Origin of the sequence: Stutzerimonas nitrititolerans, from assembly GCF_003696285.1 — a bacterium.
Taxonomy (GTDB): Bacteria; Pseudomonadota; Gammaproteobacteria; order Pseudomonadales; family Pseudomonadaceae; genus Stutzerimonas; species Stutzerimonas nitrititolerans.
This window is the reverse complement of the sequence record NZ_RFFL01000017.1, coordinates 1-98,491: the sequence shown is the minus strand read 5'-3', so window position 1 is coordinate 98,491 and position 98,491 is coordinate 1. Positions and strand designations below refer to the sequence as shown.

The following is a 98,491-nucleotide window of genomic DNA, read 5'->3' as shown; positions in this document are numbered from 1 at the left end:
GAAAGTGTCCGTGCTAACGGGGTAGAACCCGTCCCAATGGATCAACGAGGGCGTTCGAGCCCAGCAAACAGCCAATAAGAAGAAACGCCACGGGCCTAAGGTTAGCCAATGCGCTACCGCCTGATCCCCGGCACGGGGTGTCCTTCTGACCTTTGTGACCAGCTCAATGCGGCCCTCTCGACTTCCGCGCTGCGACGTCTCTTCCATTCAGCCCGAACGGCAGTGAAGTCCTACCGAGCAGCCGAGAGCGCGCCCGTCCATGACGATCTGGCCGAGGCACTGAGACGCTGCGGTATGAGTTTCCCAGAGGCAATGCTGTTGCCCGTCCGCTTCGATATGACTGCAAGACCGTAACACCCTCAGTTCCCACCTGAGGTCCCACTGCCCACCGCTGGGCCTTCAACCGAAACCAAGAATCCATAGAGCAGCCCTCAGGGTCGGCGTGTCCGTCTCCTGATGTCTTGTCGCGCCCTCCGTGCGGACTGAGGGCTGCTCTATGGGATAGGAGACCTACCCAAAATGAACACCATAAACATCACTGCTGTAACTCCCGAAACCGTGTGCATCCATGGCCAGACATTAGCCCGCGAGTATGCCGAAACGGTTCTGCTGGGCCTGTTGATCGCATCCGAAGGCGAAAACCACGCGGGCATCGTGAAGGTGGCCGAGGCGTTCACCGGCGCCGGGCTGAGCCTTGAAGCGCACCCGAAGGCTTCACGCCTGTACGCCGGGCATGTCCACGAAAAGCAACGCGAGAAGGAACGTCTGGAAGCTGAAGCCAGAGCGCACGCCGAGCGATGCCGTGAGCCGTCTCGCCAAGAGATCGCGGAGTACCACGCCGAGAAGGCGCGCCGGGCCCGAGAGATTCGCGAGCATGGCGCACGCCTACGCGCCGCGCGTGGCCGGTAATTTCACCAAAATCAAGGAGCACAGACAATGAAACCCTTTCAGTACAAAAAGCCCGATAGCGTTTATACCCAGAGCATCACCACGGCCCACGGCCAGACTGCGACTCAAGCGACCTTCCATGCCTCAGACATCCGAGCGGAACACATGGCCGCTACGGACCCGTTGACGTATGCCCAGGCCATGTATGAAGCCGCAGACGACCACCTCAACGGCGAAGAGTGGCGGGAGAACATGAACAATGCGTTCCCCTCTGAGGTGCGACCATATGGCTCTCAGCCAACCGCTCCCCAAGTCGCCTTGATGGAAGACCGCTCAGTTACCTTCGATCCACGGCAGACCTACGATGGTCGCACCATGACCCACGGTGAAGCCACAGCGGGCTCACTGGTGTCCATGGAGGCCCCAGAGGTCGGCATTCTGGTATCGGGTCGTGTGTCGATCTTCGACCACACCGTCCAGTTCGGCTTCACCGAGCGCAGCATGGAGCAGACCGGGACAAAACTGCTGGATGACCTGGAGCTTACCCTGGCGGGCAAGATCGCTCAGAGCCTCGAAGGGCAACCCTCGGTCACTACGGCCTATGTCGGTGCCCTCAGCGGCTCCCCTGCTGCCCAAGCTGAGGACCTGCTGGACATCTTGGCGGTCCACCTCGATACCTTCTGGGGCCGTGATATTTCCGAGTTCGGCATTCTGATTCCCGTAGCCCTTCGTCCAATGCTCAACCGTGCCGCCCAACGGGCTGGCCTTGGGGACATTGACGAGCTGGTCGGCACTCGTGTTCAGGTTTACAGCGGTCCAGACCGTGGCGTCTTCTTGGTTCCCAAGGCGTTCGCCCTGCTGTCATTCCGTGAGGATCAACACGGTGATGTCTGGCGAATCGAGCTGAGCCGCAACGCTTCAACCCAAAGCTGGGACCTTGAGGTGTCCGCTGTGGTGGACGTGATGGCGACTGCAATGGTTGACGTGAAGCTGGGCGGCTCCGACTGGGAGACCACGCCGGTAGCTCTGCCGATTATCAAGCAGTTGATCCTCAGCGAGGCACCAGAGGCGCTCCCAGAGACCCCAGAGGAAACTCCAGCAGGCTAAAGGGCCGGAGCCTCGGACCGCTGAGGGCCACCTGCCAATAGTTGTAACTCCCTTGTGAAGTACCTTGCTTAAAGCTCCTTGACCCTTTGGTCCTGGGGCTTCTTTTTCGCAATACCTGACGAGAGCACTGGGATATTAGGATGACCAAGCTACAGACTGTCCATTGGCTGCTGCTGATTGTCCCGTTGATCATTCGGTGGGCCTTAAGAATCTGGCAGAAAAATCTGAGACCCCTTATCAATAAGAAGCCCACCCGCTTCCCCCCGTACCACCCTCCGAAAAGCTCTCTGATCCGGCCCGACGATGGACCTGAGTGTTAGAAATCTGTTCGAAGAGTGTTAGACATTGCTGACGTAATGCCGCTACGCTTGGTCCACTCGCTCACTTCTTCAAGAACGAATCAGAGTAGCGGGTTGAGAGCAGACCAGACGTTATCCAGAAGTTTCGATTGGGCTTCAGCAGTTGGATGAACTTGGTCACCCTGCATCATGGAAGGCACGCCAGCTACGCCCTCCAGCAGGAACGGGACCAGCGGGACGTTGTGTTCAGAGGCAACCTCGGGGAACACTTTGGCGAATGCTTCGGTGTATCTCTTGCCCAGATTCGGGGGCATCAGCATCCCCAGAATGAGCACTCGCGCATCCGCCTCCTGTGACATCTCAACCATCGCTGCAAGATTTCGTTTCAATTGCGCAGGCGGCTGTCCTCGCAGGCCGTCGTTGCCGCCAAGCTCGATGATCACGATATCCGGCTCATGCTCGCTAAGCAGCGCGGGCAGCCGCGCAAGGCCGCCGGCCGAGGTGTCGCCACTGATCGAAGCGTTCACGACCCGATAGTCATGTTCGCCGTCATTCAGGCGCTGTTGCAGCAGATGCACCCAGCCCTGGCTGGTTTCCAGCCCGAAAGCGGCACTGATACTATCTCCCACCACCAGCGCCGTCCCGGCCAGGGCGCCCTGAGCCCACAGCATCGCCGCCAGGACACCACCTCTCAGCCACATTCGCATCGGATTCTCCATGAGCGCCAGCATTCTCAACGCCCGGAACCTTAGCAAAGTGGTAACCAGCGCGGAAGGCGAGCTGGTTATTCTCGACGACCTCTCGCTGAGCCTGGACCAGGGCGACAGCCTGGCCATCGTCGGCACCTCCGGCTCCGGCAAATCTACCCTGCTCGGCCTGCTCGCCGGCCTCGACCTGCCGAGCTCGGGCGAGGTGCGACTGGCCGGCCACCTGCTCGGTGCGCTGAACGAAGACGAGCGGGCGCGGGTGCGAGCCGAGCATGTCGGTTTCGTCTTCCAGTCCTTTCAGCTGCTCGACAGTCTCAACGCGCTGGAGAACGTCATGCTGCCGCTGGAGCTGCATGGGCGACGCGATGCCCAGCAGCGGGCACGCGACCTGCTGGAGCGGGTCGGCCTCGGCGCACGCCTGCATCATTATCCGCGGCAGCTTTCCGGCGGCGAGCAGCAGCGTGTGGCGGTGGCTCGTGCGTTCGCCGCCGAACCGGACGTGCTGTTCGCCGACGAGCCCACCGGCAATCTGGACAGTCACACCGGCGCCAACATCACCGAGCTGCTGTTCGAGCTCAACCGCGAGCGCGGCACGACGCTGGTACTGGTCACCCACGACGAGCGTCTGGCGCAGCGCTGCCACAATCTGCTGCGCCTGGAAGGCGGCCGTCAGCTTGTGGCCGAGGCAGTGCAATGAAACAGATGCCCGCCACCCGGCTGGTGGCCCTGGCGCTGCGCCAACTATTACGCGACGGTCGCGCGGGCGAACTGCACGTGCTGTTCTTCGCCTTGCTGATCGCAGTTGCCGCCAGTACCTCCATCGGTTACTTCGGCGCACGCCTGAACGACGCCATGCTGCTGCGCGCCACGGAGTTTCTCGGTGCCGACCTGGTACTCAATGGCAGCGAGCCGGCCACGCCTGCGCAGATCGAGGCCGGCAAGCACCTGCAGCTCGAGCATGCGCAGGTGGTGGAGTTTTCCAGCGTCATCGCCACCGACGACAACCTGCAACTGAGCAGCGTCAAGGCTGCCAGCGACAGTTACCCGCTGCGTGGCCAACTGCGCAGCGCGGCAGCGCCCTACCAGGCCGAGGAACCCGGACCCGGCCCGCGACCCGGCGAAGCCTGGGCCGAGGCGCGGCTGTTCGCCTCGCTGAACCTGAACATCGGCGACATCATCGAAGTCGGCAGCAAGCCGCTGCGGCTGACCCGCGTGCTGACCTACGAGCCGGACCGCGTCGGCGATTTCTACAGCCTGACCCCGCGCGTGCTGATGCACCTGGACGACCTGGCTGCCACTGGTGTGGTGCAGCCGGGCAGCCGAGTGCGCTATCGCGAGCTATGGCGTGGCCCGGCGGCCGATCTCGAACGCTATCGCCAGGCCGTGGAAGCCGATCTGCAGCCACACCAACGGCTGGAGACCGCCAAGGACGGCAATCGCCAGATCGGCGGCGCCCTGGGCCGCGCCGAACAGTATCTGAACCTCGCCAGTCTCGCTGCGGTGTTGCTGGCTGGCGTGGCGGTCGCGCTGTCCGCCTCACGCTTCGCCGCCAGGCGCTTCGATGCCAGTGCCTTGCTGCGCTGCCTGGGCCTGTCGCGTCGTGAGGCCCTTGGGCTCTACGCGCTGCAGCTGGGCCTGCTCGGGCTGATCGCCAGCCTGGCTGGCGCGCTGCTGGGCTGGGCGGCCCAACATGGCCTGTTTTTCCTGCTGCGCAACCTGGTGGTCAGTGAAGTGCCTCCGGCGACCTTCTGGCCAGCCCTGTCCGGCATCGCCACCGGCCTGGTGGCACTGGCCGGCTTCGCCCTACCACCGCTGGCGGCCCTGGGACGGGTTCCGCCGTTGCGGGTGCTGCGCCGCGACATGCTGCCGATTCCGCCCAGCTCCTGGCTGGTCTACGGCGCGGCATTGCTCGCGCTGGGCTTGATCATGTGGCGCCTGAGCCTGGACCTGAAACTCACCCTGGCCCTGATCGGTGGTGGGCTGCTGGCCACGCTGCTCCTGGGAGGTTTGCTGCTGGCGGCGCTCAAGGGATTGCGACGCCTGCTGGCGGGCGCATCCCTGCCCTGGCGACTGGGATTGGGCCAGCTGCTGCGCCATCCCCTGGCGGCTGCCGGCCAGTCGCTGGCTTTCGGCCTGATCCTGTTGGCCATGGCGCTGATTGCGCTGCTGCGCGGCGAACTGCTCGACACCTGGCAGGACCAGCTTCCGGCCGATGCGCCGAATCACTTCGTGCTGAACGTGCTGCCCGCCGACAGGGACGCCTTCAACGAGCGAGTTCAGGCCCTGTCCACCAGCTCCGTGCCGCTGTACCCGGTGGTACCCGGTCGCCTGGTGGCGATCAACGGCGAGCCGGTGCGCCAGCTGGTCAGCAAGGAGTCCCAGGGCGAACGCGCCGTTCGGCGCGACCTGAGCCTGACCTGGGCCCAGGAACTGCCCGCCGACAACCACCTCACCGCGGGCACATGGTGGCAGCCGGGCTCAGCGGCTGAGCTGCCGGGCGTCTCGGTCGAAGCCGAGCTGGCCGAAAGCCTCCAGTTGCAGCTGGGCGATCACCTGGGCTTCACCGTGGGCGGTCTGACGCGTGACGTCACCGTGACCAGCCTGCGCGAAGTGAACTGGGACAGCTTCCAGCCGAACTTCTACATGATCTTCGAGCCCGGTACGTTACAGGACATGCCCACCACCTACATGACCAGCTTCCACCTGCCGCCCGGCCGCGATCGCGAACTGGTGCAGCTGGCGCGCGATTTCCCCTCGGCGACACTGCTGCAGGTCGAGGCGCTGCTCGGTCAGTTGCGCAGCATCCTCGCGCAGGTTTCGCTGGCCGTGGAATACGTATTGCTGTTCGTCCTCGCCGCCGGCCTGGCCGTGCTGTTCGCCGGCCTGCAGGCCACCCTCGATGAACGCATTCGCCAGGGCGCGCTGCTGCGGGCGCTCGGTGCCGATCGCGCTCTGCTGCTCAAGGCGCGGCGCACCGAGTTCGGTTTGCTCGGCGCCACCAGCGGCCTGCTCGCCGCGCTCGGCTGCGAGCTGGTCAGCGCACTGCTCTACCAGTTCGTCTTCGACCTGCGCTGGCAACCGCATCCCTGGTTGCTCCTGCTGCCCCTCGTTGGCGCATTGCTGGTCGGCGGCGCCGGAGTGCTGGGCACCCGTCGCGCGCTGAACGCGAGCCCGCTGAACGTACTGCGCGAAAGCTGATATGACCGACTCACCCATTCACTGCCCGGAAACACCATGAGCCGCTACCGTCCGCCCCGCCCCGCCGGCACCCCGCTGATCACGCCAGAAGGCGAGGCCCGCCTGCGGGCCGAACTGCACGAGCTCTGGCACGTGAAACGGCCACAGGTCACGCAGTCTGTCAGCGAAGCGGCCGCGCAAGGCGATCGTTCGGAGAACGCCGAATACACCTACGGCAAGAAGATGCTGCGTGAGATCGACAGTCGGGTTCGCTTTCTCACCAAGCGTCTGGAGAAGCTCAAGGTGGTCAGCGAGCCGCCCAGCGATCATGGCAAGGTCTACTTCGGCGCCTGGGTGACGTTGGAGGATGAAGATGGCGAGGAAGCGCGCTACCGCATCGTCGGCCCCGACGAGCTGGATCTCAAGCAGGGACTGATCAGCATCGACTCGCCGCTGGCCCGAGCCCTGGTAGGCAAACCGCTGGACGCCGAGGTGCAGGTGCAGACGCCAACCGGCACCAGATGCTGGTATGTCGTTGCCATCGATTACCTGTGATTGCATAGCCGCCGAACCTGAAACGAACGCTCAGTTTGCGGCGGCGCTTTCCTCGACCGTTTCCAGCAGATAGCGCTCACGGTTGTAGGCCAGGTAATACTTGTTCACCGCGTTCACGTAGCTGACCACGCCCATGCCCATGGTTTCCATGGCGATCCGTTCGACCTGGAAGAACCACTGATCGGGATTCAGGCCGCGCCGCCGCGCCTCGGCGCGCATGCTTTGCACGCGCTGCGGCCCCAGGTTGTAGCCCGCCAGGACGAAGGCCATGCGCTCGCGCTCGTTGAGGCGCGGGCTGGAAAAGAATTTGCGGCGGATACTGGCCAGGTACTTGGCGCTGGCCTGGACGTTGCCGTTCAACTGGGTGAAATCGTTCACGCCCATGCTGCGCGCGGTCGCGGGGGTCACCTGCATCAGCCCCGTGGCACCCGCGGCGCCGCGCGCATTCGGGTTCAGGGTCGATTCCTTGAAGGCCAGTGCCGCGAGGTTCAGCCAGTCGAAATCCTGCTGACTGGCATGGCGCTGCAGCGTGGAGCGGACCTTCTCCAGGCGCTGCCTTCCGGTGCGATCGAGCGGATACTGCACCCGGTACAGGCGCCGGTAGACCCGCTCGAAGGCCGCGTCCTGGTTGGCCGGCGGCTTGTAGCTTTCGAGAAAGCGATCGGCGGTGGCACGCAGCATGCTCGCCTCCTTGCGCATGAACCAGTGCATATCGGCGGGTTCGCCCAGCACCAGCTGCTTTTCCACGCGCAGCTTGGGCATCACCTTGGCCCAGCGCTCGGCGATGCTCTGTTCGACCGCGGTAGCCGAGTAGATGCCGGCCTGCACCATCTCCAGCACATCCTCCACAGCCAGCGTCGGATCGACCCACTCGACGACGACCGGCGCCTTTCCCTCGGCCATCAGTTGCCGGTTCAACCGGGTCAGCGCTGGCCCGGCAGCACTGCCGGCGGGCAATGCCACGCTGCGTCCGGCCAGTTGCTCCAGCCGCTGGAAGTGCCGGGCGCCCTGGCGGGTGACGAGGATCAGCGGAACATCGCCGACCACCGCCCGGCTGCGGGCGATCTGTCGTACGCCATTCGTCTCGAGCAACTCTCCTGGCGCAACCAGATCGCCCTCGCCGCGCCGCAGCGCCCCCAGCAGCTGGTCCTTGGCCTTGGGGACGATCTTCAGCCTGATGGGCTTGCGGGCATCGCGATTGAGATAACGCTCGAAGGCACGCAAGCGAACGTACTCGACGCCAATCGCCTCTCCCTTGACCTCGCCCGAACTGTTGCGACTCTGGTTGACCAGCACGCGCAGCACACCACTGCGGCGAATCTCGGCCAGGTCGCGCACTTCGGTCGGCGCTTGCCAGGCCTGCGGCCCTGCCACTCTGGCAGCTGCCGGCCAGGACAGGAACAGCATCAGGCAGAGCAGCAGTGACAGGAATCGGGACATTGGCAGTACCGGGTTGGGGCTGGCCGCATCGAGGATGCCGCCAAATAAAAAGCGTCGAAGGGTCTCACAACAGGCTTCCGATCGCCAGTCACGCTCGTCTGCGGGCTGGCCCGCAAATGCAACCCGTTGATCTATCATTGTTTTCCGTTACGAGCGCGAGGCCGCACATGCAACTGGTCGACATCGGCGTCAATCTTACCCACCCCACATTCGCCCGGGACCCACGCGCGACACTCGACCGCGCCTACGCCGCCGGGGTGCAGCAGCTGGTGCTGACCGGCACCAGCCTTGCCGACAGCGAGGCCGCCGTAGGGCTGTGCCGCACGCTGGACGAAGAACGCCGCCATCTATTCTGCACCGCCGGCATTCACCCCCACGATGCCAGCGAATGGACGGCCGACAGCGCGGCGCAACTGCGCGCCCTGCTGGCCGAGCCGGAGGTGCGTGCGGTGGGCGAATGCGGGCTGGACTTCAACCGCGACTTCTCGCCGCGCGCGCAACAGGAGCGGGTACTCGAAGCGCATCTGGAACTGGCCGTCAGCACCCAGCGGCCGGTATTCCTCCATGAGCGCGACGCCGACCAGCGCCTGGTAGAGATCCTGCGGCCCTTCCGCGATCATCTCTGCGCGGCCGTGGTGCACTGTTTCACCGGCGAGAAGCGCGCACTCTATGCCTATCTGGATCTCGACCTGCACATCGGCATCACCGGCTGGATCTGCGACGAACGCCGAGGCACTCACCTGCAGCCGCTGGTGCGCGAGATTCCCCAGGGGCGGCTGATGCTCGAAACCGACGCGCCCTACCTGCTGCCGCGCACCTTGCGCCCCAAACCGAAGAGCGGCCAGAACGAGCCGGCCTTTCTTACCGAGGTCGTGCGCGAAGTGGCGCTGCATCGGGGGGAAAGCGAGGCGGAGCTGGCAGCCCACACCACCGCCTGCGCACGACGCTTCTTCGGTTTGCCAGCGTTGAGCTGAACGCAAGAAACCCCTCAAGCTTGGCCGCTTGCGGCCGTTAAGGCTGGCAAGCCGATACGTGCCAGGCGAAATCATTCCCGTCATCCAAGCCCGAAGAAGAGCAGTCATGGTTGTTGTCTGGATTCGCGATCTGTCCCTCAAGTACAAGTTCTGGGCGCTGAACATGGTCTCGCTGATCATCGTCCTGGTGCTGGTACTGTTTGCCCTGCAGCTGGAACAGCAGACGCGCAGCCAGGACGCCCGAGCCGCTGCCGAGCGCCTAGCGCAGGTCATCCAGGCCTGGCCGGAGGGTGCGGCGCTGCCCCGCCACGCGGCGTTGACGAGCTTTCCCGGCGGCCAGCGCATCGTGATCGAAGGGCAGACGCTCGGTGCGCGCAGCGGCTGGGTCGAGCTGGACCATGATCGACTCCTGGGCACGAACCCAACCATCGGCGCGCAACTGGTCGCCCGGGGCGCGGAAGGCCATGTCGCGGTGCTGGCGCATGCACCCAGCGTAAGGCAACTGCTCGCCGAGCACTTCTTCAGCTACGGCATGGCCGTCACCCTGCTGATGCTGGGGCTGCTCGCGGCCTCGCAACTGCTGATCCGCTTCCTGCTCAAGCACCTCAACACCCTCAAGGACGTGATGCTGCACGTGGAGCGCAGCGGCGACCTGTCCGCCCGCGTTCCGCTAGACAGCCGTGACGAAGTCGGCCAGATGGCCAGCGCATTCAACGCCATGCAGACCGGTTACCAGCGCATCGTCGGCACCGTGGCGCAGGCAGCGGCACGCCTCGACCAGGGCGCCGGTCGCCTCGCCTCGAGCATGGCCGAGGTGCAACAGGGCATGCTCGGCCAGCAGAGCGAAACCGACCAGGCCGCCACGGCGATCAACGAGATGAGCGCCACCGTCAACCATATCGCCGAGCATGCGCGGGACACCCGCGACCAGTCGCAGAACGCCGACCGCCTGGCCAGCGAAGGCCATCATGTGGTCGCGCGGGTGGAGAAATCGATCGCCAGCCTGTCGCAAGGCGTCCAGCAGACCGCCGAAACCATCGGTCAGCTGGCCACCGACAGCCAGAAGATCAACGGCGTGGTCAGCGTCATCCACAGCATTNGTCAGCTGGCCACCGACAGCCAGAAGATCAACGGCGTGGTCAGCGTCATCCACAGCATTGCCGAACAGACCAACCTGCTGGCGCTCAACGCGGCTATCGAAGCGGCCCGCGCCGGCGAAATGGGCCGCGGCTTCGCCGTGGTCGCCGACGAGGTGCGCAACCTGGCCAAACGGGTTCAGACCTCCACCGACGAAATCACCCAGATGATCACCGGACTCCAGGGCATGACGCGCGACGCCGTGGAATTCATGCAGGAAAGTTCGTTCAAGGCCGACGATTGCGTACGTGAAGCGCGCGAGGCCGGGCTGGCCCTCGAAGAAATCACCGCCGCCGTGGCGCAGATGCGCGACAGCAATACCCAGATCGCCGTGGCCGCCGCACAGCAGAGCGAAGTGGCCGAGGAGATGAGCCGCTCGGTTACGGGCATCCGCGACGTCACCGAGCAGACCGTTCAGCAGACCAGCGCCTCCGCCGCCACCAGTACCGAACTGGCGGCACTCTCCGCCGAGCTGAGCAAGGCCATCGGCCAGTTCAAGCTTTGACCGCGAGCCTCGAAGGAGCGTGCTTCTTCGAGGCCATCGTGCCTTATCCGAACACCGTCACCGTCTGCCGGCTCAGCGCTATCAGCTCGCCCTCGGCATTCCACAAGGCGGCCGCGCAGTGCCCATAACCCTCGCGTGCGTGCTCGATCACTGCGCGATACTGGCACCAGTCGTGCGTATCCAGACGGGGCAAGGGCTGCACGAACTCGATGGTCCAGGTCAGCGAACTGGCCGGTGCGAAGCTCTTCAGATGCGGCAGTACGGCCGGCGGCCAGGCATCCACCAGCGCCAGCAGGTGCGACACCGTCAGCGTCTCGCGCTCCACCTCGCCTCGCTGGCGGACCCAACCGCCCATTTCGCGCGAGGTGTTGCCCGAGAACGGTAGCCCACCGATGCCCCAGCGCATCTCCAGGTGCCGGGTGAACTCGGGCGTCACTCCCGGCAAATAGGGCAACGACTGGCATTGTTCGAGCGGCGGTATCGCCGGTGCCGGCTCGGCAGCTACCTCGACGACCGAATCGCGCGAGGCGCCGAAACTGCCCTGTACGAGGGTGACCACCTGGCCATTCTGCACGGCACGGCCGAGCATCTGGCTCACCGCCTTGCCCTCGCGCAGTACCTCGGCTTCGAAGCTCACCGGGGTATCGACCTGCAGCGGACCGACGAAGGTGATCGCCAGCGAGCGCACAGGACGCCCCTGCGGCACTTTCGCCAGCATGGCCTCGTACACCAGCGCGGCGGCCAGGCCACCGAAACCGGCACGGCCCTGGCCCCAGCTCGCGGGAACCTGCATGTTCTGGGGCGTTTCACGCACGCATTGCAGCAACTCGGAAAGAGTCATGGCTACCTCTGGTTGTCGTTATGCACGCCATCTTAATGCCGAGCGGAAGGCAGCGGACATGATCGAAACTGCCTAATGGCAGGTCATTCCCGTTCGGTATGCGCGGCCAGTAGCCCGGCCGGGCGCCAGGGCAGTTGCCCCCGCAGCCTGGCGAGCGACGCCCTGAGCATGGCGGTGTCCGACACCTGCCCTGCGTAGCGCTGGCGCTCGTACAGTTCCACGAATGCCATCAGGCTCTCGGCCTGCCCCGGCAGCTGCTGCGCCGCGCGCGTGGCGAAGGCACGTGCTCCCTCACCCTTCAGGCGAATGACCCCATGGCGCGCCAGCAAACGCTCGAAACGGCCGAACAACCGCTGTTGCGGGTCGCGCTCGTAGCGCCAGGGTTTGACCGACAGCAGCACCAGCAACATGACCATCAGGAACACGATGGCGACCATCGCCACCCCCAGCTTGCGCCAGTCGAGCGGGCCGAACAGGCCCTGCAGGATGTCGCGCTGGCGTTCGCCCTGATAGCTGAGCACCCAGCGCTGCCAGCCATAGTTGAGGTTGTCCCAGCCGTGGCGCAGCGAGTTGAGCCAGCCGATATCGCGGTAGCGCATCAGTGACATCGGCGAGCCCTCGAGGAAGCTCTGTTCATCCGCCAGCGCCTGCTCCAGCCCCTGCTCGATACGCTCCGGTGCCACCTGGAAAGTGGGATCGACGCTCACCCAGCCGCGCCCGGCTACCCAGTATTCCAGCCAGGCATGGGCATCGAACTGGTGCACGCTCAGGTAGTTGCCGGCCGAGTTGACTTCACCGCCCTGATAACCGGCAACCACTCTCGCGGGAATGCCGGCTGCGCGCAACACGAAGGTCATGGCCCCGGCAAAGTGGATGCAGAAGCCATTGCGTGTCTGGAACAGGAAACCGTCGACGATATCCGCACCCACCGCGGGCGGCTTGAGGGTGTAGCCGAAGGGCTCGCGATTGAAATGCCGGAGCAATGCCTGAACCACGGCCTCGGGGTCCTGGTGAGCACGGCGCAGCTCCACGGCCCAGGCGCGGCTGCGTGGGTTGCCCTCGGCGGGCAGTTGCAAGGCCCGCTCAAGACTGGCGGGCGCTGCACTCGCTTCGCGCAGCGATTCAGGCCATGACGTCAGTTGATAGAGCAGCGGCTTGTCCACCGGCTGCCGGCGCTCCAGATGAAAATCAGCCATCATCCGCGTGCCGTCGTTTTCGACTTGCGGCACATCCAGCGCATACAGCCAGGGCCGCCCGCTCGGCTGCATGACGATGCTGTAGTTCAGCGACTCGCCCTGGCGTTGCCACTGCGGTGGTTGCGGCAGTTGCGAAGCGAAGGACTGGGACCAGCGCTTGCCGTCGAAACGCTCGAAGGTGACCGCGCGCCAGTACAGGCGATCGCGCTCCGGAATCGGTCCCTCGAAGCTGGCCCGAAAGGCCAGCGCGCCCGATCGGCTCAACTCGGCGATATCGCCCGGTGCCATGCTGTCGGCCAGCCCCGATACGGCCCGCTCCCTCGGTTGCGGAAGCGACCACAGCGGGCCGAGTCGCGGAAACAGCACGAACAGCACCAGCATGATCGGCAGCGCCTGGAGCAGCAAGCTGCCGGCCAGGCGCAAGGTAGGCCAGGGGCGCCCGGCCAGGCTGTTCTGCTGCAGGCCGATCATCGCGGCCAGCAACGCGATGACGGGCAGCAGGCTGTACACGCCGGCCACCAGGCTGTCCTCGAAGAGGTAGCTGGTCACCACCGCGAAGAAACCGAGGAATACCAGCACCAGGCCGTCGCGCCGCGTGCGCATCTCCACCAGCTTGAGGATGAAGGCGGCGATCAGCAGCACCACGCCGGCTTCCAGCCCGACCAGGCTGCCGCGCGAGAAATACACGCCGAAACCGGCACCGATCATCATCGCCGCCTTGGTCCAGCCATTCGGATAGCGGGCGCGCATGCGGAAGATCTGGATTCGCCAGGAGGCGCATGCCAGCCACAACGCGGTGATCCACAACGGCAGATGCCCCAGGTGCGGCAGTATCACCAGCACCTGCGCCACCAGCAGCCAGATCAGGCCATTGCGAGGTATTCCAGGCCGTGCGCTCATGGCGCCTTCCCTGTCGGCAGGCCGAACAGCGCCAGCGCCCGCAGGCACTCGTCGCGATGGCGCTGCCCGCTATCGGGACCGATCTGCCGGTCTTCGAGTCGCAAGGCGAACGGCTGCTGCCGGGCGGACAGTTCGATCACCCCGTGGCAAAGCAGGGAGAGTCGCGCCTCGAGATCGCCGTCGAGCAACCCCAGATCGAGCAAGGGTTCGTGCCCGGCCAGGGCGGCGAAATCCTTGACCAGCAGACCCTGGCCGCGCGAGAAGGCTTTCCAGTGCAGGCGCCGTCTCGAGTCGCCCGGCTGCCACGACCTGAGCCCCTGGTAGTCGTCCACGCCACCGCCCTGGATGCGCGCGCCAGTGCTTTCGTCATCCGTTGCTCCGGCACTCAGCGGCAGCTCGCCTTCCACCGGCTGGGGATAGATCAATGCGGCCAGTTGCAGGTCGACCCATGTCCAGGCCACCAGTATGCCCAACGGGAAACGGCTCTCGACCCGCAAGCGTCCGGGTCGCAGCCAGCCGCGGCGAGTCGTCGGCAGCATCAGCTCCAGCTCGCGGATGCCGCCAGCCGGTACGTCGGTGAGCTGCAGGCCGCTTATCGGCCAGCCCACCGCCACCGCCTGGTGCATGCGCCCGCGGCTTTCCAGCCGAACCTGCAGCCGCGCCTGTTCGCCGACAAAGACCGGTATCGAGCCGCCCGCCTGCAGTACCAGGCCCGCCAGGTTGCGCCAGGTATGCACGATGGCGACGAGGAACACCGAGCCGAGCAGGAAGGTCAGCGCATAGGCCAGGCTGTTCTGGTAGTTCATGGCCGCCACCAGCATCAGCAGCAGCGCCACGACGAACGCCACGCCAACCGCGGTGGGCATGATGAAGATTCGCCGCTGGTCGAGACGTACGCTGGACGCGGGCGGAATGCGTCGCAGCAGCCAGCGTTCGCGAAAGCGCGGCAGGAATCTCATGCTGCACGCTCCAGATGAGCTGCGGACCTGCCCATCAGAGCGCAGGCACCTCGCGCAGCAACCAGTTCACCAGCGCGCCACCGCCATGGCCGGTGGGGTCGCTGCGCTCGCGCAGACGATGGCCGACCACCGCGGGCAGCACCGCCTGCACGTCTTCCGGTATCACGTAGTCGCGGCCGTCGACGAATGCCCAGGCGCGCGCTGCGGCCAGCAACGCCAGGCTGGCGCGCGGCGACAGGCCCCAGGCGAACTGCGGCTGGGTCCGCGTGGCTTCCACCAGCCGCAGCACGTAATCGACCAGCGCATCACTCACCCGTACCTCGGTCACCGCCTGTTGAATCGCCAGCAAGCCGGCGTGATCGAGCAAGGGCTCCAGGCGGGTCAGCAACGCGCGGCGCGAATCGCCGAGCAGCAGTGCCCTTTCCGCCGCCTGCGCCGGATAGCCCAGGGACAGGCGCATGAGGAAACGGTCGAGCTGCGATTCCGGCAAGGCGAAGGTGCCGCCGGAACTGACCGGGTTCTGCGTGGCGATCACGAAGAAGGGTTCGGGCAAGGGTCGCGTGGCGCCCTCGATGGTCACCTGGCCCTCCTCCATCGCCTCGAGCAGGGCACTCTGGCTTTTCGGGGTGGCGCGATTGATCTCGTCGGCCAGCACCAGCTCGGCGAAGATCGGCCCCGGGTGGAACACGAACTGGCCGCTGTCCTTGTCGAACACCGAGGTCCCGAGAATGTCGCCCGGCAACAGATCGGAGGTGAACTGGATGCGCTGGAACTCGAGCCCCAGTATCTGCGCCAGGGCGTGGCTGAGCGTGGTCTTGCCCATGCCGGGCAGGTCTTCGACCAGCAGATGCCCACGCGCCAGCAGGCAGGTCAGCGCCAGCCGCACCTGTGGCTCCTTGCCGAGCACGATCTGGTTGACGCCGGCCAGACAGGCCTCGAGCTTCGCACGCATGAAACACCCCTTCCCCAGTCAGTCCGGCGATCCTACTGGCGCGCCGGCGGCACGCCAAGCAACGGCAATCTTTACTGACAAAGCATGCGAACCAGGTCTTGCCTGGAAAGCCGCACGTTAAGTAGGGTCGTTCATTTCCAAGCCGGAATCCTGCCTATGGAACCCGCGGACAAAGCCCTCTGGCACGCCCTTCGCGCCGAACAGTGCCTGGCACATCTCGATTGCCAGCCGGAAGGGCTCACCGGCGACGAAGCCGACCGGCGACTGCAGCGCTACGGCGCCAACCAGCTGCCCGGCATCAAGCCGCGCGGGCCGCTGATACGTTTCCTGCACCAGTTTCACAACGTCCTGCTCTACATCATGCTGTTCGCCTCGGTGGTCACCGCCCTGCTCGGCCACTGGGTCGATACCGCGGTGATCTTCGCCGCCGTGCTGGTCAACGCGGTGATCGGTTTCATCCAGGAAGGCAAGGCGGCGTCGGCGCTCGACAGCATTCGCAAGCTGCTGTCGACCCGCGCCACGGTCCTGCGCGACGGCAAGCGGGTGGAGGTCGATGCCGGCAAACTGGTGCCCGGCGATATCGTGCTGCTGGCCTCGGGCGACAAGGTGCCGGCCGATCTGCGCCTGCTGGAGGTACGCAACCTGCGGGTCGAGGAAGCGGCGCTGACCGGCGAATCGCTGCCCATGGAGAAGACCGCCGATGCCGTCGAGCCGGACGCCCCGCTTGGCGATCGCAGCGGCATGGCCTGGTCCGGCACCCTGGTTGTGTATGGCCAGGCCAGCGGCCTGGTGGTAGCCACCGGTGCGGACACCGAGCTGGGCCGGATCAACCGGATGCTGACCCAGGTGCAGGCCATATCCACGCCCTTGCTGCGGCAGATCGACCGCTTCGGCCGCTGGCTGGCGGCGGTCATCCTGTTGATGGTCGCGGCCACCTTCGTGCTGGGTACGCTCTGGCGCGGCCACCCGCCAGGGGAAATGTTCATGATGGCGGTGGCCCTGACCGCCTCGGCGATCCCCGAAGGGCTGCCGGCGATCATGACCGTGATGCTCGCCATCGGCGTCCAGCGCATGGCGCGCAGGCAGGCGATCGTGCGGCAGCTGCCAGCCGTCGAGACGCTGGGCTCGGTGACGGTGATCTGCTCGGACAAGACCGGCACCCTCACCCGCAACGAAATGACCGTGCAACACCTGGTCTGCGCGGACCGCCAATACCAGGTCAGCGGCGTCGGTTACGCCGCGCTCGGCAAATTCAGCCGCGATGGCCAGCCGCTGGCTGCCGATGACCGGCGATTGCTGCTCGACGTCGCTCGCACCGGGCTGTTGTGCAACGACGCCCGGCTACGCGAAATCGACGGCGGCTGGCAAGTGGAAGGCGACCCGACCGAGGCGGCGCTGCTGGTGCTGGCCGGCAAGGCCGGTCTGGAGGCAACGACCGAAAGCACGAACTGGGCGTGCCGCGACAGCATTCCCTTCGAATCCGAACACCGTTTTCGCGCCAGCCTCAATCACCATGGCAGCGGGCACACGCACATCTTCGTAGTGGGCGCGCCCGAACGCCTGCTGGAAATGTGCAACCAGCAGCGCGGTCTCTCCGGCGATGAGCCGCTGGCCCCCGACTACTGGCGACGCCGCATCACCGACCTTGCCGCGCGTGGCCTGCGCCTGCTGGCGCTCGCCGAGAAAAGCGTCGATGACGAGCAACGCCTGCTGGGCTTCGAGGATATCGACCTGGGCGGTTTCACTCTGCTGGCGCTGGTCGGCATCATCGATCCTCCACGCACCGAGGCCATCGCGGCGGTCGCCGAATGCCATGCGGCCGGCATCCGCGTGAAGATGATCACCGGCGACCATGCCGACACCGCCAGGGTCATCGGCGCCCAGCTGGGCATCGGGGTCGGCAAGCCGGCGTTGACCGGCGCGGAACTGGCGCTGATGGACGACGCGGCGCTGCGTCAGGTAGTGCTGGAAATCGACGTATTCGCCCGCGCCAGTCCCGAACACAAGCTGCGCCTGGTCAGCGCCATGCAGGCCTGCGGCGAAGTGGTGGCGATGACCGGCGACGGCGTCAACGACGCGCCGGCACTCAAGCGCGCCGACGTGGGCGTGGCCATGGGCTGCAAGGGCACCGAAGCGGCCAAGGACGCCGCCGATATCGTGCTGGCAGACGACAACTTCGCCACCATCGGCAACGCGGTGCGCGAGGGCCGCGCGGTCTATGACAACCTGAAGAAATTCATCCTCTTCATGCTCCCCACCAACGGCGGCGAGGCGCTGATCGTGATCGCCGCGATCCTATTCCAGTTCGCGCTGCCGCTGACGCCGGTACAGGTGCTGTGGATCAACATGGTGACCTCCAGCACCCTGAGCCTGGCGCTGGCCGCCGAACCCACCGAGCGCGGCATCATGCGCCGCCCGCCGCGGCCGCCATCGGAAGCGCTGCTCTCGGGGTTTTTCGTCTGGCGGGTGGTGATGGTCTCGCTGCTGATGGCGGCCGGCGCCCTGGGCCTGTTTCTCTGGGAACTCGAACGTGGCACATCTCTGGAACACGCCCGTACCCTGGCCGTCAACGTGGTGGTGGTCGGCGAGATGCTCTACCTGTTGTGCAGCCGCCACGTGTTCAGTTCGGTGCTCAACCGCGAAGGTCTTCTGGGCAACTCCTGGGTGTTGCTGAGCATCGCCGTCTGCGCCGCCCTGCAGCTGCTCTACACCTACAGCACGCCGCTGCAGAACCTGTTCGGCTCGACGGCGCTGGGACTCCAGGACTGGCTGCGTGTCCTCGGAGCCGCCTCGCTGGTGTTGATCGGGTCGGAGCTGGAGAAATGGCTCATCCGCCGCTTCCGCCATAGCCCGACCCTAGCCCGGATATCCGCCTTACCTGGCGAGATCGGTCAACGACCGGCGCGGGACTCGCGCAGATAGAAGCGCGCTTTCTTGGCCTTTTCGGTGCAGCCACGGAAGGCTTCGAACTGCTGCTGGGTCTTGGCGCCGGTGAGCAGCGCCAGGGCCTTGGAATAGCTCACGGTGCCGGCAAAGCCTTCGGCCTCGGCGAGGCTCTGCTCCTGCCAGGCCGCATCCAGTTGCGTGGCGCAGCTGTTGCGATAGTCGGTCTTGCCGGCACAACCGGTCAGGGCGATTGCCAGCATTGATAGCCAGATCCAGTTCTTCATGTCACGTCCTCGGGTTCACTTGTGTCGCTCGCTGCCGGAGGAATTCCACTACGGCATCCTGTTCGCCCGCGAATTCGATTCGCGAGGCCTTGTTCTGACGCTGATAGACGTACATCGGGTCGTAGTAGTCCCTCAGCAATGCCTCTATCCATTCGCGATGCAGGTCGACCGAGCCGCTGCGGGCCTGCTCGGCGAGCGCCTGGTCCATGATCGCCGCCAGGCGCTTGTAGTTCTCGCCGCCGAGCCGCTTGTGGATATTGTCCAGACTCTGCTGCAGACGTTCGGCGAATGCAGCGAAGCCCTCCTCACCCTGTTCGACAACGAACTCGGCACAGAGATCGATCACGTAGTCCTTCAGGATCCGCGTGACGCGGCCTTCGAGGCTGTCCTCCAGCCACACCAGCGGATAACGTTGCATGCCCTGGAACAGCGCCAGCGGAATCGAGCAGCGCCCCACCAGACGGGCTTCGTCTTCGAGAACGAACTGCCGGGTGCCGGCCGCCTGCATCTTCAACAGGCGAATCGCCAGGGCATTCTCGAAATCGATCTGCGCCGGCTGTGGGGTGGCGCGTTTGCCGAAACTCGAACCTCGGTGATTGGCCAGCCCTTCCAGATCGACGCTGTGATCCAGGCGCGCCAGCACTTCGGTCTTGCCGGTGCCGGTCATGCCGCCGACCAGAATGAAGTCCTCGTTGGCGGCCGCCTGTTCGAGGGAGTCGAGCAGGAAATGCCGCATCGCCTTGTAGCCGCCGGTCACCCGCGGGTAGTCGATACCCGCCTCGGTCTTCAGCCATTGCTGGACGATCTGCGAACGAAGCCCGCCACGGAAACAGTAGATGTAGCCCTGCGGATTGTTCCGGGCGAAATCGGCCCAGGCCTGAATCCGCTCGTCCTTGGTTCTGCCGCTGACCAACTGGTTGCCAAGCTCGATGGCCGCCGTCTGCCCATGCTGCTTGAAGCAGGTGCCGACCTTCTGCCGTTCGAGATCGGTCATCAGCGGCAGGTTCACGACCCCGGGAAAGGCGCCCTTGGCGAACTCCACCGGTGCCCGCGCATCCATCATGGGGACGTCATTGAGGAACAGCGCGCGGTAGTTGTCGGTGTCACTGCGCATCAGCGAACCTCGACCGCGAAGGTACCGGCTTCGACCAGCTCGCCGATCGGCTCCAGCTTCAGGCCGAGCTCGCCTGCCACGGCCAGGAACTCCGCCTCGCCCTCGGGCGCCACGGCGACCAGCAGCCCGCCGCTGGTCTGCGGATCGCAGAGCAACTGCCTGTGTGCCTCGTCCAGCGTGGCGATGCGCTCGCCATAGCTGTCGAAATTGCGCCCGGTACCGCCCGGCACGCAGCCCTGCTCCAGGTAGTATTCGACACCCTCGAGACGCGGCACCCGTGCATAGTCGATGCGCGCCGTCACGCCGCTGCCATCGGCCATCTCCACCAGGTGCCCGAGCAGGCCGAAGCCGGTGACGTCGGTCATGGCGCGCACGCTGTCGAGCTTGCCGAAGCGGCTGCCGGGGGTATTGAGCGTGCACATCCAGTCACGGGCACGGCCGACATCCTCGGCCCGCAACTTGGCCTTCTTCTCGGCCGTGGTCAGGATGCCGATGCCCAATGGCTTGGTCAGATAGAGCTTGCAGCCCACCGAAGCGGTGTCGTTGCGCTTCATTTGCGCTTTGTTCACCAGGCCAGTCACCGCGAGGCCGAAGATGGGCTCGGGCGCATCGATGGAGTGCCCGCCAGCCAGCGGGATGCCCGCAGCATCGCAGACCGCACGACCACCGGCGATCACCTCGCGGGCGACCTCGGGCGGCAGCACGTTCACCGGCCAGCCGAGAATGGCGATGGCCATCAGCGGGTCGCCGCCCATGGCGTAGATGTCGCTGATGGCGTTGGTGGCGGCGATGCGCCCGAAGTCGAAGGGGTCATCGACGATGGGCATGAAGAAATCGGTCGTCGAAACCACGCCGCGCTCGTCGTCGATGCCATACACCGCGGCATCGTCACGCGATGCGTTGCCCACCCACAGGCGCGGATCGAGATTCTGCGCGCCACTGCCGGCGAGAATCACGTCCAGCACCTTGGGCGAGATCTTGCAGCCGCAACCGGCGCCATGGCTGTATTGGGTAAGGCGGATGGGTTCGCTCATCGAAGGGCTCTCGCGGCTGGCAAAACGGGCGATGATTGTAGCAAAGGGCGCGACTGGCCGGCTGGGCAAACCCAAGCCGTTTCCATCGTGCTGCCGAATGCGCACCAGCGCTTGAAGCCTGGCGCCTCAGGCGTGAAGCTAGGGTCTGTTGCCATTTCTCGCAGCAACGCGGCTCGCGACGAAACGGCAACAGACCCTAGGAACCATCGCCAACAGGGAGAAAAGCATGGGCAAGACAGTCGCCTTGGTATTGGGCTCGGGTGGGGCGCGGGGCTATGCGCACATCGGCGTCATCGAGGAACTCACCGCACGGGGCTACGAAATCGACTGTATCGCCGGCTGTTCGATGGGCGCCGTGGTGGGCGGCATCTACGCGGCGGGCAAGCTGTCGGAATACCGCGAATGGATCGAGAGCCTGGATTATCTGGACGTGCTGCGGCTGGTCGACCCCAGCTTCAGCCTGGGCGCCATCCGCGGGGAGAAGATCTTCGGGCGCATCCGCGACATGCTCGGCGATATCGACATCGAAGACCTGCCGATTCCCTTCACCGCCGTGGCCGCCGACCTGACCAACCAGCAGGAAATCTGGTTCCAGGAAGGCAACCTGGAACAGGCCATGCGTGCCTCGGCGGCCATTCCGAGCCTGTTCACACCGGTCATGCAGGGCAACCGCATGCTGGTCGACGGCGGCATCCTCAACCCGCTGCCGATCGTGCCGGTGGTGTCCAGCCACAGCGACCTGATCATCGCGGTGAACCTGAACGCCAACAATCATCGCCAGTACCCTTTGCCGGAAGTCGTCCGCCCGGGACGCTTCGACGCCATGATGGGTTCCATCAGCGCCCACATCCCCTTCTGGCGCAAGGAAGAACAGGGACTCGAAGAACACCTGACCGAGCTCCACGCCGGCGGCATGGCGAGCGACAGCCAGGTAGCGGCTGCGCCCTCCGGGCAGAGCGCACCGAAATCGGCCGAAGGTTCGAAAGTGATCGACGTGGGCGGACCCGCGTCACTGCTGGAGCTGATCAACCAGAGTTTCGAGGTGATGCAGTCGTCCCTGACGCAGTACAAGATCGCCGGTTATCCGCCGAACGTGCTGGTCAACATTCCCAAGCGGGCCTGCCGCTTCTACGAGTTCTACAAGGCGCCGGAGCTGATCATGCTGGGTCGGATCATTGCCCGCGACACGCTCGACAAATATGAACGAGACGAGCTGTGACAGGCCGCTGAGAACCACCGGCGTTTTCTCGACGGCCTGGCAGGTACCGCACGAGCCTATTCCAGCCCCTTGCCCGGAAGCTTTTCGGGCGCGGTGACCTCGGGCACTTCCTTGGTCACCCAGTCGCCCAGCAGGCTGTAGGCCACCGCCAGTAGCGTCGGCCCGAGGAACAGGCCCATGAAGCCGAAGGCCAGCACGCCACCGAAAACCCCCAGCAATACCACCACCAGCGGCAGGTTGCCGCCCCGGCTGATGAGGTAGGGCTTGAGCACGTTGTCCACGCCGCTGATGACGAACATGCCCCAGATACCAAGGAAGATCGCCATGCCGTACTCGCCCTGCCAGATCAGCCAGGCCACCGAAGGCCCCCAGACCAGCGGAGGCACCATGAGGAAGCTGAAGGCGAAGGTCAGCAAGCCCAGTACCAGCGCACCCGGTATGCCGGCGATGCTGAAGCCGATGTAGGCCAGCACGGCCTGCGCGGCGGCAGTTCCGATGACGCCGTTGACCACCCGCTGCACGGTGCCGGCAACCAGCTCCAAATAGTGATCGGCGCGGCTGCCGATCAGGCGATCCAGCAGGCTGTGGACGAAGGCCGCCAGCTTGGGGCCATCGCGGTAGAAGAAGAACACCAGCACCAGGCTCAGCGCCAGTTCGAGCATTCCGGCGCCGATACGCGCGCTGCGCATCAGCAGCCAGTTGCCCACTTGGCCGATATAGGGGCGCACGCTGGCGAACAGCGCTGTGCCCTGCTCGTCGACCGTATCCCAGAACGCCAGCAGGTTGTCGCCGATCAGCGGCACGTCCCCCAACCAGTCCGGCGGCGGCGGCAGCCCTTCGACCTGGAGGCTGTGAAGGAGCATGTTCGCCTCGCGAATCTGGTCGGCGATATTGAAGCCCAGCCAGACCAGCGGAACGGCGACCAGCACCATCCAGACGAAAGTCAGCGCGGTCGCCGCCAGCGTCGCGTTGCCGTTCAACCAGCGCGTCAGCAGGCGCATCAGCGGCCAGCTGGCGAACGCCAGCACGGCGGCCCAGAACAGCGCCGAAGCGAACGGCGCCAGCACCCACAGGCAGGCACCGAGCAACAGCAGAAGCAGGATCTGCACCAGCAGACGATCATTGTTGAGCATGCATGCATCCTAGAAGAAAAATGGCGCGCCTTGTTTAGGGTCTATTTCCGTTTCGTTGCGGGCCGCGTTGCTGCGCCAAATAGCGCCAGGCAAGGCGCGGGACGCAGGCAATGGTCATTCCCTTGCCAAGACCCGCAACGCCGCATGGCGCTATTTGCCGCGCAACCCGAAGGACCGGGCCTGTTTTTGCGCGATGCTGCGTTCCTCGTCGCTCATTTGGAATGCCAAACTTCGCTCCTCGCGCCTTGCCTCGCGCAAAAATAGGCTCCGGCGCGGCCGCGCAAGAAACGGAAATAGACCCTAAGGCGCGCCAAACGAATCCCGTATTCCAAGCGCAACGGCGGATTAACGCAAGAGCATGATGCTCAAGCCGGCCTCGTCGCCATCATCCAGTTCCAGGCGCCGCGCGGATATGCGCTCGGCTACCAGCGCCTCGCGCCAGGCCGGCGCCCCTTCGCCGCCCAGACTGATGCGGATGGTGCTGTCGAGCCGCAGGACATTGGCCAACAGCGCCGCCCAGTCTGCCACAGGCTCGGCGGGCAGCAGCGGCAAGCGTAACTCCCCGGTGCTTTCCAACTGGCGCAACAGGGTCGCGGGGTTCGGTCGTATCACCCCCAGCGGCGTGGCGGATTGCAGCCTTTCCACCTGGAGATAGGGACGGCCGTTGCCACGGGTAATGCCGTACAGCGCGACCAGATCGTCCGCCTCGGCGGGCACGCGCGCCAGCAGGAACGCCTGCTGGGCTTCGGGGCCATAGAGCATCGAGCGCTGGAAAATCTGGTTGGCCCACAGGCTGCTCGAGCCGCAGGCACGGCCTTCGCACCAGTAGAGCAGCTGCGCGCCCTGCTCGACCAGCTGCTCGCGGGCCTGGCTGAAGGCCTCGATTCCCGAATGGTGATCGGGCAACTGATAGGTGATGGCGAGCAGATCACCCGTGGCATTGACCTGATCGCTCATGCGCAGCTTTCCACTGATGCGCCTGATCGAATCCAGCGGATAGATCCGCTCCACGTCACTGTCCTGCTTGAAACCGACGATCTGAGACTGCGGAAAGCGCGCCAGCCCTTCGAGGTCCGAGCTGCCCGGCAGGTCCGCGGCGCTTGCAACGCAACCGAGCAAGGTCAATCCGGCAATCCATGCGCTTCGCATATACAACCTCAACGGATCAGCATCGACTGGGTTATAGGCACCTGCATCTCGAGATAATGAGCAAGCATCCTGCTGGCAAGGCGAAGCTCCTCGAACGCGGCGAATACTTCATGGCCATGGGCGCTGGCCGCGGTGTAGGGATCGGTCATTGGCAGGTTTCCAGACTGGACGATGACTTCAGCCTCGCCAGTTGGCAAACCCAAGTCAAGCAAGGCTTTGCGACAGATTCTTGCGCTCGGTCCCAGAGCTGCGCCGATCAGCTTGCGAAGAAGGGGTTGAAAACCGCCGCGATCGCCGCCGCGCCTTCGTCATCGTCCAGATGCAGGTGGTGCCCGCCGTGCAAGCGATGTGACTCGAAGGGCAGCGAATCGATGAACTCGATCACCTTGGCGTCGGTCATCAACCCTTGCCGGGCGATGATCAGGCTGGTCGGGCATTCCACCCGCTGCGCGAAGGCCTGCGCATGGGCAAGGGTCAGGCGCAACGGCGAAGGCAGCATAAGACGCGGATCGGTGCGCCAGGTGTAGCCACCGGGCACGGGCATCAGACCGCGCTGGGCAAGCCGCTCGGCCGCTTCGCGGCTGACCGCACCGACGCCTTTCATCCGCGCCGCCACGGCCTGATCGAAGCGGGCATAGACCGGCTTGCGCTTGCGCTCGACCGCCAGCAGCGCGCGCAGCGCCTCGCCCAGTTTCCGCGGCGCGGACTCCGCCTCGCCGGTATAGGGAATCACTCCGTCGATCAGCGCCAGCCGCTCGATGCGCTCGGGCATGGCGCCGGCCAGCAGCACCGAGACGATACCACCCAACGAGTGGCCGAGCAGCGAGAAGCGCTGCCAGCCGAACTGTTCGGCTGTCTGCAGAATGTCGTGGGCATAGTCCCAGATGTTGTAGCCGGCTCCTGGCGGGCGATGATCGGAAAGGCCGTGCCCCGGCAAATCCAGCGCCACGATGCGCACACCGTTCAGCAACGGTGCCAGGCGGCTGAAGCTGGCGGCGTTGTCCAGCCAACCATGCAGGGCGATGACCGGCCTCCCGTCCTCCGGGCCGTAGAGATGCGCCGCCACCTCCAGGTGCGGCAGGCGCAGTCGGACCTCCTCGAACGTGTGGCTCATGCCGCCCCTCGCTGTCCGGCGGGCAGTTCGCTCCAGCGCGAGAACAGGCGCCTGAGCAGCGCGGCGGTATCGTGCGGATGCTCCAGCGGGAACATGTGGCCACCGGGCAAGGTGTGCATCTCGCCATGCGCCATCAGACGCGCCAGATAGGCATGGTGCGGCAGCACCACGCGGCTCTCGCGCCCCCGCACCACCGCCAGAGGGATCTTCAGGGCATGCGGCCAACCGGGCGTGACATGCGGCACGCTGCGGTAGATGCGAATTTCGGTTTCGGGGTCGAAGCGCAGGCGCACACCCTGCTCGCTGGCGACCAGGCCATGTTCGATATAGGCCTCCAGGCAATCCGGATCGAAAGCTCGGAACAGTGTCTTGCCGACAAAGTACTCTCGGGCCTCGTCGGCGCTGGCGAACTGTTCGCGGCGGCCCAGGGTACGGCCGGCCGGTGTCAGGCTGTCGATGAAGCCCAGGCGCTTGGCGGTCCAGATGATGGCCTGGTCGAGCCAGGTGGGCATCGGTGAATCGAGCATGACCACACCCCGGTAGAACTCGGGGCGCTGCAGCGCGGTGTGATAATGCAGCATGCCACCCAGAGAATGACCGACGCCCCAGACCGGCTCGTCCAGCGCCGCGAGCTGTTCGATCAGTTCGTCGACCAGGTTCTGCCAGTTGTCGTCCACGGGAAAGCGCGGATCATGGCCGTGCCTATCGAGATGAATGGCGCGGTAATCCGGGGCCAGCGCCCCGAACAGCTTGCGATAGGTGCCCGCAGGAAAGCCGTTGGCGTGGGCGAAGAAGATGGGTTGCGACATGAGCTCAAGGCAAGACGGAAAAGGTGCTCCATTGTCTGGCAGCTCTTCCCATGCGGCAATCAGCCCTACTGGCGGAATAGGTGGCAGTCACGCCAAACAAGGCGCCAGCGGCGCCGGTTATCGACCCGGCCGATCGGCTCCCAGTGGCACCACTGCGACGGTCAGCCGCGAAATGCAGCTCGGCTTGCCATCCTCGCCGCTCAGGCGAATGTCCCAGACGTGAGTAGAGCGCCCGAGGTGTACCGGTCGGCACACGGCGGTGACACGTCCGCTGCGCAGGCCGCGCAAATGGTTGGCGTTGACCTCCAGCCCTACGCAGTAGAAGCGCTCGGGATCGATGCAATGGTGGCTGGCCATGGAGCCCAGCGTTTCCGCCAGTACCACCGAGGCCCCGCCATGCAGCAGGCCGTAGGGCTGATGGGTGCGTGAATCCACCGGCATGCTGGCGGTGATGGACTCTTCGTCGAACGCTTCGAAACGAATGTCGAGCAGTTCGACGATGGAGTTGCTGCCGCTGACGCTGAGCTGTTCGAGATCAGGTTGGCGCTGCCAGATACTCAAGGGCGTTTCCTTCTTGTCGTTATTTGTTCGGATGACGCAGCGAACGCAGATGCATCAAACCGGCCGCGACGCCCTCGCCTTCCAGCTCGGCCAGGCTCGCGGTCGCCATCGGCAGCGCGTCGCTGCGCTGGCCGCTCACCAGCCAGCCGCCCAAGGCTCCCACGAAGGGTTGATGGGTCACCAGCAGGAGATCGTTTTCGCTGCGCCGGGACAGGTAGAGCATGGCGTCGTCGACGTCGGAATCGGGCGTCATCCAGGGCACGGTTTCCACCATGCCGCCGAAGCCGAGCACTTCACGCACCAGCTCGGCCGTCTGCTGGGCCCGCACATAAGGACTGGCGAGGATCGTCTGCAACGGCCGCCCAACCAGGTGAGCGGCGCTGCGACGGACCTCATTGCGACCCGCCTCGGTCAGGCAGCGCTGTGCATCGGTACGCGCGCGCGGCTCGGCCTCCCCGTGACGCAACAGCCAGATTTTCATGGCTGTGCCTCGTTCTTCGGCTCGTCGGCGACAGGACTCACGGCTGTTTCCATATCCGCCGGTCGCGGTGTTGGCCAGTCGGACAGCGGCCAGGGCTTGCGCTCGGTATTGAAAGTGCCGAAACGGCCGATCTGCGCAATGTACTGGCTGAGGCTGTCACCGAATTCCTGCAGGGTCCGGCTGGGTTCGCCGCTGATACAGCGCTGGATCAACTGCACGACCACGACCACCAGCAGTACCACCTCGGCCAGCTGCCAGACGAAGAAGAACACCAGCATCCAGATCGTCCGAAGGACCAGCGACTCGCGCTCGGCAGTGCTTTTCGAATGATTCATCAAAGAGTCTCCGTGGTGATTCTCAGAAGCCTTCGGTGGACAGGAAATCCACGTCGGTCTTGGGTTCGCCGCGCATCAGCAGCGCGATGACCTGTTCGAGCGTACAGCCCTCGAAGAGGATGGCATGCAACCCGGCCACCAGAGGCATGTATACCTGCAGCTCTTCGGCCTTGTTCTTCAGCACCTTGATAGTATTGACGCCTTCGGCGACCTCTCCCAGGCGAGAGACCGCCTGCTCAAGGCTCAGCCCTTCGCCAAGCGCGTGCCCGACCTGGAAGTTGCGGCTTTTCGCGGAAGTGCAGGTCACGATCAGATCCCCGACCCCGGCCAGGCCGAGGAAAGTCATGGGATTGGCGCCGAGCCTGACCGCGAAGCGGGTCATTTCGGCCAGCGCCCGCGTGATCAGCATGCTGCGGGTGTTTTCGCCCATGCCCAGCGCCGCGGCCATCCCCGCCATGATCGCGTAGACGTTTTTCAGGGCACCGCCCAGCTCCACTCCGAAACGATCGGTACTGGCATACACGCGAAAGGTGCGCCCATGCAACACCGCCTGGACCTGCGCACAGAGCCCCTCGTCGGCACTCGCCACCACCGTGGCGGTCAGCGCATGCTCGGCTATCTCACGGGCCAGGTTCGGCCCCGACAACACGCCGATTCTGGCTTGCGGGGCGATCTGCTCCAGTATCTGGCTCATCAGCATGAAGCCCTCGGCCTCGATGCCCTTGGTGGTACTCACCAGCATCTTGCCCAACAACCGCTGCGCGAAGGGTTGCAACGCCTGCCGCAATGCGCTGGAGGGCAGCGCCACGAAAATCAGCTCGCAACGCTCGAGCACCTGTTCCAGATCGGTGGCCGGCTCGACCAGCGCCGCCACCGTCACCCCCTTCAGGTAGCGCGGGTTCTGCCGCTGGCTACGAATGATCTCCGCCTGTTCGGGATCTCGCATCCAGAGCTGGACCCTGTGACCGTTCTCGGCCAGCAGATTGGCGATCGCGGTGCCGAAGCTGCCACCGCCAAGTACCCCTATTGGTTGTTCTGTCATGAGTTTTCCGTAATTAACAGGCTGTTGAAAAACCACCTGCGTTGGCCTGTCAGCGTGGCAGTGCCGCGCATTATACGTCGCGCACGTTCGGCAGCCAGCCGACAGCGGAAACAGGCGAATCATCAGGTTACATTTGCGGTCATAAATCCTGAACGTTCGGCAATTTGCCCGCGTGCCGCGCCGGCCTGGCCGGAACATCGGTCGCCACCCTCGAGGAATCGGACAATCACGAGGTCTCGTCATCAGGCGAGGAGTGTTAAAGTAGCCGCCCGTTTCTCCCCTCATGCCACCTCGGGAGGCAGCGGACGGCATCGGCACGCCTCGCCCTGTGACTTTAGGCGCAAGGCGGCAGTCTATGTCTAGTCTTATAATCCGGTCCCCGATTGGGACGGACGAAAGCAGCAAGCCCCTCCATGCAAGAGGGACCATTGAGGAATACGCATGACCAAACAACAGGCCTTTACTCGGGAAGATCTGCTTCGTTGCAGCCGCGGCGAATTGTTCGGACCCGGTAATGCGCAACTGCCCGCACCGAACATGCTGATGGTCGATCGCATCGTTCATATCAGCGAAGTGGGCGGCAAGTACGGCAAAGGCGAATTGGTCGCCGAACTGGATATCAATCCTGACCTCTGGTTCTTTGGTTGCCATTTCGAAGGCGATCCGGTCATGCCTGGCTGCCTGGGTCTGGATGCCATGTGGCAGCTCGTCGGCTTCTACCTCGGCTGGCAGGGCAACCCCGGTCGCGGTCGCGCCCTGGGCTCGGGTGAAGTCAAGTTCTTCGGTCAGGTCCTGCCGACCGCGAAGAAGGTCACCTACAACATCCATATCAAGCGCACCATCAGTCGCTCGCTGATCCTCGGCATCGCCGACGGCACCGTCAGCGTCGATGGCCGCGAGATCTACAGTGCCGAAGCCCTGCGCGTCGGCCTGTTCACCTCTACCGACAGCTTCTGAAGGACATCCGCATGCGTCGTGTCGTGATCACCGGCCTGGGTATCGTTTCCTGCCTTGGCAATGACAAAGAGACCGTCTCCGCCAATCTGCGCGCCAGCCGCCCTGGTATTCGTTTCAATCAGGCTTACGCGGACATGGGTTTGCGCAGTCAGGTTTCCGGCTCGGTCAATCTGAACCTGGAAGAGCTCATCGACCGCAAGGTCCTGCGTTTCATGGGTGATGCGGCGGCCTACGCCTATCTCGCCATGCAGCAGGCTCTGGAAGATTCGGGTCTCAGCGCCGATGACATCTCCAATCCGCGCATCGGCCTGATCGCCGGCTCGGGCGGTGCCTCGACCATCAACCAGATGGAAGCCATTGACATCCTGCGCGACAAGGGCGTCAAGCGCATCGGCCCATACCGCGTGCCGCGCACCATGAGCAGCACCGTCTCGGCCTGCCTGGCCACCCCGTTCCGCATCAAGGGCATCAACTACTCCATCGCTTCGGCCTGCGCCACCAGCGCACACTGCATCGGCCATGCCATGGAGCAGATCCAGATGGGCAAGCAGGATGTGGTCTTCGCCGGCGGCGGTGAAGAAGAGCACTACAGCCAGAGCTGCCTGTTCGATGCCATGGGCGCCCTCTCCAGCCAGTACAACGACACGCCGGAAAAAGCCTCCCGCGCCTACGACGCCAAGCGTGACGGTTTCGTCATCGCCGGCGGTGGCGGCATGGTGGTGGTCGAGGAGCTGGAGCACGCACTCAAGCGCGGCGCCAAGATCTACGCGGAAATCGTCGGCTACGGCGCCACGTCCGACGGCTACGACATGGTTGCCCCGAGCGGTGAAGGCGCGCTGCGCTGCATGCAGCAGGCGATGGCCACCGTCGAAGGCCCGATCGACTACCTCAACACCCATGGCACTTCCACGCCAGTGGGCGACGTGGCGGAGATCAAGGCCGTGCGCAACATGTTCGGCGACAAGGTCCCGTCCATCAGCTCGACCAAGAGCCTGTCCGGCCACTCGCTGGGCGCTGCCGGTGTTCACGAGGCGATCTACTGCATGCTGATGATGCAGGGCAACTTCATCGCCGGCTCGGCGAACATCGACGAGCTGGACCCTGAAGTCGCCGACATGCCGATCGTTCGCGAGACGCGCGAGAACGCACAGATCGACACCGTGATGAGCAACAGCTTCGGTTTCGGCGGCACCAACGCCACCCTGGTGCTCAAGCGCTGGAAAGGCTGATCGAACGACAGCAGCAATAACGAAAACGCCCCGATCCGATCGGGGCGTTTTCGTTTGAGCTCAAGTCGAAGGCTGGCAGCGTATGGCCAACCCCTGGTTCACACCGATTGCTGGTCTTCCACTTCGACGGTATCGCCATGGGCGATGCAGGAAGCGGCGGTAAACAGCACGTCGGTCGAGGAGTTCAGCGCCGTTTCGACCGAATCCTGCACCACGCCAATGATGAAACCTACCGCCACCACCTGCATGGCGAGGTCATTGGAAATTCCGAAAAGGCTGCAGGCCAACGGAATCAGCAGCAGCGAACCACCCGCCACACCCGAGGCGCCGCAGGCACAGACGGCTGCCAGGAGGCTCAGCAGAATCGCGGTAGGAACGTCCACCTGAATGCCCAGCGTATGCACGGCTGCCAGGGTCAACACCGTGATGGTGATTGCCGCGCCCCCCATGTTGATGGTGGCCCCCAGCGGAATCGACACCGAATAGGTTTCCTTGTGCAAACCCAGGCGCTGGCAAAGCTGCATGTTCACCGGAATGTTCGCCGCCGAACTGCGCGTGAAGAACGCCGTGATACCGCTTTCACGCAGGCAGGTGAATACCAGCGGGTATGGATTGTGGCGAATCTGCCAGTACACGATCAGTGGATTGATCACCAATGCCAGGAACAGCATGCTGCCCACCAGTACCAGCAGGAGCTGCAAGTAACCCAGCAGCACCGCGAAGCCCGACTGGGCCAGGGTGCCGGTCACTAGGCCGAACACACCCAGCGGCGCGAAACGGATCACCACCTTGACGATCAACGACACCCCCGCGGACAGATCCGCAGTCAGTTGACGCGTGCTTTCTCCGGCATGGCGAAACGCAAAGCCAAGACCGATCGCCCAGGCCAGAATGCCGATGTAGTTGCCATCGATGAGCGCCCGCACCGGGTTATCCACCACATTGAACAGCAGGGTCTTCAGCACCGCAGCAACGCCCGACGGTGGCGTTATGTCCGCCGTGTCGCTGACCAGTTCCAGACCGGTGGGAAACAGGAAGCTAGCCACGACTGCGACGACCGCCGCGCTCAGGGTGCCCAGCGCGTACAGCAACAGGATAGGACGCACATGCGTCGGCTGGCCGCGCCGATGATTGGCCAGCGAGGCGGTCACCAGCGCGAAGACCAGAACCGGCGCAACCGATTTCAGCGCCTGGACGAACAGGTCTCCCAGCAGGCTGAGCGACTGGGCCGCCGCAGGGAAAAGCAGCGCCACCACACAGCCGGCGACGAGACCGACAATGATCTGGACGACCAGACTGGTACGGTTGAGAAAGCGGAAAAAACGGGTGGGTAGATCAGACATTGAACACATCTCGTGCTTTTAGGGGCCGGACGGCTTTCTTCAGCATGCGCAACGGCCATTCCGGCCAGCGACCAATCGCCTGCTCGTCCGCTGAAAACCGCCGGATACTACGCCCCTTGGGCAGGGATGCCCAGCCTCCGCGCCGACCAGGTCCGTCGTCGTCACAGCGCATATGCGACGAAACGACGACGAACGCCGGGCTTCAGACGCGAAAGCGCGCGACCAGGCTATTCAGATCAACGGCTAGCTAGCCGAGTTAGCGGAGAGAACTGCTGCGCCTGTAATACCAGGGCCATGACGCGAGACCGGGCTCAGCGAATCGACGCCTGGTCTTTGCGCGGCAGGATGGCGAGGAAATTGTCCCGCGCCACCTGATGGGCCACCTCCTCCGGCAAGGCATCGAGGAAAGGCTCGAAGGCCTGCATGCCTTCGGCAAGGTTGTCGAAGCGCCCCACCACGTCGCTGCCGAGCATGAAGCGTGTCGGATGGCGCTCGACCAGCTCCAGCCATGCCTTCCGAGGCTTGCCGGACGCGTCCAGCAGGTAAGGCCGCAGCATGGTCCAGGACAGATCGATGTAAAGGTTGGGATAGTCGTCGAGCAGACGCGAGACCGTAGGCAGCAGGAAATCCAGTTTCTCCTGATGGCGATGCAGTTCCATGCTGGTACCGGCATGCGCCCAGATGAAGCGGGTATGGGGGTGATTGCGCAACGGCTCTTCCAGTTCGGCCAGGTACAGCGGATTGCGTTCGCGCTTGGAGGTGATGTTGGAATGCAGCATCACCGGCAGGTCGAATTCGCTCGCCAGGTGATAGACCCGTGCCAGCGCCTCATTGTTGGCGCGTGGGGTATCGCCTTCGGTCAGAGCCGTGATGTCATCGTGACGTGTGAACACTTCGCCGATCCCCTGCCAGAGACCGGGATCCAGCTCGAGCATGCGCCGGATATGCGCATCGGCATTCTTGTCGTTGGGGTTGAAGCCAGACAGGAAGGGATGGAAGCGCTTGCGCTGCTCCGCATCCAGTTCGTTCATGGCGGCCGCGACTATCACGTCGGTCGCGCTGTACCAGTACACCGGCGCGTCATCGCCGGCATAGTAGCGTGGCCGCTTGGGTTCGTTCTCGTGCCATTTCTTGGCAACCGGAATGCCGCTGATCATCACATGGTCGATGCCGCCGGCATCCATCGCCTCGATGAGCTTCGCGGTGCCGTCGCTTTCCTGGAAGAAATCCACGAAATGCAGGTGCGCATCGCTATAGCGATACTCGCGCGCCTGAGCCGTGGTGATGGTGATGAAAAGCAGTAACGCGATGGTACAGATGCGTGAAATCGACAACCGATGTTCTCCTGACAGCCAAGCGGGTAGACCGCCCGTCAGCCAAGCGGTTCAGAAAGAAAGCTATCGCCTGGCCCTGCTTGCCAGCAGCCCACCGACCACGCCCGTCACGCAGCCAGCAACGAGCCCGGAAACATGCGCCGCGTTGGCGATTGCCATGGTGCCGAAGCTGAGCACTTCGATGGCGCCGCTCAGGCACACCACCAGCCAGATCAGCATCAACACCACCACGCCCGGAGGGAGGCGGTACGCCTCGTCCGGGGCCAGTTTCTGGAACAGCCAGCAGTGGCCGAGCAGCCCGTAGAGCACGCCCGACAGACCACCGAAGATTCCCGGGCCGCCGAACAGGTACTGCGACAGGTTGGATACCAGACCGAACAGCAGCGTCAGCCCGAGCAGCATCGGCGCCCCCTGGCGATGCTCGATGCGGCGGCCCAGCTCCCAGTACCACATACTGTTCATGGCCAGGTGCAGTAAACCGAAATGCAGGAATATCGGCGTCAGCAATCGCCACCAGGCGCCCTCGGCCAGGGTCTGCTCCAGCGTGGCGAAGTAGGCGTATTCGCCTTCGATGCGAAAGTCCGTGAAGCTGAACCAGCGGATCGTGGGGAAATGCTCCCCCAGCAAGGTGATCGCCGCGACGACCAGGGTCACCAGTAACACCCCGGCAGTGAAGCGGTTGGCACGCAGGCTGGCCACGAACCCACCCGTGCGCCTGGGCGGCTGCTCGGCCACCAGCGTGCCGTCGCCCTGTGGATATTGCGCATACAGCTGGCGAACCTGCTCGGCCAGCTCGCCCGGCACCCGCAACACCTGCTCACCCGCCTCTTCGGAGACCCGGCAAGGCACCTGCAGGCGCCGCAACAGGGCCAGGAACCCGCTCAGATCTTCCGATATCGGCAGGCGCAACGCCTCGACAGCTACCAAGGTGTGACTCCTATCGTTGCACGTCGACCCAGACGAACTTCGCCGGATCGAGGCGGGTTTCCTGGTCGAGCCGGTAGGCCACCAGCTTGTCGTATTTCACTGCGCTGTAATCCAGACAAGCGAGATTGTCGCGGATCGGACCGGGAGTGCCTCGACGCCAGTAATGCCCGACGAACAACAGCGGCTCGTCGGGACCGTAGAGGAACAAGCTACTCTTCTGCCGCTGCGAAAGAGGCACCCGTGCCGCCTGCTCCGGCAAGCCGCCCGGCTGGAACACCACATCACCGTAGGTGGATGGATTGGCTTCCCAGAATTTGGTGCGGAAGAAGGTCCGCACGAAGCCTTCTTCGCTGGTCATGGTCAGCCCGTCGGGCAGCGGCATGTCGGTGCCGCGCAGCAATCGATCCAGTGCCTTGCAGGCGAACCCGCCGTCGATGCCCGCCTCCCTGACGAATGCCGGATCGAGGCAGCCGTTCTCCAGACGCGGGCGCAGCCGGTCGATGACCGCGCTGTCCCAGCAGGCATGCACCACGCGAAACCTGTCGTTCTCCAAGTACAGCGGCAGCTCGTAGAACCAGTCGCGAAAGGCTTTCCACTCATCCGGATAGGCTTCGAACTGATCGAAGGTTTCCTGCAGCAGCATGGCGAAACGGGGCGAATGTTCGCGCACGAAGGCCTTGCCGCTTTCCAGCGGAGCCGGCATGTACCAGCCGAGCGCGTTGAATTCGTGATTGCCGATGATGCAATGGGCCTGGCCCGCATCGACCATGTCCCATACCAGATGCAGCGCCTCGCGGATTCGCGGGCCACGGTCGATGATGTCGCCCAGGAAAATCACTTGGCGCTCGGAATGACGCCAGACGCCACGCTGCTTGCGGTAACCCATGGCATCGAGCAGGTGCGCCAGTGTGTGCGCACAGCCATGCACATCGCCTATCAGGTCATAGCTGCGGGCCGGATCGACCAACATCAGTCGCCTCCGCCAAGCCGACTGCCCCAGCCGAGTTTGGTGCGGCAGACTTCGTAGTAGTTGTGGTCGAGCGGGTGAATCAGGTGCAGCTTCTGCGGTTTCTTGCGCACCGTGACGGTATCGCCGGGGGCGCAGGTGAAATGGTTCTGGCCGTCGCAGGACACCTGCGGGTAGATCTGCATGTTCGGTGAGATCACGATCTTCAGCTCGCTGTTGCCGTCCACCACTATCGGCCGGCTCGACAGCGTATGCGGATACATCGGCACCACAACGATCGCATCCAGGCGTGGATGCATGATCGGGCCGCCGGCGGACAGCGAATAGGCAGTGGAGCCGGTCGGCGTGGCGATGATCAGGCCGTCGGCCTTCTGGCTGCAGACGAACTGGCCCTCGATGTACAGCTCGAACTCGATCATCCGGGTGGACTTGCCGGGATGCAGCACCACGTCGTTAAGTGCATCCCCCTCCCCGATCGCCTCGTCGAAGCGGCGCGCCTGGGCTTCGAGCAGGAAGCGGTTTTCCAGCATGTACTGGCCGTTGAGCACCTCGGCGACCTTCTCTTCCAGCTCATCGGGACGGATGTCGGTGAGAAAGCCCAGGCTGCCACGGTTGATGCCCAGCACCGGCACGCGATGCTTGGCCATGGCGCGGGCCGCGCCCAGCATACTGCCGTCGCCGCCCACGACGATGACCAGGTCGCAGGATTCGCCCAGTCGCTGCCGCGAGGAAACCTGCATGCCGTGGCCGGGGAGCAGTTCGGCGATGTTCTCCTCGAGGATCACGTGTACATGGCGCTGGACAAGAAATCTCTTGAGCCGGCGAACCGTGTCCAGCACCTGGGTGCTGCCCAGGCGACCGATGATGCCGATATTGCGAAATTGCTCCATTGAGGTTTCCTAGGCTAGCGACACTGACGCACCGGCAATGGCCACAGCGATCCGTAGCCGGCAATTGCTTGGGTAGCAACGGCATCACCGAGTTCAACTACGGCCACCGCCACACAGGCGCCGGATTATGGGGGAAAGGCCGAGGCAGCGGCAAACCGGGGTCCGTTGCCGTTTCGCACACGGCCCTAGGGTCTGTTGACGTTTCGGCGCGAGTCGCGTTGCTGCGCCAAATATCGCCAGGCAAGGCGCGGGACGCAGGCAATGGTCATTCCCTTGCCAAGTCCCGCAAAGCCGCATGGCGATATTTGCCGCGCAACCTAGGCGGCCCCACCCAAAGGGCCGGGCCTGCTTTTGCGCGGCGCTGCGTTGTTCGTCGTTCATTTGGAATGACCAAACTTCTCTCCTCATGCCTTGCTCCGTGCAAAAACAGGCTCCGGCGCGGTCGCGAGCGAAACGTCAACAGACCCTAGGCTATGCTCAAGGCATGACCCTCGCCAGCCTTGCCGACTTTCCTTCGAGACTACGCCATCCACAGGTGCGCGATCTCGCGTGGGCGATCCTTTCCCCGCCCCTGCTTGGCGAAGGCCCCTGGTGCCAGCGCCATCCACTCAGCGCCAGCCGCTGGAGCAGCGAGCCGGGGTTGCTGGCCGACTGGCTGCTGCGCCTGGACGAGCAACCATCAGCGCTCCATACCTGGCTCGCGCAGAACAACCTGCGGCGGCTCGGTACCTACTACGAACGCCTCTGGCAATTCGCGCTGTGCCAAGCGCCGGATGTCGAATTGCTGATCGCCAACCTGCCGATTCGCCAGGCGAACCACACGCTCGGCGAGCTGGACCTGTTGCTGCGGGATGCCCAGGGCGTGCACCACCTGGAACTGGCGGTGAAGTTCTACCTCGGTCTCGGCGAGGGCGACTGCACCCGGCACGACCACTGGATCGGCCCCGGCGGCCAGGATCGCCTGGATACCAAGCTCCAACGCCTGTGCAATCACCAGCTGCCCCTCTCGGCCGATCCTCGGGCCCGGGCCGTGCTTGCCGAGCTGACCTGCAGCGACGTGACGAGCGCCCTCTGGCTCGGCGGCTACCTGTTCGAACCCTGGCCCGACGGCTGCGCATCCCCTGCGGGCGCCAATCCGAGCCATCTGCGCGGCCGCTGGCTGCGCGTGGCCGACTGGCCGGCCTTTCATGCCGCGCGGCCGAACCATCATTGGCAACCACTACCACGCAGCGCCTGGCTGTCGCCGGCGCGCCTGGCCGAAGCGGATATCTGGCCGCCTGCGGCCCTCGACGCCTGGCTGCGGCAAACCTCGCTCGAACAGCGCCCCCAACTGCTGGTGCACCTGCAGCCTGGCCGCGAAGGCCATTGGGAGGAATGCGAGCGGTTGTTCCTGGTGGCGGATTCCTGGCCTGAGCGAGTGATGGATTGAGGGAGCGGATTCCTTCAGGCTGTGATGGCTGATCGCGAGCAAGCTCGCTCCTACAGTGGGGTCTCGTATTGGAGTTGTCACATTCGGCCGCTATCCTTTCCGCCAAGCCATGGCGCTTCCGACCAAACGAACCTTGCATGACGATTGACGATAACAGCGAGCCGCAGCCCGCGAGTCGCTGGGTGCTTTTCCTGATTTTCCTGCGCCTGGGCCTGACCTCCTTCGGTGGTCCGGTGGCGCACCTGGGCTACTTTCGCGAAGAGTTCGTGACCCGGCGGCGCTGGCTCGACGAAAGCGGCTACGCCGATCTGGTTGCGCTTTGCCAGTTCCTTCCCGGCCCGGCCAGCAGCCAGGTGGGGCTGGCCATCGGCCTGCTGCGTGGCGGCTTTCCTGGTGCGCTGGCGGCCTGGGCCGGCTTCACGCTGCCTTCGGCCCTCGCGCTGACGCTGTTCGGGCTGGGCATCTCGAGCTGGGGCGAGGCACTGCCGGCAGGCATCCTGCAGGGGCTGAAGATCGTGGCGGTGGCAATAGTCGCCCATGCCGTATGGGGCATGGCGCGCAATCTCTGTACCGACCGACTGCGTATCGCCATGGCTTTGGCAGCGGCCACGGCGGTGCTGCTGTTGGCCGCTGTCTGGACACAGCTGGCGGTCATCCTCTTCGCCGGCCTGCTCGGTCGCGTGCTGATTCATCCCGCCGCTACACAACCCGCCAGGGCCACAGGCTCACCCGTGGGTCGCCGTCTTGGCCTGGTACTGCTGGGGCTGTTCTTCGCGCTGCTGATCGCCTTGCCGGTTCTCGCCAAGGCATCGTCGAGCCAGGTGCTGGCGCTGATCGATGCCTTCTATCGTGCCGGCTCGCTGGTGTTCGGCGGCGGCCATGTGGTGCTGCCATTGCTGCAAACCGAGGTCGTCTCCAGCGGCTGGGTGAACAACGACAGCTTTCTCGCAGGTTATGGAGCGGCCCAAGCGGTGCCTGGCCCGCTGTTCACCTTCGCGGCCTTCCTCGGCGCCTCGATGCAGGACACGCCGAGCGGCTGGGCCGGCTCGCTGATCTGCCTGGTGGCGATTTTCGCCCCTTCGTTCCTGCTGGTGAGCGGCTTCTTGCCGTTCTGGGAACGTCTGCGCAACAACCAGTCCATGCGAGCGGCGCTGGCTGGGGTGAACGCCGCAGTGGTCGGCCTGCTACTTGCCGCCCTTTACGATCCGGTATGGACCCATGCCATCTTCAGCCTGGCCGACTTCGCCGTGGCGCTGCTTGCCCTGATGGCCCTGGCAGTCTGGAAATGGCCGGCCTGGCTGGTGGTTGCCGGTGGCAGCGCTGCCGGCTGGGCGCTGGCCCTGTTCTGAGGAATGACAGCGACGAATGGCGACTAATCGCTGCGCTCGATTCGCCCTCCCGAACGCGCTACATAGCCACTGCCCTGCTCGCTCAGCAAGGTTTGGCGCTGCCCCGCCGTCAAGGCATCCAGCCCGCCCTTCAGCGCATGGACGGTGAAACCCAGTTGCGCCAGCAGAAAGACCGCATTGGAGCTGCGCTTGCCGCTGTCGCAGTAACAGAGATAGGTCCTGCTGCCATCCAGCAAGCGGGCCTTGAGTCGCAACAGGTGCAGCGGCATGTTCAGTGCCATGGTCGCGTGTCCGTGCTGGTACTCCTCGAGCAGTCGCACGTCGAGCCATTGGGCGCCTGCATCGATCAGGTCGGTGGCCGCCGCATAATCGATCTCCGCCACCACCGGAGCCTTCAGCAGGGCGAGAAACGCCTGGCGCGAAAGGCGCAACACGCTGCCATCCTCGAGCAACGTGACGCTGGCGTTGCGCGGACGCTCGCTCAACAACGCCTCCTCGCCGAAACAGGCGCCCACTTCCAGTTCGGCCACCACCTGCCGGTCGCTGCCGACGCCGCTGATGACCTCTGCCCGACCGGATTTGAGGAAATAGCAACAATCGCCGCCCTCGCCCTCGCGCAGCAATTCATATCCAGCCGGCAGCTCGATGCTCTCGAGCTCGCCGAGCATGCGTCGAATATTTTCCGGAGGTACCTTGGCGAACAGCGGGTTCTCCAGCGCCTCCTCCAGCCAATCCGTGAGCTCGCCCGCCATGGCAAGCTCCAGCAGCAGATCCTGATAACTCTGGCGCCAGGCCAGCAAGCGATCCAGCTCGCCGCTGTCGATGACCAGCAGGCTGCAATCGTCCAGCGCCCGTATCCGCCTTACCCGCGAGCCGGCCGAGAGAGCATGGAGGCTTTCCATCGTACCGGCGTGCAGACGCCACTCCTCGCCATCGTCGTGCTGCAATGCAAGCGCACCGGCAAGCAGAAAATAGCTGGACGTCGGGGCGCTGTCCGGTCCGAACAGCAGCTCTCCCGCGAGCAAGGGTTGGGGGATCAACTGCTTGCGCAACTCCTGCAACTGTCGGGACGACAGCGCATTGAGGGGCGTCAGGCTGCGTAGCTGGTCGGGGTGCAGAGGCTTGTTCATCCATAAACTTCCAGAAACGATCGGTCGGTACTCAACTCGGCCACTGCGCCAGGGCAGCACGCCGGCCTTGCAGGCCGCCGGTATGGACGAAGACGAGTCGGGTACCCCGGGAAAAATAACCGCCCTCCACGTAGAGGCGCAACGCCATCATGGCTTTTGCCGTGTAGACGGGCTCCAGCGGGATGCCGCTGGCGTGTTCGGTCTCCTTCAGGAAGCTGATCAGGGCACTGTCGAAACGACCGAAACCGCCGCGACTGGCATCAAGCAACAGGTAGCCGCCGTCCGGCATCCCTGCTTCGCCCAACAGGTTGCCGAGCTGCCGGGCAACCGCATGCGAGGGCGGTCCCGCCAGCGCACCGAAAACCGGGCGTCGCCCTTCCTCGCCGATGACCAGACCCGCCAGCGTCGTACCGGTGCCGGCGGCGAGCCACCAGCCGTGGTGGTCGCTCCAACCCAGTTCACCCAGTTGAGCGTCGAGCTGCGCGACCAGCGGAATACAGCCCAACGCCCCGACCAGCCCGCCGCCGCCCTCGGGAACACAGCGGTAGCCCGGGTAGCATTCCAGCCATGGCGTCCAGAAATCGTCCCGATGGCGCGCGCGGTAGCCGCCATAACCCAGCCAGTGCAGCTGCATGCCGAATTCGAGCAGATCCGCCACTGTCGGCGTCAACTGCTCGGTGCCCCGTAGCAGGCCGACCGTGGACAATCCGTAGCGGCGGCCGGCAGCCGCCAGCGCGTGCAGATGATTGGAATGAGGTCCGCCCAGGCTGAGCAGGCCCGGGCAACCCGCTTCACGAGCAGCCGCGAGATGATGAGAAAGCTTGTACCACTTGTTGCCGGACAGTTCGGGATCGACCCGATCCAGGCGCAGTACGGCGACCTCGACACCGGCCTGCTGTAGCCAGTCGAGCGTCAGCAACTGAAGCGGAGCCGATGGCAGGTCGAAGGGAGCGCTCGAGACCAAGGCACTCAACTGCCGGTGCGCAACCGATCCCGCGCCCGGTGGCGAGCGCAGCAGTTGGTCTCACCGACGACGAAACGGCCAGGACTGTCGATCTTGTCCAGCGGCATTGCGCAGCGCTCGCCGCTCGCCAACTTGGCCACGCAACTGGGCTCCTGATAATGCTGCAGCCATTGCCGATACTGCTCCTCCGAGACAGCGCACCTGGCAGCGGCATAGGCCAGCGGGTTCTTCTGATAGGTGGCGATGTCGTGCAAGGCGATGGTCAGGTGTCCGGCGCCGGGGTGATAGGCCATGAACTGCACGCCCTGCCCTGAAAGTTGCTCGAGCACTCGCTCGGCGCTGTTTGCAGCCAGTTTGTCCCGCGCCTGCGTGAGCTGCTCGATTTCCTCCTGCAACTGGGTATCGAGCTCGTTGCGGTAGGCCAGCTCCACGTCGCGGATGGCGATCTGTTCCTTGAGTTCGGCCACCGCCGCTTCGACCTGCTCACGGGTTTCGCTCGCGAATGCGGCACGAGCCGCTTCGGCTTCGGCGCGACCGTTGCGCTCGAGCATGCGCAGTTGCTGGCTCAGCTCCTCACGATGCTTGCGGAAGCTGTCCGTCTGGCCAATCAGTTGCGCCTGCAGATCTGCATTGAGCTCTTCCTGCTGCCGCAGACGCTCCTGTAACTCGTGAATCTCCTGCTGCAGGCGCTCCTGTTGTTCCGCGGCAAGTGCGCGCAGCTTGGCGATATCCGCTTCACGCAATTGCTCCAGGCTGGCGATGCGCGCGCGCTGCTGCTTGATCAACTGAGCCGCCTTGAGTCGCTGCTCCTGCTGGAGCTTCTCCGCCTTCACGGCCGCGACCTTGGCGGCTTGGGCCGGCGCGTACCAGGTTTCCTCGGCGACCACCTGCAGGCGATCGGTCGGCACTGCCTGGGGCACTTCTTCCTCGACCAGCAGACCCAGCTGGTTGCGCTTGATACGGTCGCGCAACAGCGCGAAATGGTTGTTTCCCGAGGTCAGCTCCGGGTCCCAGAGATGCATCTGCTGCCAGGAAACCGGACATTGGCTGCGGCAGGCCAGGCGTATCGCGCCGCCGCCCAGGTCCGGACCGCGTCCGCTCCGCTCGGCGAGGCTGCGCAGCGGGATGTTCCAGCCGCTGTCCGCCGAGCCGTCCTCGTTGAAATCCAGGTAGAAGAACACCGCCGCACGAACCTGCAGGCGTCCGTTGACCAGCACATAAACGGCGCGCATCTGCTGGTCGGCGTACTCCGGCAAGTTCACCACGCCGTCGAGTATGGCTTCGAACTCCGGGTACAACATCTCCTTGCAGATACCGCCGTCATTGAAGAACAGTACGGCCTCGACCGTCTGCGGTTTGATCTGCATGTCCGATATCCCCTCTGGCTCACCGAGCCGCAATTGCCTGAAACAGCCGAGCAACGGATGAAGTCGACCTGGCAAGGCAGGCAAACCGTTTCAACAGCAGGCGCTGTAACTATGTCGGGGCAAGTTTAGGAGAAAAGTCCGGACGGGCAATGTGACTCCGTTGGCAGCGCCCCCGGTCGTTCCGGTGGTTCGTCGGGCGGCGCGGGGAAACTGTGATGGCGCAGACAGACGTTTCAGCCTGCCTGCGACCGAAACGGCGCCAGCTCAGAGTTGCGCGGCGAGGCGCGAGCCCTGGTTGATCGCACGCTTGGCATCCAGCTCGGCGGCGACATCCGCACCACCGACGAGGTGCACGGGAAGACCAGCCTGCTCGAGCTCGGCCTGCAGCTCGCGCAACGGGTCCTGGCCGGCGCAGACGATGACCGTGTCCACCGGCAGCACCTGGGGTTCGCCCTCGGCAATGCGCAGGTGCAGCCCTTCGTCGTCGACCTTGAGATATTCCACGGCGCTGATCATCTGCACCTGCTTGTTCTTCAGCCCGGTGCGGTGAATCCAGCCGGTGGTCTTGCCCAGGCCGTTGCCTACCTTGGATTTCTTGCGCTGCAGCAGATACACCTGGCGCGCCGGCGCATGCGGTGCGGGCCTGACGCCTGCGACACCGCCACGCGCCTCCAGCCCCAGGTCGATGCCCCACTCCTTCCAGAATGCTTCGCGATCCAGGCTGGTGGATTCGCCATCATGGGTGATGAATTCGCTGACATCGAAGCCGATGCCACCGGCACCGATCACCGCCACGCGCTGCCCCACCGGTTTGCGCTGGAGAATCGCGTCGAGGTAGCTGATCACCTTGGGATGCTCGATGCCGGGGATGTCCGGCGTACGCGGGACGATACCTGTGGCGAGGATGACCTCGTCATACCCGCCAGCCTGCAGCTCGGCGGCGCTGACCCGGGTGTTCAGTCGCAGATCGACGCCGCTGCTCTGCAACTTGCTGTTGAAGTAACGCAGGGTTTCGTAGAACTCTTCCTTGCCGGGGACGCGCTTGGCGACGTTGAACTGGCCGCCGATTTCGCTGGCCGAATCGAACAGTGTCACCTGATGGCCGCGCTCGGCGGCAACCGTGGCGGCGGACAGGCCCGCAGGACCCGCGCCGACTACCGCGATCTTCTTCACCGACTGGGTCGGAATGTAGTTCAGCTCGGTTTCATAACAGGCGCGCGGGTTGACCAGACAGGTCGTCAGCTTGCCGCTGAAGGTATGGTCCAGGCATGCCTGGTTGCAGCCGATGCAGGTATTGATGGTGTCGCTGCGGTCGGCTGCCGCCTTGTTGACGAAATCCGGATCAGCCAGGAAGGGCCGCGCCATGGACACCATGTCGGCATCGCCCTCGGCCAGCACCTGCTCGGCGACTTCGGGCGTATTGATGCGGTTGGTGGTCACCAGCGGAATCTTCACCTCGCCGCGCAGTTTCGCCGTGACCTTGGTGAACGCCGCGCGCGGCACCTTGGTGGCGATGGTCGGGATGCGCGCCTCGTGCCAGCCGATGCCGGTATTGATCAGCGTGGCGCCAGCCTGCTCGATGGCCTTGGCCAGCACCACGACCTCGTCCCAAGTGCTGCCGCCCTCGATCAGGTCGAGCATGGACAGGCGATAGATGATGATGAACTCCGCCCCCACCGCTTCGCGCACACGGCGCACGATTTCCACCGGGAGGCGCATGCGATTCTCGTAGCTGCCGCCCCAGCGATCGCTGCGATGGTTGGTATGGGCGACCAGGAACTGGTTGATGAAGTAGCCTTCCGAACCCATGATTTCCACGCCGTCGTAACCCGCCTCCTTCGCCAGGCTGGCGCAGTTGACGAAGTCGCGGATCTGCTTCTCGATGCCCTCCTCGTCCAGCTCGCGCGGCGTGAAGGGGTTGATCGGCGCCTGGATGGCGCTCGGCGCCACCAGCTGCGGGCTGTAGGCGTAGCGGCCAGCGTGCAGGATCTGCATGCAGATCTTGCCACCCGCTTCGTGCACCGCCTGGGTGACCACCTTGTGCTCTGCGGCCTCTTCGGCGGTCGAAAGCTTGGCCGCCCCGGCACGTACCGAGCCTTCCTCGTTGGGACCGACGCCGCCGGTGACGATCAGCCCGACCCCACCCCGTGCGCGCTCGGCGAAGAAGGCAGCCATGCGCTCGAAGCCGTTTGGCATTTCTTCGAGGCCGGTGTGCATCGAACCCATCAGCGTACGATTGCGCAGTGTGGTGAACCCCAGGTCCAGCGGAGCCAGCAGGTGTGGAAAGGCGCTCATCTTCGTTCTTCCTCGCTCAGGCGGCACGGCAGCAGTGCCAGGCTTTCTACGGTTTGATTGCCGCATCTCGTCGGATGACGGTCGGTATGCCGGGACGATAGACAGCAACCGCGGCCCGCTCAATGATCGAAAACGACAACCAACTGATCGTACAGAGCAGAAAGCTTGGCAAAGCCAAAAGGTTTGCCTAACCTGCCCGCTCATTCAGCGCAGCCTCGAATCATGCGTAGCACCTTCAAACTGCTCGTTCCCTTCGTACTGGGCGCCGTGGCGCTGGCGACTTACCTCGTCTGGACCCAGGACCGCCGCAGCGGCCCGTTACTGTCCGACCTGCGCACGCTGCCCATCGAGAACGAAGGTACTCCCGGCGACGCGGGCAACCTGCTGGCCATTGAGGTGAAGCTGCTCCCGGCCGACTACCAGAGCCGAGAACGCCTGCACATGCGCTTCGCCACCTACCTCGAACAGGCCCGCGCTGCCGGACTGCTGAATGAAAGAACGATCGTGGTGCTTCCAGAACATGTCGGCACCGGCCTCTTCGCGCTCGGCGAGCGGGCTGAAGTGCAACAGGCCCGCAGCCTGCGCGACGCCATGCAATGGACCGCGCTGGGCAACCCCTGGAAGTTCCTGCGCGCCTTGCTCGACAACCAGAGCAAGGACCGCCGCACCGAGGCAGTCCTGCGCATCAAGGCCGGGCGGATGGCCGAGGACTACCAGACGATCTTTGGTGGCCTGGCCAGGGACTACGCGGTCACCCTGGTGGCCGGCTCCATCGTGTTGCCCGAACCCCATCTGGAACGACAGCGCCTGCACGTGGGAACGGGGCCGTTGCGGCAGGTCAGCCTGACCTTCGATCACCAGGGCCAGCCCATCGGCCCGTTGCAGTACAAGTACGCGCTCAGCCGTTACGAACGCCGTTACAGCGAAGCACCCGGGAACAGGCGCGCCGTCACGCTGGACACAGCGGCCGGCAGGCTCGCGGTAGCGCTCGGCTGCGACGGCTATCGGCAGGCCCCACCGGAGGATGCCGACTTCATCGTGATGCCCGGCGCCCTGGCAGACCCTGAATCCAGCTGCCCGAACGCGCTGGAACCGGCAGGCATTACGCCACGCCTGAAAGTCCACACCCTCGGTATGCCGTGGAATCTGGTCGGTTCGCCGCGGCAACCGGCACGACACCGTCACGGCCCGCCGGTGCAGCTGCACAACCGCTGGCTGCAGGCACGCCCATGATGCGCGTCAGGCTGGGCGATCTTTCGGTGGGCTTCGTGCACAGCCTGAGCGCCGCGCTGCGGGAAAAGCAGCTCGATCCGCAGCCGTTGCTGGAAGCCTATGGGCTGGATGCCGCGAGACTCGCCGAACCCCGTGCCAGGCTCTCGATCCCGCGCTACATGCGCCTGGGTCATGCCGCGATCCAGCTGGCCGGCGACCCTGCGCTAGGGCTGGAAATGGGGCGATTGCAAACCCCGCCCCATGTCGGCCTGGCCGGCGTTACCGCGGCCCAGGCACCTACGGTGCGCGAGGCGGCACGCGCGCTGATCCGTTTCGAACCGTTGTATGCCTCGAATTATCGCGGCAGCTCGGCCTTCGAGGAGGATGCGACAGGCGCCTGGCTGCGCTTCTATTCCATCAGCCCCTACAACGCCTACAACCGTTTCGTCGTCGATACCGTGCTGGCCAGCTGGATCAGCCAATTGAGCGCAATCGCTGCACAACCGGTACGGCCGACGCTGGTACGGATAGAGTTCGACGAGCCGGATCACGCGCTGCGTTACGAGGCGCTGTTCGGCTGTCCGGTGGAATTTGCCGCGGCGGGCAACCAGCTGCGGCTGGACAAGACCATGCTGGCGCTGCGCAATCCCGAGCATTGCCCCGGCACCTGGCATCACCTGCTGGAGCTGTGCGAAGCCGAACTCGAGCAGCGCACCCGCACGCGCAGTTTGCGCGAACGCATGACGCAGCTGCTCGGCCCCTTGCTCAAGGGGCACGAGCCCGATCTGCCGCAGCTCGCCGAGCGGCTGAAGTTGCCGGTCTGGACGCTGAGACGCAAGTTGGCCGAGGAAGGCACCAGCTACCGCGAGATTCTCAACGACACTCGCCGAGACCTGGCCATGGCCTATATCCGCGACACCGAATCGGCCTTCGGCGAGATAGCCTGGCTGCTCGGGTTCTCGTCGGCGGAAGCCTTTCAACGTGCCTTCAAACGCTGGAGCGGCCAGACGCCGGGCGAATACCGTCGCGCGCAACGGCGGATCGAGCAGAGCTAGCAGTGAATATCAGAGCTCGAAGGCATCCTCGGCAGGCTCCGGATAATCCTGCTGCGCGGCGTGCCATTCGAGAATTTCGTCCTGGTAATCGTCCATCGGAGAGTCCTCTGCTGGGAGCTGGTCTGCATCATTCAATGTGCATGCCAGAACCTAACCACAGAAGATGAACGAACGATGACCGGCCGCAGCCGCTCGTCGCCAGTCAGGGTGTACTCAGCCCCGCCGCCTGCATGAACTGGCGAATCCCCCAGGCCAGTGCGCCGAGCGCCATCACGCTGGCCGCCCAGATCACCACCAGCCAGGTCAGTCGCTGCCATAACGGTCTGACCGGCGGTGCACCCGTTTCGGGCGCTCGGCTGGCGGGTTGCGCCGTTTCGGAGCCGCGAGGTCGCTCAGTGGTAGCCATCGTCGGCACTCACCTTGCCGCGGAACACGTAGTAGCTCCAGGCCGTGTACATGAGAATCAGCGGAATGATCAGCAGCGCGCCCACCAGCGTGAACCCCTGGCTTTCAGGCGGCGAGGCAGCCTCCCAGATACTCACGTCCGGCGGGATGATGTTGGGCCAGAGGCTGATGCCCAGGCCACTGTAACCAAGGAAAATCAGCGCCAGGGTGAACAGGAACGGTGTGTAGTGAGCGTAACGGGCAATCGCCCGCAGCAGCCCGAAGGCACACAGCAGCACCAGGATCGGCACCGGCATGAACAGGATGAGGTTGGGCATGCTGAACCAGCGCTCGGCGATCGCCGGATGCGTCAGCGGCGTCCACAGGCTGACGATCCCGGTGACCAGCAGCACCGCCCAGACCAGTGGCGGCCCCAGGTCGTGCATGCGCTTCTGCAGGTCGCCGACAGTCTTCATGATCAGCCACGTGCAGCCCAGCAAGGCATAGGCGACGATCAGCGCCAGCCCGCAGAACACCGAGAACGGCGTCAGCCAGTCCAGCGCCCCCCCAGCATATGCCCTGTCGGCGACCGGAAAGCCGTGGATGAACGCCCCCAATGCAACGCCTTGGAAGAAAGTCGCCACCAGCGAACCACCGATGAAGGCCTTGTCCCAGACGTGCTGGCGCGCCTTGCTGGCCTTGAAGCGGAACTCGAAGGCCACGCCGCGAAATATCAGCCCCATCAGCATGAAGATGATCGGCAGGTACAGCGCCGACAGCACCACCGAATAGGCCAGCGGGAATGCCGCGAACAACCCCGCCCCACCGAGCACCAGCCAGGTCTCGTTGCCGTCCCAGACCGGTGCCACGGTGTTCATCGCCACATCGCGGTCGGACTCGTCGCGGATGAACGGGAAAAGAATGCCTATACCCAGGTCGAACCCGTCCATGACCACGTACATCATGATGCCGAAGATGATGATCACGGCCCAGATCAGCGAAAGATCGACACCCATGCTCAATTCCCCTCGCCCAGTTGGTCACCATGCTCGTGCGCAATCGCCTCGTCGGCGGCCGAGATGGGCCGTGCCGGCGTGCGTTTCTGACCCGGTCCGCCGATACCGGTCTCCTTGCCTTCGTCCATGACCGGGCCCTTGCCGATCAGGCGCAACACGTAAACGAAGCCCACGCCGAACACCGCGAAATAGATCAGCACGAACAGCGCCAGCGTCAAGCCAAGCTGTTCGGCGCCGTGATTGGACACGGCGTCGGCGGTGCGCATCAGCCCGTAGACGACCCATGGCTGACGGCCGATTTCGGTGGTGAACCAGCCGGCGAGAATCGCGATCAGCCCCGAGGGGCCCATCCAGAGCACCAGCCGCAGGAAGGCGCGGGAATGAAACAGCCGATCGCCACGGCGCAGCCACAGGCTCCAGAGGCCGGTGGCGATCATCAGCAGACCCAGCGCGACCATGATACGGAACGTCCAGAAGACGATCGTCGCGTTGGGGCGATCCTCGGGAGGGAACTCGTTCAGCGCCGGCACCTGCTCGGTCAGGCTGTGTTGCAGAATCAGGCTACCGAGGTAGGGAATCTCGACCTTGTAGAGTGTTTCCTCGCGCTCCATGTCGGGCCAGCCGAACAGCAGCAACGGCGTCGGCTCACCGGAAGAGTTGTCCCAGTGCCCCTCCATCGCGGCGATCTTCGCCGGCTGATGCTCCAGCGTATTGAGCCCGTGGAAGTCACCCACCAGGGCCTGGATCGGCGCCACGATCAGCGCCATCCACATGGCCATCGAGAGCATCTTGCGAATCGCCGGATTGTCCCGGCCGCGCAGCAGGTGCCAGGCCGCCGACGCCCCCACCATGAAAGCCGTGGCGAGAAACGCCGCGATCGCCATGTGGGTGAGGCGATACGGGAAGGACGGGTTGAAGATCACCGCCAACCAGTCCACCGGCACCACGATGCCGTCGATGATCTCGTGGCCCTGAGGCGTATGCATCCAGCTGTTGGACGCCAGAATCCAGAAGGTAGAGATCAGCGTGCCGAGCGCCACCATCACCGTGGCGAAGAAATGCAGGCCCGGGCCGACGCGGTTCCAGCCGAACAGCATGACGCCGAGAAAACCCGCTTCGAGGAAGAATGCCGTCAGCACCTCGTAAGTCAGCAAGGGGCCGGTAACGCTACCGGCGAACTCCGAAAAGGCGCTCCAGTTGGTGCCGAACTGGTAGGCCATGACGATGCCCGAGACCACCCCCATGCCGAAGTTGACCGCGAATATCTTCATCCAGAAATGGTAGAGATCGCGATAGAGCGGGCGCTGGGTTTTCAGCCACAGGCCTTCCAGCACCGCCAGGTAACTGGCCAGGCCGATGGTGATGGCCGGGAAGATGATGTGAAAAGAAATGGTGAAGGCGAACTGGATTCGCGCAAGCTCGAGAGCCTCCAATCCGAACATGAACATCTCCTCGTCGTCTGGCCGCGCGCTGGCTGCTGTTTTCGGTGCCTGTGCTGTCGATGACCGATGCGTGCTCTGCGCCAGACCTCGCGAATCGGTTGTGGCAACGACCCGACAGGGGAAGAAGCAGTACCGGTATGGCGGCATCTGGGGCGTCTGAGCTATCGCCGATTCAATCGAACAGAGCGTCAGGGGTCAGCTAAAGTGACAGCGAATTGCGGCCAGGGTGCCTTTCCGAGGTGTGGATATTCGGACGAGGGAGAAGGCGCCGCAGCAAAAGCCACGGCGGATATGGCCCGCGCGCTTGCGGCGCAGACTGCAGTGAAGCGCTCAGGCGCGCAGGAAATCCAGCACGCGCCGCGTGTATGCCTCCCCTGCCTCGACGTTGGAGAGGTGCGCCGCATCGAACTCCGCCAGTTCGGCACCGGCAATGCGTTCCTGCAGGAAACGCCCGTGCTCCGGCGTGGTCACCGGGTCCTTGCTGCCGCAGACGATCAGCGTCGGCACCCGGATGGCACCCAGCTGCTCGCGGTAATCGGCGTCGCGCACCGCCGCGCAGTTGGCGGCATAGCCCTCGGGCGAGGTGCTGGCGATCATCTGGGTGATGCGGCTGGTCTGCAGCGGCTGCTGCTCGGCGAACGTCGGGGTGAACCAGCGCGCGATGGAGGCGTCGCGCATGTCGCGCATCGCCTGTTCGCCGCCCTCGAGCACGGTATCGATGCGTTCGTTCCAGACTTCGTCGGTGCCGATCTTCGCGCCGGTGTTGCAGATCACCAGGCGCGTCAGCCGCTCGCCGGCATTGATGCCCAGCCACTGGCCGATCAGGCCGCCCATGGACAGACCGCAGAAGGCGAAACGGTCGATACCGAGGGAGTCGACCAGGCCCAGCACATCCTGCCCGAGCTGCTCGATGCTGTACGGCCCCGGCGTGACCGCCGAACCGCCGTGGCCCCGGGTGTCGTAGCGCAGCACGCGGAAATGCTCGCTGAACGCCGGGACCTGCGCATCCCACATGTGCAGATCGGTACCCAGCGAGTTGGAGAGCACCAGCACCGGCGCATCGACTGGGCCCTCGAGACGGTAATTCAGTTCGCCATCGGCGAGTTTCACGGTAGGCATGGAAAAATCCTTATGGGTGCGAATGAAGGAACTCGGCGGGCGCAGGGTGGAAGCGCTGTGAAACTTTTCCACCACTACCTCACAACCCGTTCGACCGCCAGCGCCAGGCCCTGTCCCACGCCGACACACATGGTCGCCAGAGCCAATCTGCCACCGGACTTTTCCAGCGCATGCACCGCTGTCAGCACCAGGCGCGCGCCGCTCATGCCCAGCGGATGACCCAGGGCAATGGCGCCGCCGTTGGGATTCACCTTCTCGCTATCGTCCGCCAAGCCCAGGTCGCGGGTCACGGCCAGGCCCTGAGCGGCAAAGGCTTCGTTGAGTTCGATCACGTCGAAATCATTCACGGCGATGTTCAGCCGCTCGCACAGCTTGCGCACCGCCGGCACCGGACCGTAGCCCATGATGCGCGGCGCGACGCCGGCGCTGGCCATGCCGAGCACCCTGGCGCGCGGCTTCAGGCCGTACTTCTGCGCCGCTTCGGCGCTGGCCAGGATCATCGCCGCCGCACCATCGTTGACGCCCGAAGCGTTGCCGGCCGTGACGGTCCTGTCCGCGCCATTGATCGGCCTGAGCCTGGCCAGCGCCTCGGCAGTGGTGTCCGGACGTGGATGCTCGTCGGTGTCGATCAGCGTGTCGCCCTTGCGCCCCTTGATCACCACCGGCACGATTTCCTCCGCGAAGAAGCCCGCGGCTTGCGCCTTGGCGGTGCGCTGCTGGCTGCGCAGGGCGAAGGCGTCCTGGTCTTCTCGACTGACCTGCCACTTTTCGGCGACGTTGTCGGCGGTCTCCGGCATGGCGTCGACGCCATACATTTCCTTCATCCTGGGATTGATGAAGCGCCAGCCGATGGTGGTGTCCTCGATTTTCTGCGTGCGGCCGAAAGCGCTATCGGCCTTGCCCATGACGTACGGCGCACGGGACATGGACTCGACGCCGCCGGCAATGGCCAGCTCGATCTCGCCACTGGCGATGGCGCGAAAGGCGCTGCCTACCGCATCCATGCCCGAAGCGCAGAGGCGATTGAGGGTCACGCCCGGCACGCTTTCCGGCAACCCGGCGAGCAGCGCGGCCATGCGTGCGACGTTGCGGTTGTCCTCGCCAGCCTGGTTGGCGCTGCCGAGGAACACCTCGTCGATGGCCGCCGGATCGAGCTGCGGGTTGCGCTCCAGCAGCGCCCGGATCGGCGTGGACGCCAGATCGTCAGCCCGCACCGCCGACAGCCCGCCGCCGAAGCGGCCGATGGGTGTGCGGACGGCGTCGCAGATAAAGACTTCACGTGTCATTCGTCACCTCCAGATTGTCCGTGGGCGGCGGCGGTGCGTGCTTCCAGGGCGCGCAGTGCCTGCAGTTCCTCGGCACGCGGCGCCTCGGTGGTGGCCACATCCTCGGCGAAGCGAATCGCCCAGCCGGTGTTTTCGATCACCTGCTCGCGGGTCACACCCGGGTGCAGCGAGGTCACCACGAATTCATGGGTGCCGGCTTCCGGCTCCATGATGCACAGGTCGGTGATGATCCCCACCGGCCCTTCGCCCGGCAGCCCGAGCTGCTTGCGGTGCTCGCCGCCCTCCCCGAAACCGACCGAGGTGACGAACGCCAGCTTGTCGACGAAGGTGCGATGCGACTGCTTGAGGATGATCAGCACCTGCCTGGCCGAGCCGGCAATTTCCGGCGCCCCACCCGCCCCTGGCAAGCGAACTTTCGGTTGGTGATAGTCGCCGATCACCGTGGTGTTGATATTGCCGTACCGGTCGACCTGCGCCGCGCCGAGAAAGCCGACGTCGATGCGCCCACCCTGCAGCCAGTAGCGAAAGATCTCGCCAGTGGGTACCACGGTGTCGGCGGTCTCGGCCAGTTCGCCATCGCCAATGGACAGCGGCAGCACCGAGGGCTTGGCACCGATGGGGCCGGATTCGTAGATCAGCACCACGTCCGGCGCATGGGTCAGGCGCGCCAGGTTGGCAGCCTTGGAAGGCAGGCCGATGCCGACGAAGCAGACGCTGCCATTGCCGAGGCGACGCGAAGCGGCCACCGTCATCATTTCGTTGGTGGTGTAGGTCATCACTGGGCCTCCTGCTGCGCGGCCAGTTTGGCCTGGAATGCACTGAAATCGGCGGTACCACGGATGAATTCATCGATCCAGGCGGTAAAGGACTCGCGGCTGCGGGCAATCGGGTCCCATGCCTGATAAAAGCGGTTGTCGCGCTGGTAGTAGCCATGGGCGTAGGACGGATGCGCTCCGCCCGGCACCAGGCAGACGGCGCTCAGCGCCCAGGTCGGCAACACGCAGGCGTTCATCGGCGCGTCGAGGTCGTCGACGATTTCCTCGACGGTGACGATGCAGCGTCTGGCCGCCAGCGCGGCTTCCTTCTGCACGCCGAGGATGCCGCTGATCAGCACGTTGCCCTTGCGATCGGCCTTCTGAGCGTGAATCACAGTGACGTCCGGGCGCACGCTGGGTACCGCCGCCAGCTTCTCGCCGGTGAAGGGGCAGTCGATGAACTTGATCATCGGATTGACCTTTGGCAGGTCTGAGCCAAGGTAGGCGCGCAGCACCGCGAACGGCAGGCCCGAGGCGCCGGCGACGTAGGCGTTGGCCAGATCGGCGTGGCTGTGTTCTTCGATCTCCAGCGGTTGCGGCCACTGCTTTTCCACCGCATCGCGCAGGCGGTGCAGCGAGCCGACGCCGGGATTGCCGCCCCAGGAGAAGATCAGCTTCTTCGCGCAACCGGCACCGATCAGCAGGTCGTAGACCAGGTCGGGCGTCATGCGCACCAGGGTCAGGTCCTTCTTGTCCTGACGGATGAGCTCGTGGGCGGCAGCGGTGGGAATCAGGTGGGTGAAACCTTCGAGGGCGACGGTATCGCCATTCTTGACGAAGCGCTCGATCGCTTCGCCAAGGGAAAGAAGCTCGGCCATGGATCAGTCTCTTGTGGTTGTGGAATTGCACCCGGTATTCGGTGCCTGCAATCCACACTAACCACGGCCTCACTGCGGAACAATCCGATAATCGATTAATCGTTCGATAATCGAACACAATGATTTCAACGTCTCGACCGAAGTCTCGCCAAGAAGTCAGTGAAACAACCGCGTGCTCAACTCCTTGCTTGCCTCCAGCAGCACCGGCAGGAAGCGCGTTTCCAGCTCCTGACGACTGACACGTCCGGCGTGGGTCCCCACATTGAGCGCCGCCAGCACCTGCCCTGCCGAATCCTTCAGCGGCACGGCCAGCGAGCGCAGGCCTACCTCCAGTTCCTGGTCGATGATCACCCAGCCCTGCTGACGAATCTCCATGATCGCCGCACGAATGGCCTCGGGTGTATGCAGGGTGCGGCTGGTCTTGATCTGCAGATCCGCATGCTCCAGATAATCGTCCAGCGCCGCATCGTCCAAAGCCGCCAACAGAATCCGGCCCATGGAGGTGCAATAGGCCGGCAGACGGCTGCCGACGCTGAGATCGACGGAGATCAGCCGCTGCGGCGTGGCCGAACGCGCCACGTACAGCACCTCATCGCCTTCCAGCGTGGCCATCGAGCAGGCCTCGTGCAGCTGATCGCTCAACCGATCGAGAATCGGCTGCGCGGTAACCGCCAAGGGGGTGGAAGACAGGTAGGCATGCCCCAAGGTCAGCACCTTGGGCAGCAGCGAATAGGTACGGCCATCGGTGGTGGCATAACCCAGCTTCATCAGGGTGTACAAGCAACGGCGCACCGCGGCGCGCGGGATCTCGGTGCGGTGGCTGATCTGCGCGATGGTCAGATGCCGCTTGCGCTCCTGGAAGGCGTGCACAACCGCCAGGCCGCGGGCCAGCGACGTCATGAAATTCGGATCGCCGGCGAAGGCTTCGATACGCTTGGCCGGTGAGGCGACGATGGGCGGTATCAGAAGCGGTACGCCGGAGCGAGAGTCGTCGGTCATGGGAACACCTTGTCGAAGGCAGGCGTTCGATTATCGTCCGGCAATTCGATAATCGCAAAGCACGCCAGACGTCATGTCACGGCGGCGCTGCAACGTCATTTAACGGCGAGATGGTTTTAGCTGATCGAAAGAAGACGCGGCGCTGACGTATCGCCCAGGGCTTGGAAAGGCCGCAGGCACGAATCAGCCGCCGGCCTGCCTTCGCTTCAGCAGCCCCGGCCGCAGCGCGGCGATATCAAGTTCGATTGCGCTGATCAATCCGGCTACCTGGGCTCTGCTCAGCGATAGCCCGCAGGGTATGCCGGTAAGCACCAGCGATTCCCCGGTGCTCTCGTCCATGAGCATCGCCTGGATGGTTCGAGGGGAATCCATCCTGGCCACGAATAACAACGGGCTGAAGTGGTCGCGTACGAGCGCTAACGCCTCGGGTTGTCTAATGAGCTTCATCGCGACAAATCCTTTGCCTGGGGAATGAAGTATAGCGACATGACAGTACTTTCAAGTTGCACTCTTCGGTTGGAGAAGACGGAACCTGAAGACGCCCATTCTCGCCATCCAGAAACGCCAAAGGCCCCGGAATACGGGGCCTTCGATTGGCGATATGGCGGAGGAGGTGAGATTCGAACTCACGGAAGAGTTTCCCCTTCGACGGTTTTCAAGACCGTTGCATTCAACCGCTCTGCCACTCCTCCGCAGAGAGCGGGCGCAATAGTACCGGAACGAAACACACTGTCAAACTCTGTTGTTAGGCCGCAACAAAAGCTCTGCTATGATCCGACACATCCGTTTTCAGGCTGAATACATCTACAGGAGCGTCGCCATGCACGAGCAACAGTACGCATCTACGCACACGCAGGTTGAACAAAGGGAAGTCAGCCGCGTCTTGCGCAACACCTATGGTCTTCTGGCCATCACCCTGGGTTTCAGTGCCCTGGTCGCCTACATGGCGATGCAGGCCAATGCGCCCTACCCGAACATCTTCGTGGTGCTGATCGGTTTCTACGGTCTGTTCTTCCTGACCGTCAAACTGCGCAATTCGGCCTGGGGCTTGCTGTCCACCTTCGCCCTGACCGGATTCATGGGTTATACGCTCGGCCCGATTCTCAACATGTACCTAGGTACTGCCAACGGCGGAGAACTGATCGCCTCGGCGCTATCGATGACGGCGCTGGTGTTCTTCGGCCTGTCCGCCTTCGTGCTGATCACCCGCAAGGACATGAGCTTCCTCAGCGGCTTCATCACCGCCGGTTTCTTCGTTCTGCTGGGTGCGATGGTCGCAAGCTTCTTCTTCCAGATCAGCGGCCTGCAACTGGCGATCAGCGCCGGTTTCGTACTGTTCTCCTCGGTCTGCATCCTCTACCAGACCAGCGCCATCATCCATGGCGGCGAGCGCAACTACATCATGGCCACCATCGGCCTGTACGTTTCGCTGTACAACCTGTTCATCAGCCTGCTGCAGCTGATGGGCATCATGAGCGACGACTGATCGCTAGTCGCTGAATGAGCCCGCTTCGGCGGGCTTTTTCGTTTCTGCAGCTGGCGTATCATGTCGCTCAGCTAGCAAGGTGTGCCATGAAATTCGTAATCGCTCTGTTTTCTCCCGCCCACTCCCCCGCTTCGCGGCGCGCATTGCGCTTCGCCAAAGCGGTGCTTGCCGGTGGGCACGAAATCACCCGCTTGTTCCTCTATCAGGACGGCGTACACAGCGCCTCGGCCAATATCGTGACCGCGCAGGATGAGCTCGACCTGGCCGGTGAATGGGAGCGTTTCGTTCGTAGCCATGCGCTCGACGGCGTCGTCTGCATCGCCGCAGGCCTGCGCCGGGGCGTCCTGGACGCGCGGGAAGCCCAGCGACATTCGCGTCCCGCCGCCAATCTCTCGCCCTCCTGGGAGCTTTCCGGCCTGGGCCAGCTGCACGAAGCGGCACAACAAGCCGATCGCCTCGTCTGCTTCGGAGGTCACTGATGCCGCGCTCGATGCTGATCATCACCCGGCAATCGCCCTGGTCCGGCCCATCGGCGCGAGAAGCGCTGGATATCGCGCTGGCCGGAGGCGCCTTCGAGCTGCCTCTGGGTATGCTGTTTCTCGACGATGGCGTGTTCCAGCTGGTCCAGGCTCAGCAGGCCGGGCAACTGCAGCAGAAGGACCTCACCGCCAACCTGCAGGCGCTGCCCATGTTCGGTGTCGACTCGCTGTACGCTGCCCAGCGCAGTCTCCAGGAACGCGGCCTGGACCAGAACGCGTTGTCGCTACCGGTAGAAGTGCTGGACGACACCGCGCTGCGCGCACTCATCAACCGCTACGACCAGGTGATAACGCTCTGATGGCCACCTTGCACCTGCTTTCGCACTCTCCTTTCGCCGACAGTCGCCTGGCCAGTTGCCTGCAACTGCTGTCAGCAGAGGATGCTCTGTTGCTGACTGGCGACGCCGTTTACGCGTTGCAGACCGGCACGGCCCAGCGCCAGGCCCTGGAGTTGATGCCTGTCAGCATCGCGCTGTTCGCCCTCGAGGAAGATGTCATCGCGCGCGGCCTGGCGGCGCTACCCGAACGATTGCAAATGATCGACTATGCCGGCTTCGTCGAACTCTGCTGTCGCTATGACCGGACCAATGCCTGGTTATGAACATCTTGATCGTCGACGGCCGACCCATCGAAGTCGACCAGGAAGGCTATCTGGCTGACCTGAACGATTGGAGCGAGCCAGTGGCCGAAGCCCTCGCCCTGCAGGAAGACCTGACGCTGGAAGACGAGCACTGGGAAATCCTGCGTCTGCTACGTGCTTTTCATGATGAGTTCCAGCTGTCGCCCGCAACGCGCCCGCTGATCAAATACACCGCCTTGAAACTCGGCCCCGACAAGGGCAACAGCATGCACCTCAACCGTCTATTCAAAGGCACGCCAGCCAAGCTCGCCGCCAAGCTGGCTGGCCTGCCGAAACCGAGCAACTGCATATGAGCATCGTCACGCCAGCAGAACACCCCTTCGCCGTCTTCGTGCGGATTCTCGGCAAGGGCAAGCGCGGCGCACGCGATCTCACCCGCGAGGAAGCCCGCGAAGCCATGGGTATGCTGCTCGACGGCAAGGTCGAGGACACCCAGCTCGGTGCCTTCCTGATGCTGCTGCGTCACAAGGAGGAAAGCGCCGAAGAACTCGCCGGTTTCACCGAAGCCGTTCGCGAACGCATCCAGGCGCCCGCCCTTGCCGTGGACATCGACTGGCCGACCTATGCCGGCAAGAAACGCCACCTGCCCTGGTACCTGCTTGCCGCGAAATGCCTGGCACAGAATGGCGTTCGCATCCTGATGCATGGCGGCGGCGCCCACACCGCGGGTCGCATGTATACCGAACAATTGCTCGACCTGCTCAACATCTCCCGTTGCGAAGACTGGGAAACGGTCGCCGCCACGCTGGATCGTGGCGAGGTGGCCTTCATGCCGTTGGGCGCCTGGATGCCCGTGCTGCAGCGAATGATCGATCAGCGCAACGTGCTCGGATTGCGCTCGCCGATTCACTCGCTGGCGCGCATTCTCAACCCACTCGGCGCCCGCTGCGGCCTGCAGAGCATCTTCCACCCCGGCTACCAGGCCAATCACCGCGAAGCCAGCCGCCTGCTGGGTGACACCGCGATCGTCATCAAGGGCGAAGGCGGCGAAATCGAAGTCAACCCCGACGGCATCGCTCATCTATACGGCACCGAAACCGGCGCCAGCTGGGATGAGGACTGGCCTGCGCTGTCGCCACAGCGTCACGTAAAGCCCGCACAGCTGGACCCGCAGCATCTGCTGGCCGTATGGAACGGCGCCGAGGACGCTTATGGTGAGCTGGCCGTCGTGGCGACCATGGCGCTGGCCCTGCGCGGCCTGGGCCAACCACGGGAACAGGCATTCGCGCTGGCAAGGCAGTATTGGCAGCACAGGAATTCATCGAACTGAACGATGGATTTGTCCCGTCATTAGGTCCCATCCATCGAACCTTGTCCCCTAGAGTGCCCCTAACGTTCATAACGAGGAGGCAGTCATGGGACTTCTGGTCGATGGTCAGTGGCAGGATAGGTGGTACGAAAACAGCGATGACGGCGAATTCCAGCGCGAACAGGCGCAACGTCGCGACTGGGTGACCGCGGACGGCTCGTCCGGTCCCGATGGTCGGTCGGCGGTCAAGGCCGAAGCCGGGCGCTATCACCTATATGTTTCGCTCGCCTGTCCCTGGGCCCACCGCACCTTGATCTACCGCAAGCTCAAGCAGCTCGAACCCTTGATCGACGTATCGGTAGTCAGCTGGTTGATGGCCGAGCATGGCTGGACCTTCGACAAGAGCACCGGCTCCAGCGGCGATAAGCTCGACGGGCTGCAGTACCTCCACCAGCGCTACACCATCGATGATGACAGCTATACCGGCCGCGTGACGGTGCCGGTGCTCTGGGATCGCCAGCAGCAGCGGGTCGTGAATAACGAATCGTCCGAGCTGATCCGTATTTTCAACAGCGCCTTCGACGAACTGACCGGCTCGAAACTGGATCTGTATCCCGAACCGCTACGCGCGGAAATCGACAGCCTCAACGCGCGGATTTACCCCAGGGTCAACAACGGTGTCTACCGTGCCGGCTTCGCCACCACGCAGAAAGCCTACGAAGCGGCCTTCGACGAGCTCTTCAACGAACTGGACTGGCTGGAGCGGCGCCTGGCGGAGCGGCGCTACCTGACCGGCGAATTTCTCACCGAAGCTGACTGGCGGCTCTTTACCACCATGGTCCGCTTCGACGCCGTCTATCACGGCCACTTCAAGTGCAACCTGCGACGGATCGAGGATTATCCGAACCTGTCGAACTGGCTGCGTGAGCTCTATCAATGGCCGGGCGTCGCCGAAACCGTCGATTTCACCCACATCAAAAGCCATTACTACGCAAGCCATCGCCACATCAACGCCAACGGCATCGTTCCCAAGGGACCGCAGCTGGCACTGGACCGCGCCCACGACCGCGAGCGACTGCCCGGCAAGGGCATCTGGTCGCGCTGAGCTACTCCGGTTTGGCCATGCCTTCGAACCAGGCCAGCTTGTCGCGAAGCGTCACGACCTCACCGACGATCACCAGCGTCGGTGCCTGAACCTGTTGGCTCGCAACCAGCTCAGGCAGATCGGCCAGCGTTCCGGTAAATACACGCTGATTACTGGTAGTGCCCTGCTGGATCAACGCCGCTGGCGTGTCGGCGCCGCGCCCATGGGCGATCAATTGCTGGCAGATCACTGGCAAGCCGACCAGGCCCATGTAGAACACCAGTGTCTGGCTCGGCGCGACCAGGTCGGCCCAGGGCAGATCGCAGCTGCCATCCTTGAGATGCCCGGTGACGAAACGGACCGATTGCGCGTAATCGCGATGGGTCAGCGGAATACCGGAATAGGCAGCACAACCACTGGCGGCGGTGATGCCCGGCACCACCTGGAAGGGAATGCCGTTGGCCGCCAGCTTCTCGATCTCTTCCCCACCACGACCGAAGATGAAGGGGTCGCCACCTTTCAGACGCAGCACTCGCTTGCCTTGCCGTGCCAGCGTCACCAACTGCTGGTTGATCTGCTCCTGCGGGACGGCATGATCGGCGCGCTGCTTGCCCACATAGATGCGATCGGCATCACGCCGGCACATATCGAGAATCGCGGGTGCCACCAGCCTGTCGTAGAGCACCACGTCCGCCTGCTGCATCAGGCGCAGGGCACGGAAAGTGAGCAGATCGGGGTCGCCCGGCCCGGCACCGACCAGATAGACCTCACCCAGGCTTCGCGGGGCGGCGCCTGACAACTTGGCCTGCAATAACCGCTCGGCCTCCTGCTCCTGCCCGGCGAGCGCGCGCTCGGCGATGGTCCCCTGAAAAACATCCTCCCAGAACACCCGGCGCTGCTGCACATCGGGCAACGACGCCTTGACCTGGGCACGGAATTTCTTCGCCAACCCGGCCAGTTGTCCGTATGCCGAGGGAATCCAGGTTTCGATCCGTGCGCGAACCAGGCGCGCCAGCACCGGTGCGTCGCCGCTACTGGAGACGGCAATCATCAGTGGCGAGCGGTCGACGATGGCCGGGAAAATCACCGTGCACAGTTCGGGGGAGTCCACCACATTCACCGGGATGCCGAGCGCCTTCGCATCCCGTGACACCTGCGCATTGAGCGGCTCGTCATCGGTGGCGGCTACTGCCAGGACGCAGCCAGCAAGATCGTCGCTCGCATAACCACGCTGGAAGGAATGCCCGCCGCTCTGCTGCAACAATTTGGCCAGCTGTGCCTCGATCTGGGGCGCCACCACACGCAGCACTGCGCCCGCTTCGGATAACAGCCGCGCCTTGCGCAGTGCGATATCGCCGCCGCCGACGATCAGCACCAAGCGGCCCTTGAGGTTGTGGAACAGCGGCAAGAAATCCATCAGCGAGTCCTGGTGTCCATGAAAGGTAAGGGCCATCTCAGCCGTTACGCCGATGGTGGCCCTTGTCGGGAATCAAGGAGTCCGGATCGAGCCCTGATGCGGCACCTGGCGGGGCAATTTACCGCACCGGAAACGCTCCAGAACCCTTTCAGCCGATGACCTCGATACCGGCCATGTACGGCTTCAGCACCTCAGGTACTCGCACGCTGCCGTCCGCCTGCTGATAATTCTCCAGCACCGCCACCAGGGTACGACCCACCGCGAGGCCGGAACCGTTGAGCGTATGCACCAGTTCGGGCTTGCCGGTTTCCGGATTCCGGTAACGTGCCTGCATACGGCGTGCCTGGAAATCGCCGCAGTTGGAACAGGAAGAAATCTCGCGATACTTGTCCTGGCTTGGCACCCAGACTTCCAGGTCGTAAGTCTTGGTCGCGCCGAAGCCCATGTCGCCGGTGCACAACGCCAGTACTCGATAAGGCAGTTCCAGCAGCTGCAGCACTTTCTCGGCGTTCGCCGTCAGGCTTTCCAGCGCCTCGAAGGACTGGTCCGGCTCGACGATCTGCACCATTTCGACCTTGTCGAACTGATGCTGACGGATCATCCCGCGCGTATCGCGGCCGGACGCACCCGCCTCGCTGCGGAAGCACGGCGTATGGGCGACGAACTTCAGGGGCAGCTGCTTGGCATCGAGAATCTCGCCGGCGACGATGTTGGTCAGCGAGACTTCCGCGGTCGGGATCAGATAGAAATCGGCCTCGCCTTCGCGGGTGATCTTGAACAGATCTTCCTCGAACTTGGGTAGCTGGCCGGTGCCCTGCAGCGCCGGCGCCTGGACCAGATAAGGCGTGTAGGCCTCCTCGTAGCCATGCTCGCGGGTGTGCAGGTCGATCATGAATTGCGCCAGCGCACGGTGCAGACGGGCGATCGGTCCGCGCATCAGGGCGAAGCGCGCACCGGAGAGCTTGGCGGCGGTCTCGAAATCCAGCCAGCCATGCTGCTCGCCCAGCGCGACGTGATCCTGGACGGGGAAATCGAAGCTTTTCGGCGTGCCCCAGCGACGTACCTCGACGTTCTCGTCCTCGTCCTTGCCCACCGGCACCGACTCGTGCGGCAGGTTCGGCAGCGTCAGCATCAACTGGTCCAGTTCGGCCTGGATGCCTTCGAGCTCCTGCTTGCCGGCGTCCAGCTCGGAAGCCATGCGGTCGACGTCGGCGAGCAGCGGCGCGATGTCTTCGCCGCGCTGCTTGGCCTGGCCGATGGATTTGGAGCGAGCGTTGCGCTCGGCCTGCAGCTGCTCGGTGCGGGTCTGCACGGTCTTGCGCTGTGCTTCCAGCGCCTCGATACGCGCCACGTCCAGCTGATAACCGCGGGTAGCCAGGCGATCGGCAACGTCTTGCAGCTGTGTGCGTAGCAGTTTCGAATCAAGCATGGTGAGTCTCGTCTGTGAAAGCTTTGAGGAAAGGCGAAGAGGAAGCGGAGTTTACTGCGATAGCGGCCAGCTTCATAACCTGCCAAGGGCCAGGCCTGCCCAGGTCGCCAGCAAGCCGCCGAGCACACTCAGGCCAATGTAGCCGAAGGCCGTGGCAAGCTGGCCGCTCTCGAGCAGCCGCAAGCCGTCGAGAGAGAAACTGGAAAAAGTGGTGAAGGCCCCAAGGAAGCCGAGGATCAAGCCACCGCGCAGTTCCGGCGACACGTCCGGGCGCATGAGAAACAGCGCGTACAGGTAGCCGATCAACAGGCAGCCCAGCAGGTTGACCGCAAGCGTCGCCAGATAGAAATGTCGCGGCCAGTGCGTCGATACCCAGGTCGACAGGGCAAAGCGCAGCAGCGTACCGATCACCCCGCCCGCGGCGACGGCCAGCATCAGGCGGATCACGTCTTTCTCCGTTGCCGTGGGCTTTCGCGATCGAGCCGGGCCAGATGTTCCAGCTTGTCGCGAATCTTGCTCTCCAATCCTCGTGGCACCGGATGATAGTACTGGCGCGGCTCCATGGCCTCGGGAAAGTAATCCTCGCCGGCCGCGTAGGCATCCGGCTCGTCATGGGCGTAGCGGTATTCGTTGCCGTAGCCCAGCTCCTTCATCAGGCGGGTCGGCGCATTGCGCAGGTGCAGCGGGACCTCCTGCGAGCCGTTTTCCGCCACGTCGCGCTTGGCGGCCTTGAAGGCCGTGTAGACCGCGTTGCTTTTCGGCGCGCAGGCGAGATAGACGATCGCCTGCGCCACAGCCAACTCGCCTTCGGGGCTGCCCAGGCGTTCCTGGACGTCCCAGGCGGAAAGACACAGTCCAACCGCCCGCGGATCGGCGTTGCCGATTTCCTCGCTGGCCATGCGCACCACGCGTCGCGCGATATAGAGCGGATCGCAACCGCCATCGAGCATGCGTGAGAACCAGTACAGCGCCGCATCCGGGTTGGAACCACGTACCGACTTGTGCAGCGCGGAAATCTGGTCGTAGAAGGCTTCGCCACCCTTGTCGAAACGCCGGCGGCTGTCGCCCAGCAAATCCTGCAACAGCTCGACGCTGATCTCGCCGCCCTCTTCGGCCAGGTCCGAGGCGTTCTCCAGCAGGTTCAGCAGCCGCCGGCCATCGCCATCGGCCGCGGCCACCAGCATCTGGAAGCTTTCTTCGGGCAGGCTCAGATGCAGATCACCCAGGCCTTTCGACTCGCTCAGCGCGCGCTCGACCAGCTTGCGCAAGGCGGCTTCGTCGAGGCTTTTCAGCACATAGACCCGCGCGCGGGACAGCAAGGCATTGTTCAGTTCGAAGGACGGGTTCTCGGTGGTCGCACCAATGAAAATCAGCGTGCCGTCCTCGACATAGGGCAGAAAGGCATCCTGCTGGGATTTGTTGAAGCGGTGTACTTCATCGACGAAGAGAATGGTCCGCCGACCGTATTGGGCCGCCTGCTGCCGGGCGATCTCCACCGCCTGGCGGATCTCCTTCACCCCGGCCAGCACCGCCGAGACGGTTTCGAAATGGGCATCGGACACCTTGGCCAGCAACTGCGCCAGCGTGGTCTTGCCCACGCCCGGCGGGCCCCAGAAGACCATCGAATGCAGCGCGCCCTGCTCCAATGCTTCGCGCAGCGGTTTGCCGCGCGCGAGCAGATGCTCCTGCCCGACGTATTCGTCGAGGCTGGCGGCACGCAGGCGCGCGGCTAGCGGCTGGGCAACGGGGGCACGGCTGAACAGATCCATCGAGGGCTCTACAACTCACTCGGATATGACATCGGTCCCTTCGGGAATCTCGAAGGTGAACAGGCCCGCCTTGAGCGGCTGGTTCAGTTTGACGCCATGGAAAAGGATATTGGTGCGCTGACCGACGCCGTCGACCATCTGCATGTCGTTGATCACGCCATTGCGAAAAGACAGACGAAGGCTATCGAACAGGGTGTCCTTGGCCTTCGGCTCGAGCGTGAAATCGACCACCTCGCCGGCCTCCTTGTGCGAGACCTGGAAGTTTTCACTGATGGCCGAAACGTCTCCGGAAAGCAGCAGCGCAGGGGTATGGGTCAGCCGCTGGTCCAGGGTCTGGATGGTGACCTGCTCCAGGTCCGGGTCGTACAGCCAGACCTGCTTGCCATCGGAAACCAGCAGTTGCGCCATCGGCTCGTCGGTTTTCCAGCGGAACTGACCAGGGCGCTTCAGCGCCATCTCGCCGGAGGTTTCCTGCAGTTGGGTGCCGGTGCCGTCGAGGGACAACTGGGAAAAGCGCCCCGTCAGGGTCTCGGCTTTTTGGAGCAGGCCCGTCAGCCGCTGGACGGAGGCGGCCTGGTCGGCCTGGGCCGGAACCAGCGCAAACAGCAGAGCGGATGCGAACAGCAAACGAATCAATTGCATGTAGCCCTCGGAGCGAATCAGTCGCGGATAGGAGGCGGCGCAAGCACTTCGCGCGAGCCATTGGTGTTCATGGAGGTCACGACGCCGGCCATTTCCATGGCCTCGATCATTCGGGCGGCACGGTTGTAGCCGATCTTCAGCTTGCGCTGCACCGCGGAAATCGACGCGCGGCGGCTTTCGGTGACGAAACGTACGGCTTCGTCGTACAGCGGATCTTCCTCGCTGCCTTCGCCGCCACCCTCGCCGCCACCGCCATCGAAGCCGCTACCGGACTCTTCGGCACCGGCGAGGATTTCTTCGATGTAGTCGGGCGCGCCACGCGCCTTCCAGGCTTCGACCACGCGGTGCACTTCATCGTCGGAAACGAAGGCGCCATGTACGCGAATCGGCAGACCGGTGCCAGGCGGCAAGTAGAGCATGTCGCCGTGACCGAGAAGCTGTTCGGCGCCACCCTGGTCGAGAATGGTGCGCGAATCGATCTTGCTGGACACCTGGAATGCCATGCGGGTCGGGATGTTGGCCTTGATCAGGCCGGTGATCACGTCCACCGACGGCCGCTGGGTGGCGAGGATCAGGTGAATACCGGCTGCGCGGGCCTTCTGTGCGATACGCGCGATCAGTTCTTCGACCTTCTTGCCGACGATCATCATCATGTCGGCGAACTCGTCCACCACCACCACAATGGTCGGCAACTTCTTCAGCAGTGGCGCTTCATCTTCCATGCTCTCGCGGCGGTACAGCGGGTCGGTCAGCGGCGTGCCGGCCTCCTCCGCTTCCTTCACCTTGCGGTTGAAGCCCGCCAGGTTGCGCACGCCCATGGCCGCCATCAGCTTGTAGCGGCGCTCCATCTCGGCGACGCTCCAGCGCAGCGCGTTGGCCGCTTCCTTCATGTCGGTCACGACCGGGCAAAGCAGGTGCGGAATGCCTTCGTAGATGGACAATTCGAGCATCTTCGGGTCGATCATGATCAGCCGCGCATCGTCCGGCGTGGACTTGAACAGGATCGACAGGATCATCGCGTTGACGCCCACCGACTTACCCGAGCCGGTCGTACCCGCCACCAGCAGGTGCGGCATCTTGGCCAGATCGGCGATCACCGGTTTGCCGCCGATATCGTGGCCCAGGGCGATGGTCACCGGTGACTTGGCGTCGTCATAAGGCGCCGACGACAGTACTTCGGAGAAGCGCACGATCTGCCGGTCCTCGTTGGGGATCTCGATACCGACCGTGGTCTTGCCCGGAATCACCTCGACCACGCGAACGCTGATCACCGCCAGCGAGCGCGCCAGATCCTTGGCCAGGTTGGAGATACGGCTGACCTTGACCCCGGCGGCCGGCTGGATTTCGAACCGGGTGATCACCGGGCCCGGATGCACCGACTCGACGATGACCTCGACGCCGAACTCCTTGAGCTTGATTTCCAGCAGCCGCGACATCGCCTCCAGCGATTCGGGGGAATATTGCTTCTGCTGCTTCTCAGCCACGTCCAGCAGGGAAAGCGGCGGCAGGCTGCCCTCGATCAGCGGATCGACGAAGAGGTTCGCCTGTTTTTCTTTCATCACGCGCTTGCTCTGTTCCACCGCCTTGGGCGGTGCAGGCGGCGTAATCACCGGCGCCACGCGTTTCTCGCGCTCGCTCATGTGCTTGTTCAGCGACTCCTCGCGCTCCAGCAGCCGCTCTTTCACTCGGACACGCTCCCGACGATCCGGCAGAGAGCCCGCCACCTCGTTGACCACGTCGTCCGCTTCACGAAGCTGGGCCACCAGTTGCTTGCGTTCGGCGCGAGCGTTCCACCAGCGACTGAAGAAACTCTGGATCAGCTCGAGCAGGTCAAGCGTGATCTTGCCGGTCAGGTCCATCACCTTGAACCAGGACAGGTCGGTAAAGACGGTCAGGCCGAACAGGAAGAACGCCAGCAGCAACAGGGTGCTGCCCTGCACGTTGAGCGCCGCTTCGGCCAACTGCCCCAGGCTTTCACCCAGCGCTCCGCCCGCCGATGCTGGCAGGTGATTGGCGAACTGGAAATGGATATAGGCCAGCGCGGAGCCGGACAGGATCAGGAACACCAGGCCGATCAGCCGCCAGGAAAACAGCCAGCCGTTCCATGTCCAAGGCTGGTGCCGCGCGCGAAACACCTGCCAGGTCTTGATGCCCAGTAACAGCGGGAACAGATAGGCGAAATAGCCGAGCGCCATGAACAGCACGTCGGCAAACCAGGCGCCAGCCCGCCCCGCCGCATTCTGGACCTGCTGCACATTGCTGGTGTGCGTCCAGCCTGGATCGCCCGGATGGTAGGTGAGCAACGCCATCCAGAGATAGACGCACAATGCGCCGAGCGCGATCAGTGCACCTTCCTTGAGGCGGTAATGTAACTGCTGTCGCCAGACGGAAGCCGGCGAGGTAGAGGGGGTATTCTTCAAAACGCTCTATTTCCTGCGCCAGTGGCGCGCTCTATGAACCGTAGTCAGCCAGAACCCTGGCATTGTACGGCTTTGTCGACACGATGACATGCCGGTTCCGTGCCGGCTTGGGCTTTTCTCGATGCTTCGGTGTAGCATAAACGCCAGTTTTCGCAGCGTGGCTCGACTGCAGCACGCTTCTTTATTGGCAACAAAGGCTTATGAGGGCTTTTTATGAGTGAAGTCAAGCATTCACGTCTGATCATCCTCGGCTCGGGCCCGGCCGGTTATACCGCCGCGGTATACGCTGCCCGCGCCAACCTGAAACCCCTGATGATCACCGGCATCCAGCCCGGCGGTCAGCTGACCACCACCACCGAAGTGGACAACTGGCCCGGCGATGTAGAAGGCCTCACCGGCCCGGCGCTGATGGAGCGCATGCAGAAACACGCCGAGCGCTTCGACACCGAGGTGGTCTTCGACCACATCCATACCGCCGAATTGCAACAGCGCCCCTTCATTCTCAAGGGCGACAGCGCCACCTACAGCTGCGATGCGCTGATCATCGCCACCGGGGCCTCGGCACAATACCTCGGCCTGCCGTCCGAAGACGCATTCGCCGGCCGCGGTGTATCGGCCTGCGCCACCTGCGACGGCTTCTTCTATCGCAACCAGTCGGTCGCCGTGATCGGTGGCGGCAACACCGCTGTCGAAGAGGCGCTGTACCTGTCCAACATCGCCAAGGAAGTTCACCTGGTCCATCGCCGCGACAAGCTGCGCTCGGAGAAGATCCTGCAGGACAAGATCATGGACAAGGCCACCAACGGCAACATCCGCCTGCACTGGAACCATACCCTCGAAGAAGTGCTGGGCGACGCCAGCGGCGTTACCGGCGTGCGCCTGAAGGACACCCTGTCCGGCGAAGAGCAGAAACTCGAACTCTCGGGCGTGTTCATCGCCATCGGCCACAAACCCAACACCGACCTCTTCCAAGGCCAACTGGAGATGAAAGACGGCTATCTGAAGATCAAGGGCGGCAGCGAGGGTGATGCCACCTCCACGAGTATCCCTGGCGTATTCGCCGCGGGCGATGTAGCCGATCACGTCTATCGCCAGGCCATCACCTCGGCGGGCGCTGGCTGCATGGCCGCGCTGGACGCTGAGAAGTACCTGGACCAGTAATTCCCTTCCGGCGGTTGTCTGCAACCGCCCCCTCTCCGGCCTATCGATATGCTGAGCTGGCTGCAGCGCGACGATCTTTCGTTTCCCCCGCTGGACAAGGCCCTGCGCGAGCCGAACGGCTTGCTGGCCGCAGGCGGCGACCTCTCGGCCGAGCGCCTGCTGGCGGCCTATCGGCACGGCTGCTTTCCCTGGTACCAGGAAGGACAGCCGCTGCTCTGGTGGTCACCGGACCCACGCACCGTGCTCTACCCTGACGAGCTTCATGTTTCGCGAAGCCTGCGCAAGCGCATGCGCCAGGAATCTTTCACCGTGACCTTCGACCAGGCCTTTGCCGACGTCATCGACGGTTGCGCCGGGCCGCGCAGCTACACGCAGGAAACCTGGATCACTTCGCACATGAAGGCGGCCTACCTGAAGCTCCACGAGATGGGCGTCGCGCATTCGGTGGAAGTCTGGCGCGACCGCCAGCTGGTGGGTGGTCTCTACGGTCTGGCCATCGGCCGGCTGTTCTTCGGCGAATCGATGTTCAGCCAGGCCAACGATGCCTCCAAGGTCGGATTCGTCACCCTCGTGGAACGTCTGCAGGCATGGGGATTCAAACTGGTAGATTGCCAGATGCCAACACAACACCTGGCCAGTTTCGGCGCACGCGCCATCTCTCGCCGCGCCTTTGCCGAGGCGCTCGCCGAATACCTGGACCAGCCGAGTTCAGCCCGTTGGGGCGCCTAGTCGAGGGCGCCAAGCTGGCCTACACTGAACTCATGATTTTCGAGGGTTGACCATGACTTCACTGGCTCGCCTCCGGTTCTACGCAACCCAACCGCACACCTGTAGCTATCTGCCTGGCGAACAGGCGACGACCCTGTTTCTAGACCCCAGCCAACCGATGGATGTGCAGGTCTATGCGGAACTGTCGGAAATGGGCTTCCGGCGCAGCGGCGATCACCTTTATCGCCCTCATTGCCAACGCTGCACAGCCTGCATTCCAGCGCGCATTCCAGCCGAAGGCATCCGCCTCAATCGACAGCAGAGGCGCATCCTGAAGCGTAATGCCGACCTGACGGTGACCAGCGTGCGTCCCAGCTTCAGCGAGGAGTATTACGCGCTTTACGCGGACTACATCGAGCAGCGGCATGCCGATGGAGACATGTATCCACCCAGCCGCGACCAGTTCCAGACGTTCCTGGTTCGCGATCTGCCCTTCTGCCGCTTCTACGAGTTTCGCCTGGAAGGCCGCTTGCTGGCCCTGGCGGTCACCGATGTACTGCCGAACGGTCTTTCGGCGGTCTACACCTTCTACGACCCCCACGAAGAACAGCGCAGCCTGGGGCGCTTCGCAATTCTCTGGCAGGTTGGTGAGGCGGCACGCCTGGGCCTGAACGCGATCTATCTGGGTTACTGGATCAAGAACTGCCGCAAGATGAACTACAAAACCGAATACCGCCCCATCGAACTGCTGGTCAACCAGCGCTGGATCACCCTCAGCTAGGTCCGTTCCCGTTTCGTACGTGGATTGCGACGAAACGGGAACGGGTCCTAACCCCCTTGGCTCTCGGCCCCGTTTCGGGCACAATACTTGCCGCTTTTGCCCGGCCATTCTTGCGTCGGGTCAATCATTGGATATCGAGGGCTTTACTGAATGTCGAAAGAAGACAGCTTCGAAATGGAAGGTACTGTCGTCGACACCCTGCCCAACACCATGTTTCGCGTGGAGTTGGAAAATGGGCACGTCGTTACTGCGCACATCTCCGGAAAGATGCGCAAGAACTACATCCGGATCCTGACCGGTGACAAGGTTCGCGTAGAATTGACCCCCTACGATTTGAGCAAAGGTCGCATCACCTACCGCGCTCGCTAATCCGAGACGCGAGAAAGAATGCCCGGCCAGAGCCGGGCTTTTTTGTTTGTACGATCATCTACCTTCGCCGCAAATTCACTTTGCGGATCACGGACACGAAAACGCCTGGCATGCCAGGCGTTTTCATTCGCTTCGGACCACCCTGATCGGTCAGGCAAGCTCGGCGCTGGTTTCGAATTCGAAGACCAGTTCTTCACCCTGTATGTCGACGTGAACCACGCCGCCATGCTCGGCCAGCTCGCCAAACAGGATTTCTTCCGCCAGGGGCCGCTTGATCTTGTCCTGGATCAGGCGCGCCATCGGCCGCGCGCCCATCTGCACATCGTAGCCGCGCTCGGCGAGCCAGCCACGCGCCGCATCCGAGACCTCGAGCGTCACGTGCTTGTCCTCGAGCTGCGTCTGCAACTCGATCAGGAACTTGTCGACGATGCTCTTGATCACTTCATGGCTCAGGCGGCCGAACTGGATGATGGTGTCCAGGCGGTTGCGGAATTCGGGCGTGAAGCTCTTCTTGATCACCTCCATCGCATCTGAAGCATGATCCTGATGGGTGAAGCCTATCGACGCACGCGCAGCCGTCTCGGCGCCGGCATTGGTGGTCATTATGAGAATCACGTTGCGGAAATCCGCCTTGCGTCCGTTGTTGTCGGTAAGCGTTCCGTGGTCCATGACCTGCAACAGCAGGTTGAATACCTCGGGGTGGGCCTTTTCTATCTCGTCCAGCAACAACACGCAGTGCGGCCGTTTGGTAATCGCCTCGGTCAACAAACCACCCTGGTCGAAACCGACGTAGCCCGGAGGCGCACCGATCAAACGCGAAACCGTGTGGCGCTCCATGTATTCGGACATATCGAAGCGAACCAGCTCGATTCCCAGCGCACGCGCCAGCTGGCGGGCCGCTTCGGTCTTGCCGACACCAGTGGGGCCCGCAAACAGGAAGGAGCCGACAGGCTTGTCCGGCGCTTTCAGGCCTGCCCGCGAAAGCTTGATTGCCGTCGCCAGGGAATCGATCGCATCGTCCTGGCCAAATACCGTGAGCTTGAGGTCACGCTCCAGGTTGCGCAGCAGTTCCTTGTCCGAGGTGCTGACATGCTTGGGCGGAATGCGCGCAATCTTCGCCACGATGTCCTCGACCTGCTCGACATCGATGCGTTTGACGCGTTTGTCCTCGTCCAGCAGGCGCTGGTAGGCCCCCGCTTCGTCGATCACGTCGATCGCCTTGTCGGGCATCAGACGATCATTGATGTAGCGCGATGCCAGCTCGGCCGCGGCACGAAGCGCCTCGTCGCTGTATTCGATCTGGTGATGCTGCTCGAAGCGCCCCTTCAGGCCGCGCAGGATACCGACGGTGTCTTCGACCGACGGTTCGGATACGTCCACCTTCTGGAATCGCCGCGCGAGCGCGCGATCCTTCTCGAAGATTCCGCGAAATTCCTGGAATGTGGTGGAGCCGATGCAACGAATCTCACCGGAAGACAACAAGGGCTTGAGCAGATTGGATGCATCCAGCACACCGCCGGAAGCCGCCCCGGCACCGATGATGGTATGAATCTCATCGATGAACAGCACCGCATGTGGCCGCTTGCGCAACTCGTTCAGCAGCGCCTTGAAGCGCTTCTCGAAGTCGCCACGATATTTGGTTCCGGCGAGCAATGCACCCAGGTCAAGCGAATACACGACACTGTCGGCGAGCAACTCAGGAACCTGTTTATCGACGATGCGCTTTGCCAGGCCTTCGGCAATGGCGGTTTTCCCAACCCCGGCCTCGCCGACCAACAACGGGTTGTTCTTGCGCCGACGGGCGAGGATCTGTGCGACTCGCTCGACTTCATGCTCGCGCCCCACCAGCGGATCGATGCGTCCCTGGCGGGCCTGTTCGTTGAGATTGCTGGCATAGGCGTCCAGCGGATTGCCGGCGGTCGCGGCATCGCCTCCCTCTTCGTCCTGCATTTCCGACTCGCCTTCGGGATTGCCTTCGCTGCCGGGAACCTTGGAAATGCCATGCGCGATGTAGTTGACTACATCGATACGCGCCACGCTCTGCTGCTTGAGCAGGAAGACCGCCTGGCTCTCCTGCTCGCTGAAAATGGCCACCAGCACGTTTGCCCCGGTGACTTCACGCTTGCCCGAGCTTTGCACATGGAATACCGCACGCTGCAGAACGCGCTGGAAGCCCAGCGTCGGCTGAGTTTCCCGTTCTTCGTCATGCTGCGGGATCAGCGGCGTGGTGGAATCGATGAACTCCTGCAAATCATGCCGCAACCTGTCCAGACTGGCGCCACAGGCACGCAGCACGGTGGCGGCCGCCTCGTTGTCCAGCAAGGCCAGCAGCAGGTGTTCAACCGTCATGAATTCATGGCGCTTGGTTCTTGCCTCTTTGAAGGCCAGATTCAGAGTGACTTCGAGCTCACGGTTCAACATAGCTTTCACCTCTTCCCAAGCAGTCGGAGTTAACCGTCCTTCTCGATCTCACAAAGCAGCGGATGCTGGCACTCTCTTGCATATTGATTGACCTGCATCGCTTTGGTTTCCGCAACATCGCGCGTATAGACACCGCAGACCGCACGCCCCTCGGTATGAACGGCCAGCATTATCTTGGTCGCCAACTCCCGATTGTGGTTGAAGATACCCTCCAGCACCTCGACGACGAAATCCATCGGTGTGTAGTCATCATTGAACATGACAACTTTGAACATCGGTGGTGCCTTCAATTCCGGCTTCGCTTCCTCGACAGCCAGGCCGGAAGCATCGTCGCTCTCGAAGTCAGGACGATCCTGATTGAATGTTAGTCGAATCTCTTGGAATGCACGCATGCGGATAACGTTTCTAGCTCGCGGCTTCAAGGCCGGGTAAGTTTGACAGGCTTCGCAGCCATCTGACGAGTCGCCTTGACTATCGGCAAAACGGTGATACAAACAGTATGTGCCAAACGGCAACAGGTTGCGCGCTCCAGAGCCATGGTGCTGCATCGAGCGCGGAATGGAATGGATGTTACTCCAGTGATGGACTCCTTTGCAGAGGGATAACAGCATGCTAAGCGGTAAGGTCAAGTGGTTCAACAACGCCAAAGGCTATGGCTTCATCGTAGCAGACGGCGGCGATGAGGACCTGTTCGCCCACTACTCGGCCATCCAGATGGACGGGTACAGAACGCTGAAAGCTGGGCAAGCGGTCATGTTCGATATTCTGCAAGGTCCCAAGGGCCTGCACGCAACCAACATCAAAGCACTACAGAGTACCGTGGATGTAGCAGCACCTGCACCACAGGTCGCCTCGACCGCTGAAGCGTGACTCTCCATAACAAAAAGGCCGATCATCGATCGGCCTTTTTGTCATTTCCCTGAATCACATATGGGAAATCATGGCATCGCCAAACCCGGAGCACGACATCAGCTTTGCGCCATCCATCAGACGCTCGAAGTCGTAGGTCACCGTCTTGGCAGCAATGGCGCCTTCGGTTGCCTTGATGATCAGGTCAGCCGCTTCGACCCACCCCATGTGACGCAGCATCATCTCGGCTGAAAGAATCAGCGAGCCCGGATTGACCTTGTCCTGGCCGGCGTATTTCGGTGCCGTGCCATGGGTCGCCTCGAACATGGCGACCGTATCGGACAGATTGGCGCCCGGCGCGATCCCGATACCACCCACCTCAGCCGCCAGGGCATCGGAAAGGTAATCACCGTTGAGGTTCAGGGTAGCGATCACGTCGTACTCGGCTGGCCGTAGCAGGATCTGCTGCAGCATGGCATCGGCGATAGCATCCTTGACGACGATATTCTTGCCCGTGTTGGGGTTCTTGAACTGCATCCAGGGGCCACCATCGAGCAACTGCGCGCCGAATTCGTCGCGTGCCACTTCGTAACCCCACTCCTTGAAGGCACCCTCGGTGAACTTCATGATGTTGCCCTTGTGAACGAAGGTCACGGAGCTTCGATCATTGTCCACCGCATACTGGAGCGCCTTGCGAACCAGGCGCTTGGTGCCCTCCAGCGAAACCGGCTTGATGCCGATGCCGCAGTTTTCTGTGAAGCGGATCTTCTTGACGCCCATTTCCTCAGTGAGGAACTTGATGACCTTTTCCGCTTCCGGAGAGCCGGCTTTCCATTCGACGCCGGCATAGATGTCCTCCGAGTTCTCGCGGAAAATCACCATATCGACATCGGCCGGCTTCTTCACAGGGCTCGGCACACCAGTGAACCAGCGAACCGGACGCTGGCAGACGTACAGGTCCAGTTCCTGACGCAGGGCGACGTTGAGAGAGCGGATACCACCACCGACCGGAGTGGTCAGAGGACCCTTGATGGAAACGACATAGTCGCGCACGACTTCCAGCGTTTCCTTCGGCAGCCAGGTGTCCTGATCGTAAACCTGAGTCGCCTTCTCGCCAGCGTAGATTTCCATCCAGGCGATCTTGCGCTTGCCACCATAGGCTTTGTCGACAGCCGCATCGACGACCTTGATCATCACCGGACTGATGTCGACGCCAATACCATCCCCTTCTATATAAGGGATGATCGGGTTATCCGGAACATTCAGGGTGTGATCGGCATTGACGGTGATTTTGTCACCGCCGGCTGGCACCTGGATCTTTTGGTATCCCATGCTTGACTCCGTCTGTGGTTGAACAGTGGTCGTTCAGGAAGGGTAACTCAGGGAAACGGGTGGAACCATATGTTCGTTCGTCTATGCCACGAGCGCACTCAGACGGCTGGGCGCGGTGGTATACTCCTTAGGTGACTAACGAGTCATAAGAGGCGAGCCTGTTGCAAGCAACCTTGCGCTTCTTGAAAGCCGCCGAGCTATTACCACAGTTTGCGGCTCAACTGCTCAACACTCTATTGGTGCACCAAATATCATCGCGGCGAATCCTCGATTTCCGGCCCGACGAAACGAAGAGCCGGAGCGTCTACCCGCGCACATCGAGCGATTCAGTGCACGCCCTGCAAGAAGAGAGTATTGCCAATGCCCACCCGTTCGAAAATCATCTACACCTTCACCGACGAAGCACCAGCACTCGCTACCTACTCGCTGCTTCCCATCGTGGAAACCTTCGCAGCCACCGCTGACATCGACGTCGAAACACGCGACATCTCTCTTGCCGGGCGCATCCTCGCAAGCTTTGCCGATCAACTGGGTGCCGACAAGCGCGTCGAGGACGATCTTGCCAAGCTCGCCGAACTGGCCACCTCGCCCGAAGCCAACATCATCAAGCTGCCCAACATCAGCGCCTCGGTACCGCAGCTCAAGGCTGCCATCGCCGAGCTGCAGGCTCTGGGCTACGACATTCCCAACTACCCCGAAGACCCGCAGACCGATGCGGAAAAAGAAGTGCGTGCCCGCTATGGCAAGGTGCTGGGCAGCGCGGTGAACCCCGTTCTGCGCGAAGGCAACTCCGACCGTCGCGCCCCGGCGGCAGTCAAGGCCTACGCACGCAAGCACCCGCACTCGATGGGCAAGTGGAGCATGGCGTCGCAGTCTCACGCCGACTACATGCGCGGCGGCGATTTCTTCTCCAGCGAACAGTCCGTCACCATGGCCAAGGCCGGTGATGTGCGCCTCGAGTTCGTCGGCAAGGATGGCCAGGTTGAGGTCAAGAAACAGCTGTCGCTGCAGGAAGGCGAAGTCCTTGACAGCATGTTCATGAGCTGCAAGAAGCTGCGTGAGTTCTTCGAGAAGACTCTGCAGGACTGCAAGGAAACGGGCGTCATGTGGTCCCTGCACGTCAAGGCGACCATGATGAAGATCTCCCACCCGATCGTTTTCGGCCACGCCGTCAGCGTCTACTACAAGGACGTGTTCGACAAGTACGGCAAGCTGTTCGACGAACTGGGCGTCAACCCGAACAACGGCATCAGCAGCGTCTACGACAAGATCAAGTCCCTGCCCGCCTCGCAGCAGGAAGAAATCCTCGACGACATCCACGCCTGCTACGCCGGCCGCCCGGAAATGGCGATGGTCGACTCGGTCAAGGGCATCACCAACCTGCACATCCCCAGCGACGTGATCGTCGACGCCTCGATGCCGGCGATGATCCGCAGCTCCGGCCAGATGTGGGGCAAGGACGGCAAGCTGAAGGACACCAAGGCGGTGATGCCGGAAAGCACCTACGCCCGCATCTACCAGGAGATGATCAACTTCTGCAAGACCAACGGCGCCTTCGACCCAACCACCATGGGCAGCGTACCGAACGTCGGCCTGATGGCGCAGAAGGCTGAAGAGTACGGCTCCCACGACAAGACCTTCGAAATGACCGCCGACGGCACCATGCGCGTCGTGCTGGCCGACGGCACCGTGCTGATGCAGCACGAAGTCGAGAAAGGCGACATCTGGCGTGCGTGCCAGACCAAGGACGCGCCGATCCGCGACTGGGTCAAGCTGGCCGTCACCCGTGCCCGTCAGTCCGACACCCCGGCGATCTTCTGGCTGGATCCCGAGCGCGCCCACGATCGCGAGCTGTGCAAAAAGGTCGAGGCCTACCTGCAGGAGCACGACCTGAGCGGCCTGGACATCCGCATCATGGGCTACAACGAAGCCATCCGCGTCAGCATGGAGCGCATGATTCGCGGCCAGGACACCATCTCGGTAACCGGCAACGTACTGCGCGACTACCTGACCGACCTGTTCCCGATCATGGAGCTGGGCACTTCGGCCAAGATGCTGTCCATCGTTCCGCTGATGGCCGGCGGCGGCATGTACGAAACCGGTGCCGGCGGCTCGGCTCCGAAGCACGTGCAGCAGCTGATCGAAGAGAACCACCTGCGCTGGGATTCGCTGGGCGAATTCCTCGCACTGGCCGTGTCTTTCGAGGAAACCGGTATCAAGACCGGCAACCAGAAAGCCAAGCTGCTGGGCAAGGCACTCGACGCCGCCACCGGCAAGCTGCTCGACAGCAACAAGTCGCCGTCGCGCAAGACCGGTGAGCTGGACAACCGCGGCAGCCACTTCTACCTGGCGCTGTACTGGGCACAGGAACTTGCGGCGCAGACCGAGGACCTCGAACTGCAGGCCCGCTTCGCTCCGCTGGCGAAAACCCTGACCGAAAACGAGGCCGCCATCGTCGCGGAACTCAACAATACCCAGGGCAAGGCCGTGGATATCGGTGGTTACTATCGCTCCAACCCCGAACTGACCAGCCAGGTCATGCGTCCAAGCCAGACCTTCAACGCGGCACTTGCTGCGATGGCCTAACGCCTGCCAAGGTTCGCGCCTGGAAACAGCAGAAACCCCGGCCCCGCGCCGGGGTTTCTGCTTATGGCGCCGACCATGAACAACATCAATCAGGACACGAGCGAATCGATATGACCTGGCAACCTCACATCACCGTCGCGACGATCATCGAAGACCAGGGGCGTTTTCTGCTGGTCGAAGAGCTCAAGCAGGATCGCCTGGTGCTCAATCAGCCCGCCGGGCACCTGGAAGCGAATGAAAGCCTGCGCCAGGCCGCCCTGCGGGAAACGCTGGAGGAAACCGGCTGGGACGTGGAGCTCACCGGCGTCGTGGGCATCTACCTGTACACCGCGCCGAGCAACGGAGTGACCTATCAGCGGGTCTGCTTCGCCGCCAAGCCTCTGCGCCATCACGCCGATCGCAGCCTCGATACCGATATTGCCGGCACCCTCTGGCTGAGCCGTGACGAGCTGGCGGCTCAGCCGCAGCGCTGGCGCAGCGAACTGGTGCCTCGCTGCATAGACGACTACCTGAACGGGCCCTTGCATGGCCTGGAAGTGATACGGGACTAACAAGCTGAGAGCGTTCAGCCCCTAACCTGTTAGAATCCTGCCCTTTTACCGCTACCCCCGAATGCCCATGTCCGATCCAGCAGCCATCATTCCGGAAAAACAGCGCGTCATCGTCGGCATGTCCGGCGGCGTGGACTCTTCCGTTTCCGCCCTCCTCCTGCTCGAACAGGGCTACCAGGTCGAAGGCCTGTTCATGAAGAACTGGGAGGAAGACGACGGCACCGAGTATTGCACGGCCAAGGACGACCTGGCCGATGCCCAGGCCGTTTGCGACAAGATCGGCATCAAGCTGCACACCGCCAACTTCGCGGCAGAATACTGGGACAACGTGTTCGAGCACTTCCTCGCCGAATACAAGGCCGGCCGCACGCCCAATCCGGACATCCTCTGCAACCGCGAAATCAAGTTCAAGGCCTTCCTCGATTACGCACTGATGCTGGGTGCCGACCTCATCGCCACCGGCCACTACGTTCGCCGCCGCGACCTGGACGGCCGCAGCGAGCTGCTCAAGGGCCTGGATCCAAACAAGGATCAGAGCTACTTCCTGCATGCGGTGGGCGGCGAGCAGATCGCCAGGACGCTGTTCCCGGTGGGCGAACTGGAAAAACCGCAGGTTCGTGCCATCGCGGAAAAATACGCGCTGGCAACCGCCAAGAAGAAGGACTCCACCGGCATCTGCTTTATCGGCGAACGACGCTTCAGCGACTTCCTCAAGCAGTACCTGCCGGCACAGCCCGGCGACATCGAGACTATCGATGGCGATGTGATCGGGCGGCACCACGGGCTCATGTATCACACCATCGGCCAGCGCCAGGGGTTGGGAATCGGCGGCCTCAAGGATGCCGGCGACGACCCATGGTACGTCCTGAGCAAGGATCTGCAGCGCAACGTTCTGATCGTCGGCCAGGGCAACGATCACCCCTGGCTGTTTTCCCGCGCGCTGTACGCTTCGGAAATCTACTGGGTCAATCCGCTCGACCTTTCCGGGCCACTGCGGCTGACCGCCAAGGTCCGTTATCGCCAGGGTGACCAGGCGTGTACCCTGCACCATGGCCCCGACGGCTACCGAGTCGTGTTCGACTCGCCTCAACGCGCGGTCACCCCGGGCCAATCGGTGGTGCTCTACGACGGAGAAGTCTGCCTGGGCGGCGGCGTCATCGAACGTGCCGAGCCCTGGTTCGAAGGAACGCACGCATGAGCCCCTTGCAGGAACAGTTGATCGCCCTTGGCGCCGTGTTCGAGGCAGCGGCATTGGTCGATCGGATCGCTCGCACCGGACAGGCCCCCACTGCTCAACTGGGCTGCATGCTCGGCAGCCTGCTGGCGCGCAATCCGGACACGACGCAGGAAATCTACGGCGGCGACGATCTCAACCTGCGCGAAGGCTATCGCGTGCTGGTCGGGGCGCTGGAGCGCGACAGCAGCAGCCTGCAACGCGAACCGCTGCGCTACGCACTGGCGATGATCGGCCTGGAGCGTCAACTGGCCAAGCGCGACGACATGCTGCAGATCATCGGCAGCCGACTGGACCAGATCCAGCAGCAGGTCGAGCACTTCGGCATCACCCACGAGAACGTCGTCGCATCCTTTGGCGGCCTCTACCAGGACACGCTCAGCACGTTCCGCCAGCGCATCCAGGTCCAGGGCGACATGCGCCATCTGCAACAACCCGACAATGCCGCCAAGATTCGTGCGCTGCTGTTGTCCGGCATCCGCTCGGCCAGGTTGTGGCGCCAGCTCGGCGGCCATCGCTGGCAGATGGTGATCAGCCGCCGCAAGCTGCTCGATGCCCTCTACCCTCGCCTGCGCTCCCAGCCCGACGACCAGTAACCGCCAGCACCTTCACCACGCTCTGGCACACCGCGGCGCCGGTGACCGAGCGGTCGCAAACGAGACTCGCTGCATTGAGTCGGGCCCGGCGGGTGCTTTCATGTATAATCTGCGCCCTCTTTTCGTTGCTCGTCTGTCCGAGAATGCCTCCCATGCAGCTTTCCTCGCTCACCGCGGTTTCCCCCGTCGATGGCCGCTATGCCGGCAAAACCAGCGCTCTGCGTCCCATTTTCAGTGAATTCGGTCTGATTCGCTGCCGTGTGCAAGTCGAAGTCCGCTGGCTCCAGCGCCTGGCGGCCCATGACGGCATTCCCGAGGTGCCGGCCTTTTCCGCCGAAGCCACCGCCCTGCTCGAGCAGCTGGCCAGCAACTTCCAGCTGGAGCATGCCGAGCGGGTCAAGGAGTTCGAGCGCACCACCAACCACGACGTCAAGGCGGTGGAGTACCTGCTCAAGGAGCAGGCCAAGCAGCTGCCGGAGCTGGCCAAGGTCAACGAGTTCATTCATTTCGCCTGCACCAGCGAGGACATCAACAACCTGTCCCACGCACTGATGCTGCGCGAAGGCCGCGATGAGGTGCTGCTGCCGCTGATGCGTCAGTTGGCCGAGTCGATTCGTGCGCTGGCCGTGCAGTTCGCCGATGTGCCGATGCTGTCGCGCACCCATGGCCAGCCCGCCTCACCGACCACCCTCGGCAAGGAACTGGCCAACGTGGTCTACCGCCTGGAGCGGCAGATCGCCCAGGTTGCCGCGGTGCCCCTGCTGGGCAAGATCAACGGCGCCGTGGGCAACTACAACGCCCACCTGTCCGCCTACCCGGACATCGACTGGGAAGCCAACGCGCGCGAGTTCATCGAGAACGACCTCGGCCTTGCCTGGAACCCCTACACCACCCAGATCGAGCCGCACGACTACATTGCCGAGCTGTTCGACGCCGTGGCGCGCTTCAACACCATCCTCATCGATTTCGACCGCGACATCTGGGGCTACATCTCGCTCGGCTATTTCAAGCAGAAGACCGTTGCCGGCGAAATCGGCTCCTCGACCATGCCGCACAAGGTCAACCCGATCGACTTCGAGAATTCCGAAGGCAACCTGGGGATAGCCAACGCCATCCTGCAGCACCTGGCCAGCAAACTGCCGATTTCCCGTTGGCAGCGTGACCTGACCGATTCCACCGTACTGCGCAACCTCGGCGTCGGCTTCGCCCACAGCGTCATCGCCTATGAAGCAAGCCTGAAGGGTATCGGCAAGCTGGAGCTGAACGCGGCGCGCATCGCCGAAGACCTGGACAACTGCTGGGAAGTGCTGGCCGAGCCGGTGCAGACCGTCATGCGCCGCTATGCGGTGGAAAACGCCTACGAAAAACTCAAGGACCTGACCCGCGGCAAGGGCATCACGCCCGATGCGCTGCAGGCTTTCATCGACGGCTTGGATATCCCGGCCGGAGCCAAGGCCGAACTGCGCCTGCTGACCCCGGCCGGCTACATCGGCAATGCGGTGGCCCAGGCCAAGCGCATCTGAACGATTTCAACTGCACACGCCCGGCCGTGCCGGGCGTTTTTATTTGCAGCTCTGCCCGCAGAGCAAGGTGTTAGGCATGACCTCTGATATTCCACTGCAAATTCTGGGCGGCATCAGCGCCCGGGAATTCCTGCGCGACTACTGGCAGAAGAAACCGCTGCTGATTCGCCAGGCCATTCCGGATTTCCAGAACCCTCTTTCCCCGGACGAACTGGCTGGCCTTTCGCTCGAAGAGGAAGTCGAATCCCGTCTGGTCATCGAGCATGGCGACAGCCCCTGGGAACTGCGTCGCGGTCCTTTCGCCGAAGACATCTACCAGCAGCTGCCGGAACGTGACTGGACCTTGCTGGTGCAAGCCGTGGATCAACTGGTCCCGGAAGTCGCCGAGCTGCTCCAGCACTTCCGTTTCCTGCCGAACTGGCGCATCGACGACGTGATGATCAGCTACGCCGCGCCGGGTGGTGGCGTCGGCCCGCATTTCGACAACTACGATGTATTTCTGCTGCAGGCCCATGGCCAGCGTCGCTGGCGCATCGGCCAGATGTGCGACAGTGAAAGCCCGCTGCTGGAGCACGGCGACCTGCGTATCCTGGCCGACTTCCAGGGCACCGACGAATGGGTTCTGGAACCGGGCGACATGCTTTATCTGCCGCCGCGCCTGGCCCATTTCGGCACCGCCGAAGACGCCTGCATGACCTATTCGGTCGGCTTCCGCGCGCCGAGCGCAGCAGAAGTACTGACCCATTTCACCGATTTCCTCGCTCAATTTCTGCCTGACGAGGAGCGCTACAGCGACGCCGACCTGCAGCCAGCCGAGGATCCCCATCAGATCCAGAGCGATGCGCTGAAGCGACTGAGAGCGCTGCTGGACGAGCATATGGGTGACGAGCGCCTGTTGCTCACCTGGTTCGGCCAGTTCATGACCGAGCCGCGCTATCCGGAGCGGGTCGAAGGTCCGGAGATCGATTCGGACGAGCTGCTCTCGGCACTGGAAGACGGCGCCGTGCTGGTGCGCAATCCAGCGGCACGCCTGGCCTGGAGCGAGGTGGACATCGGCCTGCTGCTGTTCGCCAGTGGCCAGAGCCGCCTGCTCCCGGCGCATCTTCAACCGCTACTGAAACTGATTTGCTCCGCCGAAGCCCTGCATGTCGAGAACCTCAGCCAATGGCTGAACGACGAGGATGGGCGTAATCTTCTGTGGCAACTGGTCAAGCAGGGAAGTCTGGAGTTCGCTGATGAGTGAGATACAAGTACGCCTCGCCGACTGGCAGCAGGACAATGCCGATCTGCGACGTATCCGGGAAGCAGTCTTCATCGCCGAGCAGTCCGTTTCGCCAGAACTGGAATGGGATTCCGACGACGCCGAAGCCGTGCATTTCCTCGCGCTGGAAAGCGGTTATCCGATCGGTACCGCACGGTTGCTGGCCGACGGCCAGATCGGTCGCGTGTCGGTGCTGCGCGACTGGCGCGGCATGAATGTCGGCGGTGCACTGATGCAGGCCGTGATCGCCGAGGCCGAGCGCCGCGGGCTCACGGAGCAGAAGCTCACCGCCCAGGTTCATGCCACCTCGTTCTACGAGCGACTGGGATTCACCGTGGTCAGCGACGAGTTCCTCGAAGCCGGCATCCCCCACGTCGACATGCTGCGCAAGAGCCACTGAGCAGTCATGCAGCGCGACGCCCCGAACGATTCGAACGCATCAGCCGATTTGCCGGCTATCGAATTCGACTCACCGGGGCGTTTCTCCGTGCACAACCCCGACACCGAACTTCCAGCCAAAGAGCCTCGGCCGGCGGTCGCCATCGCGCAAGGCAGGGCACTCCAGCACTTCACCTCCCCCGAAGAAGCACGAGCACATGCACTCGCGCTGTTTCAGGGCGCAAACCGCGACATCTGCCTCTACAGCCCGGACCTCGAGCGCTGGCTGTACAACAACAGCGCTATCCAACAGGTTTGCAGTCGTTTCCTGCTGGCACACCCGCGCAACCGGCTGCGGGTGCTGGTACGCGACGCCGGGTCGGCGGTCCGTGAGGGCCACCTGCTGCTGGCGCTGGCGCGCCGCCTGACCAGCAGGCTGCATATTCGCAAACTGAACCCCGAGTACCCCAACGAAGACTGCGCATTCCTCGTCGTCGATGGCCACAGCCTGATGGTACGGTCGAAGGTCGATCAGCAGACCGGCTATGCTCTGCACAACGATCCCGGCAAAGCGCGCCTCCGGCAGTCACAGTTCGATCAAGCTTGGGACCACAGTCTTTCCGACCCCGATCTGCGGAGCTTCCTGCCATGACGCTACGCCGTATTCTCGCCGGCCTGGTTTGCCTGATCAGCCTTCCCCTCTTCGCCGCCACCGAAATCATCCAGATGAATTACCGCATGGCCGAAGACGTGCTTCCCATCGCGCAGTCGGTCGTCGGCGATCAGGGCAAGGTGAACGCTTACGGCAGCCAGCTGATCGTCAATGCACCTCCGGCGGTGATCGACGAGCTACGCGGTGTACTCGGCCAGCTGGACAGCGAACCCAAGCGTCTGCTGATCAGCGTCGACACCCGCAACTCGGCGAGCTCAGCGGATCGCGGCTACCGGGTCGACGGCTCGGCCAATATCGGCAACGTCGAGATCGAGGCAGGCCGGGGCGAAGTCAGGGGACGCGACCAGGTTCGCATCATTCGACGCAGCACCCAGGATCTGGGAGGCGGCACCCAGCAGGTCCAGGCAACCGAGGGCTACCCCGCCCTGATCCAGATCGGGCAGAGCATCCCCCTCACCACGACCGGCACCGATGGCTATGGCCAGCCCTATCAGCAGACCCAGTACCAGAACGTGATGCGCGGCTTCTACGCAACCGCGACAGTCGCCGGCGACAGGGTTCACGTGACGATCAGCAGCCAGAACGACCGCGTCGAGCGAATCCGCCCCGATATCATCAACGTCCAAACGACCGACACCCGCGTCAGCGGCAGACTCGGCGAATGGATTCCGCTCGGCGGCATCGACGAGAACAGCGCTTCCAGCGAGAGCGGCCTGCTTCGCCGCCACACCACGGAAGGTCGTCAGGACCTGTCGCTGCGAATCAAAGTGGACACGCTGGACTGACCGAACTTCCCGTTTCCGGCAATCTTCCGAAAAATGTAGTGCCTTAAAAAAATCACTACAAAACGATTGACGAACCTTTTTTGGCGGAGCATGATTGCCTCGCTCCCGCTAACCAGGGGCCCTGGCAAGGGTCTCCGGAACGCGCTCAGCCAACCAGCAGAGCCGATCCGTGACTGTACTGCCCACAAGGCGGACTGACGAGGTTGCGACTGGAACGAGTCGTCCCGAGGGACGGGGAAGCGATTAACGTATCAGCTCGAGACGTCAGTACTGCTGAGTCACTCAACGACCCCGTGTCGCTGTGTGCCGGAATGCCCACGATCATTCCGCAGCTGGCCGGCCTCTTGCGGTCGTAACTGCACACCCCTCCTCTCCTTGGTTCAATCCTCGTCCCGGTCGGTATTTCGACGCTCTGCCGCGTGTTGCCTCGCTGATCAGCGCTAGCACGTAGGTTTCGGTGGGAAAGTCGGTGCTCAACCAAACACGAATTTCTTTGAAAGGATTGACCATGTCCGCTTATCAAAACGACATCAAGGCCGTTGCCGCTCTGAAAGAAGTAGCTGGAAGCAGCTGGAGCGCTATCAACCCTGAGTCCGTGGCTCGCATGCGCGCTCAGAACCGCTTCAAGACCGGTCTGGAAATCGCTCAGTACACCGCCGACATCATGCGCAAGGACATGGCCGAGTACGACGCCGACTCGTCCGTTTACACGCAGTCGCTGGGTTGCTGGCATGGCTTCATCGGTCAGCAGAAGCTGATCTCCATCAAGAAGCACCTGAAGACCACCAACAAGCGCTACCTCTACCTCTCCGGCTGGATGGTCGCCGCCCTGCGTTCCGAGTTCGGCCCGCTGCCGGACCAGTCGATGCATGAGAAGACTGCCGTTTCCGACCTGATCGAGGAGCTGTACACCTTCCTGCGCCAGGCCGACAGCCGCGAGCTGGACCTGCTGTTCACCGCTCTGGACGCTGCCCGCGAAGCCGGCGACAAAGCCAAGGCCGCCGAGATCCAGTCGCAGATCGACAACTACGAAACCCACATCGTCCCGATCATCGCCGACATCGACGCCGGTTTCGGCAACCCGGAAGCCACCTATCTGCTGGCCAAGCGCATGATCGAAGCCGGTGCCTGCTGCATCCAGATCGAGAACCAGGTTTCCGATGAGAAGCAGTGCGGCCACCAGGACGGCAAAGTGACCGTTCCTCACGCCGACTTCCTCGCCAAGATCGCGGCCGTTCGCTACGCGTTCCTCGAGCTGGGTATCGACAACGGCGTGATCGTTGCCCGTACCGACTCCCTGGGTGCCGGCCTGACCAAGCAGATCGCCGTGACCAAGGAGCCGGGCGACCTGGGTGACCTGTACAACTCCTTCCTCGACTGCGAAGAAATCACCGAGGCCGAGCTGGGCAACGGCGATGTCGTGATCAAGCGCGAAGGCAAGCTGCTGCGTCCCAAGCGTCTGCCGTCCAACCTGTTCCAGTTCCGCAAGGGCACCGGTGAAGACCGTTGCGTGCTGGACTGCATCACCAGCCTGCAGAACGGCGCCGACCTGCTGTGGATCGAAACCGAGAAGCCGCACGTTGGCCAGATCAAGGCCATGGTCGACCGCATCCGTGAAGTGATTCCGACTGCCAAGCTTGTCTACAACAACAGTCCGTCCTTCAACTGGACCCTGAACTTCCGTCAGCAGGTATTCGACGCGTTCGTCGCCGAAGGCAAGGACGTTTCCGCCTACGACCGCGCCAAGCTGATGAGCGTCGAGTACGACGAGACCGAACTGGCCCAGGTCGCCGACGAGAAGATCCGCACCTTCCAGAAGGACGGTTCGGCCCACGCCGGCATCTTCCACCACCTGATCACCCTGCCGACCTACCACACCGCTGCGCTGTCGACCGACAACCTGGCCAAAGGGTACTTCGCAGAAGAAGGCATGCTGGCCTACGTCAAGGGCGTTCAGCGTCAGGAACTGCGCCAGGGCATCGCCTGCGTCAAGCACCAGAACATGGCTGGCTCCGACATCGGCGACAACCACAAGGAGTACTTCGCTGGCGAAGCGGCTCTGAAGGCAAGCGGTAAAGACAACACCATGAACCAGTTCCACTAAGCGGAACGGTTTGCCGCCTGGCCTTCGGGCCAGGCAGGTGCTGATACGAGAGCCCCGGCATTCGCCGGGGCTTTTTTCGTTTGAGCTTCAGGGGCTTCGCCGACGCAACGGCACTAGGGTCCGTTCCCGTTTCGTACGCGTCCGCGCCGGAGCCTAGGCAGCGTTTTCATTCCCCGGCGAGGTAAACAGCCCCCACGCCGAAATGAACAAGGCAGCGATCAGCGGACCGATGACGAATCCGTTCAGTCCGAACAGGCTCAAGCCACCGAGCGTGGAAATCAGCACCACGTAGTCCGGCATCTTGGTGTCCTTGCCCACCAGGATGGGACGCAGGATATTGTCGACCAGACCGATGACCAGCACGCCGTACAGAATCAGGATCACGCCCTGTACGATGAGGCCTTTCATCAGGAAATAGATCGCCACGGGCGTCCAGATTACCCCGGCGCCGACGGCAGGCAACAACGACAGGAAAGCCATCAGCACACCACAGAGCACCGCGCTGGGGATTCCCAGTATCGCGAAAATGATTCCTCCCAGTGCCCCCTGCGTCGCCGCGACGACGATGTTGCCCTTTACGGTGGCGCGAACCACGCGGGTGAATTTGCTGAACAGTCGCCTCTTCTGGTTATCGCTCAACGGCACCGCCTTTCGGATGCGAGCGACCAGTTCGCGGCCATCGCGCAGCAGGAAGAAAAGCAGGTAGAGCATCAGGAAGAAGCTCAGCATGAACTGGAAGGTACCCTGCCCGAAACTGAAGGCCTTGGTCGCCAGGAACTGGCTGCCCTGCAGGGCGCTACTGGCCAGGCGTTCGCGAATCTGGTCCATGTCGCCCAACCCGAAACGCTGCATCTGCGCTTGCCAGGATGCCGGCAACAACTCCTTCGCATGGCTGACGAAGCTGTCTATATCGATTTCACCGCTCTCGATCTGCTTGTAGAGCGTCGTGCCTTCCTGCACCAGCACCCCGGCAATGAGAATGACCGGCAGCACCGCCACCAACAGGCAGATGAACAGGGTGGCAAGAGCTGCCAGGTTCCGCCGAGCATTCAGGCGGGCGAGCAAACGACGTTGTATCGGGGCGAAGATGATCGCCAGGATCACGGCCCAGAACACCGCACCGTAGAAAGGAAGGAGTATCCAGCCGAAGGCCACCGATACGACAAGCAACAGAGCGAGGAATACTTTCTGTTCGAGCCTCGAGTTGACCATCATGCACCCTGTCGCGGTAGTTGTTCCTTTTAGTCAACGTTCGCCGGAAGGAGTGCAGGCAGTAGCGTTGGATGTTGCTTGCTGCAACATCCAACTTTCGATGTCGCGTATCAGAGCACCATGGCCGCAACCCAGCCGAATACCAGCAGCGGCAGGTTGTAGTGGAGGAAGGTCGGTACCACCGTATCCCAGATATGGTTGTGCTGGCCATCCACGTTCAGCCCCGCCGTCGGGCCCAGCGTCGAGTCGGAAGCTGGCGAGCCGGCATCGCCCAGGGCGCCAGCGGTTCCGACCAGGCTGACGATGGCCAGGGTGCTGAAACCCAGCTCCATGCTGAGAGGCACGAAGATCGCGGCGATGATCGGGACGGTGGAAAACGACGAGCCTATGCCCAAGGTCACCAGCAGGCCAACCAACAACATCAGCAGCGCGCCTACCGCCTTGCTGTTGCCAATCAATTGCGCTGACGCATCGACCAGCGTTTTCACCTGACCGGTCTCGCGCATGACTTCGGCGAAACCCGAGGCGGCGATCATGATGAAGCCGATCATCGCCATCATCTTCATGCCTTCGGTAAACAGGTCATCGGCTTCGCGCCAACGCACTACCCGCGAGACCGAGAAGATCACGAAGCCTGCCAGCGCGCCGATGATCATCGAGTCGAGCCACAACTGAATGGCGAAAGCGACCGCAATCGCGACGCCCGCGACGAGCAGCGTCAGCGGGCTGTACTGGACGCCCGCCTGCACCGAGCCATCGACTTTCTGCAACTCGTACGCCCGCGGCTTGCGATAGCTGAACAGCGCGATCAACAGGCCGGTGACCATTCCCAGCGCCGGAATCAGCATGGCCTGAGTAACGGCGACGCCCGCTACATCTGCCCCGCTCTTGGCGACGTTGGCGAGCAGGATCTCCTTGAGGAAGATATTGCCAAACCCGACCGGCAGGAACATGTACGGCGTGATCAGACCGAATGTGAGGACGCAGGCGATCAGCCGGCGATCGATCTGAAGCTTGGTCAGCACATAAAGCAGTGGCGGAACCAGCAGCGGGATAAAGGCGATATGAATCGGCAGGATGTTCTGGGACGAAATCGCCACAGCCAGCAGCAGGCCGACCAGCATCCACTTGACCGCGCCACCACCGCTCACCTCTTTCCGACCGAGTACGGCCAGCACCTTGTCTGCCAGTGCATGGGCCAATCCGCTCTTGCCGATCGCCACGGCAAATGCGCCGAGCAATGCATAGGAAAGCGCGACCGTGGCACCGCCACCCAAACCCTTGTTGAAGGCAGCCAGGCTACCCTCGATGCCCAGCCCGCCCAACAGTCCCCCCGCGATGGCGCCAGCTATGAGCGCCACCACCACGTGAACCCGGCACAAGCTGAGAACCAGCATGATCGCTACCGCTGCGACTACCGCATTCATACCATCCCCTTGTAACTGGCAGACCTGACAAAAAGCGGCGTACTTTGCAGCACGTGGCAAGCCGTGTCAAAAGAACCGAGCGACGGGCAATCCGCGTTCTCGGCCCCGTCGCGAAGAAAAGAAGATAAAATGCGCGCTTTGGCCGTCGAGGCCTGCTTGGGGTGAGCCAGTCCAGTGGAAATCTTCAAAGAGTTTACGTTCGAATCCGCGCATCGTTTGCCGCACGTACCCGAGGGGCACAAGTGTGGCCGCCTCCACGGCCATTCTTTCCGAGTGGCGCTGTATATAGAGGGTGAGGTCGACCCGCACACCGGCTGGATTCGCGATTTCGGCGAGATCAAGGCCATCTTCAAGCCGCTCTATGAGCGCCTCGATCACAACTACCTGAACGACCTGCCAGGCCTGGAAAATCCGACCAGCGAGAATCTGGCGAAGTGGATCTGGGGCGAGCTGAAGCCCGTGCTTCCCGAACTGTCGCGGGTTCGGATCCACGAGACCTGCACCAGCGGCTGCGAATACCGCGGGGATTGAGCGGCGCCTTGCCCGACCAGAACAGCCCCCGCTCCTTCCTCAGGCTTCCGGCAGCTTAGCGATCACCTTGATTTCGAACTGGAAGCCGTAGAGCCAGGTCACGCCCACAGCCGTCAATGTCGGGTGTGGAGCGCCGCCCCAGTACTCGGGAACCACGCTCCAGATCTTCTCGAAATGGGATTCCGGGTCGACGATGAAGACCGTGACATCGACCACGTCTTCGAAGGTGCAGCCAGCGGCCCTCAGAATTGCACTCAGGTTGTCGAAGGCGCGCCGGACCTGTGCCTCGAGATCTGGCTCGGGCGAACCATCCTCGCGACTGCCGACCTGCCCGGAAACGAACAGAAATCCGTTCGACCGAATCGCCGGGGAATACCTGTTGCGCTCATAGAGCGCTTGGCGCCCCTCGGGAAAAACCACATCACCCCTCATCATGATCTGCCTCCATCCTGGGCCGTTGGCGGCCCTGTTTATCGAGCCGAGACTGTAGAAGTCTCCGGCGCCTGGATAAACTCGCGAGTCCACCCATCACTGTTTGCAGATGCCAAACAATTCTGGCCAGGAGCTTCGATGGACAGGTTCGACGCGATGCAGGCCTTCGCCCGCGTGGTGGAGACAGGCAGCTTCACCAAGGCAGCGGCCACCCTGCACATGAGCAAGACCAGCGTGACGCAGCTGGTACAGCAGCTCGAAGCGCGCCTGCGCGTCAGGTTGCTCAACCGCACTACGCGCCAGGTCAACGTCACGGCTGATGGCGCCGCCTATTACGAACGTGTGGTACGTCTGCTGGCCGACATGGACGATGCCGAAACCAGCCTGTCCAGCGCCGCTACCCTTCCTCGCGGCAAGCTGAGGCTGGATGTGCCCAGCCCGTTGGCGCGCCTGATTCTGATACCCGCCCTGCCGGACTTTCACGCACGCTACCCGGACATCCAGCTCGACATGGGCGTGAGCGATCGCAACGTGGACCTGATCAGAGAGAACGTGGATTGCGTCGTGCGCGGCGGCGAACTGGCCGATCAATCGCTGATGGCGCGCCGCGTGGGCGAACTGCACTTTGGGATTTATGCCGCTCCGAGCTACCTGCAACGCGCCGGAACACCTACCCACCCCCGGGAACTGGAAGACTCGCACCACCGCATCGTGCGTTTTCACTGGGCGCGCGCCAGCAGGGTCTTCCCGCACGTCATGCACAGCGCCGACGAGCACATCAGCGTGGCGGGCCGCTACGTGCTCGCGGTCGACGACGGCAATGCCTATCTTGCGGCCGGCGTCGCCGGTCTGGGCATCATCTGGCTACCGCGATACATGGCTAGCGAACATCTGCAGCGCGGCGAACTGGTGCCGCTGTTCGAGGACTGGCAGCTGGATACCATGCCTCTGTATCTGGCATTTCCACCGAACAGGCACGTCAGCACCAAATTGCGGGTGTTCATCGAGTGGGTCGCCGAGCTCATGGCGCAGCAGGGGCTCGGCAGCGACGCCAACTAAAAAAGCTACCTTTCAGCTGCTCTTCTTGCGGATCCAGTATAGATAGGTGCCTTCCTGCTCCTGCTGGCTGACCAGCTCGTGCCCGAGGAAAACACAGAATTTGGGTATGTCGCGCTGGGTCGAAGGATCCGTGGCGATCACCTTGAGCAGTGCGCCCCCCTCCAGATCGCGCACCTTGTTGTGCAGCATCATCACCGGCTCGGGGCAGTTGAGACCGCTCGCGTCAAGGGTCGCGTCGATTGCAATTTCGGCTGTCTGGGACATGAGTCACTCCTGAAACAGGGCGGCATTGTCGCCCAAGCGCTGCTTCAGGTCACCCCGGACCTCACCGACAACGCCGCAGGCGGAAAAGAACGGGAACCCCAGGCTCGTTCGCCCGGTCCAGTGAACAGTTGCAGGCAAGCCCCTCTCGGTTGCAAACGCCGCCGGACAACGGGCACGCCATGCGCGACCAAGCCTGCAAATCGATAGCCACGGAGCTGCCTCGTACAGGCTTCCGTGGCCAGATGCGTCACCGAGGGCTAAGGTCAAGACATGCCCTTCTTCACCCTGCCCGACCGTGCGGGCTTAAGGAGACGACGAATGCCATCCGTGGACAGCCTGAAATGCCGCCGCAGCCTCGAGGTGAACGGCAAGGCCTACGATTACTACAGCCTCCCCGAGGCCGCCAAGCAGCTGGGCGACATCAGCCGACTACCGACCTCGCTCAAGGTGCTGCTGGAAAACCTGCTGCGCTGGGAAGACAACCTGACCGTCCACGCCGAGGATTTCGCCGCACTGGCCGCCTGGCTGCAGTCCCGCAGCTCCGACCGCGAGATCCAGTATCGCCCCGCGCGGGTGCTGATGCAGGACTTCACCGGCGTGCCTGCCGTGGTCGACCTCACGGCAATGCGTGATGCGGTCTCCAAAGCGGGCGGCGATCCGCAGCGAATCAACCCCCTGTCGCCCGTGGACCTGGTGATCGATCATTCGGTGATGGTCGACCGCTTCGGTAGCGAGCAGGCGTTCGAGCAGAACGTCGCCATGGAGATGAAGCGCAACGGCGAACGCTACGAATTCCTGCGCTGGGGCCAGCAGGCCTTCGACAATTTCCGCGTGGTACCGCCGGGCACTGGCATCTGCCACCAGGTCAACCTGGAGTACCTCGGGCAGGTGGTCTGGACGCGCGACGAGGACGGCAAGACCATCGCCTATCCCGACACGCTGGTCGGTACCGACTCACACACCACCATGATCAACGGCCTCGGCGTACTGGGCTGGGGCGTCGGCGGCATCGAGGCGGAAGCGGCGATGCTGGGTCAGCCGGTCTCCATGCTTATTCCCGAAGTCGTCGGCATGCGCCTGACAGGAAAGCTCAACGAGGGCGTGACCGCCACCGACCTGGTGCTGACCGTCACGCAGATGCTGCGCAAGCAGGGCGTGGTCGGTAAGTTCGTCGAGTTCTTCGGCCCCGGTCTAGATCACCTGCCGCTGGCCGATCGCGCCACCATCGGCAACATGGCCCCTGAATATGGTGCGACCTGCGGCTTCTTCCCCGTCGACCAGATCACGCTCGATTACCTGCGCCTGACCGGCCGCGACGAGGAGCGCATCGCGCTGGTCGAGGCCTACAGCAAGGCGCAGGGCATGTGGCGCGACACCAGCTCGCCGGACCCGCTGTTCACCGCCACGCTGGAACTCGATCTCAGCGAAGTGCAACCCTCCCTGGCCGGTCCCAAGCGGCCCCAGGACAGGGTTTCGCTGGGCGACATCGGCGCCTCGTTCGACCTGTTGCTGGAGACCAGCGGCAGGAAACCGCAGGCTGACCAAGGCTTTGCCGTGACCGGTGAGCAGTTCGATCTCAAACACGGCGCCGTGGTCATCGCGGCGATCACCTCATGTACCAACACCTCTAACCCCAACGTGCTGATGGCCGCCGGCCTGGTGGCGAAGAAAGCGCTGGAGCGGGGCCTGCAGCGCAAGCCCTGGGTCAAGTCATCGCTCGCCCCCGGCTCCAAGGTGGTGACCGACTACCTGGAGCGCGCCGGCCTGACGACCTACCTCGACCAGCTGGGCTTCAACCTGGTCGGCTACGGCTGCACGACCTGCATCGGCAACTCCGGGCCCCTGCCCGAGGCGATCGGCCAGACGATCACCGACAACGACCTGATCGTGTCCTCGGTGCTCTCCGGCAACCGCAACTTCGAGGGGCGCGTGCATCCGATGGTCAAGGCCAACTGGCTGGCCTCGCCACCGTTGGTGGTGGCGTTCGCCCTGGCCGGTACCACGCGAATCGACATGAATAGCGAACCGCTTGGCCACGACGCGCAGAATCGCCCCGTCTACCTCAGGGATATCTGGCCCAGCAGCGCCGAAGTGAGCGAGGCCGTGGCCAAGATCGACGGACAGATGTTCCGCACCCGTTACGCTGATGTCTTCACGGGCGACGAACACTGGCAGTCAATCGCCGTGACGCCAGGCGACACCTACACCTGGAACGACAGCTCCAGCTATGTACAGAACCCGCCGTTCTTCGAGCACATCGGGCAACCGCCCCAGCCGCCGCGGAACATCGAGAACGCGCGCATCCTCGCGCTGTTCGGCGACTCGATCACCACCGACCACATCTCGCCCGCGGGCAATATCAAGGCCAGCTCCCCAGCCGGCCTGTACCTGCAACAGCTGGGCGTCCAGCCGGAAGACTTCAACTCCTACGGCTCGCGGCGCGGCAACCATGAAGTGATGATGCGCGGCACCTTCGCCAACATTCGCATCAAGAACGAGATGCTCGGCGGCGAGGAAGGCGGCAATACCCTCTACCAGCCAGGCGGTGAAAAGCTGTCGATCTACGATGCGGCGATGCGCTATCAGACAGAGGGTGTGCCGCTGGTGGTGATCGCCGGCAAGGAATACGGCACGGGCTCCAGTCGCGACTGGGCCGCCAAGGGCACCAATCTGCTGGGCGTGAAAGCGGTGATTGCCGAAAGCTTCGAGCGTATCCATCGCTCCAACCTGATCGGCATGGGCGTGCTGGCGCTGCAGTTCGTCGACGGCCAGACGCGCAAGACGCTTGGGCTCGATGGCACGGAGAAACTGTCGATCCGCGGGCTGAGCGCCGACATCAAGCCGAGGCAGATGCTGACGGTGGACGTCGAACGCACCGATGGTTCCCGCAACAGCTTCCAGGTGCTATGTCGCATCGACACCCTGAACGAGGTCCAGTACTTCAAGGCGGGCGGCATCCTGCACTTCGTGCTGCGCCAGCTACTCGGCAGCTGAACGAGCCAGGGACCCCCTGCTCAGGGTATGAACGAAAACGCCGGTGCGGTTCCTTCGCACCGGCGCATGCCGATCCTTCAGCCTCGTTCGCCTGCCATCCTGCTGCATCCCAGGTCGTTCCATGCGCCATGTCCGGTTCCCTGGCAGTAAAACTTCTTTCGTTCACGCTTGCGAGAACGCCCGGACATGAGCTGACAGTAGACGGCGAAGATTGCAGGAAAATGAAAGCGCTTCAGGGGCTCATATAAAAAACTGATCGGGCGATCAGTTTTTTATATTCAAGAGGTCCCATCAACAGCCGATTGTGTCCTTATGCCCTGAAACGATAACCAGAACAGCTCAGGTGCATCCTTACGAATAACCTTGCAGGCGTGATTGTCGATGCGTAATAACCAGCCCGTAACCCAGCGTGAGTACGCTTTTCCCGACCAGCAGCGCCTGGTCTCGACCACCGATCTCAAAGGCCGGATCACCTACTGCAACGACATTTTCGCCGAAGTCAGCGGCTTCGATCGCGCCGAGCTGATTCGTGCGCCCCATAACCTGATTCGCCATCCCGACGTGCCATCGGCGGTGTTCGAACATATGTGGGCCACGCTCAAGCAGGGCAAGCCGTGGATGGGCGTGGTCAAGAATCGCCGCAAGGACGGCGACCACTACTGGGTCAACGCCTACGTGACACCCGTGCTGGACATGCAGAGCAAGGTAATCGGCTACGAGTCGGTGCGTACAAAACCCACCCCTGAACAGGTACAGCGGGCAGAGACACTCTACGCAAGGCTCAACGCCGGCAAGAGCGGCGTGCCCAGGCGCGACCGCTGGCTACCGGTGCTGACCAAATGGCTGCCCTTCATTCTCGTCAGCCAGCTCGGCTTCGTGATCGGCGCCTGGTTGAATCACTCCCTCGGTTTCGCCCTTGCCGCCCTGCTCTCCGTACCCCTCGGGCTGGCCGGCCTGCACTGGCAGCAACGCGGCCTGAAACGATTGCTGTATCTCGCCCGGGAAACCACCAGCGACCCTCTGATCGCAACGATGTACACCGACAGCCGCGGCATTGAAGCCCAGCTGGAAATGGCCATGCTCAGCGAACGAGCGCACCTGAAAACCTGCCTGACACGCCTGCAGGACAGCGCCGTTCAACTGCAGGCCCAAGCCCGGCAATCGGACGCGCTGGCTCGTAGTTTCTCCAGCGGCCTGACGCAACAGCATCAGGAAACCGAACAGGTCGCCACCGCCATCAACCAGATGGCCACGACGACCCAGGAAGTCGCCGGCAGCGTCGCGCGCGCCGCCGAAGCCACCCAGCAAGCCAACCAGCTCACCGAGCAAGGCCGGGATGTGGCGGCACAGACGCGCGAAGCGATTCAGCGCCTGTCCGACTCGGTCGCACGAACTGCCGAGGCGGTGAACCAGTTGGCCCATGGCAGCGATGAAATCGGCAAGGTAGTCGACGTGATCAAGAACGTCGCCGATCAGACCAACCTGCTGGCGCTCAATGCCGCTATCGAGGCGGCCCGCGCCGGCGACAGCGGCCGCGGTTTCGCCGTGGTGGCCGACGAGGTACGCCAGCTCGCACAGCGCACGGCGCTGGCGACCGGTGAGATTCACCAGCTGATCGAAAAACTGCAGCTACAGGCCCGCCACGCCGTGGAAACCACCGAGGAAGGCCGCATTCAGGCCACCCATGGCGTGGAGCAGGTCATCCAGGCGGACCAGACGCTATCCGGTATCGGTGATGCCATGGCCAATGTCATCGACATGACGACGCAAATCGCCTCGGCCACCGAACAGCAGAGCGCGGTAGCCGACGAGATCAACCAGAACGTCAACACCATCGCGCGCCTCGCCGACCAGACGTCGAGCGACGCGTGCAGCGCAGCGCAACTCAGCGAGGACCTGGCCACCACGGCCCAGGCACAGTATTCGCTGGTGGAGCGCTTCAACCGGTAGCAACAGCGGGGCGCTCTACCGCTTGGCTACGATGAACGCGGCGACGGCGCTGGCCGCGTCATCGAGATGCTGCTCATGGGTCAGCCCCGAACGCTTCAGCGGTTTCAGATCGTGATCGGCCACGGCAAGCCAATGCAGCTGGATGGTCGGCGATAATGCATAGCCGGTGACGCTGGCCCGATCTCCGAGCGCATCGCGTTCGCCCTGAACGATCAGGGTCGGCGTGCGCAACCCGGCCAGGTGTGCGACACGGGGTTTGTCCGGCTTGCCCGCCGCATAGAAGGGATAGCCCAGGCAGACCAGCGCATCGGCCTGCAACTCGTCGGCCAGCAGGCTGGCCATGCGCCCTCCCATCGACTTGCCGCCAATGGCCAACCGGCCCGCGACTTGCTGTCGCACCCGCTCATACACCTCCCGCCACTGCTCCAGCAGTTGCGCCTGCGGGTTCGGCGGTCGTTTGCGACCGGTGAGGCGCCGTTCGGCCATGTAGGCGAACTCGAAGCGGAACACCGCTATGCCGCGTTCTACAAGCCGCGCGGTGATTTCCTGCATGAACGGACTGTCCATCGGCGCACCCGCGCCATGGGCCAGGATCAGGCTGGCCAACGTTTCGCCAGCCGGCCGATCCGCGACAATTTGCGGTATTTCCCCACCCTGCGTGTATTGACCGGCGTCAATACCGGCCATGTGCCCATTCACCATGCTTGCCTCGCTCTTTCTATGAAAGAAATGACTGCTTGTCGCAACAAAAACTGCTCACTACCCGTGGATGGAAGCCCATACATGAACACAGCAACCAGTACCGCCTATAACTATAGGGTGGTCCGCCAATTCGCCATCATGACGGTGGTGTGGGGAATCGTCGGGATGGGGCTCGGCGTTTTCATCGCAGCCCAGCTTGCGTGGCCCGGACTCAACTTCGACCTGCCCTGGACCAGCTTCGGCCGCCTGCGCCCCCTGCACACCAACGCGGTGATCTTCGCCTTCGGTGGCTGTGCCCTGTTCGCGACCTCCTACTACTCGGTCCAGCGCACCTGCCAGACCACTCTGTTCGCGCCCAAGCTGGCCGCGTTCACTTTCTGGGGTTGGCAACTGGTCATCCTGCTGGCCGCGATCTCGCTGCCACTGGGTTTCACCACGTCCAAGGAGTACGCCGAGCTGGAATGGCCGATCGACATCCTGATCGCCATCGTCTGGGTCGCTTATGCCCTGGTGTTCTTCGGCACGCTGATGAAGCGCACCACCAAGCACATCTACGTGGGCAACTGGTTCTTCGGTGCTTTCATCCTGACCGTGGCGATCCTGCACATCGTCAACAACCTGGAAATCCCGGTTACCGCGATGAAATCCTACTCGCTGTACGCCGGCGCCACCGATGCCATGGTGCAGTGGTGGTACGGCCACAACGCCGTGGGCTTCTTCCTGACCGCAGGCTTCCTGGGAATCATGTACTACTTCGTTCCCAAGCAGGCCGAGCGCCCGGTCTACTCCTATCGCCTGTCCATCGTGC

Annotated in this window: 93 protein-coding genes and 1 tRNA gene; 42 read left to right on the top strand and 52 right to left on the bottom strand. The window is 63.3% G+C overall.

Annotation, left to right across the window (positions count from 1 at the left end; genetic code table 11):
* Positions 1 to 519: 519 nt before the first annotated feature.
* Both EA795_RS18695 and EA795_RS18690 read left to right on the top strand, forming a co-directional pair.
* Positions 520 to 909: a hypothetical protein gene (locus tag EA795_RS18695; protein WP_122078905.1), complete on the top strand. Its 390-nt coding sequence runs from the start codon at positions 520 to 522 to the stop codon at positions 907 to 909.
* A gap of 27 nt (positions 910 to 936) precedes the next feature.
* Complete coding sequence (locus EA795_RS18690; RefSeq protein WP_122078903.1) at positions 937 to 1,995, top strand: hypothetical protein; 1,059 nt, start codon at positions 937 to 939, stop codon at positions 1,993 to 1,995.
* Positions 1,996 to 2,395: 400 nt separating this feature from the next.
* On the opposite strand, the gene EA795_RS18685 is transcribed toward EA795_RS18690, so the two are convergent.
* A complete protein-coding gene (locus EA795_RS18685; RefSeq protein WP_065983416.1) occupies positions 2,396 to 3,001 on the bottom strand; it encodes an arylesterase in 606 nt (201 codons plus the stop codon).
* A 10-nt stretch (positions 3,002 to 3,011) separates the two neighbouring features.
* Between EA795_RS18685 and EA795_RS18680 the strand changes: the two genes are divergently transcribed.
* From EA795_RS18680 to greB, 3 genes are read left to right on the top strand one after another with little or no spacing between them, the layout of a single operon-like run.
* The gene (locus tag EA795_RS18680) at positions 3,012 to 3,698 is read left to right on the top strand and encodes an ABC transporter ATP-binding protein (protein ID WP_122078901.1); all 687 of its coding nucleotides are present in this window, start codon (positions 3,012 to 3,014) and stop codon (positions 3,696 to 3,698) included.
* Positions 3,695 to 6,199 carry an ABC transporter permease gene (locus tag EA795_RS18675; protein ID WP_122078900.1) on the top strand — a complete coding sequence of 835 codons (2,505 nt, stop codon included), beginning with the start codon at positions 3,695 to 3,697 and terminating at the stop codon, positions 6,197 to 6,199. Before EA795_RS18680 ends, EA795_RS18675 begins: the two co-directional genes overlap by 4 nt.
* Positions 6,200 to 6,235: 36 nt before the next feature.
* Positions 6,236 to 6,733, top strand: coding sequence for a transcription elongation factor GreB (gene greB / locus EA795_RS18670; RefSeq protein ID WP_014853174.1), 498 nt, complete (start codon positions 6,236 to 6,238; stop codon positions 6,731 to 6,733).
* 30 nt (positions 6,734 to 6,763) lie between these two features.
* Here the strand turns inward: greB and EA795_RS18665 are convergent, their stop codons facing one another.
* Complete coding sequence (locus tag EA795_RS18665) at positions 6,764 to 8,173, bottom strand: MltF family protein (protein ID WP_115027687.1); 1,410 nt, start codon at positions 8,171 to 8,173, stop codon at positions 6,764 to 6,766.
* A gap of 167 nt (positions 8,174 to 8,340) precedes the next feature.
* Here EA795_RS18665 and EA795_RS18660 point away from each other — a divergent pair, with 167 nt between their 5' ends.
* Both EA795_RS18660 and EA795_RS18655 read left to right on the top strand, forming a co-directional pair.
* A complete protein-coding gene (locus EA795_RS18660; protein ID WP_122078898.1) occupies positions 8,341 to 9,147 on the top strand; it encodes a TatD family hydrolase in 807 nt (268 codons plus the stop codon).
* 106 nt (positions 9,148 to 9,253) lie between these two features.
* Positions 9,254 to 10,789, top strand: a complete 1,536-nt coding sequence (locus EA795_RS18655) for a methyl-accepting chemotaxis protein (RefSeq protein ID WP_122078897.1) — start codon at positions 9,254 to 9,256, stop codon at positions 10,787 to 10,789.
* 43 nt (positions 10,790 to 10,832) lie between these two features.
* Here the strand turns inward: EA795_RS18655 and EA795_RS18650 are convergent, their stop codons facing one another.
* The 4 genes from EA795_RS18650 to EA795_RS18635 all read right to left on the bottom strand — a co-directional run bounded on the left by EA795_RS18650 (position 10,833) and on the right by EA795_RS18635 (position 15,637).
* Positions 10,833 to 11,630, bottom strand: coding sequence for an acyl-CoA thioesterase (locus tag EA795_RS18650; RefSeq protein ID WP_058074931.1), 798 nt, complete (start codon positions 11,628 to 11,630; stop codon positions 10,833 to 10,835).
* A gap of 83 nt (positions 11,631 to 11,713) precedes the next feature.
* A complete protein-coding gene (locus EA795_RS18645; RefSeq protein ID WP_122078895.1) occupies positions 11,714 to 13,726 on the bottom strand; it encodes a transglutaminase TgpA family protein in 2,013 nt (670 codons plus the stop codon).
* The gene (locus EA795_RS18640; RefSeq protein ID WP_014853180.1) at positions 13,723 to 14,685 is read right to left on the bottom strand and encodes a DUF58 domain-containing protein; all 963 of its coding nucleotides are present in this window, start codon (positions 14,683 to 14,685) and stop codon (positions 13,723 to 13,725) included. Before EA795_RS18640 ends, EA795_RS18645 begins: the two co-directional genes overlap by 4 nt.
* Before the next feature lie 34 nt (positions 14,686 to 14,719).
* Complete coding sequence (locus EA795_RS18635; RefSeq protein ID WP_014853181.1) at positions 14,720 to 15,637, bottom strand: AAA family ATPase; 918 nt, start codon at positions 15,635 to 15,637, stop codon at positions 14,720 to 14,722.
* Positions 15,638 to 15,793: 156 nt separating this feature from the next.
* Between EA795_RS18635 and EA795_RS18630 the strand changes: the two genes are divergently transcribed.
* Positions 15,794 to 18,559 carry a cation-transporting P-type ATPase gene (locus EA795_RS18630; protein WP_240645044.1) on the top strand — a complete coding sequence of 922 codons (2,766 nt, stop codon included), beginning with the start codon at positions 15,794 to 15,796 and terminating at the stop codon, positions 18,557 to 18,559.
* Here EA795_RS18630 and EA795_RS18625 read toward each other — a convergent pair.
* The 3 genes from EA795_RS18625 to selD are packed head-to-tail and all read right to left on the bottom strand — an operon-like array spanning position 18,529 to position 20,955.
* On the bottom strand, positions 18,529 to 18,807 hold the full coding sequence (locus tag EA795_RS18625) for a hypothetical protein (protein WP_014853183.1): 279 nt from the start codon (positions 18,805 to 18,807) through the stop codon (positions 18,529 to 18,531). The two genes, EA795_RS18630 and EA795_RS18625, sit on opposite strands and share 31 nt — an antisense overlap.
* A 1-nt stretch (position 18,808) precedes the next feature.
* Positions 18,809 to 19,921 carry a tRNA 2-selenouridine(34) synthase MnmH gene (mnmH, locus tag EA795_RS18620; protein ID WP_122078893.1) on the bottom strand — a complete coding sequence of 371 codons (1,113 nt, stop codon included), beginning with the start codon at positions 19,919 to 19,921 and terminating at the stop codon, positions 18,809 to 18,811.
* Positions 19,921 to 20,955: a selenide, water dikinase SelD gene (selD, locus tag EA795_RS18615; RefSeq protein WP_058074936.1), complete on the bottom strand. Its 1,035-nt coding sequence runs from the start codon at positions 20,953 to 20,955 to the stop codon at positions 19,921 to 19,923. Before selD ends, mnmH begins: the two co-directional genes overlap by 1 nt.
* Positions 20,956 to 21,181: 226 nt before the next feature.
* On the opposite strand from selD, the gene EA795_RS18610 reads away from it, so the two are divergent.
* On the top strand, positions 21,182 to 22,174 hold the full coding sequence (locus EA795_RS18610; RefSeq protein WP_058074937.1) for a patatin-like phospholipase family protein: 993 nt from the start codon (positions 21,182 to 21,184) through the stop codon (positions 22,172 to 22,174).
* Between the two features lie 56 nt (positions 22,175 to 22,230).
* Here the strand turns inward: EA795_RS18610 and EA795_RS18605 are convergent, their stop codons facing one another.
* The 9 genes from EA795_RS18605 to EA795_RS18570 all read right to left on the bottom strand — a co-directional run bounded on the left by EA795_RS18605 (position 22,231) and on the right by EA795_RS18570 (position 28,798).
* A complete protein-coding gene (locus EA795_RS18605) occupies positions 22,231 to 23,307 on the bottom strand; it encodes an AI-2E family transporter (protein WP_122078892.1) in 1,077 nt (358 codons plus the stop codon).
* 345 nt (positions 23,308 to 23,652) lie between these two features.
* Entirely contained in the window at positions 23,653 to 24,456 is an 804-nt protein-coding gene (locus tag EA795_RS18600) for a DUF4892 domain-containing protein (RefSeq protein WP_122078890.1), read from the bottom strand.
* Positions 24,457 to 24,464: 8 nt separating this feature from the next.
* Entirely contained in the window at positions 24,465 to 24,605 is a 141-nt protein-coding gene (locus EA795_RS21075; RefSeq protein WP_158601314.1) for a hypothetical protein, read from the bottom strand.
* Between the two features lie 107 nt (positions 24,606 to 24,712).
* A complete protein-coding gene (locus EA795_RS18595; RefSeq protein ID WP_122078888.1) occupies positions 24,713 to 25,570 on the bottom strand; it encodes an alpha/beta fold hydrolase in 858 nt (285 codons plus the stop codon).
* Positions 25,567 to 26,379, bottom strand: a complete 813-nt coding sequence (locus EA795_RS18590) for an alpha/beta fold hydrolase (RefSeq protein WP_122078887.1) — start codon at positions 26,377 to 26,379, stop codon at positions 25,567 to 25,569. Before EA795_RS18590 ends, EA795_RS18595 begins: the two co-directional genes overlap by 4 nt.
* Positions 26,380 to 26,496: 117 nt before the next feature.
* Positions 26,497 to 26,940, bottom strand: coding sequence for a hotdog fold thioesterase (locus EA795_RS18585; RefSeq protein ID WP_122078885.1), 444 nt, complete (start codon positions 26,938 to 26,940; stop codon positions 26,497 to 26,499).
* A 19-nt stretch (positions 26,941 to 26,959) separates the two neighbouring features.
* Positions 26,960 to 27,421 carry a phosphohistidine phosphatase SixA gene (sixA, locus tag EA795_RS18580; protein ID WP_058074943.1) on the bottom strand — a complete coding sequence of 154 codons (462 nt, stop codon included), beginning with the start codon at positions 27,419 to 27,421 and terminating at the stop codon, positions 26,960 to 26,962.
* Positions 27,418 to 27,756 carry a DUF4389 domain-containing protein gene (locus tag EA795_RS18575; RefSeq protein WP_058074944.1) on the bottom strand — a complete coding sequence of 113 codons (339 nt, stop codon included), beginning with the start codon at positions 27,754 to 27,756 and terminating at the stop codon, positions 27,418 to 27,420. Before EA795_RS18575 ends, sixA begins: the two co-directional genes overlap by 4 nt.
* A gap of 22 nt (positions 27,757 to 27,778) precedes the next feature.
* Positions 27,779 to 28,798, bottom strand: a complete 1,020-nt coding sequence (locus EA795_RS18570; RefSeq protein ID WP_122078884.1) for an NAD(P)H-dependent glycerol-3-phosphate dehydrogenase — start codon at positions 28,796 to 28,798, stop codon at positions 27,779 to 27,781.
* A 441-nt stretch (positions 28,799 to 29,239) separates the two neighbouring features.
* On the opposite strand from EA795_RS18570, the gene fabA reads away from it, so the two are divergent.
* The gene (gene fabA / locus EA795_RS18565) at positions 29,240 to 29,755 is read left to right on the top strand and encodes a 3-hydroxyacyl-[acyl-carrier-protein] dehydratase FabA (RefSeq protein ID WP_014853195.1); all 516 of its coding nucleotides are present in this window, start codon (positions 29,240 to 29,242) and stop codon (positions 29,753 to 29,755) included.
* A gap of 11 nt (positions 29,756 to 29,766) precedes the next feature.
* The gene (fabB, locus tag EA795_RS18560; RefSeq protein ID WP_058074946.1) at positions 29,767 to 30,984 is read left to right on the top strand and encodes a beta-ketoacyl-ACP synthase I; all 1,218 of its coding nucleotides are present in this window, start codon (positions 29,767 to 29,769) and stop codon (positions 30,982 to 30,984) included.
* A gap of 98 nt (positions 30,985 to 31,082) precedes the next feature.
* On the opposite strand, the gene sstT is transcribed toward fabB, so the two are convergent.
* The 5 genes from sstT to EA795_RS18535 all read right to left on the bottom strand — a co-directional run bounded on the left by sstT (position 31,083) and on the right by EA795_RS18535 (position 36,445).
* Positions 31,083 to 32,327 carry a serine/threonine transporter SstT gene (gene sstT, locus EA795_RS18555; RefSeq protein ID WP_058076697.1) on the bottom strand — a complete coding sequence of 415 codons (1,245 nt, stop codon included), beginning with the start codon at positions 32,325 to 32,327 and terminating at the stop codon, positions 31,083 to 31,085.
* A 311-nt stretch (positions 32,328 to 32,638) separates the two neighbouring features.
* The gene (locus EA795_RS18550) at positions 32,639 to 33,661 is read right to left on the bottom strand and encodes an amidohydrolase family protein (RefSeq protein WP_058074948.1); all 1,023 of its coding nucleotides are present in this window, start codon (positions 33,659 to 33,661) and stop codon (positions 32,639 to 32,641) included.
* 63 nt (positions 33,662 to 33,724) lie between these two features.
* The gene (locus EA795_RS18545; RefSeq protein WP_122078882.1) at positions 33,725 to 34,588 is read right to left on the bottom strand and encodes a rhomboid family intramembrane serine protease; all 864 of its coding nucleotides are present in this window, start codon (positions 34,586 to 34,588) and stop codon (positions 33,725 to 33,727) included.
* A 10-nt stretch (positions 34,589 to 34,598) separates the two neighbouring features.
* Complete coding sequence (locus tag EA795_RS18540) at positions 34,599 to 35,558, bottom strand: metallophosphoesterase (protein ID WP_122078881.1); 960 nt, start codon at positions 35,556 to 35,558, stop codon at positions 34,599 to 34,601.
* The gene (locus tag EA795_RS18535; RefSeq protein ID WP_014853201.1) at positions 35,558 to 36,445 is read right to left on the bottom strand and encodes an NAD(+) kinase; all 888 of its coding nucleotides are present in this window, start codon (positions 36,443 to 36,445) and stop codon (positions 35,558 to 35,560) included. Before EA795_RS18535 ends, EA795_RS18540 begins: the two co-directional genes overlap by 1 nt.
* 484 nt (positions 36,446 to 36,929) lie before the next feature.
* Between EA795_RS18535 and EA795_RS18525 the strand changes: the two genes are divergently transcribed.
* Positions 36,930 to 37,874: a DUF1853 family protein gene (locus EA795_RS18525; protein WP_122078879.1), complete on the top strand. Its 945-nt coding sequence runs from the start codon at positions 36,930 to 36,932 to the stop codon at positions 37,872 to 37,874.
* A 137-nt stretch (positions 37,875 to 38,011) separates the two neighbouring features.
* Positions 38,012 to 39,223 (top strand): chromate efflux transporter, encoded by a 1,212-nt coding sequence (chrA, locus tag EA795_RS18520; RefSeq protein WP_122078878.1) that lies wholly within the window; start codon positions 38,012 to 38,014, stop codon positions 39,221 to 39,223.
* A 23-nt stretch (positions 39,224 to 39,246) separates the two neighbouring features.
* Here the strand turns inward: chrA and EA795_RS18515 are convergent, their stop codons facing one another.
* The 4 genes from EA795_RS18515 to EA795_RS18500 all read right to left on the bottom strand — a co-directional run bounded on the left by EA795_RS18515 (position 39,247) and on the right by EA795_RS18500 (position 44,979).
* A complete protein-coding gene (locus EA795_RS18515; RefSeq protein ID WP_122078876.1) occupies positions 39,247 to 40,353 on the bottom strand; it encodes a cyclic nucleotide-binding domain-containing protein in 1,107 nt (368 codons plus the stop codon).
* A 31-nt stretch (positions 40,354 to 40,384) separates the two neighbouring features.
* A complete protein-coding gene (locus EA795_RS18510) occupies positions 40,385 to 41,326 on the bottom strand; it encodes a 1-aminocyclopropane-1-carboxylate deaminase/D-cysteine desulfhydrase (protein ID WP_205891502.1) in 942 nt (313 codons plus the stop codon).
* Entirely contained in the window at positions 41,323 to 42,684 is a 1,362-nt protein-coding gene (locus EA795_RS18505; protein WP_122078873.1) for a chromosome partitioning protein ParA, read from the bottom strand. Before EA795_RS18505 ends, EA795_RS18510 begins: the two co-directional genes overlap by 4 nt.
* Before the next feature lie 264 nt (positions 42,685 to 42,948).
* Positions 42,949 to 44,979, bottom strand: coding sequence for an NADPH-dependent 2,4-dienoyl-CoA reductase (locus EA795_RS18500; protein ID WP_122078872.1), 2,031 nt, complete (start codon positions 44,977 to 44,979; stop codon positions 42,949 to 42,951).
* A gap of 222 nt (positions 44,980 to 45,201) precedes the next feature.
* On the opposite strand from EA795_RS18500, the gene EA795_RS18495 reads away from it, so the two are divergent.
* Positions 45,202 to 46,212 (top strand): carbon-nitrogen hydrolase family protein, encoded by a 1,011-nt coding sequence (locus EA795_RS18495; RefSeq protein WP_122078870.1) that lies wholly within the window; start codon positions 45,202 to 45,204, stop codon positions 46,210 to 46,212.
* Positions 46,209 to 47,246 (top strand): AraC family transcriptional regulator, encoded by a 1,038-nt coding sequence (locus tag EA795_RS18490; protein WP_058076687.1) that lies wholly within the window; start codon positions 46,209 to 46,211, stop codon positions 47,244 to 47,246. Before EA795_RS18495 ends, EA795_RS18490 begins: the two co-directional genes overlap by 4 nt.
* A 9-nt stretch (positions 47,247 to 47,255) precedes the next feature.
* Here the strand turns inward: EA795_RS18490 and EA795_RS21530 are convergent, their stop codons facing one another.
* From EA795_RS21530 to EA795_RS18440, 11 genes are all read right to left on the bottom strand, one after another.
* Positions 47,256 to 47,381 (bottom strand): hypothetical protein, encoded by a 126-nt coding sequence (locus tag EA795_RS21530; RefSeq protein ID WP_256670929.1) that lies wholly within the window; start codon positions 47,379 to 47,381, stop codon positions 47,256 to 47,258.
* 67 nt (positions 47,382 to 47,448) lie between these two features.
* Entirely contained in the window at positions 47,449 to 47,652 is a 204-nt protein-coding gene (locus EA795_RS21240; protein ID WP_058074958.1) for a DUF2474 domain-containing protein, read from the bottom strand.
* Positions 47,639 to 48,646, bottom strand: a complete 1,008-nt coding sequence (gene cydB, locus EA795_RS18480; protein WP_122078868.1) for a cytochrome d ubiquinol oxidase subunit II — start codon at positions 48,644 to 48,646, stop codon at positions 47,639 to 47,641. The genes EA795_RS21240 and cydB overlap by 14 nt, the downstream gene beginning before the upstream one ends.
* 2 nt (positions 48,647 to 48,648) lie before the next feature.
* On the bottom strand, positions 48,649 to 50,088 hold the full coding sequence (locus EA795_RS18475) for a cytochrome ubiquinol oxidase subunit I (RefSeq protein ID WP_065983447.1): 1,440 nt from the start codon (positions 50,086 to 50,088) through the stop codon (positions 48,649 to 48,651).
* Between the two features lie 330 nt (positions 50,089 to 50,418).
* Complete coding sequence (pcaD, locus tag EA795_RS18470) at positions 50,419 to 51,207, bottom strand: 3-oxoadipate enol-lactonase (RefSeq protein ID WP_122078908.1); 789 nt, start codon at positions 51,205 to 51,207, stop codon at positions 50,419 to 50,421.
* Positions 51,208 to 51,281: 74 nt separating this feature from the next.
* Positions 51,282 to 52,493, bottom strand: coding sequence for a 3-oxoadipyl-CoA thiolase (gene pcaF / locus EA795_RS18465; protein ID WP_122078866.1), 1,212 nt, complete (start codon positions 52,491 to 52,493; stop codon positions 51,282 to 51,284).
* Positions 52,490 to 53,272: a CoA-transferase subunit beta gene (locus tag EA795_RS18460; RefSeq protein ID WP_122078865.1), complete on the bottom strand. Its 783-nt coding sequence runs from the start codon at positions 53,270 to 53,272 to the stop codon at positions 52,490 to 52,492. The genes pcaF and EA795_RS18460 overlap by 4 nt, the downstream gene beginning before the upstream one ends.
* Complete coding sequence (locus tag EA795_RS18455) at positions 53,269 to 54,126, bottom strand: CoA transferase subunit A (protein WP_122078863.1); 858 nt, start codon at positions 54,124 to 54,126, stop codon at positions 53,269 to 53,271. Before EA795_RS18455 ends, EA795_RS18460 begins: the two co-directional genes overlap by 4 nt.
* A 156-nt stretch (positions 54,127 to 54,282) precedes the next feature.
* The gene (locus EA795_RS18450; protein ID WP_122078861.1) at positions 54,283 to 55,125 is read right to left on the bottom strand and encodes an IclR family transcriptional regulator domain-containing protein; all 843 of its coding nucleotides are present in this window, start codon (positions 55,123 to 55,125) and stop codon (positions 54,283 to 54,285) included.
* Between the two features lie 183 nt (positions 55,126 to 55,308).
* Positions 55,309 to 55,572, bottom strand: a complete 264-nt coding sequence (locus EA795_RS18445; protein ID WP_014853218.1) for a DUF1652 domain-containing protein — start codon at positions 55,570 to 55,572, stop codon at positions 55,309 to 55,311.
* Between the two features lie 155 nt (positions 55,573 to 55,727).
* Positions 55,728 to 55,817, bottom strand: a tRNA-Ser gene (locus tag EA795_RS18440).
* A 128-nt stretch (positions 55,818 to 55,945) separates the two neighbouring features.
* On the opposite strand from EA795_RS18440, the gene EA795_RS18435 reads away from it, so the two are divergent.
* From EA795_RS18435 to EA795_RS18405, 7 genes are all read left to right on the top strand, one after another.
* On the top strand, positions 55,946 to 56,611 hold the full coding sequence (locus EA795_RS18435; RefSeq protein WP_058074981.1) for a Bax inhibitor-1/YccA family protein: 666 nt from the start codon (positions 55,946 to 55,948) through the stop codon (positions 56,609 to 56,611).
* Positions 56,612 to 56,697: 86 nt separating this feature from the next.
* A complete protein-coding gene (gene tusD, locus EA795_RS18430; RefSeq protein ID WP_122078859.1) occupies positions 56,698 to 57,090 on the top strand; it encodes a sulfurtransferase complex subunit TusD in 393 nt (130 codons plus the stop codon).
* Positions 57,090 to 57,449 (top strand): sulfurtransferase complex subunit TusC, encoded by a 360-nt coding sequence (gene tusC, locus EA795_RS18425; RefSeq protein WP_058076681.1) that lies wholly within the window; start codon positions 57,090 to 57,092, stop codon positions 57,447 to 57,449. Before tusD ends, tusC begins: the two co-directional genes overlap by 1 nt.
* Positions 57,449 to 57,751 carry a sulfurtransferase complex subunit TusB gene (tusB, locus tag EA795_RS18420; RefSeq protein WP_058074983.1) on the top strand — a complete coding sequence of 101 codons (303 nt, stop codon included), beginning with the start codon at positions 57,449 to 57,451 and terminating at the stop codon, positions 57,749 to 57,751. Before tusC ends, tusB begins: the two co-directional genes overlap by 1 nt.
* A complete protein-coding gene (locus tag EA795_RS18415) occupies positions 57,748 to 58,083 on the top strand; it encodes a TusE/DsrC/DsvC family sulfur relay protein (protein WP_058074984.1) in 336 nt (111 codons plus the stop codon). Before tusB ends, EA795_RS18415 begins: the two co-directional genes overlap by 4 nt.
* Entirely contained in the window at positions 58,080 to 59,060 is a 981-nt protein-coding gene (locus EA795_RS18410) for a glycosyl transferase family protein (RefSeq protein WP_122078858.1), read from the top strand. The genes EA795_RS18415 and EA795_RS18410 overlap by 4 nt, the downstream gene beginning before the upstream one ends.
* 85 nt (positions 59,061 to 59,145) lie before the next feature.
* Positions 59,146 to 60,144, top strand: a complete 999-nt coding sequence (locus EA795_RS18405) for a glutathione S-transferase family protein (protein ID WP_122078856.1) — start codon at positions 59,146 to 59,148, stop codon at positions 60,142 to 60,144.
* A gap of 1 nt (position 60,145) precedes the next feature.
* Here EA795_RS18405 and cysG read toward each other — a convergent pair whose 3' ends face one another.
* The 6 genes from cysG to ftsK all read right to left on the bottom strand — a co-directional run bounded on the left by cysG (position 60,146) and on the right by ftsK (position 67,800).
* The gene (gene cysG / locus EA795_RS18400; RefSeq protein WP_122078854.1) at positions 60,146 to 61,540 is read right to left on the bottom strand and encodes a siroheme synthase CysG; all 1,395 of its coding nucleotides are present in this window, start codon (positions 61,538 to 61,540) and stop codon (positions 60,146 to 60,148) included.
* A gap of 148 nt (positions 61,541 to 61,688) precedes the next feature.
* Positions 61,689 to 62,969, bottom strand: coding sequence for a serine--tRNA ligase (gene serS, locus EA795_RS18395; RefSeq protein WP_122078853.1), 1,281 nt, complete (start codon positions 62,967 to 62,969; stop codon positions 61,689 to 61,691).
* Between the two features lie 72 nt (positions 62,970 to 63,041).
* A complete protein-coding gene (crcB, locus tag EA795_RS18390) occupies positions 63,042 to 63,416 on the bottom strand; it encodes a fluoride efflux transporter CrcB (RefSeq protein ID WP_058074989.1) in 375 nt (124 codons plus the stop codon).
* Positions 63,413 to 64,738 carry a replication-associated recombination protein A gene (locus EA795_RS18385; RefSeq protein ID WP_122078851.1) on the bottom strand — a complete coding sequence of 442 codons (1,326 nt, stop codon included), beginning with the start codon at positions 64,736 to 64,738 and terminating at the stop codon, positions 63,413 to 63,415. The genes crcB and EA795_RS18385 overlap by 4 nt, the downstream gene beginning before the upstream one ends.
* A gap of 15 nt (positions 64,739 to 64,753) precedes the next feature.
* Entirely contained in the window at positions 64,754 to 65,380 is a 627-nt protein-coding gene (gene lolA / locus EA795_RS18380; protein ID WP_122078850.1) for an outer membrane lipoprotein periplasmic chaperone LolA, read from the bottom strand.
* A 17-nt stretch (positions 65,381 to 65,397) separates the two neighbouring features.
* Positions 65,398 to 67,800 carry a DNA translocase FtsK gene (gene ftsK / locus EA795_RS18375; protein ID WP_014853231.1) on the bottom strand — a complete coding sequence of 801 codons (2,403 nt, stop codon included), beginning with the start codon at positions 67,798 to 67,800 and terminating at the stop codon, positions 65,398 to 65,400.
* Between the two features lie 213 nt (positions 67,801 to 68,013).
* On the opposite strand from ftsK, the gene trxB reads away from it, so the two are divergent.
* From trxB to infA, 4 genes are all read left to right on the top strand, one after another.
* Complete coding sequence (gene trxB / locus EA795_RS18370; RefSeq protein WP_014853232.1) at positions 68,014 to 68,961, top strand: thioredoxin-disulfide reductase; 948 nt, start codon at positions 68,014 to 68,016, stop codon at positions 68,959 to 68,961.
* A 48-nt stretch (positions 68,962 to 69,009) separates the two neighbouring features.
* The gene (aat, locus tag EA795_RS18365; RefSeq protein WP_058074993.1) at positions 69,010 to 69,690 is read left to right on the top strand and encodes a leucyl/phenylalanyl-tRNA--protein transferase; all 681 of its coding nucleotides are present in this window, start codon (positions 69,010 to 69,012) and stop codon (positions 69,688 to 69,690) included.
* Between the two features lie 52 nt (positions 69,691 to 69,742).
* A complete protein-coding gene (locus EA795_RS18360; protein ID WP_014853234.1) occupies positions 69,743 to 70,450 on the top strand; it encodes an arginyltransferase in 708 nt (235 codons plus the stop codon).
* Between the two features lie 150 nt (positions 70,451 to 70,600).
* Entirely contained in the window at positions 70,601 to 70,819 is a 219-nt protein-coding gene (infA, locus tag EA795_RS18355; RefSeq protein WP_002553999.1) for a translation initiation factor IF-1, read from the top strand.
* Positions 70,820 to 70,969: 150 nt separating this feature from the next.
* On the opposite strand, the gene clpA is transcribed toward infA, so the two are convergent.
* Positions 70,970 to 73,240 carry an ATP-dependent Clp protease ATP-binding subunit ClpA gene (gene clpA / locus EA795_RS18350; protein ID WP_014853235.1) on the bottom strand — a complete coding sequence of 757 codons (2,271 nt, stop codon included), beginning with the start codon at positions 73,238 to 73,240 and terminating at the stop codon, positions 70,970 to 70,972.
* A 29-nt stretch (positions 73,241 to 73,269) separates the two neighbouring features.
* The gene (clpS, locus tag EA795_RS18345) at positions 73,270 to 73,632 is read right to left on the bottom strand and encodes an ATP-dependent Clp protease adapter ClpS (RefSeq protein ID WP_014853236.1); all 363 of its coding nucleotides are present in this window, start codon (positions 73,630 to 73,632) and stop codon (positions 73,270 to 73,272) included.
* Positions 73,633 to 73,849: 217 nt separating this feature from the next.
* Between clpS and cspD the strand changes: the two genes are divergently transcribed.
* Positions 73,850 to 74,110, top strand: coding sequence for a cold shock domain-containing protein CspD (gene cspD / locus EA795_RS18340; protein WP_014853237.1), 261 nt, complete (start codon positions 73,850 to 73,852; stop codon positions 74,108 to 74,110).
* Between the two features lie 54 nt (positions 74,111 to 74,164).
* On the opposite strand, the gene icd is transcribed toward cspD, so the two are convergent.
* Positions 74,165 to 75,421 carry an NADP-dependent isocitrate dehydrogenase gene (icd, locus tag EA795_RS18335; RefSeq protein ID WP_122078848.1) on the bottom strand — a complete coding sequence of 419 codons (1,257 nt, stop codon included), beginning with the start codon at positions 75,419 to 75,421 and terminating at the stop codon, positions 74,165 to 74,167.
* Positions 75,422 to 75,781: 360 nt separating this feature from the next.
* On the opposite strand from icd, the gene EA795_RS18330 reads away from it, so the two are divergent.
* The 10 genes from EA795_RS18330 (at position 75,782) to EA795_RS18280 (ending at position 87,112) form a co-directional block, all read left to right on the top strand.
* Complete coding sequence (locus tag EA795_RS18330; protein WP_122078846.1) at positions 75,782 to 78,007, top strand: NADP-dependent isocitrate dehydrogenase; 2,226 nt, start codon at positions 75,782 to 75,784, stop codon at positions 78,005 to 78,007.
* A 110-nt stretch (positions 78,008 to 78,117) separates the two neighbouring features.
* Positions 78,118 to 78,558 (top strand): NUDIX hydrolase, encoded by a 441-nt coding sequence (locus EA795_RS18325; protein ID WP_014853240.1) that lies wholly within the window; start codon positions 78,118 to 78,120, stop codon positions 78,556 to 78,558.
* 67 nt (positions 78,559 to 78,625) lie between these two features.
* Positions 78,626 to 79,756 (top strand): tRNA 2-thiouridine(34) synthase MnmA, encoded by a 1,131-nt coding sequence (mnmA, locus tag EA795_RS18320; RefSeq protein WP_014853241.1) that lies wholly within the window; start codon positions 78,626 to 78,628, stop codon positions 79,754 to 79,756.
* Positions 79,753 to 80,388 carry a high frequency lysogenization protein HflD gene (hflD, locus tag EA795_RS18315; protein ID WP_122078844.1) on the top strand — a complete coding sequence of 212 codons (636 nt, stop codon included), beginning with the start codon at positions 79,753 to 79,755 and terminating at the stop codon, positions 80,386 to 80,388. The genes mnmA and hflD overlap by 4 nt, the downstream gene beginning before the upstream one ends.
* A 152-nt stretch (positions 80,389 to 80,540) precedes the next feature.
* Complete coding sequence (gene purB / locus EA795_RS18310) at positions 80,541 to 81,911, top strand: adenylosuccinate lyase (RefSeq protein WP_122078842.1); 1,371 nt, start codon at positions 80,541 to 80,543, stop codon at positions 81,909 to 81,911.
* Positions 81,912 to 81,987: 76 nt separating this feature from the next.
* Complete coding sequence (locus EA795_RS18305; RefSeq protein WP_122078840.1) at positions 81,988 to 83,154, top strand: ribosomal protein uL16 3-hydroxylase; 1,167 nt, start codon at positions 81,988 to 81,990, stop codon at positions 83,152 to 83,154.
* Complete coding sequence (locus EA795_RS18300) at positions 83,147 to 83,572, top strand: GNAT family N-acetyltransferase (protein ID WP_014853245.1); 426 nt, start codon at positions 83,147 to 83,149, stop codon at positions 83,570 to 83,572. Before EA795_RS18305 ends, EA795_RS18300 begins: the two co-directional genes overlap by 8 nt.
* 6 nt (positions 83,573 to 83,578) lie before the next feature.
* Complete coding sequence (locus tag EA795_RS18295) at positions 83,579 to 84,202, top strand: DUF7931 domain-containing protein (RefSeq protein WP_122078838.1); 624 nt, start codon at positions 83,579 to 83,581, stop codon at positions 84,200 to 84,202.
* The gene (locus EA795_RS18290) at positions 84,199 to 85,008 is read left to right on the top strand and encodes a secretin N-terminal domain-containing protein (RefSeq protein WP_122078837.1); all 810 of its coding nucleotides are present in this window, start codon (positions 84,199 to 84,201) and stop codon (positions 85,006 to 85,008) included. The genes EA795_RS18295 and EA795_RS18290 overlap by 4 nt, the downstream gene beginning before the upstream one ends.
* A gap of 508 nt (positions 85,009 to 85,516) precedes the next feature.
* Positions 85,517 to 87,112, top strand: coding sequence for an isocitrate lyase (locus EA795_RS18280; RefSeq protein ID WP_014853248.1), 1,596 nt, complete (start codon positions 85,517 to 85,519; stop codon positions 87,110 to 87,112).
* Between the two features lie 153 nt (positions 87,113 to 87,265).
* Here EA795_RS18280 and EA795_RS18275 read toward each other — a convergent pair whose 3' ends face one another.
* Together EA795_RS18275 and EA795_RS18270 are read right to left on the bottom strand one after the other, a co-directional pair.
* Positions 87,266 to 88,324 (bottom strand): AI-2E family transporter, encoded by a 1,059-nt coding sequence (locus EA795_RS18275; RefSeq protein ID WP_065983504.1) that lies wholly within the window; start codon positions 88,322 to 88,324, stop codon positions 87,266 to 87,268.
* Between the two features lie 110 nt (positions 88,325 to 88,434).
* The gene (locus tag EA795_RS18270) at positions 88,435 to 89,751 is read right to left on the bottom strand and encodes a Na+/H+ antiporter family protein (protein ID WP_115027672.1); all 1,317 of its coding nucleotides are present in this window, start codon (positions 89,749 to 89,751) and stop codon (positions 88,435 to 88,437) included.
* Between the two features lie 174 nt (positions 89,752 to 89,925).
* On the opposite strand from EA795_RS18270, the gene queD reads away from it, so the two are divergent.
* Positions 89,926 to 90,282, top strand: coding sequence for a 6-carboxytetrahydropterin synthase QueD (queD, locus tag EA795_RS18265; protein WP_058076661.1), 357 nt, complete (start codon positions 89,926 to 89,928; stop codon positions 90,280 to 90,282).
* A 39-nt stretch (positions 90,283 to 90,321) separates the two neighbouring features.
* Here queD and EA795_RS18260 read toward each other — a convergent pair whose 3' ends face one another.
* Positions 90,322 to 90,717 (bottom strand): RidA family protein, encoded by a 396-nt coding sequence (locus tag EA795_RS18260; protein ID WP_122078835.1) that lies wholly within the window; start codon positions 90,715 to 90,717, stop codon positions 90,322 to 90,324.
* A 135-nt stretch (positions 90,718 to 90,852) separates the two neighbouring features.
* Between EA795_RS18260 and EA795_RS18255 the strand changes: the two genes are divergently transcribed.
* Entirely contained in the window at positions 90,853 to 91,773 is a 921-nt protein-coding gene (locus EA795_RS18255; RefSeq protein WP_122078834.1) for a LysR family transcriptional regulator, read from the top strand.
* A 12-nt stretch (positions 91,774 to 91,785) separates the two neighbouring features.
* On the opposite strand, the gene tusA is transcribed toward EA795_RS18255, so the two are convergent.
* Positions 91,786 to 92,037, bottom strand: coding sequence for a sulfurtransferase TusA (gene tusA / locus EA795_RS18250; protein WP_014853254.1), 252 nt, complete (start codon positions 92,035 to 92,037; stop codon positions 91,786 to 91,788).
* A 318-nt stretch (positions 92,038 to 92,355) separates the two neighbouring features.
* Here tusA and acnA point away from each other — a divergent pair, with 318 nt between their 5' ends.
* Together acnA and EA795_RS18240 are read left to right on the top strand one after the other, a co-directional pair.
* Positions 92,356 to 95,031, top strand: a complete 2,676-nt coding sequence (gene acnA, locus EA795_RS18245) for an aconitate hydratase AcnA (RefSeq protein WP_122078832.1) — start codon at positions 92,356 to 92,358, stop codon at positions 95,029 to 95,031.
* A 381-nt stretch (positions 95,032 to 95,412) separates the two neighbouring features.
* Entirely contained in the window at positions 95,413 to 96,981 is a 1,569-nt protein-coding gene (locus tag EA795_RS18240; RefSeq protein ID WP_122078830.1) for a methyl-accepting chemotaxis protein, read from the top strand.
* Positions 96,982 to 96,996: 15 nt separating this feature from the next.
* On the opposite strand, the gene EA795_RS18235 is transcribed toward EA795_RS18240, so the two are convergent.
* On the bottom strand, positions 96,997 to 97,683 hold the full coding sequence (locus EA795_RS18235) for an alpha/beta family hydrolase (protein ID WP_312713218.1): 687 nt from the start codon (positions 97,681 to 97,683) through the stop codon (positions 96,997 to 96,999).
* Positions 97,684 to 97,764: 81 nt separating this feature from the next.
* Between EA795_RS18235 and EA795_RS18230 the strand changes: the two genes are divergently transcribed.
* The coding region (locus EA795_RS18230; RefSeq protein ID WP_205891501.1) for a cbb3-type cytochrome c oxidase subunit I at positions 97,765 to 98,491 on the top strand (727 nt) is incomplete at its 3' end.

Excerpts from the sequence above, each read along its gene's own strand:
- EA795_RS18570 (WP_122078884.1), bottom strand. The coding sequence starts at position 28,798 with ATGACAGAACAACCAATAGGGGTACTTGGCGGTGGCAGCTTCGGCACC.
- EA795_RS18325 (WP_014853240.1), top strand. The coding sequence starts at position 78,118 with ATGACCTGGCAACCTCACATCACCGTCGCGACGATCATCGAAGACCAG.
- mnmA (WP_014853241.1), top strand. The coding sequence starts at position 78,626 with ATGTCCGATCCAGCAGCCATCATTCCGGAAAAACAGCGCGTCATCGTC.
- tusC (WP_058076681.1), top strand. The coding sequence starts at position 57,090 with ATGCCGCGCTCGATGCTGATCATCACCCGGCAATCGCCCTGGTCCGGC.
- EA795_RS18575 (WP_058074944.1), bottom strand. The coding sequence starts at position 27,756 with ATGAATCATTCGAAAAGCACTGCCGAGCGCGAGTCGCTGGTCCTTCGG.
- EA795_RS18680 (WP_122078901.1), top strand. The coding sequence starts at position 3,012 with ATGAGCGCCAGCATTCTCAACGCCCGGAACCTTAGCAAAGTGGTAACC.
- EA795_RS18305 (WP_122078840.1), top strand. The coding sequence starts at position 81,988 with ATGACCTCTGATATTCCACTGCAAATTCTGGGCGGCATCAGCGCCCGG.
- EA795_RS18300 (WP_014853245.1), top strand. The coding sequence starts at position 83,147 with ATGAGTGAGATACAAGTACGCCTCGCCGACTGGCAGCAGGACAATGCC.
- EA795_RS18490 (WP_058076687.1), top strand. The coding sequence starts at position 46,209 with ATGATGCGCGTCAGGCTGGGCGATCTTTCGGTGGGCTTCGTGCACAGC.
- EA795_RS18525 (WP_122078879.1), top strand. The coding sequence starts at position 36,930 with ATGACCCTCGCCAGCCTTGCCGACTTTCCTTCGAGACTACGCCATCCA.
- pcaD (WP_122078908.1), bottom strand. The coding sequence starts at position 51,207 with ATGCCTACCGTGAAACTCGCCGATGGCGAACTGAATTACCGTCTCGAG.
- selD (WP_058074936.1), bottom strand. The coding sequence starts at position 20,955 with ATGAGCGAACCCATCCGCCTTACCCAATACAGCCATGGCGCCGGTTGC.
- greB (WP_014853174.1), top strand. The coding sequence starts at position 6,236 with ATGAGCCGCTACCGTCCGCCCCGCCCCGCCGGCACCCCGCTGATCACG.
- EA795_RS18275 (WP_065983504.1), bottom strand. The coding sequence starts at position 88,324 with ATGGTCAACTCGAGGCTCGAACAGAAAGTATTCCTCGCTCTGTTGCTT.
- EA795_RS18455 (WP_122078863.1), bottom strand. The coding sequence starts at position 54,126 with ATGGCCGAGCTTCTTTCCCTTGGCGAAGCGATCGAGCGCTTCGTCAAG.
- EA795_RS18605 (WP_122078892.1), bottom strand. The coding sequence starts at position 23,307 with ATGCTCAACAATGATCGTCTGCTGGTGCAGATCCTGCTTCTGCTGTTG.
- EA795_RS18415 (WP_058074984.1), top strand. The coding sequence starts at position 57,748 with ATGAACATCTTGATCGTCGACGGCCGACCCATCGAAGTCGACCAGGAA.
- EA795_RS18660 (WP_122078898.1), top strand. The coding sequence starts at position 8,341 with ATGCAACTGGTCGACATCGGCGTCAATCTTACCCACCCCACATTCGCC.
- tusD (WP_122078859.1), top strand. The coding sequence starts at position 56,698 with ATGAAATTCGTAATCGCTCTGTTTTCTCCCGCCCACTCCCCCGCTTCG.
- EA795_RS18500 (WP_122078872.1), bottom strand. The coding sequence starts at position 44,979 with ATGAGCGCCTTTCCACACCTGCTGGCTCCGCTGGACCTGGGGTTCACC.
- EA795_RS18675 (WP_122078900.1), top strand. The coding sequence starts at position 3,695 with ATGAAACAGATGCCCGCCACCCGGCTGGTGGCCCTGGCGCTGCGCCAA.
- EA795_RS18235 (WP_312713218.1), bottom strand. The coding sequence starts at position 97,683 with ATGGTGAATGGGCACATGGCCGGTATTGACGCCGGTCAATACACGCAG.
- EA795_RS18640 (WP_014853180.1), bottom strand. The coding sequence starts at position 14,685 with ATGAGATTCCTGCCGCGCTTTCGCGAACGCTGGCTGCTGCGACGCATT.
- EA795_RS18495 (WP_122078870.1), top strand. The coding sequence starts at position 45,202 with ATGCGTAGCACCTTCAAACTGCTCGTTCCCTTCGTACTGGGCGCCGTG.
- EA795_RS18290 (WP_122078837.1), top strand. The coding sequence starts at position 84,199 with ATGACGCTACGCCGTATTCTCGCCGGCCTGGTTTGCCTGATCAGCCTT.
- EA795_RS18665 (WP_115027687.1), bottom strand. The coding sequence starts at position 8,173 with ATGTCCCGATTCCTGTCACTGCTGCTCTGCCTGATGCTGTTCCTGTCC.
- cysG (WP_122078854.1), bottom strand. The coding sequence starts at position 61,540 with ATGGATTTCTTGCCGCTGTTCCACAACCTCAAGGGCCGCTTGGTGCTG.
- acnA (WP_122078832.1), top strand. The coding sequence starts at position 92,356 with ATGCCATCCGTGGACAGCCTGAAATGCCGCCGCAGCCTCGAGGTGAAC.
- EA795_RS18295 (WP_122078838.1), top strand. The coding sequence starts at position 83,579 with ATGCAGCGCGACGCCCCGAACGATTCGAACGCATCAGCCGATTTGCCG.
- EA795_RS18595 (WP_122078888.1), bottom strand. The coding sequence starts at position 25,570 with ATGAGCCACACGTTCGAGGAGGTCCGACTGCGCCTGCCGCACCTGGAG.
- icd (WP_122078848.1), bottom strand. The coding sequence starts at position 75,421 with ATGGGATACCAAAAGATCCAGGTGCCAGCCGGCGGTGACAAAATCACC.
- cydB (WP_122078868.1), bottom strand. The coding sequence starts at position 48,646 with ATGGGTGTCGATCTTTCGCTGATCTGGGCCGTGATCATCATCTTCGGC.
- EA795_RS18260 (WP_122078835.1), bottom strand. The coding sequence starts at position 90,717 with ATGATGAGGGGTGATGTGGTTTTTCCCGAGGGGCGCCAAGCGCTCTAT.
- EA795_RS18685 (WP_065983416.1), bottom strand. The coding sequence starts at position 3,001 with ATGCGAATGTGGCTGAGAGGTGGTGTCCTGGCGGCGATGCTGTGGGCT.
- EA795_RS18625 (WP_014853183.1), bottom strand. The coding sequence starts at position 18,807 with ATGAAGAACTGGATCTGGCTATCAATGCTGGCAATCGCCCTGACCGGT.
- mnmH (WP_122078893.1), bottom strand. The coding sequence starts at position 19,921 with ATGCGCAGTGACACCGACAACTACCGCGCGCTGTTCCTCAATGACGTC.
- EA795_RS18610 (WP_058074937.1), top strand. The coding sequence starts at position 21,182 with ATGGGCAAGACAGTCGCCTTGGTATTGGGCTCGGGTGGGGCGCGGGGC.
- EA795_RS21240 (WP_058074958.1), bottom strand. The coding sequence starts at position 47,652 with ATGGCTACCACTGAGCGACCTCGCGGCTCCGAAACGGCGCAACCCGCC.
- EA795_RS18645 (WP_122078895.1), bottom strand. The coding sequence starts at position 13,726 with ATGAGCGCACGGCCTGGAATACCTCGCAATGGCCTGATCTGGCTGCTG.
- EA795_RS18540 (WP_122078881.1), bottom strand. The coding sequence starts at position 35,558 with ATGTTGGTCGATCCGGCCCGCAGCTATGACCTGATAGGCGATGTGCAT.
- EA795_RS18360 (WP_014853234.1), top strand. The coding sequence starts at position 69,743 with ATGACTTCACTGGCTCGCCTCCGGTTCTACGCAACCCAACCGCACACC.
- EA795_RS18630 (WP_240645044.1), top strand. The coding sequence starts at position 15,794 with ATGGAACCCGCGGACAAAGCCCTCTGGCACGCCCTTCGCGCCGAACAG.
- EA795_RS18695 (WP_122078905.1), top strand. The coding sequence starts at position 520 with ATGAACACCATAAACATCACTGCTGTAACTCCCGAAACCGTGTGCATC.
- trxB (WP_014853232.1), top strand. The coding sequence starts at position 68,014 with ATGAGTGAAGTCAAGCATTCACGTCTGATCATCCTCGGCTCGGGCCCG.
- EA795_RS18385 (WP_122078851.1), bottom strand. The coding sequence starts at position 64,738 with ATGGATCTGTTCAGCCGTGCCCCCGTTGCCCAGCCGCTAGCCGCGCGC.
- EA795_RS18255 (WP_122078834.1), top strand. The coding sequence starts at position 90,853 with ATGGACAGGTTCGACGCGATGCAGGCCTTCGCCCGCGTGGTGGAGACA.
- EA795_RS18445 (WP_014853218.1), bottom strand. The coding sequence starts at position 55,572 with ATGAAGCTCATTAGACAACCCGAGGCGTTAGCGCTCGTACGCGACCAC.
- clpA (WP_014853235.1), bottom strand. The coding sequence starts at position 73,240 with ATGTTGAACCGTGAGCTCGAAGTCACTCTGAATCTGGCCTTCAAAGAG.
- purB (WP_122078842.1), top strand. The coding sequence starts at position 80,541 with ATGCAGCTTTCCTCGCTCACCGCGGTTTCCCCCGTCGATGGCCGCTAT.
- sixA (WP_058074943.1), bottom strand. The coding sequence starts at position 27,421 with ATGAAAATCTGGCTGTTGCGTCACGGGGAGGCCGAGCCGCGCGCGCGT.
- EA795_RS18590 (WP_122078887.1), bottom strand. The coding sequence starts at position 26,379 with ATGTCGCAACCCATCTTCTTCGCCCACGCCAACGGCTTTCCTGCGGGC.
- EA795_RS18600 (WP_122078890.1), bottom strand. The coding sequence starts at position 24,456 with ATGCGAAGCGCATGGATTGCCGGATTGACCTTGCTCGGTTGCGTTGCA.
- EA795_RS21075 (WP_158601314.1), bottom strand. The coding sequence starts at position 24,605 with ATGACCGATCCCTACACCGCGGCCAGCGCCCATGGCCATGAAGTATTC.
- pcaF (WP_122078866.1), bottom strand. The coding sequence starts at position 52,493 with ATGACACGTGAAGTCTTTATCTGCGACGCCGTCCGCACACCCATCGGC.
- clpS (WP_014853236.1), bottom strand. The coding sequence starts at position 73,632 with ATGCGTGCATTCCAAGAGATTCGACTAACATTCAATCAGGATCGTCCT.
- sstT (WP_058076697.1), bottom strand. The coding sequence starts at position 32,327 with ATGTCTGATCTACCCACCCGTTTTTTCCGCTTTCTCAACCGTACCAGT.
- fabB (WP_058074946.1), top strand. The coding sequence starts at position 29,767 with ATGCGTCGTGTCGTGATCACCGGCCTGGGTATCGTTTCCTGCCTTGGC.
- EA795_RS18635 (WP_014853181.1), bottom strand. The coding sequence starts at position 15,637 with ATGCGTGCGAAGCTCGAGGCCTGTCTGGCCGGCGTCAACCAGATCGTG.
- EA795_RS18280 (WP_014853248.1), top strand. The coding sequence starts at position 85,517 with ATGTCCGCTTATCAAAACGACATCAAGGCCGTTGCCGCTCTGAAAGAA.
- hflD (WP_122078844.1), top strand. The coding sequence starts at position 79,753 with ATGAGCCCCTTGCAGGAACAGTTGATCGCCCTTGGCGCCGTGTTCGAG.
- tusA (WP_014853254.1), bottom strand. The coding sequence starts at position 92,037 with ATGTCCCAGACAGCCGAAATTGCAATCGACGCGACCCTTGACGCGAGC.
- fabA (WP_014853195.1), top strand. The coding sequence starts at position 29,240 with ATGACCAAACAACAGGCCTTTACTCGGGAAGATCTGCTTCGTTGCAGC.
- EA795_RS18535 (WP_014853201.1), bottom strand. The coding sequence starts at position 36,445 with ATGGAGCAATTTCGCAATATCGGCATCATCGGTCGCCTGGGCAGCACC.
- cspD (WP_014853237.1), top strand. The coding sequence starts at position 73,850 with ATGCTAAGCGGTAAGGTCAAGTGGTTCAACAACGCCAAAGGCTATGGC.
- EA795_RS18410 (WP_122078858.1), top strand. The coding sequence starts at position 58,080 with ATGAGCATCGTCACGCCAGCAGAACACCCCTTCGCCGTCTTCGTGCGG.
- EA795_RS18450 (WP_122078861.1), bottom strand. The coding sequence starts at position 55,125 with ATGACCGACGACTCTCGCTCCGGCGTACCGCTTCTGATACCGCCCATC.
- serS (WP_122078853.1), bottom strand. The coding sequence starts at position 62,969 with ATGCTTGATTCGAAACTGCTACGCACACAGCTGCAAGACGTTGCCGAT.
- EA795_RS18515 (WP_122078876.1), bottom strand. The coding sequence starts at position 40,353 with ATGAACAAGCCTCTGCACCCCGACCAGCTACGCAGCCTGACGCCCCTC.
- aat (WP_058074993.1), top strand. The coding sequence starts at position 69,010 with ATGCTGAGCTGGCTGCAGCGCGACGATCTTTCGTTTCCCCCGCTGGAC.
- EA795_RS18505 (WP_122078873.1), bottom strand. The coding sequence starts at position 42,684 with ATGCAGATCAAACCGCAGACGGTCGAGGCCGTACTGTTCTTCAATGAC.
- EA795_RS18435 (WP_058074981.1), top strand. The coding sequence starts at position 55,946 with ATGCACGAGCAACAGTACGCATCTACGCACACGCAGGTTGAACAAAGG.
- EA795_RS18650 (WP_058074931.1), bottom strand. The coding sequence starts at position 11,630 with ATGACTCTTTCCGAGTTGCTGCAATGCGTGCGTGAAACGCCCCAGAAC.
- EA795_RS18330 (WP_122078846.1), top strand. The coding sequence starts at position 75,782 with ATGCCCACCCGTTCGAAAATCATCTACACCTTCACCGACGAAGCACCA.
- lolA (WP_122078850.1), bottom strand. The coding sequence starts at position 65,380 with ATGCAATTGATTCGTTTGCTGTTCGCATCCGCTCTGCTGTTTGCGCTG.
- EA795_RS18405 (WP_122078856.1), top strand. The coding sequence starts at position 59,146 with ATGGGACTTCTGGTCGATGGTCAGTGGCAGGATAGGTGGTACGAAAAC.
- chrA (WP_122078878.1), top strand. The coding sequence starts at position 38,012 with ATGACGATTGACGATAACAGCGAGCCGCAGCCCGCGAGTCGCTGGGTG.
- infA (WP_002553999.1), top strand. The coding sequence starts at position 70,601 with ATGTCGAAAGAAGACAGCTTCGAAATGGAAGGTACTGTCGTCGACACC.
- EA795_RS18690 (WP_122078903.1), top strand. The coding sequence starts at position 937 with ATGAAACCCTTTCAGTACAAAAAGCCCGATAGCGTTTATACCCAGAGC.
- EA795_RS18270 (WP_115027672.1), bottom strand. The coding sequence starts at position 89,751 with ATGAATGCGGTAGTCGCAGCGGTAGCGATCATGCTGGTTCTCAGCTTG.
- EA795_RS18240 (WP_122078830.1), top strand. The coding sequence starts at position 95,413 with ATGCGTAATAACCAGCCCGTAACCCAGCGTGAGTACGCTTTTCCCGAC.
- EA795_RS18475 (WP_065983447.1), bottom strand. The coding sequence starts at position 50,088 with ATGTTCGGATTGGAGGCTCTCGAGCTTGCGCGAATCCAGTTCGCCTTC.
- tusB (WP_058074983.1), top strand. The coding sequence starts at position 57,449 with ATGGCCACCTTGCACCTGCTTTCGCACTCTCCTTTCGCCGACAGTCGC.